Here is a 109485-nt window from a genome sequence, read left to right on the forward strand (position 1 = left end):
TGCCCGATCCGATCGGATCGGGCAGGCCGAATGTGTTTTTCCGTGGATTTATGCGACTTCGCCGGGTCGGGGTCGCGGGGCCGCCTGGCGCACGACCTTCGCCCGTGCCCGTTCGATCGAGGCGTGTACGACCGGTTCGAACGCGGAGCCCAGCAGCCTGGTGCCCAGGTCCATGACCTTCGCGTCGAGGCCGATGCACACGCGGGTACGGCGCTTGCGGACGCTGCCGAGGATCACGCGCGCCGCGTGCTCCGGCGAGGTCTTGGACAACGAGTCGTGCACCGCCACGACCTCGGCCCGGTCGGTACCCCGCGCCGCCCGCGAGTTGCGCACGATGGAGGTCCTGATCCCGCCGGGATACGCGGTGGTCACCCCGACCGCGCTGCCCTCACGGCGCAGTTCGTTGCGTACGGACTCGGAGAAGCCGCGCACGGCGTACTTGGTCGCGGAGTAGGCGCTGCGCTCGGGCATCCCGAACAGCCCGAACGAGGAGGACACGTTGACCAGATGGGCGCCGCGCGCCGGATCGGCGCGGCGCAGGTGCGGGAGGAAGGACTTCGTGCCGTGGGCCACACCCCAAAAGTTGACGCCCATGATCCATTCGAAGTCGGCCCACTCCATCTCGTCGACGCTCGCGGTCAATGCCACCCCGGCGTTGTTGATCACCAGGTTGACCTGGCCGAAGCGCTCCGCGGTGGTATCCGCCCAGTCCTGCACCTGCTCGCGCCGCGCGACGTCGACCACGTCGACGTGCACCTGCTCCGCGCCCAACTCCCGGGCCCGCCGGGCGGTTGTGTCCAGGCCCTCCGCGTCGACGTCGGCGAGGGCCAACCGCGCGCCGTGTTCGGCGAGGGCGAACGCGAGTGCCTGTCCGATTCCGGAGGCGGCTCCCGTCACCGTGCACACGCGTCCTGCGTAGTCTCGAATCACGGGTTCACTCCAAAAACTCGACCGCACGTGGATGAGGTGGCATCGGCTGCGAAATTCAGGAGAAGGCGCCGACGGTGGAGCGCAGATCGGTGGAGAGGTCGGTCAGCAGACTCGGCAATGCCTCGTGCACGTACAGATGGCCGCCGGGATAGGTGCGCAGTCGCAGGGGCCGCGTCGTTTGTTCCTGCCAATTCGACAGCGATTCCACCGCGACCAGGGTGTCGTCACGGGCGCCGAAGACACTCAACACACAGTCCAACGGCGCCTCGTGGACATATCGGTGCTGGAGGGCCAACAGGAGGTCGGCCATCATGGGCGGCCCGAAGGCCGCCATCGAGCCCTGGTCGCGAAACACCTCGGGCGGCAGCAGGTCGGTCAGTCCCAGTTGCCGCCAGGGCTGGTCCGAGACCAGGATCGGCTGGCACGCGCGCGCGAACGCGCCGCCCTGCGGCGGCGGCACGGCCGACAGGGCCAGCAACGACGGCATCCGGTGACCACATCGGCGCAGCTCGCGCACGGTGTCGAAGGCGATCATCGCGCCAATGCTGTGGCCGAAGAAGACGTACGGCCGGCCGTCGTCGGATTCGAGCACGAGCTCCGCGACCATCGCGCTCAATTGCGCCGGATCGGTGAGTGACACCTCGCCCGTACGTGCGCCGCGACCGGGAAGTCGTACGGCCGTCACCTCGACCGAATCCGGCAGATAATCCACCCACGGCGCGAACATCGTCGCGTCCGCGCCCGCATAGGGGATGGTGAACATCCGTACCGGCGCGTGCGGTCGGGGCGTATAGGTGACCAGGTCCGGACGCGGAGAGCGAGTGCCGAGCGGGCGGCAGATGGATTCCACAGGCGATTCTCGATTCGTCCTACGCGAACTACGCGAAAAGGCGGGGGTCGGTTGCGTTCGGCGAATGCCGGCCGATCGCGGAGACTCTATGCCCTCGGGGGAGCCCGGCCGGAAACACGATCGCCCGAACGGGTAATGGCCCGAGTTCCGGCACGTGATATCCGAACAGCCTTGTGGGTCGGACGATTTGCCGTTTCGACCCGGCACCCGCGAGGGCGTTCAACCGGCGGGTCGGTCGACTCCGTCGGCGGCGGAGTCGGCCGCCTGGCCGACCAGTTCGGGGCGGGCCTCGGTGCGGGCATCGGGCAACTTCGCGCCGGTGTCGCGGGGGCGCCGCGGCAACGACCACGACGGCGCCCACCAGTTGGCCCGGCCGGTGAGTCGCATCAGGGCCGGTACCAGGACGCCGCGGACGACGGTGGCGTCGACCACGACCGCGACCGCGAGGCCGACGCCGACCGTCTTGAGCAGGGTGACGTGGGACATGGTCAGCGCGACCATGGTGGCGGCGACGATCAGCGCCGCCGCGGTGAACAGTCGACCCGTGTGCTCGATCCCGAAGACGATCGACCGGGTGTTGTCGCCGGTGCGGACGAACTCCTCCTTGATGCGGGCGAGGAGGAAGACCTCGTAGTCCACGGAGATGCCGAAGGCGACGGCCAGGGTCAGCAGCGGCATCGTGGTCTCCAGCGTGCCATCGGTGGTGAAGTCGCCGACCAGCCACCGCAGATGACCGTCCTGGAAGACGTAGACGATGGCGCCCAGGCTCGCGGTCATGCTGAGCAGGCCCATCACGACCGCCTTGATCGGCACCAGGACGCTGCGGGTGAACAGGAAGAGCATGACCAGGGTGCCGACCAGCATGATCGCGGCGCCGTAGGGGAGCGCCTCGCGCAGGGTGTGTTTGGTGTCGGTCAACTCGGCCGCCTTGCCCGCGACCAGGTGGGGCTGCGGGGCGGGCAGGGCGCGCAACCGGTGTACGAGCGCGACGGTGTCCGGCGACTGGCTGTCGTCCGTGCCGACCACGCGCAGCACGCTGCCCACGACGGCGGGGCGGGCCTGCTCCGGCGGCGCGGCCGGGCGGACGATCACGCTCGTCGTACCGTCGGCGGCGGGCTCTTCCGGTTGCGAAGCCGGCAACTCCGGTGTCCGGACGGGAAGTCCCGCGCGGTAGTCGCCGGTGTCGGCGATCACGTGCGCGACATGGGGCAGCGCGGACAACCGTCGGGCGTAGGCGTCGATCGCCGGGGCGTCGGTCGCCGCGTTCGCCCGGGGCAGGATCACCGGGATGATCCGCTCGGGCGGGTCGACGAAGTCGCCGCGCAACAGCCGCGCCGCGCGGTGCGGTTCGGAACTCGTCGGCAGGATCTTCTCGTCGATGGTGGTGAACCGCGCGTGCAGGAAGGGCAGCGCAAGGACCAGAAGGAGGGCCGCGGCGGTGCCCCCGCACAGGATCGGCCGGGCGGTGGCGAGCGTGGCGATGCGACGCCAGGCGGGGCTGCCGCCGCCCACCCGTCCGCGCCCGCGCCGGAAGCGGCGGAACGGGTCCAGTCGATCCAGGCGCGGCCCCAACACGGCCAGCAGCGCGGGCAGTACGAGCAGGGACGTCAGCGACGAGATGCCCACCACCAGGATCGATGCCCACGCCAAGGAGCGCAGCAGTTCCAGCGGGAAGACGAACAGCGCGGACAGACACAGCGCCACCGTCGCCGCGGAGAACAGCACGGCCCGCCCGGCGGTGGCCATGCTCAGCACGACGGCCCGGCGCGACTCGACACCCCGGGAGAGTTCCTCGCGATAGCGGGTCACGATGAACAGGGCGTAGTCGACGGACAGGGCGAAGCCCAGCGCCGCGCAGATGTTGATCGCGAACACGGTGATCGGCATCGTGAGGGTCAATGTGGCCAGGACGGCCAGGGCGCCGGCCACGGAGACCGCGCCGACGGCGAGCGGGATCGCCGCCGCGGTCAACGATCCGAACGCGAGCAACAGGATGATCATGGTCAGTGGCGCCGCCAGCAACTCCCCCCGCTCGAGGTCGCGTTCGGACTCGTCGGTGGCCTGCGCGTTCAACCACGCGGGTCCGGTGGCGTCGACCCGCAAACCGGCCGCCGCCTTGCGCACGGCGGGGACCAGGGCGCGCGAGGCGACCGCGCCGTCGCGCTCGCTCCCGGCCAGGTCGACGCGGATCAGCGCGCCCTTGCCGTCGCGCGAGCGCAACAGGGGGGAGCCGGTGGTCCAGTAGGACTGCGCCGCGTGCACGCCCGGTCGGCCCGCGACCAGCGCGGTGATCCGGCGGCCCGCCTCGGCGACCTCGGCGTCGTCCACCGGCTTGTCGGCGCGCAGGTAGAACACCAGGTCCGCGGCGTCGGCCCCGTATCGGGCGGCGACCCGCTCGGCCTCCGCGGCCGGGGTCCCCGTCGCGGTGAAACCGCCGTTGGACCAGCGGTCCTTGGCGCCGGCGACCACGACGGCGGCCAGGAGCAGGACGATCAGCGCGCCGGCCAGGAGCGGGCGGCGGTGCCGTACGCACAGCCCGGCGAGTCGGCCCAGCGGGTCGCCGGGCGGGTCCGGCGCCTCGTGTTCGGGAGGTGGGACCGGGATGGTGTCGAGCATTGTGTGTCCTCCCAGGACGACGTCGTCTGTGCGATGGGCGAGGACGCCCGTGAACCGGGCTCGGCTGCGGGGAACCGGGCTCGGGCGTGGGCATGGCGAACTCCGGGCCGCCGTCGCGTCGGGCGGCCGGGCAGGGGCGAATCCTGTCGCCGACGGTCCGCCGCGTCCACGGATATTCGGAGGAATTGTTCGCACCGCAAGCGAGGGTACCGCGCATACGGACCACAACTCGTTATTGCGGGCCACGGCCGCCGCACCGCAATAAATCGTATGTAATAAGAATCGGACTGTGCTCGATCGGCGACCAAGTGGACAAATATGCCCATCGACACCCCGGCTCGGAACTAGCCCATACCGGTGAATCTGACTTCCCGCGCCGCAGCGTGGACTTTTCCAGCACCCACGCATGGATAGTATCGACGTCGCAATAGCCGGCCATCGGTTCCGCGAGAAGAGGAATGAGACCGTGCAGGTTGTTTTGACCGGAGGCACCGGTTTCCTGGGTCTGCGGCTCGTTCGTGAACTCGTGAATCGGAATTGCTCCGTCACGCTGCTCTCGCGCCGCAGCAGTACGGGCGCCATCGACCGAATCTCGCACGCCCTCGGTCGACTGGGCGAGACACCGGATTTCATTCGGAAATTTCGGCGCCGCGCCGACGAAGTGGACATCGAAATCGAGCGTCCCCTGTTCGGCCTCCCCGACGACCGGGTGGAAAAATTGGCGCGGCGCGCCGACATGTTCCTCCACAGTGCCGGAAACATCGATCTCAACACCGGTGCCCGGGCGATCCGGCCGGTGAATGTCAACGGAACGCAAAACTTCCTCGACATCGCCGCAAGGAGCCCGCACGGCGCGCCGTTCTGCCATGTCAGCACCGCGTTCGTGGCCGGCGCCCGACGCTCGGGCACCGTCGCGGAAGCCGACCTGATCGACACCTACGGCTTCGAGAACGAATACGAGCGGTCCAAGTGCGACGCCGAATCCCTGGTCGGCCGATGGGCTCGGGAAAGGGGAATGCCGGCACTGGTCATGCGACCCAGCATTCTCCTCACCGACCGGCCGCCGACCCCGGGACTCCCGGCGCACCCCTTTCAGACCATCAGCGCGCTGCTGCGTGCGTCGACGATCGAAAGGGGCATCGCCGGACTCTCCATTCCACGAGGTCTGCGGCCGGTCATCCACATGCAGGGACAGGCCGACGCGCGGCTGAACTGCCTCCCCGTCGAGGACGCCGCGAAGGCCATCGTGAGCATCGCCGCGGAACACCGGTCCACGGACGCGGAGACATACCACATCGTCCACCCGGACGACGTCTCCGCCACGACGCTCATCGAACTCTTCGAGAAATTTGCCCCGATCCGCATCGTTCTCCGGCCCGAGCTGCCCGAAAGGCTCTCCCCGGCCGAGCAGCGCTTTCACAGCTACGCCGGGTTCGCCGCGTACTTTCGGCACACGCGGGTCTTCGACGACCGCAACGCGCGCCGCGTCCTGGGCGGACCCTGTTCCCGGACGACCGTCGACATGGCCTATCTCCTGGCCGGCACGCACGGGATTCTCTGACGGTCGACGAAACCCGAGTCCGACACCCTTTCCGAAAGGCCACAGGAGAAACCGCTCATGACCATCGGACTGCAGGCATCACCTCGTCATGACGTGTCGGATCCCACCGCCGACGGTCTCCTGGCCGTGCTTCGCCAACCGCGGAGCGTGGCCACGATCGTTCGACGCCTGTCCGACTCCGTGACCGGCGCCGTCCTGGGTGACGCGCCCGTCGACGGCTGCGAAGTCGTCGGCACACTCTCCCCGCTGTATCCCGAATGGCTCGGGGATCGTTCGTTCACCACCGACCACGGCGTGCGATTCCCCTACGTGGCCGGTGAGATGGCGCAGGGCATCGCGGGCATCGCCATGGTCGAGGCGATGGCGCGCGCCGACCTGCTGGGCATCTTCGGAGCGGCCGGACTGCCGATCGACGCGGTGCGCCGGGCGATCGAGGAACTGCGCCACAGGCTGCCCGAACACGCCCCGTGGGGGGTGAACATCATCCACAACCCGCACTCGCCCGTGTGGGAGGACGAGGTCGCCGCCCTCGCCATCCGACACGGCGTGCGGTGCGTGTCGGTCTCGGCGTTCAGCAAGGTCACCCGCGCCCTCGCGCACTGCTGCGCGGCGGGCCTGCAGATGCGCGCCGACGGCCGGATCGTGCGTCCCCGGATGATGATGGCCAAGGTCTCACGGCCCGAGGTGGCCGAACAGTTCCTCGCACCGGCACCCCCCGAGCTGCTGCACGAACTGCTCGCCCAGGGCCTGTTGACCGCCGACGAGGTGGCCCTCGCCGCCCGTGTGCCGATGGTCGACGACCTGACCGTGGAATCCGACAGCGGCGGGCACACCGACGGCAGGCCGCTGTCCACCGCGCTCCCGCAGATCCTGGCCCTGCGCGACACCGTCGCCCAGCGACACGGCATCGCGCCGCGCACCAGGATCGGCGCGGCCGGCGGCCTGGGCACCCCGCACGCCGTCGCCGCCGCCTTCGCGATGGGCGCCGCGTACGTGGTGACCGGATCGGTCAACCAGCTCAGCCTGGAGGCCGACACCTCCGACCGGGCCCGCACGATGCTCCAGGCCGCCGACACGATGGACGTGGCCATGGCGCCGTCCGCGGACATGTTCGAGATGGGCTCGAAGGTGCAGGTCCTCAGTCGCGGCACGATGTTCGCCGCGAGGGCCTCCACGCTCTTCCGGCTGTACCGCGACCACGAGTCGCTGGAGGACATCCCGCCGGACCGGATCGCCCGACTCGAACGGGAGATGTTCCGTCAGCCTGTGGCGCAAGTGTGGGCCCAGACCGAGGAGTTCTGGCGCGCCCGGGAACCCGCGCAGGCCGACCGCGCGGCCGTGGACGGCAAACACCGCATGGCGCTGGTGTTCCGCTGGTATCTGGGCATGTCCAGCACCTGGGCGACCACCGGGGTCGCCGACCGCAGCGTGGACTACCAGATCTGGTGCGGCCCCGCGGTCGGCGCCTTCAACGACTGGCGCAGGCACGGATTCCTCGCCGATCCCGCGAACCTGTCCGTGGTGCAGATCGCCCGCAATCTCATGGAAGGCGCGACGGTGCTCACCCGCGCGCAGCAACTGCGCAGCCACGGTGTCGACCTGCCCCCTCAGGCGTTCACCGTCCACGCTCAAGAACTCCTCTGACTCGCATATGGCAAGGAGTCCCGTGCCCGAGAGTTCCCGTCCCTCCCAACCACCCATCGCCGTCGTCGGCCTGAGCACCCTGCTGCCCGGCTCCTCGGACGTCGGCGGGTTCTGGCGCGACGTGGTCCACGCCCGTGACCTCATCCGAGACGTGCCGGACACCCACTGGCTCATCAGCGATCACTATTCGAGCGACCCCACCGCCCCCGACAAGACCTACGGCAAGCGTGGGGCGTTCATGTCGCCGGTGGCGTTCGACCCGCTGGCCTTCGGCACCCCACCGTCCACGATCGACGCCACCGACACCGCACAACTGCTGAGCCTGGTCGCGGCCGAACGGGTCCTGCGCGACGCCTGCGGCGACGACGGCCCGTCCGAGACGATGCGAGAACGCACCGGCATCATCCTGGGAGCCAGCCCCACCGAGCTGGCCTTTCGCATGTCCTTCCGGTCCCAGCGGCCCACCTGGCGCCGGGTCATGCTCGCACGCGGCGTGCCGGAGGCCAAGGCCGACGAGCTGTGCGAGGCCATCGCCGCCTCGTATCCGGTGTGGAAGGAGAGTTCCTTCCCCGGCATGCTCACCAACGTCATCGCCGGCCGCGTCGCCCGCCACTTCGATCTGCACGGCAGCAATTACACCACCGACGCGGCCTGCGCCAGCTCGCTGTCCGCGATGAGCGCCGCCATCGACGAACTCACCCTCGGCCGCGCCGACATGATGATCACCGGTGGCGTGGACCCGCTGTGCGACGCCTTCGGGTTCACCTGCTTCAGCAAGACCCCGGCGCTGTCCCCGTCGGGCGAGTGCCGGCCCTTCTCCGCCGACGCCGACGGCACCCTCCTGGGCGAGGCCGTGGCCATGGTCATGCTCAAGCGCCTGGCCGACGCCGAACGCGACGGCGACCGGATCTACGCGGTGATCCGCGGCGTGGGCACCTCCTCCGACGGACGCGGATCCTCGATCTACGCCCCCGCCGTCGCCGGGCAGGTCCGCGCGCTGCACCGGGCCTACGCCAGTGCGGGCTACAGCCCCGCGACGGTGGAGCTGATCGAGGCGCACGGCACCGGTACCAAGGCCGGCGACACCGCCGAAGTCACGGCCCTGCAGGAGGTGTTCGGCACGGGCGACCCGGCCGACATCGCGCGCTGCGCGCTCGGATCGGTGAAGTCGCAGATCGGCCACACCAGGACCGCCGCCGGCGCCGTCGGACTGGCCAAGGCGGCCCTGGCCCTGCACCACCGGATCCTGCCGCCCACGATCAAGGCCGACCGTACCGATCCCTCCCTGGAGTTGGAGAAGGGCCCCTTCTACCTGAGCACCAGGACCCGGCCCTGGATCCGCGGCACCGACCACCCGCGGCGGGCCTCGGTCTCCAGCTTCGGGTTCGGCGGAACCAACTTCCACGTCACCCTCGAAGAGCACCGCACGGCGGAAACCGCCCCGGCGGGCGAGCGGTACACCCGCAGCGCGCCCAGCGAACTGCTGCTGCTGAGTGCCGATTCCGGCCCCGCGCTGGTCACCGCGCTGGACGCGCTGGCCGCGGACACCGCGCCGCCGGCCGACCTGGCGCGCCGCACCCAACTCGCCTTCGACGCCGGGGCGACGCACCGGCTGTGCCTGGTCGTTCGCGACGAGGACGACCTCCGGGCCCAGGCGGCCGCCGCGCGCAGCCGGATCGCGGCCGACGCTCGGGCGGCCTTCCACACGCCCGGCGGCGTGCGCTACGCGTGCGGTCCCGCCTCGACCGACAAGATCGCGTTGTTGTTCCCGGGGCAGGGCAGCCAGTACCCCGAGATGGGCATGGACGTCGTGCTGCACCAGCCGCTCGCGCTCGCCGCGTGGGACCGGCTGGCCGGCTTCGAGATTGACGGACACCCGCTGCACCGCCTCGTCTTCCCGCCGCCGGCCGTGGACAAGGCCGGCGAACGCGCGCAGGCCGACCGGCTCAAGGCCACCGAATGCGCGCAACCGGCGCTCGCCGCCCATGCGTTGGCGATGCGGGAGATTCTGGGCGCGGTCGGCTTCGAACCCGACTGCGTGGCGGGGCACAGCTTCGGCGAACTCTCCGCGCTGCACGCGGCCGGCGTCTACGACGACGACACCCTGATGGACCTGGCCCGAGCCCGGGGCGAACTCCTGCGCGACGCGGGCAAGGTGTCGGGGGCGATGCTCGCCGTCACCGCCTCCGCGAAGGAGGCCGACGACCTGGTCCGCGGCATCCGCCGAGCCTGGGTCGCGAACTACAACTCCCCGACGCAGCACGTCGTCTCGGGCGCGGAATCCGCGATCGTCAAGGTGGAGAAGCGCGCGCGGGAGCAGGGGCTCCGGGCCCAACGGCTCGCCGTCTCCTGCGCCTTCCACAGCCCGCTGCTCCAGTCCGCGACCACCGGGTGGCGACCCACCCTGGAGCGGTACGAGTTCGCGACGCCGCGCATGGCCGTCTACGGCAACGCCGACGCCCGGCCGTATCCCGGCGAGGCGTCCGCGATTCGCACCGTGCTGCACGATCACGTGACCTCCTCCGTGCGGTTCGCCGACATGATCCTGGCCATGCACGACGACGGCGTCCGTACGTTCGTCGAGGCCGGCCCGGGCACCGTACTCACCGGCCTGGTCGGCAGGATCCTCGCGGACCGGCCCCACCTCGCGCTGAGCGCGGACCAGACCCGGGGATCCGGACTCACCGCACTGCACCGCGTCCTGGGCGCGCTGGCCGTCGCCGGTCGCCCCCTGGACTTCGCCCCGCTGTGGGCCTCGTTCACCTCGAGCACTCCTTCGCCATCGCTGACAAGGACGGGTATGACCATCCCCATCTCCGGTCCCAACCCCGATGTGGGCCACCGCGAGAGCACCCCCGCCGTGCCCGTGGTCCACCAGTCGGGCACCGGGTTCCCGCCGGCCGCCGCGACGACGAGCCCGGCGCCGCCGGCCGCCGCCGCGCGGCCGATGCCACCGGCGCCGCTCGCCGTCACGCAGGCGGCTCCGCCGGCTCGGGTGCAGGCGGCGCCGCCGGTCGCGGCTCCGGCCGCGGCGGTGCCTGCGGCTCCGGTCGCCGCCGCGGCTCCCGCGCAGTTCGCCGCCGCCGCACCGGCGCCGGCACCGGCGCCCGCCTATGTGCCGGCACCCGTTCCGGTACAGCAGGCCCCCGCCGTGCCGGTGCGCTACGACCCGCCGGCCGCGGAACCGACGGCGCACGACGTCACCTCGTCCGGGTCCACCTGGTCGCCGGTGACCGCCTCCGGCGCCTGGCTGCACGCGTTCCTGGAGGTCCAGCGCCAGGCGGGCGACGCACACAGCGCCTACCAGAGCACCACCTCGGCCAGTCACGCCTCCTACCTGGACCTGGCCAAGACCTCGCTCGACGCGCTGATGGCCTGGCGGCCCGGAGCCGAGCCGCGACCCGCGGCCGCGCCGACGCACGCCCCGGTCGAGATGCCGGCGCCCATCGCCCCGGGCCCGCGCGCGTTGGAGGCCCGGCCGCCGGCCCTGGAGATCAGCCCCGCGCCGCCGATGCCGACGGCGTACCAGGCGCCGGCCCCGGTCACCCAGGCCCGGCCGCCCGTGCCGGCGGCGCCGGTTGCTCCGGCTCCGGTCGCGCCTGTCGCGCCTGTCGCGCACCAGAGTGTGGTCCAGGCTCCGCCCGCGATGGCGCAGATCCCGGCCCCGACCCAGGCACCGGCCCTCGCGGCCGCTCCCGCCCCGGCTCCGGCCGCCGTTCCGGCGCCGGCTCCGGTTCAGGAGAGTGGTGCGGATGTGGCGTTGGCGATCGTGGCGGAATTGACCGGCTATCCGGTCGAGATGCTCACGCCCGAGATGGATCTGGAGGTGGACCTGGGTGTGGACTCGATCAAGCGGGTGCAGATCCTGACCCGATTGCGGGACCACTTCCCGGGTGAGGCCGACGTGGATCCGGCCGACCTGGCCCGGTTGCGCACCATCGCCGCGATCGCCGAGAAGATCACCTCGATGCGCGCCCCCGGCGGTGTCGGCGCACAGGCTCAGCCCCGGACGCAGGCCCTGGTGCCGGCTCCCGCTCCGGCCGCGGCGCCGGCTCCGGCTCCGGCTCCGGTTCAGGAGAGTGGTGCGGATGTGGCGTTGGCGATCGTGGCGGAATTGACCGGCTATCCGGTCGAGATGCTCACGCCGGACATGGATCTGGAGGTGGACCTGGGTGTGGACTCGATCAAGCGGGTGCAGATCCTGACCCGATTGCGGGACCACTTCCCGGGTGAGGCCGACGTGGATCCGGCCGACCTGGCCCGGTTGCGCACCATCGCCGCGATCGCCGAGAAGATCACCTCGATGCGCGCCCCCGACACCACCCCGGCGCCGCCCCAGGCGCCCGTCGCCGCCCCCGCCGCGCCCGCCGCTCGTCCGCAGGAGCAGATTCCCGCGCAGAGCAAGCACGAGGCACCGCAGTTCACGGTCCTGCGCACCGGCACCACCCTCGTACCCGTCGAGGCCGCCGACGGCGCCGCCCTCAAGGGCCTGCGTGAACAACCGTTGCTGATCACCGACGACGGCACCGGCGTCGCCGAATGCCTGGCCGAGACCCTGCGCCGCGAAGGCATCAAAGCCTCCGTCACCGACCGCGTGACCGAGGACTCCACCGCCGTGATCTCCCTCGCCGGCCTGCGCGGGATCGACCCCGAGCAGGACCCGGACGCACCCACCCGCGAGGTCTTCACGACCCTGCGCACCATCGCCTCCGCGATGGACCGCCGAGGCGGCGTACTGGTCGTCGTCCAGGACACCGGCGGCGCGTTCGGCACTTCCGGCGTGCGCGGTCGCGAGGGTTGCGCGGGCATCGCCGCGCTCGCCCGTACCGCCGCGAACGAATGGGCCCACGCCTCGATCAAGACGATCGACATCGACCGGGCCGGGCGCGCCCCGCAGGACGTCGCCCAGGCCATCGCCACCGAACTCCTGCGCGGCGACGACGTCACCGACGTCGCGCTGGCCGCCGATGGTTCGCGCGCGCTGCTGCGCGGCAGCACCGAGCCGATGGGCGCGCCCCGGCCGCTCGACCTCGGGCCGGAGCCCGTCGTCGTGGTCACCGGCGGGGCCCGCGGCATCACCGCGTCGTGCCTGTTCGCCCTGGCCCGCGCGCACCGGCCGAAGTTCCTGCTCCTGGGCCGGACCCGCCCCGTCGACGAGGACGACGAACTGCGCGGCGCCGCGGACGAGACCGCCATCCGCCAGATCCTGGGCAGCCGCCGCGACGAGCACACCGGCGCGACCCCGACCCTGGCCGAACTCGCCGTCGCCTCCGGCCGCGTGCTCGCCTCCCGCGAGATCCGCAGCACCCTGGACGAGCTGGCCGTCGCCGGCGCGGAGACCCGATACGTCACCGCCGACGCCACCGACCGCGAGCGCGTCGCCGAGGCGCTGGCCGAGGTACGCCGCGACTGGGGCCCGATCACCGGGGTCATCCACGCCGCCGGCGTGATCGCCGACAGCAACATCGTGGCCAAGACCGAAGCCCAGTTCACCACCGTCTACGACACGAAGGTGCGCGGATTCCGCACCCTCCTCGACCTGACCGCCGACGACCCGGTGCGCCTGGTATGCGCCTTCTCCTCGGTCAGCGCGCGACTGGGCACCGCCGGGCAGTGCGACTACGCGGCGGCCAACCAGGCCATGGAGCAGATCACCGCGACCGAGGCGACGCACCGCCCGGGGACCGCGGTCAAGGCCGTCGCCTGGGGCCCGTGGGCGGCCGGCATGGTGTCCCCGGCGCACGCCGAGCACTTCCGCCGACTCGGCGTCCCGCTCCTCGAAGAGGCCGCCGGCGTCAAGGCGTTCATGACCGAACTGGAACAGCCCGGCCCGGCCTGCGTCTCGATCGCCGCAGGCACCTCCGCCCCCGCCGGCGACCCGACCGACCAACCGGGCGTCACCGAGATCGTCGTCGGCGCCGACACCCACCCGTACCTGATCGACCACAGCATCGCGGGACGCCCCGTGGTGCCCGTGGCACTGGTCCTCGAATGGTTCGCCGCCGCCGCGCGCGACGCGCTGCCGGACAACGGTTCCCTCCTGGTCCGCGACCTGCGCGTACTGCGCACCATCGCGCTGGAGAGGTTCGGGACGGAGGAGACCCGACTGCGGGTGCACGTGCGTCCCGACGGCACCCACCCCGACACCACGCTGCGCCTGGAACTCAAGAGCCTCGACGGCGCGCTGCACTACTCGGCCCTCGCGGGTCCGGGCGAGGCGGCGAAGCTGACCGCCCCGGCGGCGGAGCCCGTCGACGAGAACTTCGAGGTACACCCGGGCAGCGCCGTCTACGACGGAGCGATGCTCTTCCACGGCCCGAGCTTCCACGCCATCGACAGGATCACCGGGCTGAATTCCACCGGGGCGACCTGCGACCTGATCGGGGCGCGGCGACTCGGCTGGGCGCGGGACACCTGGCGGACCGACCCGCTCGTGATGGACGGCGCACTCCAGGCGGCCTGCCTGTGGGTGTTGTCCTCGGCCAGCGTGCAGTCGTTGCCGATGGGCATCCGTGAGGTGCGCGTGGTGTCGACCGGCGCCGTGACGACACCGGTGAAGTGCACCGTGCGCAGCGTCAAGCAGGGCACCGACGACGCGGTCTGCGACATCTGGCTCACCGTCGAACAGGACGGCGTGGAACGGGTCTTGGCCGTGCTCGGCGGCGTGGAGATGATCTACCGTCCGGACCTGTCCACGGCGACCCGGCCCGCGCTGATCTCGACGGACGCGTGAGGGGCATGGACTTCCCCGCAATCGCCATCGTGGGACGCGGCTGCGTCCTGCCCGGAGCACACACGCCCGCCGAACTGTGGGAGACCGTGGTCTCCGGCGCGGTACGGCTGACCCCGTTCTCCATCGGGCGCCCGACGGCGGGGCCCGAGTGGAGCGGGGCCGACCCGGCGAGCACGGTGTTCGGCCACGTCACCGGGTTCGAGGAGCGCTTCGACCCGTACGGCCTGGCCATCGACGCCGAGCAGATCAAGGGTCTGGACCCGACCGTGCGCTGGGTCGTGCACGCCACCCGGCAGGCGCTCGCCGAGGTCGATCGGCTCGGGCTGCACCGACGTACGGGCCTGGTCCTGGGCAACATCTCGTGCCCGACCACGTCGATGGTCGCGTACGCCGAGGACGTCTGGCTGCGGTCGCAGCCGGCCGAGGTCCGGGCCGAGTGGCCTCGGCACGACCGGCATTCGCCGATCCCGATGAGCCGATTCTGCTTCGGCCTGCCGGCGCAGCTCGTGGCCCAGGCCTTCGGGCTGCGGGCCGGCGCGGTGGTCCTGGAGGCGGCCTGCGCCTCCGCGCTGTACGCGATCGAACTCGCCTGCCGGAAACTGCACTTCCGGCAGGCGGACCTGATGGTCGCCGGGGCGCTGAACGGCGGCGCGCCCGAGATCATCAGCCACGGCATGGGCCGGCTCGGGGCCCTGAGCCCCAGCGCGCGGTCGCGGCCCTTCCACCGGGAGGCCGACGGCCTCGTCCCGGCCGAGGGCACCGCGATGGTCGCCCTGATGCGGCTCGAGGACGCGCTGGCCGCGGATGTACCCGTGCTGGGCGTGATCCGCGGGATCGGGGCGACCAACGACGGCGGCCGGGGCGGCATGCTCGTCCCGGACGGCGGCCAACAACAACGCGCGATGAGTCTGGCCTATCGGGCCGCGGGGATCGACCCCAAGACGGTGTCGCTGCTGGAGTGCCACGCCACCGGCACGGCGGTCGGCGACACCGTGGAACTGGGCTGCGCGGCCCGGATCTTCGCGGAGCGTACGGACCTGCCGATCGGGTCGGTCAAGGGCAACCTCGGCCATCCGCTCACCGCCGCGTCCGGGGCCGCGCTGCTCAAGGTGCTGGGCGCGATGGAACACGGCACACTGCCGCCGACCGTCGGTGCCGACGACGCCAACGAGGCTTTGCGCGGCACACCGCTGCGGCCACTGGCCCAGCCGGAGGAATGGCGGGGGCTACGGCGGGCCGCGGTCAGCGGCTTCGGGTTCGGCGGGGTCAACGCGCACCTGGTCGTGGATGCCTGGGACACCGCCGACCGGGCGTCGACGTCCTTCCCCGGCGGGGCCGTGCCCGGCCCCGCCGGGCGCCGCCGGCACCGGGTGGCGATCGTCGGCCTCGGCGCCCGCGTCGGGGACGGCGACACCACCGGCGACTTCGTCGAGGCGCTGCTGACCGGTGAGCCGAGGTTGCGGCCGCCACGCACGGTGGAACTGCGCGTGGACGGTCTGCGCATGCCGCCCAACGACATGCTGCAGACCTCCGGGGAACACCTGTTGGTCCTGGAGGCCGCGCGTGATGCCGCCCGCGCGCTGACCCTGCCCGACGAGCGCACCATGGTGCTCGTGGGCGTCGGCAGCGCGACCGTGCACGCCGAGTTCTCCGTCTGGCACAACCGCACGACCCTGGAGGCGCGCCGCTCGGCGGCGGCCGCGGCATCCTCCGAGGACCGGGTCGCCGACCCGTTGAACTGCCCGCCGTGGTCCCTCGGGGGCCTGGGCAACATCGCCGCCAACCGGATCAGCGCGCAACTTCGGCTGACCGACGCCAGTGTCGCGGTCTGCGCGGAGGAGGCATCCGGGATCCGGGCGCTCGACCTCGCGGTCGACGCGATCGGCAGCGGAGCGAGTGACGCGGCGCTCGTGGGCGCGGTCGACCTCGCCTCGACGGTGGTGCATCGGTCGGTCGTCCGCGACCTCGGGCTCCCCGGAGCCGAGGGGAACGCGGCGGTGGTGCTGGCCCTCAAGCGGCTCGACCACGCGCGCCGGGACGGCGACCCCGTCCTTGCCGTGATCGATCCGCAGGGCGAGGACGAGGCCGGCGCCGATGCGGGGCAGGGCGCCGTCGACCTGGTGGTCGGCGACCTCGATCCTTCGTCGGCGCCGGCGGATCGGCCGGATCGGCTGGATCCCTCAGCCCTGTTCGGTCGTCCGCACTGCGCGGCCGGGCTGTTGAGCGTGGCGTGCGCCGCGGTGGCGCTGTATCACCGCACCGTGCCGGCCGTGGGGGCGCAGGCGTTTGCGCGGCCGGAGTTGGCGAGGGCGAAGGTGACCGTGGACCCGCTGGGCGCGCCCGCGGCCGAACTCCTGCTGAGCGCCGGGGATACGGCACCGGCGGCGACGGGTGCGGCGACCCTGGGACGAAGGGCGGAGGGGTCGACGCCTGCCAGGCGGTTGTCCAGCATCGCGTTCTTCGACCTCAGGACCGTGCTTCGACTGCAGGACGCGCGGCCGGCGCGGGAACTCGTGACGCTGCCTGCGGCTCGGGCGGTGCCTGCGGCGGAGATCGGCGGACCCGCGGGCCCGGTGGTGGCTCCGGCCGCGGTGGCCGTGCCGGTGACGGCTTCGGGGCCCGCTCCCGGTTCGGTTGCGGCTCCCGCTCCCGCTCCCGCTTCGGTTCCGGTTCCGGCTTCGGTTCCGGTGTCCGTACCGGTTGAGGTCTCGGTCGAGGAGACGCTGGTGCCGACCGCGCTCAGTGCGCACCAGCGGGCCGTCGGCAGATCGCATGTGCATTTCATGAACACCCGGCATGAGAATCACCTGCTGTTCCTGGAGGTTCAGCGGCAGGCGACCCGGGCGTTGTTGGAAGTCGCCGGCATGTTCCAACAGTCGTATGGACCGGAAGCGAACGCATTCGTGGCGGACTCGGCGGGACCGGTCGCTCCGGTTGCTCCGGTCGCCTCGGTCGCCTCGGCCGCTCCGACCCTGCCGACGCCGTCGATCCCGCCGACCCCGCCGACCCCGCCGATCGAGCCGGTCCAGCCGGTCGCCGAGGTCGCGGCGCTCGTCCCGGAGCCGCAACCAGGTCCGGCCGAACGCGAGTTCGTGGTCAGCCCCGATGCCGATCCGTGGGTGCTCGACCACTGTCCCACCTGGACGCTGCCGGTGTTGCCGATGATGTGCACGGTGGATCACCTGTTCCAGGCGGCGAGTACGTACACCGGCCTGCGGGCCACCGGCCTGCGGGAGTTGCGCCTCCAGCGCTGGATCCCGGTGGTGAGCCCCACCCGGCTGCTCACCCGGGTCGAGCCGATGGCCGATCGGGGCCGGGACGTGCATGTCAGCCTGCTGATGTGGCGGCCGGCCCGGAACGAGGCGCTGTCCAGGTTCGAACTCGTCGCCGAGGCGACGATCACGTTCGACCGGCCCGAAACGCCGGCTCCGCTGCCACCGCTCACCGATGCCCAGCGGGCCGAACTGCCCTACCTCACCCATCGGTTGCCACACGGCCCGGCCTTCCGGTACCTCACCGAGGTCGGCTACGGCAGCGATGGCGCCTTCGGGATCCTGGACGCGCAACGGGGTTCCGTCCCCGGCACGTTCACCCATCCAGGGCTGCTCGACGCGGCGACGCACATCATCGCCGATCGGGTGTTCTGGTTGCCGTACCCGCAGGTCGGGCCCAATGTGGTGCCGTATCCGCACGGCCTGGTCCGCATGGACCTCTTCGCCCCGTTCCCCACCGAGGGGCAACTGCGGGTGGAGGCCCGACCGGGCGGATCCGAGGGCGATCTGCTGTTCGTCGACTTCCAGGTGCTGGCGGGGGATCGGCTGTGCGCCGCGTTCCGCAACGTCAGCATGGTGTCCCCGCCGAGTGTGCTGGAACTGCAATCCGGCGCCGATCGGCGGGCCTTCCTCCTGGAACGCCGACCCGCGCCGAAGATGAGCCTGTCCCAGGTCGTGGACGGCGCAAGCCGGCTGGATCGGGCGGTCCTGGAGACGGCCGACTGGCCCACCGGCGGACTGGCCTACGTCTACGGTCTGCCCGCCGGGGCCCCGGCCCGACTGCACGCGGAGGAGGTGGCGATGCGCGAACACGTGGCCCGGGCCCACGGCGAACATCCCGCCCGGGTCGTCGTGGACGTGGAGAACCGGATCGCCTGGTTGTCCGACCAACCGGACACCCGACACCATCTCGTGGTGCACGCGGACGCCGAGTCGGTCACCGTCGAGAACCGGCCGTAGCCGACACGGGTCCACGGTCGACGTCGTAGCGGTGGGCGGGTTCCCTTCGGAGCCCGCCCACCGTCATCTGCCCGGGCCCTGCCGCGCCGGGCACGCGCCCGCCTGCGCCGAGTCGCCCCGTACGCGACGTGGAACGAGTGAACCTCCCGGCCTTTTCGCGGCGAAGGCGTGTCAGCACCTCCGGACGGCTCGTTTGTACCTGCGACACGACCGCCTCAGCTTGGGGAAGCCATGACCTTCGGCACAGAAGAGCCGCCTTCCGTCCGGAACGACCGGCATCGCGGGAACGGGAAGGGCGGCGCCGGCGACAGCGGCGTGGTGCCGGTACAGCGGGGAGTGGCCGGCGGGAGCCGAGGGCCCGCGCCCGGCGGCACCGGGGCGGCGACCGGGGTCGCGGTACCGATGGCGGGCGGGCGGGACCCGATCGGGATGTTGCGTGCCCACGCCGACCATCCGAGTGCCTTCCTCGCGGTCAACGCCGGGACGCGGCACCACTACGGGAGCGGCGTCCCGGGGCTCGTCGCGTTTCTGCCGGGGCGGCGCCACCACATCCAGTTCGCCGGACCGTTCGCGGCACCGGCGCACCGGGGGGCGCTGCTCGACGAATACCTGCGCACGCTCGACCGCGGCCCCGGCCGGCGCAGGGTGCTGACCGCGGTTCAGCTGCGCTCGCACGACATCGCGCTCTACGCCGACCGCGGCTTCGCGGTGAACCAACTCGGCGTCGCCTACGGCATCGACCTGTCCCGCTTCACGCTGCGCGGCAAACCCCTCGCCAAGGTCCGGCAGAACGTGTCCCGGGCCCGAAGGGAGGGGGTCGTCGTCACGGAGGCGGGAGCCGACGACGTGCCCGACCGACACACCCTGGAGCGGATCGACCGCGAGTGGCTGCGCGAGAAGGGCCGCCTCGTGCGGCAACTGTCCTTCATGGTCGGTGAACACGGCGGAATCGGCCGCAGGTTGCGCCGTACGTTCCTGGCCCGACACCGCGGGGAAGTCGTCGCCTACATCACGTACGCGCCCGTGTGGGGAAGTCGACCGGGGTGGTTGTGCGACCTGTCGCGCCGGCGCCCCCAGGCCCCGGTCGGCACCCACGAACTGATCAACCTCACGGCGTTGAACACCTTCACCGAGGAGGGCGCCGGCTGGCTCCACCTCGGGCTCGCGCCGTTCGTCGGACTCGCGGAGGAGCACGAACCGCCCAGCGCCTCGGCCCTGTTCGCGTGGATGCTCCGACAGGGGACCAAGCGTGGGCGCGAACTTTACCCGGCGCGGACCCAGGAGGCCTTCAAACTCAAATGGGCCCCGCACCTGCGCGAACCCGAGTACGTGGCCTTCCAGGACCGCGTTCCGGTGGCGGCGGTATGGAACCTCGTGCGCTCCACCCGCCTGTTGTGATCGACCGGTCGGCCCGGTGGGGGGCGATGATCGCGACCACGCCCGCGGTGCCCCGGGCGCGTCGGCGTTCGGTGGCTCCGGGTGGGCCGAGGAGTGCGCCGAGCATGTGGGCGCTATTGTCGGTGTACGACGGCACCAACCGCTCACGCGGCGACGTCGGCGGCCGATCCCGAAACCCGAACCGAGCCGATGACCGGGCCCGTCCCCCGGCCTCGACCCCGCGCGGCACTGCGAGTGTCCGGGAACTCCCCATCCCTCTCCGGCGGTCGCGCACGGGTCGGCCGGCCGGTCGCCACGTCACTCGTCACCCGAGCATCGTACTGACGTACGAATCACCCGATCGCCCGTTCGGCAACCTCCCGAACCGCGCAGAGAAGCGACGCCGAGGGGAACGAGCGTGCGACGGCCGGGTAGCATGCCCTTTGCATGACGCGATCAAGGGACGTGCACAAGGGGCCGGTCCCCGGTGCGGTCGGTTCGAAACGGAGGCGGCGACTCGATGGACTCCGGGTTCGAGCGTTCACCCGAGCAGGAGGCTCTCATCGCGGACTGGACTCCGCCGGGGATCGACACCACCACGCCGCACTCGGCGCGCATTTACGACTACTTCCTTGGCGGCAAGACGAACTTCGCCCCCGACCGGGAAGCCGCCGAACAGACGTTGCTCGCCGTTCCGTACGCGCGTACCGCCGCGCGCGCGAACCGGGCGTTCCTGTTGCGGGCGGTCGCACACCTCGCCCGGCTCGGGATACGGCAGTTCCTCGATCTCGGCACCGGTATCCCCATCGAGGGCCGCAACACGCACGACGCCGCCCAGGGGATCGCGCCGAACTCCCGAGTGGTGTACGTCGACAACGACCCCATCGTCCTCGTACACGCCCGTGCGCTGCTGAGCAGCCACCCCGACGGCGAGACCGCGTACATCGACGCCGACGTCCGCGACCCGAACGCCATCCTCGACCACCCCGCACTCGTGCGGTCCCTGGACCTCGACCGGCCGCTCGCGGTCATGCTGCTCGCGATACTGCACTTCGTCCCGGACGACGAGAAACCGGCGGACCTCGTGCGCCGGTTGACCGACCGGCTCCCCTCCGGCAGCCACCTGGTGCTCTCGCACCTGACCGGCGACTTCGACCCGGTCGGCACCGGCGGCGGCGCCAACGTGTACCGCAAGTCGGGTATCCCGATGCAACTGCGCAGCCGTGCCGAGGTCGAGGCACTGGTGCCGCAGGGCTGGGAACTGCTCGAACCGGGCGTCGAACTCGTCTCCCGATGGCACCCCGAACCCGACGCCGAATTCCCGGCCCCGGCGGACATCGGCTGCTACGGACTACTGGCGCGCAAACCCTGAAAACACGGTGTCCCACCGGTGCGGCCGAGGTCGTGGGTCAGGGCTCCTCGCCGTGGCTGTTCGCGACGAACAGGGCCACGATCGCCGCGCCCGCGAGGAAGAACGCGCCGACCAGCAGGGCCTGCCGGAACCCTTCGGTGTAGGCGGTGGCCCGATCGTGTCCGTGCGCCAACCGGTGGGTGGTCTTCGACGTCGCGACCGCCGACAACACCGCGAGGCCGAACGCGCCGCCGAGTTGTTGTGCGGTGTTCATCAGCGCGGCGGCCAGTCCGGCTTTGTCGGCCGGGACCCCGGCGTTGGCGGCGGTGGCGACACCGACGAACACGAAGCCGAGGCCGAAGGACATCACCATCAGACCCGGGAGCAGATCGGAGAGGTAGGAGCCGTCGACCGGGACGCGGGACAACATCCAGACGCCGACGGAGGCGACGAGGGCGCCGGCGACGATCAGCGGCCGCGTACCGGTGCGGGCGATCAGTGCCTGCGCGACGCCCGCGGCCATGCCCACGCCGACCGTCACGGGCAGGAACGCCGTCCCGGCCTTGATCTCCGAGTAGCCCATGATGCCCTGCACGTACAGGGTGACGAAGAAGAACATCGCCAGGAAGCCGGACATGGCCACGAACTGCGTGATGTTCGCCGCGGCGAGGCCCTTCACGCGGAAGATGCTCAGCGGCATCAGCGGGTTGCGGCTGCGCGCCTCGTTGATCACGAAGGCGATCAACAGGCAGGTCGCGATGCCCAGTTCGGCGATGGTACGGGTATCGCTCCAGCCCTGCTCGGGCGCCTTGACCAGACCGTGGACCATGAGGATCAGGCCGCCGGTGGCCAACAGCGTGCCGGCGATGTCGAAGCCCTGCCACGACGCGCGGCGGTCGTCGTTCGGCAACAGCTTCGGGATGGCGGGCAGTACGAGCAGGCACACCGGCACGTTGACGAACATGACCCAGCGCCACCCCGGACCCTCGGTGAGCACGCCGCCGAGGAACACGCCCGCCGCCGAGGCGAACGCCCCGGTGCCGGCCCACGCCCCCAGCGCCTTGTTGCGGTCCGGGCCGTCGCTGAACGACGTGGTCAGGATCGACAGCGCGGCGGGCAACATCATCGACGCGCCCACGCCCTGGGCGAGGCGTCCCGCGATCAGCACCTCCGACGTCTGCGCGAAGCCGCCGATCAGCGAGGACGCGGAGAAGACGACGGTGCCCACGATCAGGACCCGACGCCGCCCGAGCAGGTCGGCCGCCCGACCGCCGAGCAGCATCAGTCCGCCGTACGTCAGCAGGTAACCGGACGGCACCCACTGGAGGTTCTGGTTGGACAGGCCGAGGTCTTTCTGGATGGTGGGCAGCGCGATGTTGACGATCGACGCGTCGATGAAGTCGAGGAACGCCACCGCGCACAGGAGCAGGAGGGTGAGTTTGCCGCGCGTGGTGGCCAGGAACGAGTCGGTGGCGTCGGGCGCGGCGGGTGTCCCCGACGGCGATTTCGCCTTCGTCGGATCGGTCGATGCGGATGTATCGGTGGACATGGGGGCTCCGAAGGCAGGATGGGATGGTGTCCGGGCATGGCGGGCCGCCGCCGGACTGCGGCTCGACCACCGGGCCGATCTCGGGGAAGGTCGTGCCGAACACGTCGTGCGGTACGAAGGCGGGCCGTTCGGTCGGGCTCGGCGTCTCCGGGAGTTCGTTGCGGGCGGTCGGGGCGGCATCAGAACCCGAGGGCCGCGAACTCGGGCTGTGGCGTACTCGCCGCCACCCCTTCGACCAGGCAGTCGCTCGGAATGTGAGGCGGCGCGGCCGGTCTGCGGCCGACCTGACGTTTCGGCGGCCTGTCCGGTCGAACAGGTGTGATCGAACGCATGAGAGCGACGGACGGGGACACCATGCACGAGAGCGGCGTGGAGGCGGTCATGGAGGAGCGGCAGCGGCTGATCAACCTGGCCTATCGGCTGCTCGGATCGCTCGCCGACGCCGAGGACGTGGTCCAGGAGACCTACGCCCGCTGGTACGCGATGACCGACGCGCAACGCGACGAGATCGAGGTCCCGGCGGCCTGGCTGACGAAGGTGGCGGGCCGGGTGTGCCTGACCCTGCTCGGCTCGGCGCGGGCCAGGCGGGAGACCTACGTGGGTGAATGGCTTCCCGAGCCGCTGCCCGAGCCGACCGAGTGGATCACCGGAGGAGTAGCCGGCGGCGGCATGGATCCGGCCGATCGCATCACCCTGGACGAGTCGGTCGGCATGGCCTTCCTCGTCGTGTTCGAGTCGATGACCCCCGCCGAGCGTGTGGCGTTCGTCCTGCACGACGTCTTCCGCTACCCGTTCGCGGAGGTCGCCACGATCGTCGGGCGTACCCCCGCGGCCTGCCGCCAGTTGGCGTCGTCGGCCCGGCGGCGGATTCGCGAGTCACAGGTCGACGCGGACCCGAGCGCCGGCCACGCCGCGGTGGTCCGCGACTTCAAGGCGGCCTGGGACGCGAAGAACATCGGCGCGCTGATCGGCCTGCTCGACCCGAACGCCACCTGGGTCGCGGACGGCGGCGGCAAGGCCGTCACCATCCTGGATCCGATCATCGGCGGCGAGCGGATCGCCCACACCTACCTGCGACTCGCCACCGTCGCACCCGACTACACGCTGCTGGAGCGTACGGTCAACGGCCTGCCCGGCCTGGTGGTCCAGCAGAACGGCCGCGCCGTGACCGTATTCGCCTTCCACGTCGTGGGCGAGCGCATCCACCACATCTGGACGATCCGCAACCCGGACAAACTCCGCCCGTGGACAACCCGTTGACCCGAGCGCGCGCCGGCACTCGCGGTCACGGCGTGGTGGTCAGCGCTCCAGCACCAACCGCTGGGCGGGGCGCACCGGTCGGCCGAAGTGGGCGCAGCGCTCCTCGAACCCCGGCGGAAGCCACGTGCCGCCGAGCAGCCGCGGATGGGACGGAAACGCCGCGAGGGCCGCCAGCGCGAACACCAGGGACGCCCACGGAGTGGCGAGGCGCACGCACATGTACCCCTTGCCGTACATGTCGTGGTAGCGCGCCTCGAAGACGCCGGGCTCGGGCAGGTCGATCTGGTCGAGACCGGTGAAGCCGAGACTCAGCGGGTTGCGGGGATGCGCGAGATACGCGGTCAGGTGCGTGATGGTCAGCTCGCCGCCGCCGTCGTTGACCCAGCGCGGCACGGTGTCCTGCTGCGCACGCTTGCGGCGCGCCGCGTTGCCCAGGGCGTTCACGGCGAGCGCGCCCACCACGAACCCCGGCCTGCCGATCGCGGCCACCCCGGTGCTGCGGTAGCTGCCGTTGCCCACGGCGCGCAGCCGGAACTGCTCTCCCACCCCGGTCGCGAGTACGCGCTCCCCCGGCGCGATCCGGGCCGTACTCGCCACGAGCGGGCGGCGGTCCGCCTGGCCCGTGACGACATCGGCCACGATGTCGCAGGTGTACCAGAGGAATTCGTCGGTCTGCGTCCACCCGTTGGCCGGCTGGGAGCCCATCCGGTTGCTCACGCTCGTCCCCTCGCCCGGCGAGCCCCGTGCTGCGCCGCGATTCCGAGTCTAAGCGTGTCCGATATACCGGAGCTTGAACACACCCCCCGCAACTTCCCCACCCGCGCGCCTTCCGATTGACGGCCGGTACACCCGACCGGTCGGCAGGCGATGCCGCCGACCGGTCGAGTTCGGCGTCGGGGCACCACGTGTGATGGTGCCTCGGCTGTCGGGGTGGGATCAGGGGATGGGGTGGCCGAACCAGCGGGAGAGGTGGGTGTTCAGCTCCTGTTGATCGTCGCCGATCCAGGCGATGTGGCCGTCGGGGCGGAGGAGGACGCATGGGGCGTCCACTGCCGCGGTGGGGTCCGCGACGTGGTCGACTCGGTCCGACCAGGCGCCGGGGGTCAGGTGTTCGGTGCGGTCCAGGAGTAGGCCGCGGCCGTGTCGCAGCAGGGCGTAGAGGCGGCCGTCCTTTACGTCGATGTCGCGCATGCGGCGGCCGAGCAGGTCGGGGCCGGCGCCGAAGTCGTAGCGGATGTCGATCGCGGTGATCTTCTCGATGAGCCGGCGGTTCACCTCGTCGATGTCCATCAGTTCGGTGAAGAGCCTGCGTACGGCCTGCGGGCCCGGGTCGGTGGAGTGCAGTTCCGTCTGGGCGCGGGTGTTGTCCAGTACGTCCGCGGCGACCGGATGGCGTTCCCTGTGGTAGGTGTCCAGCAAGGTCTCCGGCGCCCAGCCGCGGATGTGCGCGGCCAGTTTCCAGCCGAGGTTGACGGCGTCCTGAACGCCCAGGTTGAGGCCCTGCCCGCCGGTGGGCGGGTGGATGTGCGCCGCGTCGCCGGCCAGCAACACCCGCCCGACACGGTAACGTTCGGCCAGCCGGGTGGCATCGCCGAAGCGGGACAACCAGCGCGGGGAGTGCACGCCGAAGTCGGTTCCGGCGATGGCGCGCAGCCGTTGTCTGAAATCCTCGAGCGTGGGCGGTTCCGTGCGATCGGTGACGCCCGCGGCCGGGACCAGGACGCTATACACCCCTTCGCCGAAGGGCCTGAGCCAGAATCGCCGGTTGGTGCGGCTGATTTCGCTCACCTTGGCGGCGATCTCCTCCTGCGGCACGCCCACGTGCATCTCGCCCATCAGCGTGTCGTTTCGCGAGGGCTCGCCGGGGAAGCCGACGCCGAGCCGTTTGCGCACGGTGCTGCGCGCGCCGTCACAGCCGACGAGACAGCGCGCACGCAGCCGTTCGCCATCGGCCAGTTCGACGGTCACGCCCTCGTCGTCCTGCTCGAAACCGGCCACCGCACAGCCTCGCCGGACCTGCGCGCCCAGTCGGGTCGCGTGGTCTTCGAGCAGACGCTCGACGACCGGCTGCGGGATGCCCAGCAGATAGGCGTGCGCGGAATCCAAGCCCTGGGGCGCGGGTTTGTCGATGGCGGCGAAGAAGCCGCCGGCCGGACGGCGCCGGCCGCGTTCGAGCAGACGATCCAGCAGTCCGCGCATGGCCATCAGTTCGAGACTGCGAATGTGCAGACCGACGATACGGATGAACGATACGGGCTCGGTTTCCTTCTCCAGAACGAGCACCCGCACGTCGTGCAGCCGCAGTTCGGCGGCCAGCATGGCGCCGGTCGGCCCGCAGCCGGCGATGATCACGTCGAACACGAGGGGCGCACGATCGGCGCCGCCGGCGGCCGAGGCGCGGGGTTCGGGGGTGACCTGTGGAGATTGCATGGGTATTGCCTTTCGGGAGTGCCTTGTCGGCAGGCGCTCCCGGCGATACCTACGTCAATCGCCGGCCGTGACCGCAAGGGGGAGCGCCCATATCGCTACAGCGTTCATGGGTCTCACCTCCTCGGGCGGTGTCACGGTCGAGTGCAAGGTATAGACCCGGGGCCCATCCGTCCACTGCTTTTCCGGCCGCACGAACACGATCGCGAACGGGCCGGGCGCCGGCCTCCGTAGAGCTCATGCCGACGGGTGTTGGCTGTTTTGCGACACAAGTAGGCAGATTAATGGAAGAGAGCCATCGCACCCTCGTGACAACGTGACCCCATGAGCACGACACCGGGGGATCCGCGTCGCCGGCGGCATCGGCTCCGTCCAGGGGCGGGGCCGCCCGCCCACCGCGCCACGACGTCGGAGACGAGGACCCGATGACGCCGACGCCCGCACCGAAGTCATCCCGGGGCATCGGCGCCCGAATACGTCGTGCGGCGGTGGACACACGTCCGTTCGCCGTGCCGGCCTATCGGCGGGTGCTGGTCGGCCAGGGGGCCTCGCTGGTGGGCACGATGGTCACCGAGGTCACCGTCCCGGTGCAGATCTACTCCATCACGCACTCGTCGTTCTACGTGGGCCTGGCCGGACTCTTCGGTGTCGTGCCCATCGTGGTGTTCGGCCTGTACGGCGGCGCCGTCGCCGACCGGGTCGATCGCCGCCGGTTGTGCCTGTGGTCGTCGCTGGTGACCTGGGCGGTGACCATCGCGCTGCTCGCCCAGACCCTCCTGCACGCCCGCTCGGAGTTCCTCCTGCTCGGCCTCGTCGCCGTCCAGGGGGCCGGCTTCGCCACGGCCTCCTCGGCGCGCGGCGCGATCATTCCCCGCATCGTGCCGCACGAGTTGATCCCCGCCGCCAACACCCTGAGTTTCACGGTGGGCAACATCGGCCAGATCGCGGGACCGCTGGTCGCGGGCGTCCTGCTCACGCTTCCGCACGGGTTCGCCTACGCCTACGCCGCCGACGCCGTCCTGTTCACCCTGTCCCTCTACTCGACGTGGAGACTTCCGCCGATTCCGCCGGCGGGGGCCGCGACGGGCACGGGGATCGGCGCCGTGTTCGAGGGGCTGCGCTTCATCGGCGCCAGTCCGGTGCTGCTGATGTCGTTCGCCGTGGACATCGCCGCCATGGTGCTGGCCATGCCGAACGCCCTGTTCCCCGAGGCCGCCGCCACCCGCTTCCACGGCGGGATCGGCGTGCTGTACTCGGCGGTCGCCATCGGATCCCTGCTGGCCGGGTTGTGCAGCGGATGGATCGCGCGCATACGCCGCCAGGGCGTCGCGCTCACTCTCGCGGTGGTCGCCTGGGCGAGCGCCATCACGCTGGCCGGCTTCACCCGCGCCCTGTGGCTCGCCGTCGCCCTCCTCGTCCTCGCCGGCGCCGCCGACCTGGTCAGCGCCGTCTACCGGCAGACGATCCTGCAGACGTGGGCGCCGGACGAGATGCGCGGACGTATGCAGGGCGTCTTCACCGTCGTCGTCACCGGCGGCCCCCGACTCGGCGACCTGCGGGCAGGAGTGATGGCGGCGACCACCACCCTCGGCATCGCCTGGTCGGGCAGTGCCATGTTGTGCATCGTCCTGGTCATGGTCGGCGCCCTGGCCGTACGCCCGTTCTGGCTCTACGACGGTCACGGGAAGCACCCCACAAGCCCCCCGCCGGTGCCCGACCCACCAACCCCGTGCCCCCGGTCCCCGGCGGAACCGGCCCGGTGAGACCGCCGCCGGCGGGCTCTACGCGACGGCGCCCGGGGCGGCGAGCACTCGGGCGACGACTTCGCCGGCGGCGCCGAGTACCGCGCCGTCCGTGAGTTCCGAGCGCCATATCGTCGGGGTGCGGCCGCGCAGTCTGCCGCCGCCGGCTTCGAGGGCGGCGGTGATGTGCGGGGTGAGCCAGGGGGCCATGCGGGCGGGGAGGCCGCCGAGGACGAGGGCCGCGGGGTCGAAGAGGTTCGTGACGGCGACCAGGGCGATGCCCAGCCCTTCGCCGGCCCGCTTCGCGGCCGCGAGGGCGCGGCGGTCCCTCGCCTCCAGGCGGCGCACGAGTTCGGCGGCGCCGGCGCCGAGGAGGTCGGCGCGGTCCCGGGCATCGGGTCGGGCGGGCGCGGCATCCGGCACGTCGGCGGCCCGCAGGACGGCGTCCAGCCCGGCGACCTGTTCCAGGCAGCCGCGCCCGCCGCAGCGGCACGCGGGTCCGCCGGGGGCGACGACGACGTGGCCGAGTTCGCCGGCCGCGCCGTGCGTACCGCGAAACAGCGCGCCGCCGACGACGATTCCCGCGCCGATGCCGGTTTCGCCGGACACGTACACGTAATCGCCCAGCCCGGCGCCCGCGCCGAACCACAACTCGCCGAGAGCGGCGAGATTCGCCTCGTTGTCCACCGTCACCGGCAGCGGTTGGGACGGCAGCGCCTCGGCGATGAGTTCGGCGGCGGGCAGCGTGTCCCAGCCCAGGTTCGGCGCGTTCACCGCCCCGCCGTGCAGCACGCCGGGGACCGCCACCGTCGTCCCGACGAGGGTGAGCCCGGCACGGCGGGCCTGCCCGGTGACCGCGTGGGCGAGCCGGCCCAGGGCCGCGACGTCCCGGTCCGGGTCGGAACCGGCGCCGGCGCGGGGGATGCTGCGGCGGATGCGCACCCGCCGGGTGAGGTCGAGGACGCACGCGGACAGGTACCCGACGTTGATCTCCACGCCGAGCCCGGCGATCGGTCCCGACGCCACCGACACCGGAGCGCCGGGCCGCCCGCGGCCGGCTCTGACCGGGTCCTCGGCACTCACCAGCCCGAGCGCGGTCAGCGCGGCGACCCGCGCGGACACCGTGGTCTTGGTGAGCCCGGTGAGCTCGGCCAGCCGCGCGCGGGTGATCGGCTGGCTGCGGTCGATCTCGGCCAGCACCAGCGCCAGGTTGCGTTCGCGCATCCCGACCAGATCGGTGGGGCCGTCCGGCGTGCTCATGGCGCGGATCCTCTCACCCGCGGACGGACGGTCCTCCCGCGGGCGGCTATTGACAGTTGCCCGGGTGCGCGGTTGGCTCGTTGTGGAGTTTAGTCCAGAGTCCTAACTAATTGATGGCGATTCGAAGCGGCTTGAAGCGGTTCCAAGCGGCTCGAAGCGATGCGATTCGATCGATTCGCTCAGGGAGGCGCGATGATCGACCTCGTCCCGACCCCGGAAGACCGCTTCAGCTTCGGGCTGTGGACGGTCGGATGGCAGGCGCGCGACCCGTTCGGGGACGCCACCCGCGCCCCGCTGGAGCCGGCCGAGGCGGTGTACCGGCTGGCCGAACTCGGCGCGTACGGCGTCACGTTCCACGACGACGACCTGATTCCGTTCGGCGCCGACGAGGCGGAGCGGGCGAAGCGGATCGCCGCCTTCCGGGCCGCGCTCGACGCGACCGGCATGATCGTCCCGATGGTCACGACGAACCTCACGGCCCATCCCGTCTTCAAGGACGGCGCGTTCACCGCCAACGACCGCGGCATCCGCCGGTTCGCGCTGCGCAAGGTCATGCGCAACCTCGACCTCGCCGCCGAACTCGGGGCGCGGACCTATGTGTTCTGGGGCGGCCGGGAAGGTTCGGAGACGGACGCGGGCAAGGACGTGCGGGTCGCGCTCGACCGCTACAAGGAGGCGATCGACATCCTGTGCGCGTACGTCCTGGACCGGGGCCACGACCTCCGGTTCGCGCTGGAGCCCAAGCCGAACGAGCCGCGCGGCGACATCTTCCTGCCCACCGTGGGCCACATGCTCGCCTTCATCGCCCGCCTCGAACACCCCGACATGGTCGGGCTCAACCCCGAGGTCGGCCACGAGCAGATGGCCGGGATGAACATGGTGCACGCGGCGGCGCAGGCCCTGTGGGAGGGCAAGCTCTTCCACATCGACCTGAACGGCCAGCACGGGCCCAAGTACGACCAGGACCTGGTGTTCGGCCACGGCGACGTCAAGAGCGCGTTCTTCCTCGTCGACCTGCTGGAGCACGGCGGCTACAACGGGCCCCGGCACTTCGACTTCAAGCCGATGCGCACCGAGGACACCGCCGGGGTGTGGGCCGGCGCGGCCGCCAACATGCGCACCTACCTGCTGCTTCGCGAACGTGCACGCGCGTTTCGCGCCGACCCCGAGGTGCGCGAGGCCAGGGCCGCCGCCGGGTTGCACGAGCCGGCCGTACCGACACTCGCGCCGGGCGAGACGTACGCCGACCTCGCGGGCGACAGCTTCGACCCCGACGCGGCCGCGGTCCGCGGATCCGGCTACGAGCGGCTCGACCAGTTGGCCGTGGAACACCTCCTGGGTGCGCGCTGACATGCCGGGGCGGACCCTGGTCGCGGGCATCGACTCCGGGACCCAGTCGTGCAAGGTGCTCGTCTGCGACGCGGCGAGCGGCGCGGTGCTGCGGCAGGGACGGGCACCGCACCCCGACGGCGGCGAGGTCCCCCCGGAGGCCTGGTGGCAGGCGCTGCGGACGGCCGCGGCCGGGGCCGGGGGATTGCACGACGTCGCGGCGGTGGCGGTATCCGCGCAGCAGCACGGTGCGGTGTGCCTCGACGAGGACGGCGCGGTCGTCCGCGACGCGCTGTTGTGGAACGACACCCGGTCGGCCGGCGCGGCGGCGGCGTTGTGCGCCGAGTACGGCGGGCCCGGGGCGTGGGCGCGCGCGGTCGGGAGTGTGCCGGTCGCGTCGTTCACCGTGAGCAAGTTGCGCTGGATCGCCGAGCACGACCCGCGGTCGGCGGCGCGGACGGCGGCGGTGTGCCTGCCGCACGACTACCTCACGTGGCGGCTGACCGGTGGGGGTGACATCGGCGGGCTGACCACCGATCGCGGCGATGCCTCCGGGACCGGCTATTGGTCGCCCCGCGAGGAGGCATACCGGACGGACCTGCTCGGCGCGGCGTTCGGCGCTCGGCCGGTGTTGCCGCGGGTGCTCGGTCCGCGGGACGCGGCGGGTCGTACGACGTCGGGCGTGCTGGTCGCGGCGGGCACGGGCGACAACATGGCGGCGGCGCTCGGCGTGTGTGTCGCGCCGGGGGAGGCCGTCGTGTCGCTCGGGACCTCCGGGACGGTGTTCGTGCGGTCGCCGTCCCCGACGGCGGACCCGTCCGGAGCCGTGGCGGGATTCGCCGACGCCACCGGCGCGTTCCTGCCGCTGGCCTGTACGCTCAACGCCGCCCGCGTCCTGGACGCGGCGGCGGGCATGCTCGGCGTGTCGCACGAGCGGCTCGCCGAACTCGCCACGGGCGCACCGTCCGGCGCCGACGGCCTGGTCCTCGTCCCGTACCTCGACGGCGAACGGACCCCCAACCTCCCGAACGCCGCCGGCGCCCTGCACGGCCTGACCACGGCCAACGCCACCCCCGCCCATCTGGCCCGCGCCTACGTCGAGGGCATCGTGTGCGGCCTGGCCGACGCCCTCGACGCCGTGCTCGACACCACCGCCACCGACGTCGCGCGCATCCGGCTGGTCGGCGGCGCGGCCCGCTCGCCGGCGGTCGCGGCCATCGCCGCGGAGCTGTTCGAGCGCCCCGTCACGGTCCCCGCGACCGGCGAACTCGCCGCGTGGGGCGCGGCCCGGCAGGCCGCTTGGGCCCTGACGGATGACCCGCACCCTCCGGAGTGGCCGGTCCCCGGCACGACATACCCGCCGATGCGCGACGGCACGGCGGCCGTTCGCGCCCGGTATGCCGCCGCTCGCCCACTCCACCTGGACCGCCTCTGACGACCACGGGGCGACGGACTGCGGATCACGGCGGGAGGGGCCTTCCTCCAGCGCTGTGCCACGGCGCGCAGCGTGTCGCAGGTCCAGAACGGGTGCCCGGCGGGCGGGAATCCGAACAGGGCGAGTCGGCTCGCCGTCGCACGTTCGACGAACCGATACCGGGCGGTGTCGTGGCTGCGGTCCGCCCACGGTCCGCGCAGACCCCAATCGGCGGATCCCGGACGGAAGTTGCCGTGCATGGTGAAGCGTGCCCCGCGAGGGCGGGTCAGTCCGGTGCCGCGGTGAAAGCTGTCGAGCCCGAAGGCGACGACGGTCAACCGAATTCGAGCGGGGAACCGCATGCCGCGGGCCCTGGGCGACAGGGTGCTCGTGGGAGGTGCGTTGTCGCCGGTGGGCGCATGCGTTCACGGTGGACGGGGCTCAGGGGGCGAGGTCCGTTGTGGGGCCGTCGTGGCGGGCGCTGGAGCGCCAGTCGGCGACGCGGACCAGTGATTCGAGGTACGCGAGTCGGAACGGTCCCAGGTCGTCGCGGTCGCGCAGCGCCAGGGCTCGCGGCGTCCACGAACCGCCCGGGCGGAACGCCTCGGTGTCGAGCGACTGCCCGGGGAAGTGGTCGCCCGTGGACACGGCGACCGGCGGCGTGCGATCACCGTCGCGGACGCCGAGCAGCGTCCGCGCGTCCTCGTCGGCCTCCGGGCGCACCGACACACGGACCCGACCGTGGTGCGCCGCGACCAGGTAGGTCACCAACTCCGGGTCGGCCAGGGGGGTATGCCAGTGCTCGCCGTTCAACAGGATGAGTGCGCTGACCAGTTCGTGCCGGAAGTAGGCCCGCGTGGAGACTCCAGTGCTCCACGGCGCCTTGGACTTGGCCAACAGGTGCTCCGGCGGCTCGCCGCCACCGCCGCCGCGCAGCATGGCCTGGAACACGTCGTGGCACTTGCCGAGATCGTGGAACCTGGCGGCGTGGGCCACGGCTTCGCGCTGCTCCTCGGTCAGCCCCGGAAGGGCGGCCGTGACCGCACGTGCCTCCTCCTCGGTCTCCAGCAGGTGCCGGTCGAGACTCACCCAAGCGACACACGCGATCGCGGGCGGCGTGCGCCCGGTGAACAGCGACGGCACCGGCGCGCCGCTCTCGGGCGCCCACCCCACCTCGGGGAGGTAGCCGCCGCGCACGGCGTCGAGCAGCACGGACGTTCCGGCACGGAGATCGTCGGCCACGGCGTGCCGCCACCGACCGTCGACGGGATCCCGCAGCCACACTGCGCGATCGTCCAGCATCCTTCGGACGTCGGCGAGCGGCGCCTCACACTGCTCGCCGCGCGCGGGTCCCGGCTCGTCCTCGCCGGGTTCCCCCGACTCCCACACCCGCCACGCGACGAGGACCGTACGCTCGTCGTCGGCGCAGATCCACGGACTCGCGTCGGCCGGGACCGCGCCGTACGCGTTGTCGAACATCGCCAACACATCGTTCTCGCCCAGGACTTGGGAAGGCGCCACGTTGTGGTCGACACGGGCGCGGAACATGTCCACGGTCGTGACGGCCTCGCCCTCGTGCGCGTTCAGCCAGGCCGCGACACCCGCGTCCGGCCCCGGTCCGTCCGGGGGTACACACCACAACAGGTCGCCGCCATCGGGGTGTTCGCCGTGGCGGTTGCAGCGACCGGCGCGTTGCACGAGCGCGCTCCACGGGGCGAGTTCGGTGAGGACTGTACGGCCGGACACGTCGGATCCGACGTCCAGCGCCCGCGTCGTGACCAGGATCCGGTCCCGGCCGGCCTCCTCCGAAGCCGCCGCATGAACACGGCGGTCGGCGGTACGCGCGTACGGATGCGCCAGCACGATCTCCCGGCCCGGATGCGCCGCGCGCAGCGCACCGTAGACCTCGCGCGCCCGCTGCGCGGAGCCGAGTACGGCGATGGACCGCGTGCCGGGCAGGTGCGCGGCGCCCAGCGCGTCGACGAGGTCGTCGACGTACCGTGTCGGGTCCGGGTCCAACCGCCTGATGCGTCGAACCGCCGCGAGCCCGGCGCCGGCCGCCACGTCACCGCCGTCGATGGTGTTCCCGTCCGACGTCGAAGACATCCACGTGCTGCCGGTCGGCGCCGTCGTGCCGAACGATTCGCGCAGCGACTGCAGCCGCGTACTCGTCGGCAACCCCGGTCCCAGCAAGTGCATTTCGTCGAACACCCAGTGGGTGTCGGTGTTGAGCAGCGCGAACGACACGGGCGCCATCGCCCGCGCGTCGGCGAACCCACGCATCAACGCCCGGCTCAGCAGCCCGTCGTGCGTACCCACCAGGATCGCGTTCCGCTCGGGAAACCGCCGCCACGCGCCGTTCTGCGACTCCGGACCGGCGAGCAGGTGCAGGTCCACGTCGTCTGTGTACCCGAGGCGACGCAGCCACTCGGCGATGCGCGCGTGGGTCGGTTCCGCGAGGCTGCCCTGCGGCAATACGTACACCAATCGCCTCGGCGTCACCTCGACCGCGGACACCAACCGCCGGTACAGCCAGGCCAATACGGCGGCCGCGCTCTTCCCGCCCCCCGACGGAACCCGAACGAACCGCGGCAGCCCGCTCTCCGCGAAACCGGCCTGATAGGCATAGGGCCGATGGCCGGTCGCCGTGTGGAAGAACTCCCCGTATCCGTGCGTCATTCACGACTCCCTCGTCCGCCGGACACCCGACTATCGCAGCCGCAGGCGCGTGCCCACCAGATACCGCTCGCCGATGGTCCAGGCGGCCGTGAGCCGGCAGGCTCGGCGACGTCCGGAGGCCTTCGGGCCCGGCTCGTCGCCGGGCCCGCTCCGATGGGGAACGGGTCCGGCGGCTGCGCGGGTTCGGCCGTCTACAGGCCGTACTCGATGGCGGTGGCGGCGACCGCGTGGGTCGATCCGTACTCGACCGTCGTCGCCCCCGGGGCGGCGGCGAAGGCGAAGGCTGTGCCCGCGACGCAGGCGAGGATGGCACACGTGGCCCAGCGACGAAGATTCATGACCGTCCTTCCGTTCCCAGCGGCACATTCGTGTCGCGACCGGTTCCTCCTCCCGGTCGTACGCCTGATTCCCGTCAACCGCAACCGGCCACGGCGTTGTCGGATGGTTTTGTTGGGGGATCAGCGGGTGATCAGGGCCAATACTCGGCAGGGGCTGCCTGAGCCGTTGACGATCGGGAGCGGGGCGGCGATGACGATCGCGCCGGTGGTCGGCAGTCGGTCCACGTTGCGCAGTTGGGTGAGGCCGTACTTGTCGGCGCCGAGGAAGAAGTCGTGGCACGGAAAAGGCGGATCGAAGGCGAACGCGCGGCCGGCATCGGTGCCCACGGTCTCCACCCCCATGCCCAGGATGCCGCTGTCGGCGAGCAGGCGGGCGGCGTCCGGTGTCAGACCCGGCGTGTGCGGGCCGTCGTCGTCGGCGTTCGCGAAGTCCGCCGGGTCGTCGCCGCGAGCGGCCCAGCCGGTGCGGTAGATCAGCCAGCCGCGGTCGGGCAGCGCGCCGTGCTCGGACTCCCACTCGCGGAGGTCCGCGACGTCGAGCAAGTAGTCCGGGTCGGCGGCGACTTCGGCGGTCTTGTCGATGACGACGGCGGGGCCGACGAGGCGCTGCGCCGGTACCTGCGACACGTCGTCGAGGTCCCGGCCGCTGATCCAGTGGTTCGGCGCGTCGAAGTGGGTGCCGGTGTGTTCGCCGGTGCGGAAGTTGTTCCAGTACCAGGCCGGGCCTCGGTCGTCGTAGCGGCTGATCTCCTCCAACTCGAACGGGGCCGTCTGCCCGTACTCGGGCGGCAGGGCGAGCAGCGGTGTGCCCGCGTGCAGCGGTGAGGTCAGGTCGACGACCTCGATCGAGCCGTCGAGCAGGTGGGTCGCGAGGGCGGTCAGATCGACCATGGGTGCTCCTTGCCGGGTGCGGGGAATCGGGCCTGAGGGATGGGGTGTTCGTGCGCGCCGATGGGTTTGCGCGCGTGGGCGAGTCGCGTGCTCAGGCGGGGCGAGCCCGCGACTTCGTTTGCAAAGCCGCCACGGCCTCGCGTAGTGCCGTGCCGTTCTCGTCGGCGAGTGCGGCCGACGTCAGGTGGGCGAGTGCCGTCGCGGCGTCGTCGCGTCCGCGCAACTCCCGGGCGGCGTCCAGGAGAACGGCGAAACTCTCGCTGCCGTGCCGGTAGGTGTCGCCGTAGCCCTTGACCACCCGCCGGCACTCGACGATCTCGCAGGCCAGCGCGTAGTCGCCCGACGCGGTCTCCACGACCAGGTCCAACCAGGCGTCGATGGCCGTCTGTTCCCGACCGAACCGGCCCGAGCGTGGTCGCAGCGGGCGCATCCCGGCCATGGTCCACAACATCGTGTAGCCCACGACTCCCGTGGTGTTGACCACCATGCCGTTGCGGGTGAGCCTGGCGACGAGCCTCCCGAAGAGCGCCGACCGGGACAGCGGATCACCCAGCCGCGCGGGCAACGTATCGGTGATCTCCTCCAGTTGCGGATGCAGATACTCCCGCACCTGCATCGGTTGTCGCGGCTCGGTCCGCGCCCGCTCGCGGATGTCCTCGATCCGGCGTCGGCGGATCTTCTGCAACCCGACCTGGATGGTGTCCTGGTAGCACATCCACAGCGCGACGTGTCGGGCGGTCTCGGTGGTCAGCCTCGCCTCACCTCGTGGGTCGTGCTCCAGCGCGCCCACCCGGGCCACCCGATCGAGATAGCGGTCGGTGTACGACGGGTTCTGGTACACCGCCGTGCGTTCGCAACCGTGGAGCAGCATCGAACGGGCCGCCTCCGGGAACTCGGCGACCCGCGCGGCCCGATCGCGCAGCGCGGGGCCGACCAGCCGTGCCGGATCCGTGTCGGCGAGCGCGCGCCGCCGCCGCTCCTCGGCGTTCGCCGCCTCGACCACCGGATCCGCGGGGGGCCGGCTGCCGATCGTCACCGCCACCGGTCCGCCCCCCGCCGCGCGCGGGCGGGCAGGCCGCGGCGGCGGCTGCCGGGCCGCGTCGTACCCCAGCGCGAACGCGGCCAACGAGGACTCCACCCCCTTGCCCGACGCTCGCACCGCGTCCTCGAACCGGTCACGATCGAAGGGAAGTTCCCCCGTCCCGGCCAACGCGCCGAACAGCGACGCGCTGATCACGCTGCCCGCCTGCCCGGCCAATTCCAGGAAGTCGGCGCCCACGAATCGCCGCGCGCCCCGGTGCGCCGCGTCGAGCAGCAGGTCGCCGTCGACGCGCCCGTCCCCCATGGCGATGCGCTCGGTGATCGCGTAGACCCGGTGGGTGGAGGCGATCAGCGCGGTGCGGTCGGGCGTACAGAAGCCGCGCTGGATCGCCCGTCCCGCCTCCATGAGTTCCGACGCGATGACGATGTCGACCTCGCCCGGCGTCGGGAACAGCGCGAGGATCGGCTCGGCGCGGCCCCCCTCGGGCGGTTCGGCGTCCGGCGCCGGGAACAACTCGACGTAGTAGACGGTCGCGCCGGTGCGCTGGGCGACGCCGGCGACGGAGGTGCTTTGCGCGGTATACCCCGCGGTCTCCGCCACGGCGACGATCCAGTCCGCCAGGACCCCGCCGCCCTCGCCGCCCATGGCCAGGATCGCGATGGTGATCGGGCGTGGTGCGGGCTGTCGGTTCGACATCAGGCCACCTCGTACTTCGCGGCGCGACGCTCGACGGGCGCGGACAGCGCGGCGATCCAGGCCGTGCGGATCCTCGCCAGGACGCGGTCCCGCCGGGTCGGGTTGACCACCACGTCGGTGCGGTGGAAGGACGGGCACAACGACGCCGCGTGCGCGTTCGCGCCGCATACCCCGCAGCCGACACACGTGTCGGTCACCGCGGCGACCGGGTCGGTGCGCATGGGGTCGGGGTTGGCGGCCAGGGTCAGCGACGGGCAGCCGGAGATCCGGATGCACGCGTGGTCGCCGGTACAGGTTTCCGCGTCGACGCCGAACCGCTCGCGGACGACCCGTTTTCCCTCCCTGATCGCCTTGTTCGTCCGGGGCCGCTCCCGACGCTGCCGGTTCAACTGGCATTCGCTCTGCGCGACGATGACCTTGGGCCCCGGTTCCTTCGTGGTGAGCGCACGCACGAACAGGTCGCGCAACTCCCCGACCCGGTAGGTGTCGGTGACGGTTTTCGTCCACTTGACGCCGATGCCGCGCACGGCCTTCTCGATCGGATGCCCGGTGGAGCGTCGCGGATGGTCGACGGCGGAGGAGAGCACGTCCTGCCCGCCGGTGGCCGCGCTGTACGCGTTGTCGACCACGACGAGGAGTTGATCGTTGTCGTTGAAGACCGCGTTGCCGACACCGCTGGTCAGACCGTTGTGCCAGAACCCGCCGTCACCCATGATCGCGATGGTCCGACGGTCGGCGTCCTTGGAGTTCAGTGCCGCGGCGCCGGCCGACCCGAGCCCGTAACCCATGGTCGTGGCACCGAGGTTGAACGGTTCGTTGATCGAGAACAGGTGACAGCCGATGTCCGCGCTGATGTGGTGCGCGCCGGTCTCGCGCTCGGCGAGCTTGAGCGCGCTGAAGATGGGCCGCTCCGGGCAGCCGGTACACAGGCCCGGCGGGCGGGCCTGGACCGCCTGCGGATCGACCCGCTCGGCGAACGGGCTGCGCGGGTCGGTTTCGGGCAGCAGCAGCGTCGGTTCGCCGGCCAAAACCTTCGGCAGGTACCGGGACAGGAAGGCGTGCACCCCTCGGGTGACCGCCGACGCGGTGTACTCGCCGGCCATCGGCAGCAGATCCTTGCCGTGCAGCGCCGCGGCGACCTCGGCGCGGCGCAGGATCGTGTTCAGATTCTGCTCGATGTAGTCGGGCTGCCCCTCCTCCAGGAGCAACACCGCGCGCTTGTCCGCGCAGAACTCGACGATCTCCGTGTCCACGACCGGATACGTCACGTTCATGACGTAGAGCGGAATCCGGGTGCGGCCGTACGGATCCGAGCAACCGAGCAGCTCCAGCGCCCGGTTGACGGTGTTGTACAGGCCGCCCTGGACGATGATCCCGATGTCGGCCTCTCCGGCGCCGAACACCTCGTTGAGCCCGCGTTCGCGGATGAAGTCCAGTGCGGCCGGCAGGCGTTGGTCGATCTTCTCGCGTTCGTGCCGGAAACTCGCCGGCGGCAGGACGATGCGGTCGAGCTCGCGTCGAGGGTTCTCGATCGCGTCCGTGACGGTCATCGGCGGGCGCACGTTGTCCTTGGCGACGAACGTCCCGTGCAAGTGGCAGGAGCGCAGCCGAAGTTGCAGCAGTACCGGGGTGTTGCTGACCTCGGACAGCTCGAAGCCGGACTCGACCGCCTCGACGATCGCGGTCAGGTTGGGCCGCGGATCGAGCAGCCACATCTGCGACTTCATCGCGAACGCGTGCGAGCGCTCCTGCATGATGCTGGAGCCCTCGCCGTAGTCCTCGCCGAGGATGACCAACGCGCCACCGGTGACGCCGCCGCTGGCCAGGTTGGCCAGCGCGTCGGAGGCGACGTTGAGGCCCACCGTCGACTTGAACGTGACCGCGCCGCGCAGCGGGTAGTGCACCGAAGCGCCCAACATCGCGGCGGCGGTGGCCTCGGAGGCGCTGTTCTCGAAGTACACGTCGAGTTCGTCGAGGATGTCGTGGGCGTCGCCGAGTACGTCCATCAGGTGCGAGATCGGCGCGCCCTGGTAGCCGCCGACATAGGCCACGCCGGACTGGAGCAGGGCCTTGGTGACCGCCAGGATGCCCTCGACGTGCAGCGTGGTGCCCGCGCCGTGGCGCAACTGTCGGACTTCGGTGGCAAATGACCGCTCGGCCATGGCCGGCTCCTGTTCGTTCGTCCGTGGTGGGTCGTGACGCGCGGCGTGGTGCGGCCGTGATCGTCGGCGCGAAGGGGGCTGGATGCGGGTACGCGGGGCGTGGTGCCGCCCGCGAAGTGGCCCGGGGGCGCGAGTGGTTGCGGCTCAGCGAGTGCCGGTGCGCCGCCGCCCGGTGCGGATGAGTCGTTGCGCCACCAGGTGTCCCGATCCGGCGCCCAGTCCGGGACCGGGGTGGGTGGAGGCGCCGATGTGCCAGAGCCCGGGTACCGACGTGGCATGCCGGGCGGCGGCGGGCAGCGGGCGCCACAGGAAGTTCTGGTCGAGTTCGGCGGAGCCGCCGTACGGGTCGCCGGCGACGGCGTTCGGGTTGGCCGAGGCCAGGTCGGTCGGGGTGACGGCGTCCCACGCGAGGACGCGCTTCGACAGGCCGGGGGCGTGGCGGGCGATGCGGGCCAGGACCCGGCGTACGTACCCGTGGGTCAGCTCCTTGGTCCAGCCGCCGCCGGTGTCCAGCTCTCCCGCCGCGTCGCCCCTTGGGGTGTACGGCAGTTCCTGGAGTTGCAGCCACAGCGCGGCGGCGCCCTCGGGCACGCGTGAGGGGTCGAGCACGTGTTGTTGGCCGACGACCACGGTGGGTCGGCGGGGGAGCAGACCGGCCTCGGCCTCCGCGCAGGCGATCGCGGTACTCGCCGAGCCGTCGCTCAGGTGCAGCAGCGGTACGCTCGCCAGGCGCTCGTCCCGCCAGTCGAGCGGGGCCGACAACGCGACGTGGATCTGCATCGCCGCGCGTCCGTACCGGTAGCGTCGGGCCTGCTCGCGGACCGCCGCCGGCACCGGGGCCGACGCGGGCAGCAGGTCCCCGTACAGCGCGGTCGGGGTGACCGAGGCGAGCACCGCGTGGCGCGCCGTGATGGTCTCGCCGCCGTGGACCACCCCGCCGATCCTGCCGTCGCTCACGAGCAGTCGCTCCACCGGAGTGCCGGTGCGCACGTCCACGCCGCGTTCGGCGAGCAGCGCTTCGAAGGCGCGGACGAAGTTCCCCGCCCCGCCCGCGACCACGGGCAGGCCGAAGCCGTGCATCGTGGCGGCCAGGATGGGCACCATCAGGCCGCCCTGGGCGTGGTCCGGCGACAGCCCGGCATGCAACAGCCAGGGGGCCCACAGCAGATCGGCCTCGTCGCCGCGGAACTCGCCGCGGCAGTAGGAGCGTCCGCTGGTGACGGTGGCGCGCAGCCACGCCTCGGTACCGGTCAACCGCTCCCGGCGCACCATGCGCAGTGCGGGCCGCAGGGCGCGGGCCGAGCGTGGCTCGCCGCCCATGAGGGCGCCGATGTCCTCGGCGCTGTCGAGGAATCGCCGCACCATGGCGAGGTACGCGGCGCGGTCCTCGGCGTGGGCGAACGCCCGCGCGGTGGTGTCGGCGTCGCGGTGACCCAGGACCACACGGCCGTCGTCGGTGACGGTGCCGGTGACGTAGTCCTCGGTGTTGCGGTACTCCAGACCGTGGCGGTGCAGGTCCGCGCCGAGCGCGGCGTAGGCCCCGCCCGACACGAAAAGCGGATGCCACGAGGAGTAGGTGTCGTGCAGGTAGCCCGGCAGGGTCCGTTGTTCGGTGGTGATGAACCCGCCCAGGCGCCGATCGCCCTCGACCAGCACCACCGACCAGCCCGCCCCCGCCAATTCGGCCGCCGCGACCAGACCGTTCACACCGGATCCGACGACCACCGCGTCGACGGTCTGTGCCATGGATACTCCTCGGGGTCGGGGTGCGCGGCGGTTGATCGGGGGAATGAATGGAACCGATCATTCGGCCCGCTCATTCGTTCGGGATCGTTTTTCTCGCGGCCGGTCCCGGCGTCTCGTGGGCGATCTTCGGGTTTCCCGGACGGTCACGGGGTTGCCAAGAAATTACGGGTAGTCGAAATGCCGCACCGTCCGCGGAACGCGGGTGGCCATCCACATTCCGCCGGGTACATGCCCGGTACCCGGGGCCGGGACACGCGCGGGGACCCGGGTGCGGACTCGGGCGCGGACTCGGGTGCGTGGCTTACGTGCGCGGCTCAGCCGCGCAGCGTCTGCGAGGGGTGTTCGCCGAACTGCTCCCGGTAGGCGATCGCGAAGCGCCCCGGGTGGAAGAAGCCCCAGCGGTAGGCGACATCGGTGACCGTCGTCGTGCCCGGCTCGGCGGCGGTCAGATCGGCGCGGACCCGGTCGAGGCGCACCGTGCGCAGATACGACACGGGTGTGGTCTCCAGGTGCCGGCGGAAGCCGTCCTGCAGGGCCCGTACGCTCACCCCCACCGCCTCCGCCACGTCCTCCACGGTCAGCGGTTCGGCGGCGTGGCACTCGATCAGCTCCATGGCCCGGCGGACCGCGGGCGGCGCGACCCGGGGCTGGCGACCGTGCAGCGCGGCGCTGAAGTTGTGCGGCTGGGTGAGCAGGAACTGGGTGATCAGCAGATCGGCGAGCCGGCCGAGGATCAACGGCTGGTCGAGCATGCCGCCGGGGTTGTCCGCCTCGCGCCGCAGCAGGTCGACCACGCCGAGCCAGGAACGCGCGGCGGGGGTGGTGAGGTCCATGCCGAGGTCGAAGCGTACGGGCGTCCGGGGCCGGCGGCCGAGCAGTCGGCCCAGGTGGTGCTCCAGCGCGATCCGGTCGATCCACACGATCAGCTGCGGGTTGCCCGCGCCCCAGTGCATGGCCAGGGGGTCGGTCGGCGCCGGTACGGAGGCACGCTGCGGAGTCGAGGCGATCCGGGCCCGGCCGCAGGTGATCTCCGCGGCCCCGGCGAGCGGTATCTGGATCAGGTAGAAGGCCTCCAGGGCACCGGGGGTGATCATCACCTCCGTGCCGTAGTCGAGGTAGAACAGGCCGGTCTCGCCGAACGCCACGCCGTGCATGCGCGCGTCGAGTCGCGCGGCGCGCCCGACCAGCCGTAGGTCGTGGGCGCAGAAGGCACGCCCGACGTGCGAACGCGCCACGTCCACGTCGGAGGTGTGGAACCGCTCGTGCGCACCGAGGGGGAGTGGCGCGTCGGACGGGAGCCGGACATCGGGCAACAGCGGTGCGTCGTGGGCGAGCGACGCGTCGGGCGAGAGCCGTGCGTCGAGCGGGAGTTGAGCGTCGACCATCCCGACCTCCAGCCGAGAGCGCGATCCGGACAGGGAGCAGCGTGTTGCGGACGGCAGGTCCAGGGCCCCGCACCTATTTTTTCGACAACTCCCGGCAAGGACACAGGAGACAGCATGAGTGGATTGTCGGTCAAGACCGCGCTCATTACCGGCGGGTCGACGATTATCGGGAAAGCGGTCGTTCGCGCATTCCGTGCGGCGGGCGCGAATGTCGTCGTCGCGGATATCGACGAGGACGGCGGCCGCGAATTGACGGACGAAATGGACGCGGGTGTTCTGTTCCTGCGCACCGACATCACCGACGACGCGCAGGTCGCCGACTGCGTCGCCCGCGCGGTCGACGCGTACGGCCGGTTGGACGTGCTGGTGAACCTGGCCTGTTCGTACGTCGACGACGGCTTCGCCTCGACCCGCGACCAGTGGCATACCGCCCTCGACGTGAACGTGGCGAGTGCGGCGCTGCTGGCCCGGGCCGTGCATCCGCATCTGCTCGCGCGGGGCGGCGGGGCCATCGTGAACTTCACCTCCATCTCCGGGCGGGTCGCCCAGCCCGGGCGCTGGCTCTACCCGGTGAGCAAGGCCGCCCTGATGCAGCTGACCCGCAACATGGCGGTGGATCTGGCCGGCGACAACATCCGGGTCAACTCGGTGAGCCCCGGTTGGACCTGGTCGAAGGTCATGGACACGCTCACCGACGGCGACCGGGCCAAGACGGACCGCGTCGCCGCGCCCTTCCACCCCCTCGGCCGCGTCGGCGACCCGGAGGAGGTCGCCCGCGTGGTCGTCTTCCTCTGCTCCGACGAGGCGTCCTTCGTCACCGGCGCCGACTGGGCCGTCGACGGCGGGTATTCGGCCATCGGCCCGGAAGGTCTCGTTCCCGCGATCGCGAAGCTCGCCGAGTGAGCCGGCACCGACCAGGCAGTGACCAGGTGGTGACCAGACGGTGACCACGTGGTGACCAGGCAGAGCGAACAGGCAGTGATCAAGCAGTGATCAGCCAGTAATCAGGACCCTCGGGACCGGAGGAGAACGCCCATGCGCGACATCACCATCATCGGGGCCGGACAGGCCGGCCTCCAGCTCGGCATCGGACTACTGACGCACGGCTACCGGGTGACCCTGGTGACCGACCGCACCGCGGAGCAGATCCGCGACGGTCGCATCATGTCCAGCCAGTGCATGTTCGGTACCGCGCTCGCCCACGAACACAACCTGGGCCTGAACCTGTGGGACCGGGACTGTCCCCCCGTCGAGGGCATCTCGTTCGTCGTACCCGACGGCCGCGGCGGCACCGCGATCTCCTGGGCCTCACGGCTGGACGCCGCGGCCCGCTCGGTCGACCAGCGGGTGAAGATGCCGGCCTGGCTGGCGGAATTCGAACGGCGCGGCGGCCGGATCGAACTGCGCGAGGCGGATGTGACCGATCTGGAGTCCTACGCCCGCGAGTCCGACCTGGTGATCGTCGCCGCGGGCAAGGGCAGGATCGCCGGCCTGTTCGAACGGGACGCCCAGCGCTCGACGTTCGACCGGCCGCAGCGCGCCCTGGCGCTCACATACGTCACCGGGATGACGCCCAGGGACGAGTACTCCGCGGTCGCCTTCAACCTGATTCCCGGCGTCGGCGAATACTTCACCTTCCCGGCGCTGACCACCACCGGACCGTGCGACATCATGGTCTTCGAGGGTGTTCCCGGCGGCCCGCTCGACTGCTGGGCGGACGTCGACTCGACCGAGGAGCACGTCGAGCGCTCCCTGCGGATCCTGCGTACCCACCTGCCCTGGGAGGCCGAGCGCTGCGCCGACGTCGCGCCGACCGACGCCAACGGCGTGCTCGCCGGCCGCTTCCCGCCCACGGTGCGCAGGCCCGTCGGGCAACTCCCCTCCGGCGCCCTCGTTTTGGGGATGGCCGACGTCGTGGTGCTCAACGACCCGATCACCGGGCAGGGTTCCAACAACGCGAGCAAGTGCGCGGCCTCGTACCTGGCGAGCATCCTGGAGCACGGCGAGCGGCCCTTCGACGGCGCCTTCCTGCAGGGGACGTTCGAACGGTACTGGGACTACGCGCAGTACGTCGCGGCGTGGACCAACGCCATGCTGGGCGCGCCGCCCGAGCACGTGCTCGAACTCCTGGGCGCGGCGGGCGGCGATTCCCGGATCGCCCACCGTTTCGCCAACGGCTTCGACGATCCGCGCGACTTCTTCCACTGGTTCATGGACCCCGACGCGGCTCGGGTCTACCTCGACGCCGCCGCGGTTTCGGCGGGCACGGTGGAGGCGGTTCGGACGGGCGGCGTGCCGGCGGCGACCGTGGGGAGCAGCGCGTGACGGGCGTGGCCGTCGTCGGCGGAGGCGGGGGCGGAGGCGGGCAGAGCGGCCCGGGGCGGGCCGACGCGCGGCCGCCCGGGAATCCACTGCGCCGGGCCTTCGGGCAATACGCGACCGGCGTCACCGTGGTCACCGCCCGGGGTGCGGACGGCCGGCGGGTGGCGATGACGGCGAACTCCTTCACCTCCGTGTCGCTGGACCCGCCCCTGGTGTTGTGGTGTCCCGGTGCGAACGCGCCGAGCCTGCCCCAGTTCAGGTCGGCCACGCACTTCGCGGTCCACGTGCTGGCCGCCGACCAGCACCAGCTCTCCAGCCGGTTCGCCACCCCGGCCGAGGACAAGTTCGCGGACACCCCCACCACCGACGGCATCGCCGGAACTCCGCTGTTGGAAGGGGTCGTTGCCCGATTTCAGTGCCGGACGGTGCAGTTCGTCGACGCCGGCGACCACGTCGTCATGATCGGCGAGGTCGAACACTACGAGGCGCCCGGCGGGGAACCCCTGGTCTTCCACTCCGGCCGCTACCACCTGGCCACGAAACACCCGGATGTGTGAACGACCGGAATAACCCCCGGGCGGGCGGCCCGGGCCACGCCGTGCCCGTGTTCGAAGCCCGACCGGCCGATTTCCACCGCGATTCGAGCATGCGTACCCACGGCCGGGGGCAGGTCTTCGCGACACGATGATTCGACCGACGGGGAGGAGGGGTCCCGATCGTGCGCAGGCTCCCGGCCGGACACCCGGGTCGACTTCTCGCCGTCGCGCTCGCCGCGATCCTCGCCGGCTCGTCGACCGCCGGCTGCGACGCTTTCCCGGAGCACGTCTGTGGTGGCGGAGAGTATCCGGTCAAGCGGATCGGCAGCGCCACGGGCAGACAATGTGTGCCCGACGACCGGGATCCGCCCCCGGGCACCGTGCGCTATCCGGCCGGCAAGGTGCCGCGAACCGTGGGCGACAAGTGGGACGAACACTGGCGCGGGACCGTCTTCGACGCCAACGGCAACCCGGTCGCCGAGGACCCGACGCTGCCCCCACCCTGACGCGCCCCGACGGGCCGGCCGGTGCGTACCCCGGCCGGCCGGCTTGTACGGACCACCACGCCGCACCGAGCCGGCCCCGGTCGGCGCGACCGCGGCGAATCAGTCGGCGGTGGGCGGTTTCGGCTTCGACGTCGACCTGGGTTCCGTGTGGTGGGGTGCCGGGGTCGTCGTGATGTCGTCGGGGCTCAGGAGTCCGATCAGTAGGCGGGTGATGATGCGGTCGAAGAGCGCGTCAGTCGACTCCTCGGCCGCCGGGGGTTGTCCGGCCAGGGCGGCGGCGAGGTGCGGGTGTCGGCCCGCCGTGGCGACGCGGGTGAGGTATTCCGCCTGGGCCTGTTGCCACTGGGGGATGGTCTGTCCGGCGAGATGTCGGGTCACCTCGGCGCGGGTCAGGGCGGCGATGACGGCGTTGAGGATCGCGATGGCTTCCAGCTTGGTACGGGGGGCCACGTCGAGGTCGGCGAGCACGGTGAGGGCGTGTTCCAGGTAGGTGACCGCGTCCGGTCCGACCGGTGTTCTGGTGGCGGTGGCGTCGAGCAACCACGGGTGCGCGAGGTGGACGCTCCTGCTCTGCCGGGCGAGGGCGAGCAGGTCGTCGAGCCAGAGTCCGGAGCCGAGTTCGGTGTAGGAGATCTCGCCGTTGACCCGGTCGATCATCAGCTCGAGCAGTTCGTCGCGGGTGGCCACGTAGCGGTAGAGGGACGCCGGTCCGGCCCCCAGGGCGTCCGCCACCGCGCGCATGGTGACGGCGGGCAGGCCGTTCGTGTCGGCGAGGGCCACGCCGGCGGCGGCGATGCGATCGCGGTCGAACGTCGGCACGGGGCCGCGGCTGGCGCGCTCGGGACGCAGCCAGATGCTGTGGGCGGGCGGCTCGGTCATGGCCCCTCCTGTTCTGCGAACGACGTATGCAGTACCTTAGGGCACACCTGAACTGCGAACATCGATCGCAGTAAATGAAAGGGAGTCGACATGCCCCCGAGCCGGCCGCAACAGGACTGGACCCCGACCCGGTACGCGCACAACGGCGACGTGCGGGTGGCCTTCGATCGGCTGGAGGACTCCGAGGGCGAACCGCTGCTGCTCGTCATGGGCCTGGCCACCGCCCGTTTCTGGTGGCCGCTCGGACTGTGCCGGGCGTTGGCCGACGCGGGATTCGCGGTGGCCCGCTACGACCAGCGCGACGCCGGCCAGTCGACCCGGATGCCCGACACCGCCACGACCAACCCGTTCAAGGCCCTGTTCGGCAAACGCGGCGACGCCTATACCTCGGAGGACATGACCGACGACGCCATCGCCGTGATGGACGAACTCGGCTGGGAACGAGCCCATGTCTTCGGCCACTCCCTGGGCGGGGTGATCGCGCAGCGCATCGCGCTGCGCCACCCCGATCGGGTGCTCAGCGTCACCTCGTCGGCCGCCCTCCCCAGTGACGTCTCGGGGCTGCGCGTCCTGCGCTACCTGCGTTTCGGGCTGCTCGCCAGGCTCGCCCGGGCCAAGTTCCCCGAGGGCCGCGCGGGCGACATCGAGGCCGCCCTGACCGTCTGGCGCGAAATCGCCTCACCGGGCTACCCGTTCGACGAGGCCGCGGCGCGTGCGTGGGTCGAGGCCGAGGTGGACAGCGGCCCGCGCGACACGAAGGCGCAGAGCCGCCAGATCGGCGCCCAATGGCACGGAGCCGAACTCGCGGAACTGCGCCTACCCACACTGGTCCTGCACGGGGAGCAGGACCCGATCCTGCGCGTGGTCGCGGGTCGCGCCACCGCCAAGGCCATCGACGGCGCCCGCCTGGTGACCTATCCGGGCGTCGGCCACGACCTCCCCGCCGCTCTGTGGCCCGAAATCGCCCGCCGGGTCGGCGACTTGGCTGCCGCGGCCCCGGATACCCGCGGGTGAGGGCGATGACGGCCGTCCTGGCGCCGAAGCCCCGCGCGGGGTTCGGCGCACGACAGTACAGTCGCGTTGTGACCGACCTCGTGATGGTGGCGACCGGCCGAGACGCCGATGTCTTCGCTCTCGACGCGCGGCGCGTCCTGCGCCGGTATCGGGACGGAGGCGACGTGGCCGCCGAGGCCGCGATGATGGCCCACGTGGGCGGGTTGGGATTTCCCGTGCCGCGGGTCTACGCGGCCGAGGGCGGCGATCTGGTCCTCGAACGACTCACCGGTCCGACCATGTTGCAGGCGCTGGGCAGCGGGGAGATCACCACGTCGGCGGCCGCCGAACAGCTGGCCGGCCTGCTCGCCCGCCTCCACGCGCTGCCGCCACGGATCCCGGGCGGGCCCGGGGAGCATCCGGTGCACCTGGATCTGCACCCGGCGAACATCATGCTCGAAGCGCGCGGGCCGGTGGTGATCGACTGGCGCAACTCCCGAGAGGGCCGGCCCGAGTTCGACGTCGCCGTATCCGCGCTGATCCTTGCCCAGGTCGCGGTCGACCCCGCCTGGGCGGAGGCCGCGCTCGCCGCCGCGTTCCTCGCCGCGTTCCTGGCCACCGTCGGCGCCGTGCCTCCCGACGCGTTGGACCACGCCGTACGCTTCCGCCGCGCCGACCCCAACCTGACCACCCGCGAGATGGCCCTGCTGGGCGAGGCGGTCGCGTTGCTCGGCCGGCGGCTCGACACGCGTCGTCGACCGGGTGGTTGATCGCGCCGCTCGAGGCGGCCGGGCCGAACGCACCGTCACGGCAGGCTCGCGCCGGGGGCGGGCCCGCCGCGGCGGGGCGGTCGGTGGGGTCAGATACGGGCCCCGTTGTCGTGTGGGGTGCGGCCGGGGCGTGGGACGCGCCCGCCGTGGTCGTCGGGGGAGGGTAGGGGGCGGGGCGTGCGTGGTGGCGCCGGTGTGGTGCGTGACTCCAGTGCGACTGCCGCGGGTGCGGCGACGGTTATCGTGGAGACGGTGCCGGCGACCACGCCGATCAGCAGCGCCAGTGCGAAGTCGGCCAGTGAGTCGCCGCCCAGCACCGCCAGTGCGATCAGGACGAACAACGCGCCCGAACCGGTGTTGACGGTGCGCGGCAGGGTCTGGAGCACCGCCGTGTCGGCGATCCGGGCGAGCGAGCGCTCACCGGGAGCGCGGCGCAGTTCGCGGATCCGGTCGAAGACGACGACGGAGTCGTTGACCGAGTAGCCGATCACGGTGAGCAGCGCGGCCAGGAACACCGCGTCGACGGTGCGTCCCAGCCACGCGAAGGCGCCCACCACGATCAGCACGTCGTGCGCCATCGCGACGACCGCGGCCACCCCGAAGGTCCAGCGGAACCGCACCGCGAGGTATGCCATCTGGGCGGCGAGCGCCACCCCGAGGGCGATCGCGGCCTTCAGTCGCAGCTCCTTCCCCAGGCTCGGCCCGATGAACTCGTCGCGCACCTTCTCCGCGCCGTGGCCCAGTTCGACGACCGTCGCGGTGATCAGGGCCTCCTCGGCGTCGGTCGGCTTGCCCGTACGTACCGTGAGTTCGTGATCGCCCGAGGCCTGTACGACGGCCTTGGGGAATCCGGCGTCGGCGAGCGCCGCGCGGGCCCGGTCCGGATCGACCGCCTGCGTCGTCGCGTACTCGACGAGCCGGCCCCCGGTGAACTCCACGCCGAAGTCGACGCCGCGCACCGCCACGCCGGACACCGCCAGGCCCAGCGCGAGCACGCCGGATACGGCCATCATGCGTCGACGATGCCGCATGAGGTTCGGATCGCGCCCGGTCAGCCACGCGCGTACCCGGCCCGCGTGCGCGATGCCGCTGATCCGGGGCCGGCGCCGGACCGCCGCGCGCGTCACGGCGAACTCGGCCAGGACCCGGGTGACCACCAGCGCGCTGACCATCGACGCGAGCACGCCGATGCCCAGCGTCACCCCGAATCCGCGCACCGGGCCGCCGGCCAGGAAGAACAGCAGGCCGGCGGCGATCAGGGTGGTGACGTTGGAGTCGGCGACGGCGCCGAACGCGTTGCGAAAACCTCGGGTCAGCGACGGGCGCAGGGCCGGTGCGGTTCGCGCGAGGTATTCCTCCCGAGCCCGTTCGAACACCAGGACATTGGCGTCGACCGCCATCCCGACGGCCAGTACGAACCCGGCGAGTCCCGGCAGGGTGAGGGTGGCGCCGACGCCGACCAGGGCGGCGTACGCGATCAGCCCGTAGCCGACCAGGGCCAGTGCGGCGAGGACCCCGAGCAGGCGGTACACACACACGATGAACAGCGCGGTCAGCGCGGCGCCGACGATCGCGGCCCACATCGCGGCCTCGATGGCCCGTTCGCCCAGCGTGGGCCCCACGGTGCGGTGTTCGACGGTCTCGACCGGCACCGGCAGCGCGCCGCCGTTGATCAGCAGGGCCAGTTCGCGCGCCGCGCGTTTGTCGAAGTCGCCGGTGATGCGGGTGGATCCGCCGAGGATGCCGGTGCCGCAGCGCACCGACTGCTCGACTCGGGGCGAGGAGACGACCCTGCCGTCCAGGGCGATCGCCACGCGCCGCGCGGGGCTTCCCGACGGTGCGCACGCGGCGTCGGCGGTGAGCTCGGCCCAGGCCCGCTCGCCCCGACCGCGCAGGTCGAGCGTGACGTGCCAGCCGCCGCCGGCCGGATCCAGCAGCGCCCGGGCGCGGTCGACGTCGGCTCCGGTCATCCGTGACGCGTCCAGCTTCAACATTCGGCCCGACTCGTCGGGCAACACCTGGCGTCCCTCGGCGTCGGTCGCGGTCGGGGCACCGGTCGTGTCGACGACGTCGAGAACGGGATGGAAGGTGAGTTGTGCGGTACGGCCGAGCACCTCGGCGGCGCGGCGCGGGTCCTGCACACCGGGGAGTTCGACGATGATTCGTCGCTCGCCCGAGCGGACCAGGGTGGGTTCGGAGACGCCGAGCGCGTCGACGCGACGACGCAGCACCTCCAGGGTTCGATCGGTGGCGTCGCGGTCGGCTTTCGCGGTGGGCGAGTCCCGGGTCTCCAGCACGATCTGGGTACCGCCGCGCAGGTCGAGTCCCAGGCACGGCGGCATGGTGGCGGCGATGTAGGTGGACATGGCGAGGATGGCGAGGGCGAACAACGCCCGCACCTTGGTGGCACGTGGCAAGGATGGTCTCCACGGATACACCGCGACCGGTGGTCGGCGCGCGGCGATCGGACTCAGGGAAGGTCTGGAGCCCGGGGAGACGGTGGAGCGCGGCCCGGCGGGAGCGCGAAACGGCGCGGCGAAGGATCGGCGTCGTCGCCGAGCGCGGAGGTTCGATGCCCCGCGGGTGGCGGGAGCACGACGGCGCGGCCGGTGAGCGCCGCGTCGTGGGGGTGGTGCAGATGGTGCCGCTCGTCGTGGAGGTCGCGGGCCGCGAGAGGCGCCGGCGGACCGCGGCGCACGTCGCGGGTCGCCTCGTCGGCGACGTCGCGCACGTGCCCCGGGTTGGCGGCGGTGTGCGCGGAGACGGAGGCGCGGTCGGGATCGGGTGCGCCGGCCGCGTGGGCGGACGCGGGGGCGGCCAACGCGCCGAGCAGCGCGAGGGCGACGGCGAGCAACGCCCCGAGCCACCCATTGCGCCGCGAGCGCGCGGTGCGGACGGCGGCCGGTGCGCCGCGGCGGCGGTGGGGATGGGGAGGGCCGACGCGAGGAGGACGTACGGCGACGTGTCGCCGGGTCATCGCGCCCTCCTCGGTCTGCGCCGTTCCCACGCCGACGTGGGCACGATCCGGTTCATGGTCGCAACGCCCGGCCCGCTGTTTCGAGTTCCCGGGACGCGTTACGACGTCACGGAACCGGTGTGTACGTCGAGCGGACTCGCCGGGTGCCGCCGGCGATGGCGGGTTTCCAGCGTGCCGTACACGATCAGGATCGCGGCGATGGCGGCGATCTGGGCCAGGGCCGAGCCGAAACGGCCGATCGGGATGGTGGCGAGCAGGGTCAGCACGGCGCCGATCCGGTAGCCGTTGGGGGTGATGTGGAAGGCACGACGCGTGGCCACGACCGAGGCGAGGAAGAGCGCGAGTCCGCCCACCAGTGTGCCGGCGTGGACGGTGTCGAGGCGGTCCGAGGGATGCGCCATCGCTCCCTTGACGCCGGCCGCGAACAGCAGCATGCCGAGCAGCAGTCCGTAGTGCACGTACCCGTAGATGTTGAGCGCGCGCAGATTGCGGGCCCTGGGCTCCAGCCGCTCCAGGACCGCGACGGCCCGCTCGTCGTCGTCGGCGCCGAAGTACGCCCACCAGATCGCGAAGCACACCGTCAGGGTTGATGCCGCCGTCGCGATCAGGGTCGGGTTCAGCGCGAGGCCCTGCGCGCCGACGCCGATCGCGATCACCGACTCGCCCAGCGCGACGATCACCACCAGGCCGTGCCGTTCCACGAAGTGCGGGACGCTCAACCGGAAGCCGTCGTTGCCGGCGACGTAGGGCGTGATGATCTGCACGATCACCGCGGCGGCCCATGCCGCGAGTTGCGCGTTGGTGTCGAGGAAGCCGCCGACCACGATCAACGCGGTACTGGACATGTTGAACGGGGCGATCCGTACGAACGCCTGCCGGGTGCCGCCGGAGGCCAGGAACATCGCGAAGTGCACGCCGGACAACATCAGGTACCCGAATCCGAACGCCTCGCCGGTCCCGTCGAAGGCGTGCGGAACGGCCAACGCGACCACGAGGAAGCCCGACATCCCGACCATCAGGAGCGTCTGGCGCAGGGGCGTGGTCGGCGGCACGGTGTTGGTCAGCCACACGTAGCCGCTGTACATCCACCAGATGAGCGCGAGCATGAGCACCACCCGGGTGATCCCGGTCGGGTTCAACTCGTGCGCGATCGCGGCGGTCAGCTGGGTCACCGTGAACACGAAGACCAGGTCGAAGAACAGCTCCAGAGTGGACACCCGCACGGTGGACTCCACCGGGGCGGCCGGTGTCGCGGGCGGTGCGGGCATCGCGGGCAGCGCCGGCGTCGCGGAAGCCGCGAGCGGCGCGGGCTCGGGGAGGGGGAGGGTCACGGCGACATTATGGGGACGCGGGCGAAGGCACGTGCCCGCGGGGCCGGAACGCCGCGGTTGGCGCCGCATCGGCCACGGTGTGGACGGGGCGGGCCCGCACCTACGGCTGCCGCCGCGCCCACGCCGGAACGTCGATCAGCGTTCCACCGGCACCGCCCCTCCGTCCCGGGAGCGGGCGTCTCGGTTGCCCCGCGCGGCCTCCCCGCGGGATCGGTCGACGAGTACGAGCGGGATGGCGATCGCGCCGAGGGCGGCGCCGATCAGGCACAGCGAGGTGAGCGACGCCCCCTGGCCGAACGACACGGCGGCGAGGGCGGGGGTGATGCTGATGCCGAGTTGGAACGCGGATACGGTGCCGGCTCCGGCGAGCGTCGGCGCGTCGGCCGCGATCGCGAAGACGCGCCCGTACACGGCGGGGTTCGGCACGAACGCGGCGATGCCGAGCAGGAGGACCACGGGCACCACCACCCAGGCCGTCCGCAGCGCGACGACCATCACGACCGACAGGACCACGATCGCCGAGGCGCCGCCGAGGAGCGCGAGATGAGGGCGTCGGTCGGAGATGCGACCACCGATCGACAGGCCGACGAAGGCACCCACGCCGAACAGCGCGAGCACCGCCGGGATCCAGACCTCGCGAACCCCCGTGACGTCGGTGAGCATCGCCGCCAGGTAGTTGAACGTGATCATGTACGCCGCCGTGGTCAGGACGGTGATCGCGTAGATGCCCCACAGCAGCGGATTCCGCATGGCGGCGAACTCGCGCGACACACGCGGCCCGACCGGGTGTTCGGCGCGCGGGTCGTCGGCGGGCAGCCCGAGGAGGCACCCGACGGCCCCGGCGATCGTCAGGACCACGACGCCCCAGAACCCGCCGCGCCACTCGGTGAAGTGGCCGATCAGTGTGCCCGCGGGCCCACCGGCGACCATGGCCACGCTGAGCCCGCTCACCACGACCCCGGACGCCCGGGCGTTGCGCTCCGGCGTCACCAGGCCGATCGCGGTCACCGACGCGACGGCGAAGAACCCGGCGTAGGCCACCCCCGACACCACCCGGCTCACCAGCAGAACCTGGTAGTTGCCCAGCAACCCGACGACGACGCCGATCGCGAACACGGCCTGGGTCGCCACCAGCGCGGTCCGCCTCGGCCAACGCAGACTCAGCACGGCGAACGGAGGCCCGCCGACCACCACCCCCAGCGCGAACGCCGTGATCAAGAACCCGGCCGAGGACAGCGATACATCCAGGTCGTCGGCCATCGCCGGCAACACGCCGGCCAGCAGAAACTCCGCGCTTCCCATCGCGAACAGGCAAAATCCGAGCAGGTACACCCCGGCGGGCAGACGCCGGGACGACTTTTCGCGGGCGACCTTCGTCGTCGCCGGGTCCGGCGTCGATCCCGTCGATCCCGTCGATCCGTGAGTCGTTGTCGTTGTCGCATCCATGCGGATCACCTCCACCAGGAGCATCCGAACAACGTCCCGGAAACGACAAACAACATTGCCGATTCCGGGACGCCTTGTTTGACTGCCCCCATGGACGAACAGCCCACGATCGGTGCCGTGATCGAGCAGATCGCCCCACGCCTGCGCCGCGCCCGCGAGAAGAAGAACGTCAGCCTGGCCGCCCTCGCCCGCGCCACCGGCATCTCGACCAGCACGCTCTCCCGCCTGGAATCCGGGCAGCGCAAACCCGGTCTCGAACTGCTCCTGCCGATCACCGTGGCGCTCGACGTGCCACTGGACGAGATCGTCGCCGCCCCACGGATCGTCGACCCCCGAGTGCCGCAACACCCCGCCCGGAAGAACGGCCGAGTGCTGATCCCGCTGTCGCGCAGACAGGGCGAACCCCGCGCCTACAAGATGACCATCCCCGCGCACGACGAACAGCCCCACCTGCGCACCCACGCGGGATACGAATGGCTCTACGTCCTGAGCGGACAACTCCGCATCCGACTGGGCGGTCAGGACTTCACGCTTGGCGCCGGCGAGGCCGCCGAGTTCGACTGCCGGATCCCACACTGGTTCGGCGCCGCCGGCCGCGGCAACGTCGAAGTCCTCAGCCTCTTCGGCAAACAGGGCGAACGCATCCACCTCCGCCCGGTCGGCCCGAAGAAACAACCCGACAACGAATAGCGCTCCGTCACCCGATGTGGTCAGTCCGCGCGGATGTCGTCGAGAGCGGGCTCTCCGGTGATGATCCACAGATGGTCGAACGGGTCACGGATGCGGCCCGAGCGCTTCCCGTACGGCCGGTTCTCGATGGCCACGACCACCTCGGACCCATGGGCCGTCATGCGCTCGCCGACCTCGTCCGGGTTGTCGACCTCGATCTCCAGCAGGACCGGCGAGCCGCCCAGATCACGGGGTGATACCCACCCCCATGCCGAAACGTCGGGGGACACCCGGAACGACGACCCGCCGACGCGGAGTTCCACCACGGTGGGGCGGCCGTCGTCGCCCGGCGCACGAAACACTTCCTCGGCGCCGAGGACTTCCCGATAGAAAGCCGACGCACGGTCGGGGTCGGACACGATCAGGCGAGGGAGGAACCGGGTCTTCGTCATGTACCGATCATGAGGCGGGGCGGCGCCCGAGTCTTGAACATTTGGGATCGGCCGCGGTCTTGGGACCTTCGGCGCGCAACCACTCGGTCGGCGTGTACCCGGCCATGGCCCGCCACTCCCGGGAGAGATGCGCCTGATCGGCAAACCCCGACGCGGCGGCCACGTCCGCCAGACCGGTCCCTGCCGTGCCGACGGCCGCGAGACGGCGTCGGACGGCTTCGAAGCGGATGAGACGCTGGTACTCCTTCGGCGTCACCCCGCACTCGGCGCGAACCCTGGTGCTCAGGTGCCGCCTGGAACAACCGAGTCGGCGAGCGGCCTCGTCCACCCGGGCGGTGCGGGTCAGGGCCACGAGCATGGCACGCAGTTCGCGGGTGTTGTCGCGCTCACCGTGCCGTGCCGGGCCCGCCAGCAGGGACCGTTCGACCAGCGCGCGACGTTGCGGCCAGGTTCGGCAGCCCGCCAGCCGCTCCGGGAGATCCGCGAGCGCGGGAACGACGTCGGCGAGATCGACCACGTGTCCGGCCAGAGCGGACGCCGGCAACCCCAGCAACGCCCTGGCACCCAGCGGATCGAGCGTGACGAACACCCCACGCGTGCATCCTCGCTGCCGCAACTCGGCCGCGTCCATGTGCAAGCCGGACACCACGGCGCGGTGGCGGCTGCGCGAGTGCGAACGCGCGACCCACCCGACCTCGAGAAAGTCGTCCTCGGGAATGGTGATCGACACGGTGGACGAAGGCAGCCCACGATGAACACCCCCCGAGCCCGACCCCAGATCGTATGCGTCCAAGGTCGCCACGAACGGCCGCAGGGAGGAGCCTTGCCTGATCACCGACCCAGTTTCCCATCACCCGACGCAAGACCCGACCCCCGCCCTCCGCGAGCATGAACACCACCCTCGTATCGGCGGGGCGGGTAACCGAGGGCGTCGGGCCCGGGCGGGCCCGACCCCCCTGGCGACGGTGGTGGCCGGCTACTTGTTCTGCCCGACCTCCGGGTCAAGCGTGGGTCGAAGCCCGGTCGGCGGTGGGGGCGATGGCGACCGCGATGTTGAAGTCGACCGGGCCCAGGACCCCGTACAAGCGTAGCCACAGAGGCATCAGGAGTTCCGTCGCGCGGGCACTGGACAGGTCGCCGAGGTCGATGATCTGGGCGGGGGTCCAGCCGAACGAGCCCAGCAGGGTGGCCACCTCGGCCTTGGCGGCCTCGTCGTCGCCGCTGAGGAATACGTTGTGGTGGCCCGGGACGAGGCCCGGCTCGACCATGACCGTGTTGTTCATGGTGTTGAGGGTCTTGACGACCCGGGTCTCGGGGAACGCCTTTTGCAGGTGCTCGGCGAGGCTGCCGCCGTCCGGGGTGAAGACCTTGGGCGGGAACCCCTCGGAGAAGTCCAGTGCGTTGGACACGTCGACGAGGATCTTGCCGCGCAGATTGTCGGCCCCCGCCGCCTCCAGCACCGCCGCCGAGACCAGGCCGCCGGTCGCGTTCACCACGAGTTCGCCGGCGCCGGCCGCGTCGGCGAAGGTGCCGTGTGCGCCGCCGTTGTCCGCCGCCCACTGCCTGGCGTCGGCGTTGTCCGCCGTCCTGGAGCCGAGCGTGACGTGATGACCCAGTGAGGCGAGCTTGCCGGCGAGCCGTCGTCCGACCTCGCCCGTGCCCAGTACGCCGATCCTCATGTGCTGTTCCCTCTCGTACCAAAACGCCGGGCAACCACGGCGGCAGACGGTGCGGTGGTCGGCCGGTTTCGTTCGACCGATTGATCCATGCGACCGTAGATCGCGCCCGCCCGGGGCGGAAGTACGCACTATTCGATACCTCCACCACCCGAACCCCGCAGAGCCCGGCCGCCGATAGGGTCAGGTTCGGAAGGTTCGGCGGTATGTGCCCGGGGAGACGCCGATCGCGGTGTGTAGGTGTTGGCGTAGGGAGACGTCGGTGCCGAAGCCGGCGCGTTCGGCGATTCGGGATACCGGTAGGTCGCTGGTTTCCAGCAACTCCCGGGCCAGGTCCACACGTTGCCTGGTGAGCCATTGGCCGGGGCTTTGGCCCACCTCGGCCCGGAAGCGGCGGGTGAAGGTGCGGCGGCTCATGCCCGCGTGTCGGGCGAGGTCCTCCAGCGACAGCGGTTCGTGCAGTCGCTCCAGGGCCCAGGCCCGGGTGGCGGATGTGCCGGTGTCGGCGGTCGGGGGTACGGGGCGTTCGACATACTGCGCCTGGCCGCCCTCGCGCTGTGGTGGCACCACGCAGCGGCGCGCGACCAGGTTGGCGACCGCGCTGCCGTGGTCGACCCGGATCAGATGCATGAGCAGGTCGATCCCGGAGGCCGCGCCCGCCGAGGTCAGGACCCGGCCGGCGTCCACGTAGAGCACGTCGGAGGTCACGTCGACCCGCGGGTACAGGTGGCCCAGGCGCTCCGCGTGCCGCCAGTGCGTGGTCGCCGGGTGGCCGTCGAGCAGGCCCGCGGCGGCCAGTACATAGGTGGCGATGCAGATCGAGACGATGCGGGCGTCGAGCGGGATCAGGCGCAGCGCATGGGTCAGTGGTGCGGGCATCGCGGCGCCGTCGACGATCTCCGCGAATCGTTCGGACGCCGGGATGACGACCGTGCCCGCACTCGCGAGCACCGCGGCGTCGTGTTCGACGGTGATCGCGAAGTCCGCCGCGGTGCGCACGGGGCGCCCGTCGATCGAGCAGGTCACGACGTCGTACAGCGGCCGGTTCGCGGCGTCCGTCGCCGCGCCGAACAGGCGCGCGGCGAGACTCAGCTCGAACGGGATCACGCCGTCGACGGCCAGCACCACGACGCGGTGCGGAACCGGCGCGGGCTCGTCCGAGACCGGCGCGGGGATGCACGAGAACGGCTCGGAGTCCGGCCCGAGCGAGGCGGAAGTGGGCGATGCACCGACGATGGCCATGGCCCGATCATTGCACATGATGACCTTCGGGCCACTGTTTTGCCTGGTCGCACCGCAGACATGCTGGGTCCCATGACAAGCACGGATGCCACCACCGCACAGGAAGCGAAGAGCACCATGAAGGCGATGAGCCAGGACGTGTACGGCGGGCCCGACGTCGTTCACGAGATCGAATCGCCCCGGCCGGTGCCGGGCCCCTCCGAGATCCTGGTGCGGGTACACGCGGCCGGCATGAATCCGACGGACTGGAAGCACCGCCGATTCGCCGGCTTCCTGGGCCGGCTTCCGCTGGTGCTGGGCTGGGACGTCTCGGGCACGGTCGAGGCGGTCGGCATCGGGGTGACGCTGCACGAGCCGGGCGACGAGGTGTTCGGCATGCTGCCGTACCCGTCCGGGGCCGGGGCTTTCGCCGAGTACGTCGTGGCCCCGGCGCGGGCGATGGCCGCCAAGCCGAAAAGCCTCGACCACACGCAGGCCGCGGCCGTGCCGCTGGCCGCACTCACCGCGTGGCAGGCCCTCGTCGACACCGCCGGCATACGGCCCGGTCAGCGGGTGCTGGTGCACGCGGCCGCCGGCGGGGTAGGCCATTTCGCGGTACAGATCGCCAAGGCGCGCGGCGCCCACGTCATCGGGACGGCGAGCGCCGCCAAGCACGACGTGGTCCGCTCGCTCGGCGCCGACGAGATGATCGACTACCGGACCCGGGACTTCACCACGATCGAACCCGTCGACATCGTGCTGGACGCCCTCGGCGGCGACACCGCCGCGCGGTCGCTGAGCGTACTCGCGCCGGGCGGACAACTCGTGTCGATCGCCCTGACCCAACTGCCCGACGACCTGGCCGAGCGGGCGGCGCGCGCGGCGGCGGGCGTCCGGGTACGGCCGATGCTCGTCGAAGCCGACCAGGAAGGCATGCGCGCGATCGCCGCCATGATCGACGCCGGATCGCTGCGCCCCGTCGTGGAGGCGGTGTTCCCCCTCGCCGAGGCCGCCAAGGGCCACATGCTGGGCGACACGGGACGGGTGACCGGCAAGGTCGTCCTGACGGTGCCGTAGCCCCGATCGGGCCGGATCGCCCGCCCCGACCCCCGGCGGGCGATCGGCCCCGCGCCGCCGCCGAGTCATCGCGCATCCGGCCTGCATGTCGGCTGGATTGCCGGGTTCAATCACCCGGACGGGTCGTATCAACAGCATTCACGTTCACGCAACACCCGCGACGGGGAGCCCTCTTCTTGCAGAGGGTTCCCCGTCGGCCAACTGAACGAGAATGGGAAGAAGTATGGCGAATGTCGAGCTTATCCGCAGCGGCTTCCTATTCCTCGCGAATGGCCAGCAGCAGTTGTACGAATACGACTTCGGCAAGAATCCGAACCAGTTCTCCTGGGTTCGACCGAATGCGTACTTTCACCCCTTCACTGACGCACTTTCCAGGCTCCAGTATGTGACGGAGTACTCGTACTGGGAGGGAAGCAATCCGATTCCGCCCTACTGGGGTCTGGAGCTTCGGGCGTTCGGAAACACGCAGTTCGTCATCGTGCTCATGCTTGTCACTGTGTAAAAGGGAGAGGATGGTCCAGCTCATGCGCGTTCAGGCGTCATATGGCGAAGACGGGAGCATCATCGCGCTTGCGGAGATCATTGAGGCGGGTGACGATCGCGTCAGGGTTCGCCTTCGCCCCAGCGAGGACCGCAAGATCGCAGAACTCGAAGTGCCGCCCGAGTACGCTGACCGGCCCTTCGCGGATCTGGCCGCCCGGTTCAAGGTGACAGAGTCTCCTGACGGGGCGGCATTTACACCCAACGCCTCGTGATTTTGTCGGAACCTTGCGGGTCCCGTTGATACCGGCACGGCGGCTCTCCCCGGGACGGACAGGCTGCGGGAGTTGACGCCGCGTCGGACTTCGCGGGCGTGGGCCGGGTCATCTGCGCAGGAATGCCGCCGTGGTCGGCGATCGCAGCGGGGCATGAGGCGGATCCTGCCGGCCATAACCTGGTTGTGGGGGAGGGTGTGATCCGGTGTATAGCCGGGTTGTGGCAGGCAAGGAGAGCGCGCGCCGCACCCCCGAGACGCAGACCGAGGAACAGGCCGTGTCCGGCGGTTTCCAGGCCGCGTACGACGAGATCAGTCGCGGTCTCGACCTTCCCGTGAAGGTCACCGCCACGACCGCCGCCACCTCATCGGCATCGGTACGCCACTCCATCGCTCACCGGATCCAGCGCGACCTGCTCAGGGGTTGACGCCGCCGAGTTCACCGCGCCCGTGTGGGTCGGCCGGCTCGTGATCCCGTCCGTCGCCGCTTGTCACCGCGAGCCCGCAGCCACCAGCTTGGCGGTGATGGGTTCCAACTCCGCTATCAGCTCGTCGAGTTCGGCCGGGGACAGGGCGTCGTACGGCGGCGCGGCGAGTTCGTCGGTGAGGGCCTCGACGCGCTGCTTGGTCTCGCGGCCGGTGTCGGTGAACCGGCCGTCGGCGTCGAGGAGTCCGCGCTTGCGCAAGCCGTCCATGACCGTCGCCAGTCGTTGCTTCGGCAGGTGGTGGACGCGCCCGAACGACTCCGGCGGATGGATGCCCTGCGCCGCCGCGTCCAGCAGGTGGGCCTCCGTACCGCCGATGCGCGCGCCGACGAGCGCGGCGATGTGCCCGTCGCAGCGGTGTTCGCGCAGCATGGTCGCGGAATGCCACAGCCGGGCGACCGGGTCGCTCGGCACCGCGAGGGCGCGCATCCCGGCGTACATCACCCGACCTTCCACGGGCGCGCCCGTCGCGGCCTTGGTGGTCAGGTCGGCGGCGCGCACCAGGCCCGGGGAGTCGGCCGTTTCGTCGCCGAGGATCCGCCGCACGGAGGCCGCGCTGCCCCGCTGCCGCGCGGCAACGGACGCCTCGGGCGGGATCGTCTCCCACGCGCTCGGGATGTGCCGCGCGGCCTCCCCCTCGGCGAAGCTGTAGAAGGCCGCGTGCACGACCTGCGCCGGCACCCGCCCCAACGGCGCGGCGCGGCTCGCGAAGTAGCCGTCCCAGTAGGTGCGGTGGCCGAGCGCGGCGAGCTCCTCGTTGCACTCGTCGGCGAAGAAGGTGACCAGGCAGATCGGCTCCAGGAGCTCGAACATGCGACGGGCGATGTGCGTCATGGCCCACATCATGCCCGCGATCACTCCCCATGGGGCGGAACGCGCCGCCGAATCGGCCCCAGGGAACGGCAGTCGACCGGGTCCGAATCTCTCGCGACTTCGGAAGTCCGGTTCGGCCACGCCGCCTGCCGACCGGGGTTGCCCGCCCCGGGGCCTGCTCCTCGGCGCCGCGCCGTCAGGGGCGGATGACGTAGCGGCCCCGGAGGCCGCTCTCGGCGGTGGCTCGGTGGGCCTCGGCGGCCCGCTCCAGCGGGACGACGGCGTGGACGCGGGTCGGGAGTTCGCCGGCGGCGGCGCGGGTGAGGAGGTCGGCGAGGCGGGCGGGGTCGGAGGCGGTGAACACGGCGGCGACCGAGATTCCGCGCTCGGCGGCGGGTGCGAGGCCGGGCCGCAGGCCGACGTAGGCGCCGCCGTCGCGGACCAACGCGAGGGCCTGGTCGTCGAGTTGCGCGGGGTCGACGACCGCGTCCCATTCCGGCTCGGCGTGGGTGGTGAAGTCGGCGCCGAGGCCGCGGACGAACTCCTCGTCGCCGGCCCGGGCGAGCCCGGTCACCTGCCAACCGCGTTCCCGGGCGAGGACGGCGACGTTCGCCCCGACCGCCCCCGCGGCGCCGGTCACCAGCAGGCGGCCGGCGCCGGCGGGCGCGTCGCCGAGCAGGTCGACGGCATGCGCGGCGGCCGACCCGTTGAGGGGGACCGTGGCCGCGGCGACCAGGTCCAGTTCGTCGGGGACCGGGGCAACGTCGGCCGCCGCGACCACGATCCGCTCGGCGTAGGTGCCGTAGTCGCGGTCGAAGCCGACCACCAGCCCGGCCACCCGGGTGCCCACCGCCAGGTCGACGCCCGACCCGACCGCCTCCACGACGCCGGCGAACTCCCAGCCCAGTCCGGTGTGTTCGGGCTGCTTGACCAGTCCGATCGTGTGGAAGAAGCCGGCCACGACACCGAGGTCGGTGGGGTTGACCGTCGCCGCGGCGATGGCCACGCGGACGTGGCCGGGACCCGGCTCGGCGACGGGCACGTCGATGATCTCGATCGAGTCGGGCCCGTTCGGGACGCGGACGACGGCGGTGCGGAAAGTGGCGGCATTCATGGCTTGTTCCCTTGCGGAGGGGTGATCGTTTACGAGCTCCATGCTGGTTTCGTTAACCTCGTGGCGGAAGAAGGCACTCGAAAGTGCCTATGCCCCCCTCGGGTGAGGAAGGTGCGATCGATGTCGACGCGGACGGCGGCCCAGCGACGGGCCGAGGCGAAGGCGAGCTACAACGCGTTCATGGCGGGCTGCCCCAGCCGCCAACTGCTCGACCGGATCTCCGACAAGTGGGTCGCGTTGATCCTCGCCGCGCTCGGCAGCGATGGCCCGCACCGTCCCGGGGTCGACCACGGAGACGGCCCTCGGGCTATGCGCTTCTCCGAACTGTCCCGCCGACTCGCGGGCGCCAGCCAGAAGATGCTCACCCAGACTCTGCGCTCCCTGGAGGTCGACGGGTTGGTCACGCGTACGGTCACACCCACCGTGCCGGTCACCGTCACCTACGAACTGACCGACCTCGGCCTGTCCCTGAACCGCGTCATGGCCGACCTCAAGCAGTGGGCCGAAGCGCACATGGGCGACGTACTGGCCCACCGAGAGGCCCGGGCGTCACGGGAGGACGGCGACGGCGAGGGGGAGTCGGCCCACGGATAGGCGCGTGGTGGTGCCGGTGGTGGTGTCGACCAGGGTGAGGCCGTTCCAGCCGCCGTCGCGGGTGAAGCCGCCGGAGACGTAGGCGGTGCGGCCGTCGGGGGAGAGGGTGACGCTCTCGTGGGGCCCTTCGAGCGGGACGACCCGTTCGGTTCCGTCGGGGGCGCGGATGGTGAGCGACGGGCCGGCGTCGACCTCGGAGTCGATCGGGCCGGTGGCGACGACGTACAGCGTGCCGTCGGGGGCGACGGTGACGCCGTGCTGGTGGGCGTTGGCCGTCATCGGTTCGACGGTGACCCGGCCGGTCGCCGGGTCGACGACGGCGAGGCGTTCGCCCTCGAAGGGGAGCAGCAGGGCGCCGTCGGACGGGCGAACGGCGGTGTAGTGCGGCTTGAGCCAGGAGCCGAGGCCGCCCCGGGTGCCGTACGGGGCCACCTCGATCCGGCGTGTGGCCCAGGTGTCGGTGTCGACCGTGCGCACGTCGAAGGAGTCGTGGTCGGTGACGTAGACGTGGCGGCCGTCGGCGGAGACGTCCACGTCGAAGGGACGGCGGCCGACCGGAACGACCCGGGTGACCGTGCGGGTTGCGGTGTCGACGACCTCCAGCGCGCCGTCGCCGCCGGGCACGTTGACGCCGACGTAGATCCGGGCGCCGTCGGGGGAGAGGGCGATGCCCATGCCGCCGCCCCGATACTCGCCGGTGCCGACGCGGCCGGTCCGGGTCGTGTACGGGATCCGCGCGACGAGTGCGCGGGTGCGGGTGTCGACGACGGCGACACCCTCGGCGGTGGCCACCCACGCGGTGCCGTCGGGGGCGACCACGAGCCCGTACGGCGCGGTGCCGACCCGGACCGAGCCGAGGTCGGCGGCGCGGCCGGTGCGGGACGGGTCGACGAAGGTGACGGTATCGGCGCCGAAGTCGGTGACGAGCAGCGTCGTCGCGGGCGGACCCGGAGTGGCCGGGGCCGAGGCGGCGGAGGTCGCGGCAGGTGCCGGAGCCCGGGCGGGCGCGGATCCACCACAGCCGGCGAGCAGAACGGCGCCCAGCAGCGCGAGTACGCCGGCCCGAGCGGCGCCGTCCCGGGCGGTCACGCCCCGCCCCGGCGCGAGTCGTCGACGCGTCGCTCCGCGGCCCGCAGCGCGGCGGCGATCTCCCGGAAGCCACGACGCTCGGCATGGGCGCGGGCGGTGACGCGGTCGCCGTCCGGCAGCAGTGGATCGGCGCCGTGGGCGAGCAGGACGTCCACCACCTCGCGGTGGGCCGGCCCACCGTCGCCGAGGATGACGGCCTCCAGCAGGGCGGTCCAGCCGAGGTCGTTGACATGGTCGACGTCGATGGCGGTCTCGGCGAGCACGGCGCGGACGTACCCGACGTGCCCACGCTCGGCGGCCGGAATCACCGACACCCCGCCGAACCGGTTCCGAAGCGTGACGTCCGGCCCGCCGACCAGCAGCGCGCGCATCATCGCCACGCTGCCGGTGACCCCCGTGACCAGCCACGGGCTGTCCAGCCGGTCGTCCCGGGCGTTGACGTCCGCCCCGGCCTCGACCAACACCTCGGCGACGGCGACGTGATCGGCGAGGGCGGCGCACAGCAGCGCCGTGCGGCCGCGCTCGTCCCGCGCCCCCGGAGCGGCGCCGGCGGCGAGCGCGGCACGCACACCGTCGAGATCACCGCGGCCGGCGGCATCCGACAGGGCGCGGTCGGCCGGGGACAGGGGACGTTCGGTCATGAGGGACTCCTCCACGGGGCAGCACGGCACCTCCCATCCTGCGCCCGGACCCCCGACCCGCCGTCGCCGACTCGGCCGATCCCACGACGACGGCCGGTTGATACGGAGGTCATCCGATCGGCCGACGCGCGCTCTCACACCGTCGGGCCACGCCGACACCCACCACCCACGGGTACGGCGCCCCCCGACGATCGAACGGCGATCACGGCGGAAACTCGGGGGTAAATCGAACACTCGACCGTTGAAGATCCACCAAACCGAGACTCGTCAAGCCGTGGCGCTCACCCACAAGGACGGTGAGTGAGCCCGAATCCGTGGCCGAGGGCGGGCTCAGGGCTGCCGGCGCGAGGTCGAACTCCCTCCGGGGGGCGCCGCATACGCGGGAGTGGCGTCGTGGGTGGTGTTGTGTTCGTGGATGAGTCGCAGGGCCTCGTCGCGGTCGCGTCGGTCCAGGGCGTCCACCAGGTCGCGATGCAGTGCGTGGCGGTCGGCTATGTACTCGCCCAGGGGTTGATCGCCGGTCGGCAGTACGGACAGGGTGTGTGTCTCGATCAGTTCCAAGAGGTGCGTGTACAGCGAACCGAGCAAGGCGTTCGGGCTGATCGCGGCGATCGCGGCGTGCAGGCGCCAGTTGGCGTGTACGAACGCGACCGGGTCGGCGTCGCCCACGGCGCTCTCCATGGCGGTGATGTGGGGGCGCAGTGCGGCGATCTCGGCGGGGGAGGCGTACCAGAGCGCGTCCTCGATGAGCAGCGGGTCCAGTGCGTCACGGATGCGCACCGCCTCGGCGACGTCGTTCTGCCGCGCGTCGAGCGCCAGGACGGAGTTGCCGAGACGGACCATGGGCGACTGCTCGGCGCTGAAGAGCCCCCCACCCGGGCCGGGTTTCACATTGACCAGACCCCGGGCCTGGAGGAGTCGCAGGGCCTCGTTGAAGGTGCCGACGGACACCTCGCAGAGAGTGCGCAGTTCCTCCTTCGTACCGAGCCGGGAACCGGGGGGTGCGCTCTCGATCAACTCCGTGACCTGCTGCGCCGCCCGTTCGGCGCGCCCCGAGCCCGCCTGTCGGAGAGATCTCCCGGTGCTTCGCGCGCCCGCCGAGCCGCCGCCCGGGCGCGGACCGGTCGCGGCGTGGCTGTCAGGAGAGCCGGCTCTCGGCTTCCTGGTCGGCGCGAGGCCGTCCGGATCGACTGGCACGTCCACTCCCTCTGTATCGGACCACTCTATTCACCATGCTCATTCTGCCTCAGCTCTTGACGCTGTGGCTGCCGCCGACGCAAAATCTGGCTAATCATCATGCTTAATTATTGGGTGGGGTGCGCGAGTGACCCACCCCACCCCATTCCTCCGGGAGACCCGTCATGCGCATCGCCAACCTCTCCGGCCGACTGGCCCTGATCGTCGACGGCAAGGCCGTCGACGTCGAACGGGGCAGCAACGGCCGTTTCTCCGCCGACCCGCAGGCCGTCTACGAGCGGTGGGAGGAGTTTTGTAGCTGGGCCGCCGGCGACCTTCCCGCAGGCGTGGCGTTCGAGCACCGCGAACTGGGCGCGCCGGCCCCGGCGCCCCGGCAGACGTTGGCGATCGGCCTGAACTACCGGGACCACGCCGCCGAGTCGGGGTTCGCCGTGCCCGAGCAACTCCCGCCGGTCTTCACCAAGTTCGCCACCAGCATCAGCGGACCCGTCACCGAGGTGAAGTTGCCGGCGGACGGCCACACCGACTGGGAGGTCGAACTGGTCGCGGTCATCGGACGTCGCGCCCACGGTGTCCGCGAGGAGGACGCCTGGAGCCACGTCGCCGGGTTGACGGTCGGCCAGGACATCTCCGAGCGGGTGATCCAACTGGCGGGCCCGGCGCCGCAGTTCAGCCTCGGCAAGTCGTATCCCGGGTTCGCGCCCATGGGACCGTGGCTGGTGACGCCGGACGAGTTCGACAACCCCGACGACCTCGAACTGCGTTGCGCGATCAACGGGGAACAGGTCCAAAAGGGCCGCACCCGTGACCTGATCTTCTCGGTGCCCACACTCGTCGCCCGTCTCTCCGCCGTGCTGCCGCTCCTGCCGGGCGACGTGATCTTCACCGGCACTCCCGCGGGCGTCGGCCTCGGCCGGAACCCGCAGCGCTGGTTGGCCGCGGGCGACGAACTCGTCAGCACCATCGAAGGCATCGGCGAGCTGCGCCAGACCTTCGTGGCCTGAGACCGGGCGTCGACCGACGAAGGAGTCCTCTCGTGGCACTGCACCGACTGACCTCCATCACCATGGGGGTCCCCAACGTCGCCGAGACCGCCGCCTACTACACGGACTTCGGCCTCACCCCGGACGGATACGGCTGGTTCACCACCCAGGACGCCGGGCGCCAGCTCAGGATCGTGCACGCGCCCACCCGCCGTCTGGTGGAGGTCAGGGTCGGCGTCGACACCCCCGACGACCTGGCGGCGAGCGCGTCCCGCCTGAAGCGGCTCGGCGTCGACTCCCACATCGCCGACGGGGCACTGACCGCCTACGACACGCCCACGGCCGTGCGCGCCGTCCTGGAAATCGCCCCACGCCCGACGCAGGAACCGGTCGCGCCCACCGCCTACAACGGTCCCGGCCGCGTCGAGCGCACGGGCTCTCGCGCACCCGGCGTCCTGCGTACCGAACCGGTCCGTCCCCGCAAGCTCGGACACGCCGTCGTCGGCACCACCGACCTCGACGCCACCACCGCCTTCTTCCGTGACGGGCTCGGCTTCAAGGCATCGGACTACATCAAGGACCACGGGGCGTTCCTGCGCTGTTCCACCGACCATCACAACATCCTGGTCCTGGCCGCGCCGGTGGCGTTCCTGCACCATTCCTCGTGGCAGGTCGACGACATCGACGAGGTCGGCCGCGGCGCCGCCGCCATGCTGGAGGACCATCCCGAGCGCCACGTCTGGGGCCTGGGCCGCCACCACGCGGGGTCGAACTTCTTCTGGTATCTCAAGGACCCGGCGGGCAACTTCAGCGAGTACTACTCCGACATGGACTGCGTGGTCGACGACCAACTGTGGACACCGGAGGTCCTGGAGGGAGCCAAGGGCCTGTTCAACTGGGGCCCGCCACCCCCGCCTTCCTTCCTGGCTCCCGAGGACCTGGCCGCATTGATGACCGGCATCCACAGTGAATCGAGGTAGATGGCCCCCGCGACCGGGAGGAGGTTGCCGCCCCCCGTGTCTCGTGATCGGTGGCTCGCGCTCCGTGCCCGGTTCGGCGGACGATGCCTGCTGGGCGCTGGTGAACCGGGGACCCGGTGCCGTCCCCGCCGCGTGTGGTGGTGGCGGTGGGGACGGCGTCCGAGTGCCGGTGGCACGGCCCGGGCGCGGGCCTTGAGGGATTCGAGGGCTACTTCACCCACAGTTCGTAGTTCTCGAACTGGCCTCCGCCGGTGCACTGGTAGCTCGACCAGCGATGCGCGTTGATCCCCTGGTTGCCGGTGTCGTTGCACGCACTGGCCCAGTAGTAGTCGGTGATGTAGGTGTAGCCGGGGCTGGTCGGCGGGTGGCACGGATGCGTGCAGGTGACCGTCGCGGGGGCGGCCTGGGCGGGAGCCGCGCCCAGCACGGTGCCGGTGAGGATGGCGCCACCGGTGGCGAGACCGAGTACGAAGTTGCGGAGACGCATGACGATGTCCCTTCGAAGCACGATGTGTGGACATCCCGTACACGGTCGGTGACGGCTTTTGGTATGACTCGGGAGATGTGACCTGCGTCACATGGGCGTGCATGCCCTTGTCCGGCCACCCCCGGCTGCGGCGTCCATCTCGTGCTCGCCCTCGGTACCGCGGGGTGGTGCCGGAGCGCCGGGACGCCCGACCGACGCGCCGTCCGGGGCCGGCGCTCGCGATGCCCGCAGGACGCTCGCGTCGCCGGACCGCGTGTGCACCCTCACGTGATACGGCGCGGCGGCGTCCTGCGGGACCTCGACCCGGACCGCGCCGCGGTTGCTGGTCGCGTCGACCACGTATCCGACGCCGGCCGGCAGCCGGACGCGGGCGGTGTCGCCGTCGGCGTCGACGCGGGCCGGCGGGCTCGCGAAGGAGAGGTCGATCGTGTCCTCGTCGGCCTTCGCGGTGACGGTGCCCGCGGTCAGTTCCCTGCCCTCGATCGAACCACCGGTGGTGTGCGCGGACACGTCGCCGGACAGTCCGACGAGGGTGATGCGGCCCGACGACGTCACCGCCTCGACCGCGACTCCCCGGGGAACGGCCACCTCGTACGACACTCGGGCTCCGTCGTGGACGGTCTGCCGCAGGGTCAACGTCGCGTCGGTCAGGGTGTGTTCGGTGACGGGTTCGGCCGAACCGAAGCGCTTGGTCTCGGTGACCACGACGCTCGCGGACTCGGTCCGGCCGACCCGGACGTCGCCTGCCGCGCCGTCGACGACCACGCTGCGGACGGGGCCGCCGACCTCGTATCGGGCGGTGCGGGTGGTGGTGTGGTTCGGCGAGCCGGGCGTACCGCAGGCCGCGGTCACAAGCACGAGGCACGCACAGGCCGGGCAGGCGAGGCGAAGTCGTCGGTGCAGCACGCTGGTTCCTTCCTGTCGGGAATCTCTTCCCGGTGAATCGACCTCTTCGGATTTCCTTCGATCGGGCCCGACACCCCCGGGCCCGGTTGCCTACTCCGTCGCGATCGCGGTCAGCACCGCCGTACAGGCCGCCCGACGCGCCGGCAGCACCGCGGCGAGCACGCCCACCACGCCGGCCCCGGCGACCAGGGCGGCCAGGGTCGCCCACGGCACCGCCAGTACCTCCAGGCCCTGGTCCGCGAGTCCGCGCCGCGCCACGACGCCCCAGCCGACCCCGAGCAGCAGGCCGAACAGCGTGCCGTACAGCGACAGCGCCAACGACTCGGCGCGGACCATCCGCCGGATCTGCCCGCGTGACGTGCCGAGCGCACGCAACAGCCCGATTTCCCGGGTGCGTTCGACGACCGAGAGCGTGAGCGTGTCGACCACGCCCAGCGCGGCGATCAGCACGGCCAGGCCGAGCAGTGCGTAGATCAGGTCGAGCACGCCGTCGATTCCGCCGCGAACGAGCCGCTTGTATTCGTCGCGGTCGCGTGCCGACGCCTGCGGGAACGGCGCGAGCGCGGTCTTCAGCGCGGCCTTGAGCTTCGCCCGGTCGGTGCCCGGCGCGCCGTCGACGAAGATCATCGTGTCCTGCGCACCCGGAGCGAGCGCGGTGAGCGTCTCCAGGGCCACCAGCGGGGCGTCCCGGCGGCCGATGGCCTGCCCGGCGGGATCGGGTTCGCGCAACGCGGCCACGGTCACCGTCAGTTCCGTCCCCGTCGGGCCGCGCAGGAGCACCGCGCTGCCGATCGACAGGTGGAAGTCGCGGGCGTATCCGGCGCCCAGGCTGATCGTGCCCGGCGCCGGCGCGGGTGCCGGCGCTCCCGACACCGAGCGCCGGCGCAGTACCGACGGGAGTTCGGGATCCGCGCCCTGCACCCACCCGTGGTCGGCGCGCCCGTCGGCGAGCACCTCGACCCGGGCCTCCCGCAGCCGAACCACCCGACCCACGCCCGGCGCGCGGCGGACCGCGTCGGACACCTCGGCGGTCAACGGCGCGCCGCCCTTGTCGCTCCGCACGGTGATCTCGCCACCCAGCGTCCGATCGATCCGCGCGTCCATCGAACCGCCCGCGGACGCGGCGACCACCGCCGTCGCCGCGACCACCGCGACGCCGATGGTCAGCGCGGCGGCGGTGGCCCCGGTCCGCCGCGGGTCGCGCATCAGGTTGCCGCGCGCGAGCCGTCCGACCGCCCCGGAGCGCACCAGGATCCGCGCGATCGGCGGGAGCACGGTACGGACCAGGGTCGGCCCCAGCACCACGAAGGCGACCAGGCTGAGCACGATGCCCACGATCGCCGCCGGCCCGCCGGCCACCGCCGCCGCCACCGCGAGGGTGACCAGGACCGCACCGACCACGGCGCGCCCCCGAGCCGGCTCACCCGACCCCGCTCCGACGGCGGCGTCGCGCAGCGCCGCCATCGGCGGGACCCGGCTCGCCCGTGCCGCGGGCACCGCCGCGGCGAGCAGCGTGCCGAGTACGCCGACCAGCAGGGCGGCAACCGGCGTCCGCACCGTGATCACGAGCGGCGCGCCCGTCGAACCCACCCCCACGCCGCCGATCGCGCCCTGGAGCCCGGCGGCCAGGCCGATGCCCGCCGCCAACCCCAGGACCGACGCGATCGACGCCAACAGCAGCGCCTCGACGTACACCCAGCGGCGCACCTGGGCACCGCTCGCGCCCAACGCCCGCAGCAGACCGGACTCGCGGGTTCGGCGGGCCACCAGCATCGAGAACGTGTTGACGATCAGGAAGCCGGCCACGAGCAGCGAGACCCCGGCGAAGCCGAGCATCGCGGACCGCACGAACTCGACGCCGGAGGCGGTGCGCGCGGTCTCGGCGTCCGCGACCCGGGCCCGAGTACGCACCACGGCATCCGTACCGAGCCCCGGCGCCCGCTCGATCCGCCCGGCCAACTCGTCGTCGCTGACGCCCGCCTCCGCGTCCACCCGTACCGACGTCACGACGCCGGGAATGCCCAGCAGGCGTGTGCCCGCGACGGCCGTGTCCAGGAAAACCGACGTGTGCCCGGGGTCGACGGCGCGATACGCGACGATGCCGACCACCGCCGCCTCGAAGCTCCCCGGGACGGCGACGACCCGTACCCGATCGCCGAGGCGCACGTGCGCGCGCCGGGCCGAGTCGGCGTCCACGAGGAGTTCACTCGGACCGTGCGGTTCCCGACCCTGGGCCAGCCGTACCGGTGAGCGCGCGTCGGGGGACCAGTTGGCGGCGGTCGTCGGTCCGCCCGCCGCGCCCTGGACCCGGCGGTTGCCGGCGGCCACCAGCACGACGTTGTCCACCGTGATCGCGGCGCGTGCGTCGCGCACGCCCGGCACTCGGCGCACCAACTCGACCACGTCGGCCGGCAGCGTCGGCGGCCCGCCCGGGGCCGCGCCGCGCAGGCCGGCCGCGCTGTCCGGGCTCGGCGCCCGCACCGTCACGTCGGCCGCGCCGGCCGCCGAAAACTCGGCCGCGGCGCGGGTCACCGTGTCGGCGAGGACGAGCGTGCCGGCGACGAACGCGACCGACAGCAGCACGGCAAGGCCGCACAGCACCATGCGCCCGCGCTGCGCGAGGAACCCGCGCAGGGTTGCCTTCAGCATCGCCTCAGCCCCGTCCGGTGCGAACCGAGGGCGATCCGGCCGGCGGCCGGGCGGCCGGCGGGTCGAGCGTTCGGTGGGTCATGGGTGTCCTCGCTGGGATGCCGTCCGACGGGATCGGACGGGACGGGATGGGTGCGGGTGGATCGGGTGTGGATGGCGTGAGGGGGGAGTGGGTGGGGGAGCGGCCTCGGATCGGGCCGGATCGCCGTGCACCGCGGTGGCCGCAACGCTGTCGCGCCGAGGGGGTGTCGCGCGTCGGGCCCGGGAACGTCGGTCCGCACTCGTTCCGACGGCGGCCGGGTGCCGGCCGCGTCGGTCGCGCGACCGACGCCGGGTGATCCGTCCCAGGGCTGACGCCCGACCCGCTCCCGGCGGGCTAGCGTCGGGGCGTGGAACAGTCCCGCCCGCCCCTGACCCAACGCCTGACACCGCGTCACCTCGCCTGGCTCGACGTGGTGGCGGCGGTGGTCTCGGCCGCGTTGATCTGCCCGAGCCTCGGACGATTGGACGAGCATCACGTGCCGGTGCCGCTCTTCGCGGTCCTGGCCATCGCGCTCGCCGCCGCGGTGGCGCTGCGCCGGCGACATGCCGCGTCGGCCTTCGTGCTCGCGTGCGTCGGCTATGCGGTACTGGCGGCGTACGGGTTCCCGAAGTCGCCGATGATCGCGCTGGTGCTGGTCGTCTACGTGGTCGGCCTGGTCGAACCCCTGTGGCGTTCCGTCGCCTTGCTCGCCGCCGGCAGCGTCCTGGTCGCGCTCGCGCCGTTGGTCGGGAGCTCCGCCGACCGCGGTTGGTCGTCGTGGAGCAGTTGGATCCTCGGCCAGGTGGGCGCACTGCTCGCCTTTTGGACCGTCGGCCGGACGATGGGCAGGCAACGCGCCTACAACGCGGGCCTGCGCGAACAAGCCGAACGCCGGGCCCGGGACGAGACGGACCGGGCCCGGCGCACGCTGGTCGAGGAACGGCTGCGGATCGCGCGGGAGATGCACGACGTGGTGGCGCACAGCATGAGCGTGATAGCGGTACAGGCGGGGGTCGGTCACCATGTGATCGCGGACCGGCCCGACGAGGCCACCAAGGCGCTCGCCGCGATCGAGACGACCAGCCGGGCGGCGCTGCGCGAATTGCGGGCTTTCCTGGGGGTGTTGCGCGAGGAGGCGCCGCCGATCGGGGGACGGGACGGCTTTCACTCGGCGCCCGGTCTGGCGGATGTACCCGGTCTGGTGGAGAAGACCGGTCGGGCCGGGCTGCGGGTCGACGTCCGCATCGACGGCACCCCGCGCGAGTTGCCGTCGGGCATGGATCGCGCGGCGTATCGCATCATTCAGGAGGCGTTGACCAACGTGGTCAAGCACGCCGACACCGATCGGGGCAACGTGTTCATCCACTACGGCGACACCGACATCAGAATCGAGATCACCGACGACGGCTCGGGCCCGCCCGGTCGGGGCGCCGGCGACCTCGAGGGCCCCGACCGGGCGCAGGGTCACGGACTGATCGGCATGCGCGAGCGGGTCGGCCTGTACGACGGCGACTTCCAGGCGGGACCGGATCCGCGCGGCGGCTATCGGGTCGCGGCCCGGCTGCCGCTGGGGATCGGCGCATGAGCATTCGCGTGGTGGTCGCCGACGATCAGACGCTCGTGCGCGCCGGCTTCCGGGTACTTGTCGACTCCGACCCCGGCCTCACCGTGGTGGGCGAGGCCGCCAACGGCGCGCAGGCCCTGGAACTGATCCGCCGGGAGCGCCCCGACGTGGTCCTGATGGACATCCAGATGCCGGAGGTCGACGGCATCGAGGCCACCCGGCTGGCGTTGTCGGGTCCCGATCCGGTGGACACGCGGGTACTCGTGCTGACCACGTTCGACCTCGACGAATACGTGTTCGCGGCGCTGCGGGCGGGGGCGAGCGGCTTCCTGGTCAAGGACACCCCGCCGGCCGATCTGCTCGCCGCGATCCGGGTGGTCGCGGCGGGGGAGGGCCTGCTCTCGCCGGGGGTGACCCGGCGCCTGATCGAGGAGTTCGCCCAACGCCCGATGGCCGCCGTCCTCGCCCCGACCCGCCTGGCCGCCGTCACCGACCGCGAACGCGAGGTCCTGCGCCAGGTCGCCCGCGGCCTGTCCAACGCCGAGATCGCCGCCCGCCTACACCTGTCCCTGTCCACCGCCAAAACCCACGTCAGCCGCCTGCTCACCAAACTCGACGCCCGAGACCGAGCCCAACTGGTCATCGCGGCATACGAATCGGGCCTGATGAACCAGAAGTCGACGACGCGTCCGAAGCCGGTCCCGGCAAACTGCCCCGGACCGACGCCGGATGCGGGCCCGGGGCGTTGACGGCACTGTGTAGCCCGTGCCCATTGATCGCGACCGCCCCGGGATCGGGCCGCCTCGCCGCCCGGCGACACATCCTTGAGCCACGTTTCGGGTTCGTGCCGGCGCTCGACAGGCCGGGGAGCAGGATCGGGGGGCTTCCTCGTCGCCGAGGGCGGGTTCAGGCGGGGTTGCCTGTGTGGCGGGCGCGGAAGGTTGCCGCTTTGACTCGGTTTTGGCAGGCCGTGGAGCAGAATTGGCGGGCGGCGTTGCGGGACGTGTCGACGTAGACGCGGTCGCAGCGCGGGGCTCCGCAGAGGCCGAGGCGTCCGGCGTAGTCGCCGCCGAGGGCCATGGCGAGGCCGGTGGCGCAGCCGGCGCTCCAGCCGATGGCGTAGGAGTCGTCGGCGCCGTGGAAGTGCACCTGCCACGGCTCGCCGGGAACCCGGTCGAGCTGGGGGCGGGCACCGGTGTCCAGGAGCAGCGTGTTGAGCACACGGGCCGCGTCGTCGAGGCGGTCGGCGACCACGGCTTCGAATACCGCCCGTAGGGCGCGCGCGGTGTCGGCCAGTCGGTCGGCCTCGTCGGGGCCCAGGTCCGCTCCGGCGGAGAGCGCGGCCCGGACCGCGCCGATCCGTTCGGCGCCCTCGGGGGCGAGGTAGCGACGGCCGCGTGCCTGGCCGTCGGTCAACGCGTTGACGAGCGCCACCGAGGCATCGAGCAGGGTGCGCATGTGACTGTCGAACAGCACTTGACCAGTTACCTTTCGGTCGCCTACGGTCTGCGTCACTGACAATAGACGATTGACCAGTGACTGGAGGCGTTGTGCCGCGCGCCGAACCCCTGCCTCGCACCGTGCGTCTCCTGCTGCTCGCTCGGGTGGTCAACCGGCTCGGAGCCTTCTCACTGCCCTTTCTCACCGCGCTGGTCAGCGCCGACCACGGCACGAGCGTGACCACCGCCGGGCTGGTCGGCGCCGCCTTCGGGATCGCGACGATCCCCTCGCGGCTGGTGGGGGGAGCACTGGCCGACCGCGTCGGTCGGCGCACGACCATCGTGCTCGGGCTCTGCGGATGCGCGGTGGCGCAGTTGGCGCTCGCCGGCTCCGCGTCCCTGACCTGGGCCATCGTCTGGGCGGTGCTGCTCGGGTCGGCCTTCGAGCTGTACGAACCGCCGAGCCAGGCGATCATCGGCGAGTCGGTGCCGGAGCGGCAACGGGTGCGCGCGTTCAGCCTGTTCGGCGCCGCGCTCGCGGCGGGCGGCATGGGCGCCGGACTGCTCGCCGCCCTCCTCGGGCACTGGGATCTGCGGTGGCTCTTCGTCGCCGACGCCGTGACGTGTCTGGGCTGCGCGCTGCTGATCCGACTGGCCCTTCCCCGCGACCGTCCGACACCGCCCGCGGTGGACCGGGACGACACCGCCGCCGTACGACCGCTGCGGGACCGAGCCCTGCTGCGGGTCCTGGCCACCGGCACCGCGTACGCCCTGATCCACCAGCAGACGGTGACCATCCTCCCGCTCGCCCTCCCGCGACAGGGCCTGCCCGCCGCCGACGCCGGCCTGGTGTTCACCGCCACGGCGGCCACCACCGTGCTTGCCCAACCGCTGATCCGGCTGCCCCGGACGGCCCGGCTCACCACACCCGCCGCGCTCGCCCTCGCCCATGTCCTCCTGGCCGTGGGGCTGATCGGCTTCGCCCTCGCCCGCACCCTGCCGGCGCTGCTCGTCGCGGCGACGGTGGGCAGCCTCGGCGACCTGCTGATCATGGGCCGTGTCTACGCGCTCGTCACCGACCTGGCGCCACCGACCGGAAGCGGCCGATACCTGGCCGTCTTCGGCACCAGCTGGGGCATCGCCGCGACCCTCGCCCCCATCTGCGGCACCCAACTACTCGCCCGCACGGGAACGACCACACTGTGGTCCACGATGGCCGCCCTCTGCCTACTCATCGCCGCGACACACCTCCGCACGACACCGAAACCCCCCGCCCGCCACAACTTTTCGGCGCCGACCCGCCCCAGGGCACCCGGCACCGCGTAGGGGCGGCCGGCGTGTTCGTGCTGGTGCTCACGATCGTGGACATGGTGCCGATCGACGGTTCGGACGCGCTGGACCCGGTGCCGCGCCCGCTCGACGGGCGGGTGCCGCCGGGTGTCAATCGAGGAGGGCGTGCCACAGGGGGGCGGGGTCGGTGAGGGCGAAGAGGTGGCCGGCCTCGGGGAGTATGTGCAGTTCGGCCGCCGGGAGCCGTGCGTGGAGCCAACGGGCCACGCCCACCGGTACGTTCGCGTCGAGGTCGCCGTGCACGATCGTGGTGGGTGCGGTGATCGTACCGAGCGGGTCGGGCAGCGCCCGGTGGTAGCGGCGCATGTCGGCGACGGCCGCTCCGGGCCCCTGGCACAGTGCCGCCTCGGCGTCGCGTGCCGTCGACGCGCGGATCGCCGGGTCGTTCAGGGCGAGCCGGTCGGACTCCGGCAACCCGGCCGGTGGCTTCGCCGGATCCGTCGGGGCCGAGGCCCGCCGGGTGAGGAGTACGCCCAACAGGCCCGGCACGCGCCGGGCCAGCCAGTAGGCGAGGGTCACCACCGGGAGCCGGCCCCGGGCGGCGGAGGCGGGGGCGCCCGGGACCATTCCGCAGGCCACCACCAGGCGTTCGACCCGATCGGGTACGCGCTGCGCGACGGCGAGCGCGTAGCCGGCGCCGCCCGAGATGCCGATCAGCGAGGCTCGGTCGAGTTCGAGCGCGTCCAGCAGGGCGGTGAAGTCGCCGTCCCACGCGTGGAAATCGTCGATGTCGACGGGGTCGGTCTCCCCGAAGCCCGGCCGGTCGGGGCAGATCAACCGGACTCCGGCCGCGGCCGCCGAGGCGTCGAGCGTGTGGGCCTGGAAGCGACTGCCGGGTGTGCCGTGCGCGACGATCGTGGGGACGCCGGTGGGGTCGCCGTAGACGCAGTAGGCGATGCGTCGCCCACCGGGCGCCGGGGCGAATCGGGTCGGCGGCGCGGATATGGTCACGCCCGCCCCCGCGAACGTCCCGCCGGGCCCGCCGGTCGTCCCTCGGCGATCGTGGACTCGATTCCGGCGATCAGGAGTTCGAGGCCCTGCCGGAAACGTTCGGCGTAGTCGTGGTGACGAGCGAAGATCGACACCGCCCGCCGCTCGGGCGACGCGTCGTAGTGTTCGAGTTCGCCTCGACCGAGTCGGATCGCGACATGCCCCGTGACGAAGTCGTGGACGGCCGCGTACGCGTACGCGGCGTGCTCGTCGTCCAGCCCCGCCGTACGCAACGCGCCCGCGACGCGGTGTGCGACCGCGTCCGCGCCCGGTGCGTCGAGGGCGGCCCTGCGGTGTGCCTCCAGGACCAGCGGGTGGCGCATCAGCAACGCGCGCAGTTCCTCGGCGAAGACCCGCACGACGCCCTGCCAGTCGTCGGGCCACACGATCGATCGGGTCACCCGGCCGACCACCTCCGAGACCATCGTGTGACGCAGCGCCTCGATGCCGCCGGTGGTGCGGTGGATCGCCATGGGCGACACGCCCAGCCGGTCACCCAACACGCGAAACGACACGGCGTCCAGTCCACGGTCGTCGGCGATCTCGGTCGCGGCGCCCAGGATCGCCTCCAGCGATACGGCCCTGGGCCGACCCGGCTTCGCCGCCTCGGGCGCGCCATCCGCTGCGCCGCGGGCCGCGCCCCTCGCCGAACCACCCGATGGCTCGGACGCACCTGCTGCACTCATCGAACTCGGCATTGACGATTCCATGAGGACACCCTAACAATACGCGTAACGAAACGCCAAGCGAGGTGCACCGCGCATGTCTGAATTGCACGAACTATCAGCCCTGGAGCTCGGTTCCGTCATCGCCTCCGGAGAAACCTCCCCGGTGGATGTCGTGGACCATTTCCTCCGGCGCGCCGCCGAGGCGGACACGGTCGGGGCGTTCACCACGATCGCCGACACACACGCCAGGGAATCGGCGCGCCGAGCCGAACGCACCCTGCGCGACAGGCGCGACGAGCCGCTGCCCGCGCTCTTCGGAGTGCCCATCGGCATCAAGGACCTCGAGGAGACGCGCGGAATTCGCACCACCTTGGGCAGCAGGGTGTTCCAAAACTGGATCCCGGACGCGGACGGCGAAATCGTCACCATCCTGCGGGCCGGCGGCCTCATCGACATCGGCAAGACCACGGTGCCCGAGTTCGGCGCCGCCTGCTACACCGAACCCGACATCGCCCCGCCCGCGCGCAGCCCGTTCGACCTCGCGTGCGGCGCCGCCGGCAGCAGCGGCGGCGCGGCGGCGTCGGTGGGCGCACGATTGTTGCCGTTCGCGCAGGGCAGCGACACCGCCGGGTCGTTGCGGTCCCCGGCGAGCGTCTGCGGCGTGATCGGCCTCAAGCCGAGCCGGGGCCTGATCACCACCGGCCCCGACCGCGGCGACAACATGGGCCTGTCGGCGCGCGGACCACTGGCCAGGACCGTACGCGACACGGCCGCGCTCCTGGACGTCCTGGCCTCGCGACCAGGCGCGAACACCGTGCATCCCCCGGCGCCTTCGGCGGGCAGCTACCGGGCGGCCTGTGACGGGCCGCTGCCACGCCTGCGGATCGCGGTCGCGCACGGGTCGGTCTCCGGTGGCCCGGTGGCCGCCGAGTCGGCGGAGGCGATCACCCGTACCGGGCTGCTGCTCGAATCCCTCGGGCACACCGTGGTGCGTCGCGACCAGGCCGAGGACCCGCTGTTCACCGAGTCGTTCACCCTGGCCTTCGCGTCCCTCGCCGGCGGCCTGCCGCTGCCGCCGGGCGCAGAGCCCCTGCTGCGCCCGATCGTCCGGCATCTGCGCGCGATCGCGACCCGGACCACGGCGGCCGAACTGGCCGCGGCACTGGGCACGTTGCAGGCGCGGGCCCGCGCGTGGACGCTCGATCACGCCGACGTGGACATCGTGATCACCCCGACGATCACCCGCCCGACACAGACCCTCGGCGAACTGCGCGACGACGCCGACCCGGCGGGCGAACTCGCCGCGATGACGGCCTTCACCGGAAACACCGTCCTCGCCAACGCGACCGGCTTCCCGGCCCTGAGCCTGCCCGTGGAGTGGAGCACGCGAGGAATGCCGATCGGCGTGATGTTCACCGCGGGGTGGGGGCGGGACGACATTCTGTTGCGACTGGCGGCGGAGGTCGAAGAAGCCGCCCCGTGGGCGGAGCACTACCCGAACATCTGAATCGAATATCGACTGCCGAATATCGAATAGGGCACAGGACTCCCGATAACCCGAGAACGACCCCGCGTTCTCGGTCGGCCGGATCCTGCCCGGCGCGGCGCCGTCCTCGCTCCCGGACGGCCCACCGGCGTAGCGCGCCCGTGCGTCCCGGCGTGGTCGGGGCGGCGTGGGCCGCCCCAACCGCTGTGGCCGGCTCGGGACTTACCCGGGCAGTGCGACCGACGGGAAGTCGACCTCGGTGCGGCCGACCGAGTTGAAGTAGTTGGTGAACACGTTGAGCGCGACCGCGCCGATGATCTCGCCGATCTCGCCGTCGTCGTAACCCGCCGCGCGTACGTCGGCGAGATCCGCGTCGGACACGAAGCCCTTCGTGCGCAACACCGCCCGCGCGAAGCGCAGCGCCGCGGCGGCCTTCGGGTCGGACGCCTCGGCGTGGCCACCCGACGCCAGGTCCGCGTCGCTCACCCCGGCGTGGGCGCCGAGTACGTGGTGCGCGGCGTAGCAGTACTCGCACGCGTTCTCGGCCGCCGAGACCAGCGCGATCTGCTCGCGCAGCGCACCCGACAGCGACCCCTTGGCGAGCGCGCCGGCGAAGGAGAGGTAGCCGTCGAGGACGGCGGGCGATACGGCCATCGCCCGCATCATGTTCGGCGTCACGCCAAGGGCGCTCTCCACCTTCGCGAGCAGGCGGCGGGCATCGGGGGCGGCGGTGGCCGGGTCGACCATGGACAGACGGGACATGGCGGGAACTCCTCGACTGGGTATGCGAAACCGGGCCTTCGGCGGCGTGCGCCGAAGGACTGTTGGCAGTGCCAAATATAGTTGGCCCTGCCTAGAATGCAAGAGACGGGGCGATCCGGAACGGGAAGAGGAAACGAAAGAGAGGCAGCACGCCGATGGACGGATCACCGGGGCTCTCGCCCACCGAGCACCTGCTGCTCGGCCTGACCCGGCTCGGCCAGGCGGTGCGCCTGACGGCCTGGCACAACGGCGGTCCGGCGAAGCTGAGTCCGTTGCAGGCCGACATCCTGCTGTACCTGGCCGCGGACGCCCGACCGCGCAGGCAGGGCGAGATCGTCAAGGCGCTCGCCTCCACGCCGCCGACGGTCAGCGACGCGATGCGTGCGCTCACCTCGAAGGGCCTCGTCGACCGCCGGCGTGATCCGGTCGACACGCGCGCGGTGACGCTGACCCTGACGGACGCCGGTCGGGCGGAGGCGGATCGGCTGGGCGTCGTCCCCGCGCCGCTGCGCGAGGCCCTCGACGCGCTGTCGGACGCCGACGTCGCGGCGATGTTGCGCGGAACCACCACGATGATCAAGGTGTTGCAGGAGCACGACGCGATCCCGGTCTCGCGTACGTGCGTGACGTGCCGCTTCTTCCGACCGGACGCGCACCCGCGGGACCCGGACCGTCCCCACCACTGCGCGTTCGTCGACGCACCGTTCGGACCGGGCGAACTACGCGTGGACTGCGCGGACCACGAACCGGCGGACGCCGGACCGGAGGAGGCCCGGTGAGCGGCCCGACGTATTCGGGATCGGCGACGGCCCATCGGCCGTGAACGCGCCTGCGTGAACGCGCCTGCGTGAGCGCCCCTGTGCGAGCGCGCCGTGTGAGCCCCCTACACCCAGCCGCGCCGCACCGCCTGTACGCCGGCCTGGAACCGGTTCTCCGCGCCCAACTCGTCGAGGAGTACCCGCATTCGCCGTCGCAGGCTCCGGGTGCTGATGCCCAGTTGCCGGGCGATCGTCTCGTCCTTGAGCCCGGACAGCAGCAGGTTCAGGATCCGTCGGTCCTCCTCGTCGAGCGGGTCGCCCGCCGACTCGGAGCCGGCGGCGGTGAGGGGGACCGCCTGGGTCCAGAGCCCTTCGAACAGGGTGACCAGGGCGTCGACGAGGGTGGTGCCCCGAATGACCACGCTGCGGGTGATGGGCGGGTCGAGGTGCAGGGGCAGCAGGGCGATCCGGCGATCGGCGACGGACATCTTCAGCGGGACGTCGGCGAGGACCCGGGCCTCTTCGCCGGCCTGCGACAGGCCGGCCACGACGTCCGGGTTCCCGGGTATCTCGAACGACTCCGGGGCGTAGATCGTGCGGTACCGAACCCCGCGGCCCAGCAGGGTGTGTTGGAGCGGGTTGCCGTGGGCCAGGACGTACGGCGGCCGGTCCAGGCTCATGATCTCCTCGGTGGCCTCCTGCTGGAGCCGGGCGAACCACCGGCCGAGTTCGTCGGCGCTGGTCAGCAGTTCGACGCCCTCGCCGGGGCGGGCGGTCTCGCCGAGCGCGCGGTAGAGGGCCTCGAGTTCGGCGGCCGTCTCGGTGACCCGGCCGAGGTCCGCGTGCGCGTTGCGGACCAGGGCGGCCAGGGCGGCGGTGGGGCTGACGGCCGCCCACCGGGTGGGGCGGCCCGAGAGCCGGCTGACCAGACCGTGGCCGCGCAGCCGGGCGAGGGCCGACTGCAGCCGCTCGGCGCCCGAGCCGGTGCGCTCCGCCAAGTCGCGCACGGTGACCGGCGGACCGGCCAAAACGGTGCGATAGACCCGTTCGTCGAACGGCGTGACCCCGACGGCGCCGAACACCAACTCGTCATTTTCCATGGCGAGCGAGCATGGCCGATTCCGGCGCCGGCCGCAACCGGCCGGCGGCCACACCTGGCCGACCGTCGGGAGCCGCGACTACAAAGAGCGCATCACCGGCCCCATGGGAGACGGCATGTTCAACGCACAACATTCACGGTCGAGTTCAGCGAAGGTGTCCCGGCGCCGACTACTCCTGATCGCCACGGTGGCCTTCGGCACCGTGTTCGGCGCGTTCGGCGCGGCGCCCGCCGGAGCGGAACCCGCGGACTCCGCCGACCCGCCGACGACCCTGGCCACCCGGGGCAACGAATGGCGGCAGGTCGGCCCGAACGGCAGCGGCGGCAAACTGGCGTTCACCCCCGCCCGGCCCGAACGAGCCTACGTGCAGACCCCGATCGGCAACGTCGTCTTCCGATCCGACGACCGGGGCAGCACCTGGCAGCAGAGCAACGAACTGCCGGTGGACGCCACGGACGCCGGCGGCATCGCGGCCGGCCCGCTCCGGCCCGACGTGGTGTTCGCGGGCGGCGTGGAGAAGGAGCACTGGCGCGGGTACGTGCTGCGCAGCACCGACGCCGGCAAAACGTTCACCCGGGTGCTGGACACCCCGGGCGGGATCAGCGGCGTCGTGTTCGACCCGACCGGCGCGCGGCTGTACGCGACGGGCGCCGAGGGTGTGCACGTGACCACCGACAACGGCAACACCTGGCAGCTGCTGGCCGGTGCCCCCGCCGACGCGCGCAACCCGAAGTTCACCGACGGCGACCTGTACTTCACCGCCGGCGCCGACGTCTGGGTGCTGCGCCGAGGCGCGCGGACCCCGGTGAAGCTGCCCCGTCCCGGCTCGACCGGCGCGGGCGTCGATCAGTTCACCGGCACCGGCGGCACCCTGGTCGCCAGGGGCGACCTGCAGGTCGCGCAGGTCTCCACCGACCGGGGCGCGCACTGGCGGGCGCTGCGCGGGCCGTGGGGCACCGACGTGGTGGTCCTTGCCGCGATCGTGGACGGCTCGGGCCGGCTGCACATCCAGGTCAACCAGTCCACCGGTGAGATGCAGCAGTGGGGCAGCCGCGACAACGGCCGCACCTGGCGTCCCGAGGCGGGCCTGGCCCGCATCGACCTGTACGAAAGCATCGGCACGTTCCCCGGACGGCCCGGCACCGACGTCATCTCGGCCGGCGCGGGCATCTACACCACCGACGACCACCAGTCCTTCCGCCGGATCGGCGTACCCGGTTCCGAGGTGTTGTCGCTGACCGTCGCCCGGGGCAAGTCGGGCCCGGCGATCGTCGCGGGCACCATGACCGGTACCTACCAGTCGTCCGCGCCCCTGAAGAGCCGACTGCCGCGCGGGTACCAGGAATGGGGCTTCTCCGGCTCGGCGCCGCACACCGTGGGCAACCGGATCGACGGCCTGGCCACCGATCCGTCGAACCCCTCGACGGTGTACCGGGTACGCAACACCTGCACCTTCGATCAACCCTGCTTCTACCTGGAGAAGTCGACCGACGCGGGCGTGCGGTGGACCATCACGCAGACGGCCGTACCGGGCAAGGCTCTCGGCATCGCGGTCAGCCCCGGTGACCCGAAGCGGCTGTACATCGCCACCCACTCGCCGTCTGCGGTGTACACCAGCAACGACGGCGGCGAGTCCCTGGTCCAGAACGGGCAGGGCGACCTGAACGGCTTCACCAGCGTCGCCGTCGACCCGGTCGACCCCGACAGCGCCTGGCTCGGCGGCCCGGACGGGCTCTTCCGCACCACCGACGGCGGCGTCACCCTGACCAAGCTGCTCGACGGCTGGGTGAGCGCGATCGCGCTGAACCCGCGCACCCCGGGCCACGCGGTCATCGCCGCCAGGGACGCGCTGTACGTGACCACCGACGGCGGGAAGAACCTGACGAAGGCGGCCGGCGACCTGACCGGTTACCTGAGTTCGCTGGCGTTCACCCCGGACGGCTCGACGGTGTTCGCGGGCTCGCACGAATACCATTCCCCGGCGCTCGGGGTGCTCCGCAGCACCGACGGCGGCCGCACCTGGGGATCGATCACCAAGAACCTGCCGGAACCGTCGGTCTCGTCGTTGACCGTATCCGCCGACGGCCGGTGGCTGTTCGCGGGCACGACCTACGGAAGCGTGCACCGACTGGCGCTGTAACCACCCTCCGAACGCGTCGCCCCTGCCCGAACTCCGGGCAGGGGCGACGCGTTGGTGTCGTCCAGGGGCACTGATCACTGCGGTTCCCGATGTGCGCCGCCTCCAGCGACCACCAGGTCGGTTTGCCCGAAAAACCCTTCTCGGACGCTCTCTAGCGGCGCAGGCCGCGGTCCAGTGCGGCGACGGCGCTTCCGCGCGAATCGTCGCCGTCCAGGGCCCAGATCATCACGCCGGCCAGGTCGTTGCGGCGCGTGTAGCGGGCCTTGGCGGTGAGGACTTCGGAGTTGTCGAAGCTGTAGAAGGTGTCGCCGTCGTACTTCCACGAGGCGCCGTGGACGCGGTCGACGTAGGTCCTGCCGGGGCGGGCGCCGAGTTCCTTGTAGGTGAGGTCCGGTGCGGTGCCGGTGGCCTTCTGGTAGAGGCCGTTGCGGTCGCCCGCCGGAACGCCGGTCCATCCGTGGCCGTAGAACGGGACGCCCAGGACCGTTTTCCCGGACGGCAGGCCGAGTTCGGCGTAGTGGTCGACGGCCTGGTCGGCGCTGCGTCGGCGGACGTCGGGGTCGGTGGGGTCGGAGTAGAGGTTGGCGTGGTGGTTGGCCGGGCCCTTGGCCTCCCAACTGCCGTGGAGGTCGTAGGTCATGAGGTTGATGTAGTCGACCGAGCCGGAGACCGCGGGGATCTCCAGACGGTCGGCGACCACGGAACTGGCCGGCAGGGCAGCGGTCAGCAGGTAGTGCCGGGGCTTGCCGTGGGCCTGGGCCTTGGCGCGCTGTGCGGCGTACTCGTCGAGCTGTTTGCGGAACTCGGCCATCAGCAGGGTGAAGTTGCGGCCGTCCTCGGGGCGCGAGACGTTGCCCTCCGCGCCGCCGCCACCCGGATACTCCCAGTCGACGTCGATACCGTCGAAGACACCCTCGGCGGCGCCGGGGCCGCCTTCCGGGGCGCCGTCGAGCCTCGGCACGTTGCCCTTGATGTAGAGGTCGACGCAGGAGGAGACGAACTTCTTGCGTGACTCGTCGGTGGCGGCCGCGTCGGAGAAGTACTTGGACCAGGCCCAGCCGCCGAGCGAGACGACGGTACTGAGCTGCCGGTTCTCGCCCTTCAGTTTGCGCAGTTGGTTGAAGTGGCCCTTGAGCGCCTGGTCGGGTGCGTCGGCCACGCCGTCCACCGACTGGGCGGCGGTGAACGGGCGTTGGTAGTCGTCGTAGGCGTAGCCCTGGCCGTCGACGTTGGCCTCGAAACAGGTCCCCTCGGCGGAGACGTTGCCGAAGGCGTAGTTGATGATGGTCAGCTTCGCGGCCTGGCCGGTGTCCTGAACACGTTTGGCGGAGCTGTCGGCGCCCCACTGGGTGAAGTAGCCGATCCGCTGGCCCTTCGGCTTGGGGCCGTGGGACCCGTGGCCGGCGGTGTTCGCGGCGTGCGCGGTGGTGGTGGCGGTGGCCAGCAGCAAGGCGGCGGTGACGGCCGCGAGCAGACCGGAGGGACGAACGGGCATACACGATCTCCTAGTTCCGGCGGTGCGTCCATACGCCAGGAGGGCAGGCGTAGCAGAGGTCTAGTCCATTCGGTTCACCCGGACAAGGGATTCGTGCGGATCGACGCACGATGCAAAACGGTGATCGGCATCGGCTCACCGCGTCCGACTCGGTCTGCGTCCGCGCCGCCTCGACGTCGCGTGCGACGGCCCGGGCGAGCGACATCCGCGGTACGAGTACGACCAGGGCGAGTCCCGGGATGGCCACTCCGATGCCGCCCATGATCACGGTGGCGCCCGGGTCGTTCCCGCCGACCGACGTCATTCGGGTGGCTGAGCTGCCCTGTGTCCGGCTTCGTATTGGTCGGCTTGCATCCGGTACATCGTGGCGTAGCGGCCTTCGTGGGCGAGGAGTTCGTGGTGGGTGCCGTCTTCGATGAGGGCGCCGTGGTCGAGGACGTAGATGTGGTCGGCGAGGCGGGTGCCGGCGAGGCGGTGGGTGATGAGGATGACGGTGCGTCCGGAGTCGGCGAGGGCGCGGACGCGTTCGAACGCGGCGATTTCGGCCCTGGCGTCGAGGGCGGAGGTGGGTTCGTCGGCGATGATCAGGTCGGCGTCGCGGTAGACGCCGCGACCCAGGAGGATGCGTTGCCATTGTCCGCCGGACAGGGCCACTCCGCCCACGTAGGAGCGGTCGAGGAGGGTGTGCCATTTCCTCGGGAGTTCGTCGATGACCCGGTCGGCCTCGGCGTATCGGGCGGCGGCTTCGAGCGCGGGATCCGGGGCGGGCCCCGGGCGTTCCGAGGCGGTGTCGGGGTGTGCCCGTGGACCGGGCACGGTCGCGGCGACGCCGTCGGTGGTGTGCCCTTGCGTCGTGGGGCGGCCGATGCGGATATTGGCGGCGGTGAACGGCCATTCGGTGAAGGACTGGGAGATCAGGGCGACGCGGCCGAAGAGTTGGTCGCGATCCAGGGCGGTGTCGTCGACGCCGTCCCAGCGGATGCGCCCGGACTGCGGCCGGTACAGCCCCGCGATGATCTTCGCCAGGGTGGATTTGCCGGAGCCGTTCTCGCCGACGAGCGCGATGACCTGGCCGCGTTCGATGGTCAGGGAGACGGCGTCGACGGCGGGGGTGTCGCGGCCGGGATAGGTGTAGGTGACGTCGTCGAGCCGGATACGGTCGGGGAACCGCTCCACGGGCAGGCCGCCGCGCGGGATGGCGTGTTCGTCGGCGAGCGCGCAGGCGCGTTCGAGGTCCTGGACGAACAGCGATTGCTTGTACGTCTGTTGGACCTGTTCGACGAGTCGGGTCAGTGCGCCGGTGCCGGTGCGGATCGCCAGGACCGCGGTGCCGGACGCGGCCAGCCCGGTGCGCCCGGTCCAGGTCAGCCAACCCAGCACGACGTATGTCACGCCCGTGGCGAGCCCCGCCAGGGCGGCGGACAGCAGGCCGGTGACGGCTTCGGCGCGCGCGAGTCGGCTCTCCTCGGCCTCGCCGGCCGCGGCCATCCGCTCGAAGTGTTCCACCAGGTAGTCGCCGACTCCGTGTACGCGGACCTCGGGACCGGCCCCGATGTGCCGCAGATGCCAGGCGACTTCGCCCTGTTGCCGGTTGTGGTCGATCCACTTTTGGACGGAGGCGTAGCGCCGGCGCGCATCGCGGACCGCGCCCCAAGCCTGGGGAACGGTGATCAACGCGAGGAGCGGCAGCAACACCGGATGCAGCACGGCGAGTACGGTTGCCGCGGCGGCGAGGGAGATCAACGCGTTGGCGATGCCGATCGTGTAGGAGATCATCCGACGCGAGGCATCGGTGCCCCAACTCGCCGACTGCAGCAGGCGTTTGAAGTCACCGTCCTCCAGGGTGGCCATCTCCACCCTGGCCGTCTTGCTCAGCAGCGACGTCTCGGCGACACGTTCGAGTTTGGGCTCCAGACGGCCGGCCGCGCCGGTGGAGAGCGCCTGTAGCAAGGACACGACCACCCCGGACGCGGCCAGCGCCAACAGGGCGGGCAACGCGGCCCGTACCCGGTCCGGAGTGGCGCCCTGGGCGAACAACCGCACCAGGACCTGATTGGTGGCCAGCAGGCTGAACGCTCCGGCCACACCCCGCCCGAGTTCGGCGAGACCGACCGCCGACAACGCCCGCGGGTCGGTGCGCCAGGCCAGCCGTACCGACGCCGCGACCAGCCGGGGAAGTTGCCGGAACGTGCCGAGCAGCGACAGGTGCAGGTGCGCGTCCTGATGGGCGAACGCGCCATGGTTGTGTGCGAGCTTGCCACCGAAGAGTTCCTCGCCACTGGCCACGCCGCGGGCGATGGTCTCGGCGGCCGGGTCACGACGACGTCGGGAGGATCGGTTCACGGCATCCACGGTGGTCGGTTCGACGCGTCGACGACAACGGGATTTTCGGGCGGAGACGCCTTCGAGGAGGAACGGCGGCGAGCCGCGAGAGAGCGGGCAGGGGGCCACGGTGCCGGGATTTCGTGCCGGTCGTCGGCGCTGTCGCCGTGGCGTCGTGACCCCAGGGTTCACCCTTTCGAGGCAACGTCGACGGCGGTCGGTCAGCCGGTTCGGTAGCCGTCGTAGATGTAGCCGTATCCGGAGGAGTAGCCCGTACGCCACCACTGCTTGCCGTACTTGTTCACGCACGAGCCGTCGATCAACTGCGGGCTGGAGAAAATGGCGTAGACCTGGGAGTTGCCCAGGGGCTTGGCGTGCAGGGGGGTGTTCGCCTTGAAGTACATGTACTGGTTCGCGATGGAACGGCACGACCAGTCGGCCGCGGCGTTCGCGGTGGCGGGCGTGATCCCCACGGCGGCCGCCACGGCGGTGGTGACCAGTAATGCCTTGAGAGTGCCCTTCATGTTCTCCCCTGTGAGGTGGAAGGATCGGGTGCCGAATCGGTGGTGTGTCGAGTGGGCCTGTGTCGGCGATCCGGACGGCCCTCACCGAGCATCGTTCGGGCCATGGGGGGTGAACAAGGGGACGGCGCTGTCCCGGACAAGCGGAACACCATCCGGCCTGGTCGGAGCCTTGTCCGGACGATGTTCGGGACAGCGTCGTGAACGGGCTGTGTGGTGTCAGGGCAGGAGCCGGGCCAGTTCGGCCATTTCCGCCTCGGGGTTTACCACGGGCTGGATCACGAGTTCGTCGACCCCGGACTTCTCCAGCGTGTCGATCCGCTCACCGAGTTCGTCCCCGGTACCGACCAGACCGAACCTGTCCACCAGTGATGGCACGACGAGATCGCGCTCCTCGGGGGACAGTCGGCCGAGATAGTTGCGGTAGAGCGTGTGGTGGCGGTTGGGGTCGGTGGCGGTGGTGCCGCGTAGGTGGAGCAGGCGGTCCACAGCCGCGGACTCCTCCTGCGGCAGGGCCGCGCGGAAGGCCGGGTCCTCCACGGCGAGGAGCAGTGCGCTCACCGCGATATGCCCCATCGCGTCCTTGACGGCATCGCCGTACCGGTCCTCGCCGTCGCCGAGAACGTACAGGGAGGAGACGAGGTACGCACGCGCCTTCTCGCTGTTGCCCGCGGCCCGTGCCGCTGCTCGGCGGGCCCGGTCGAGCGCGGACCAGGCCTCGGGGGCGTGCAGTGCGAAGGAGATCATTCCCGTACCCAGGCGGCCGGCGACGGCGGCGACCTTCGGGCCGAACGCGGCCACGACGAACTCCACCGGGTCCTCGGTGTCGACGTAGCCGGCCACGTGCAGGAAGCGCACCCTGCTCGACCGGGTTCCCTCGTGATGGTCCGACTCGCGGCCCGCGGTGAGATCCCGCAAGGCAGCCGTGAACGACTCGAGTTCGACCGTCTTCGCCGGCCGCATGCCCAGCGTGCGGCGCGCGGTGTTGCCCGTGCCGACACCGCAGATGACGCGGCCGGGAGCGAGGGCGTTGAGACTGCCGAGCGCCGCCGCCGCGGCGGGCGCGGAGCGCAGCGCCGGTGAGGTGACCCCGATACCGAGTTTGATCCGGCTGGTGGACTTGGCGCAGAGCGCGAGGCCGACGAACGGATCACCGTGGACCATCGGTGTGTCGTATACCCAGAAACTGCTGAAACCGAGTTCCTCCGCGCGGGCGGCCAGGTGCTCCAGACCCGGGCGGGCGGTCGTGATGATGCCGATCCGCATACGATCCCTCTCGCCGTCGGGTGCCACGGCCGCCCGACTCGGTTGCGGCCTTTCCCGGTGCCGGGTGGGATCGTTCCCTGTCGGCCTGCGGCTACACGCCGACCCCGGCGGTGGTCGCGAGGCCACGGGCCGCTGCCGGGCCGGGTCGCGGCTTTGCGAGTCCGGAGCACCGGCGGGACCCTGGAGGTGGCAGGGGCCGCTGTCCCGCGGCCGGCGGCCCGCCCGTCACTACGAACGCCGAGGGCCGGAGCAATGACATTCATCCAGATCATCGAATACCGGACGACCCGCATCGACGAGTTCGACGCCGCCCTGGACGCCTGGGTCGCCAGGAACGAAGGTCACCGCATCGCGAGGCGCGCTGCGCAGACCCGCGACCTCGACCAGGAGAACGTGTATCTGAACATCGTGGAATTCCCCTCCCGCGAACTGGCGATGGAGAACTCCAACCGCCCCGAGACGGCCGAGTTCGCGGCCCGGCTCGCCGAGCTGTGCGACGGGCAGCCCACGTTCCGCAACCTCGACGTGCTGCGCGTCCGCGAATTCGAGAGCTGAGCGGGGCGGCGACCGCGGACACGCCAGGTCGCGTCGCGCCGCGTCGGCCGGTCCGCGATCTCGGTGCAGGGTCGTGTTCAGGCCTTTTCAGGCCTTCTTCACGACGCCGGACTTGAGTTGCATGGGTCCGAATCCGTCGATCCTGCAGTCGATGTCGTGGCCGTCCACGCCGTTCACCAGGCGGATGTTGCGGACCTTGGTGCCGGCCTTGATCCCGGTCGGGCTGCCCTTGACCTTCAGTGTCTTGATCACCGTCACGGTGTCGCCGTCGGCGAGCGTGTTGCCGACCGCGTCCTTGATCGGCGCATCCGAGGTGTCCGCGGCGGGTGCGCCGGACGTGGGCGACCATTCGTGGCCGCATTCGGGACAGATCAGCAATGCGCCCATCTCGTAGGTGTGGGCGCCGGTGCACTCGGGGCAGCTCGGCAGGGTCTGGGTCGCATCGCTCATGGGTGGTCTTTCCTTGCCTTGTTCTCGGCCTCGTTCTCGGCCTTGTTCACGAAGGGGCGACGCGGGGGCGGTCAGCCGCGCCCGCTGAAGTGGATGTAGAGCCAGATTCCGCCGCCGATCAGGTGCGTTCCGAAGGTGAATACGAGGAGCCAGACGATGATGCCTCGCTCCATCTCCTTCTGGGTCTGCCGTCTCCCGACGGGGCGTGGCGGGGTGGGACGTTCCGCGTTCGTGTCGTCGGGAGGCATGGCGATTCTCCGATCCGATCGCTCGGGATTTGGGGCGTCGGCGAGGATGCCCTCGACGATGTCGGTGGCGGCGGGCGACACGTGGATGCGCACGCCGAAGGCGGGGTTGGCGTTCGGGTGGTCGCGGCCGACGGGATCGCGGTTCAACACGGCAGCGTCCGCGTGACGGGGTCGGCGCCGAACGGGGCCGGTCGGTCGTGGGGTTGCCCGATGAGGGTCCGCGCGTACTCGATGGCGGCCGGGGTGTCGGGCAGGATCCGCCGGTCGCGGCGCAGGTGGTCGGCCACTCCCAGGGTGGCGAGGATGTCGTCGTGGGCGGGCTTCATCCCGGAGAGCAGGACGGTGATGCCACGCTGTTCGAGTCTGTCGACGGCGTCGCCCAGGACGCCGGCGCCGGTGGCGTCCAGTGCGGTGACGCGGGACATCCGCAGGATGACCACCCGCACGTCGGTGACCTCGGACAACTCCAGCAGGAAGCGGTGGGCCGCGGCGAAGAACAGGGGCCCGTCGAGGCGATAGGCCACGATGTGCGCTTCGAGGAGGGCGCGTTCCTCGTCGGTGTGGTCGCTCGCGTCCAGCGGGACCTGTTCGAGGCGGGCGGTGCGCGCGACGGAGCGCAGGGCCAGGACCACGGCGAGGCCGATGCCCACCGCGACGGCGGTGACCAGGTCCAGGGCGACGGTGACGACGAAGGTCAGCGCCAGGACGAGCGCGTCGGGGCGGGTGGAGCGGGCCAGGGCGCGCAGCGCGGAGACCTCGACCATGCGCACGCAGGTCGCGAGAAGGACACCGGCGAGGGCGGCCAGCGGGATGTGGGCGACGAGGGAGGCGGCGGTGAACACGATGACGGCCAGCGCGACGGCGTGGGTCAGGGCGGCCAGGCGTGACGTGGCGCCGGCGCGTACGTTCACGGCGGTGCGGGCGATGGCCGCGGTGGCGGGGACGCCGCCGAACAGCGGTACGGCGAGGTTGGCCACGCCCTGCCCGAACAACTCCCGGTCGGGGTCGTGCCGTTGCCCCACCGTCATGCCGTCGGCCACGGTCGCCGAGAGCAGGCTCTCCAGCGCGGCCAGCGCCGCGACCGCCGCGGCCGAGGGCAGCAGGGAGACCAGGAGCGAGGTGTCCAAAAAGCCCAGCGAGGGGGCGGGCAGCCCCGCGGGCAGGTCCCCGATCGGCGTCAGCGGCAGGTCCGCGGACCACGCCAGGGCCGTCGCCGCCGCCACGGCGACCAGGGAGAACGGGATCGCCGGACGCCACCGCGCCCCCAGGAGCATGACGGCGGCGACCGCCAGGGCCGTGACCGGCGCGGCGGCGGTGGGCCGGTCGAGCCAGCGGGAGGCGGCGTCGGCGGCGCTCTGCCAGACCTTGTCGCCGTCGGCGTGGGCTGTGCCGAGCGCGGCGGGGACCTGTTGCAGGGCTATCACCACGGCGATACCGGCGGTGAACCCCTCGATCACGGGCGCCGGCAGGAACGCGGCGAGCCGGCCGAGCCGGAGGACGGCCAGCAGCACGAGGATCAGCCCGGCGAGGAGGCCGACCATCAGGACGCCGTCGGTACCGTGCGCGGCGACCACCGGGACCAGGACGACGGTCATCGCCCCGGTCGGGCCCGACACCTGGAGGTTGGACCCGCCGAAGACGGCGGCCAGGGCGCCGGCCACGATCGCGGTGACCAGCCCGGCCTGGGCGCCCAGTCCGGAGGCCACGCCGAACGCCAGCGCCAGCGGCAGCGCGACCACCGCGACGGTCAGGCCCGCGACCAGGTCGCGTCCGGGGGAGCGGCGCATGCCGCGCAGGTCGCCGCGTCCGGGCAGGAGGGCGAGCCGGCCGGCGGCCCGTGTCCCGACCGGGGGAGGAGGGGTGTCCCGCGCGGGGTGGGGTGCCTGCCGCCGGTCGTTCATGGTGCGGAACCTCGTTCCTGGAAGGTGCGCCGTGCCGATGCCCCGCGGGCCGCCCGTGGCCGGGCGTTCGTTCCCGGCGGCCGTCGTGCGGGTGGGCGGCTCCGGATGCGGTCCGACTCAGCCCCGGGGCGGCCCGGGGGAGACCTCGCGCGTGGTCGCGCGCAGGTCCTGGAGGAGTTCCATCTGTTCGGTGAGCAGCCCGGTCAGGATGCCGCGCGCGACCGCGAGCAGTTCGCTCACCTGGGGGCTGGTGAGGGTGTAGTAGACCGTCGACCCCTCCCGGCGGCTGACCGCCACCAGGTTGGCGCGGCGCAGCACGGCCAGCTGCTGGGACAGCCGCGACGCCTCGATGCCGACTTCGGGAAGCATCTCGGCGACGGAGTGCTCGCGTTCGCTGAGCAGTTCCAGAACGCGGATGCGGGCCGGGTGCCCGAGCGTCTTGAAGAACTCGGCCTTGAGTTCGTACAGGGGGGTGCTCACCGCTGCGCCTCCTTCCCGGGGGTCACGGTGCGAGGGGGTGCGGTCGCGGTGGCCGCACGGCGGCCGGGCTGTTCGGGTGGGTGTGGGTGTGTGGTGGGCACGGATGGTCCTCGCGTCTGTGCTCTCGTGGGTGCGTGTACCTGTGTACTCGGTCGTGGGGAGGATCCCGGCGCGTTGCGTTCGCGTACGCACGCCGCGATGGCTCCGCCGGGTTCCGGGTCACCGGCCCCGTGGCCGGCAGCACGTGCGCGCGCCGCTGCGGCGCGATGATCCGCAGCCCGTACCGCTCCGTGCCGCACACCGGTCCGAACGTCGCGCCGATCTCGATCGCGCGGCCGTTTCGCGAGCCCGCGTCCACACGGCGCACCTGAACAGATCCCCCCAGCTTCCCGGCATCCGCGTCCACCTCCCTCTCGGGTCGCTCCCGCGCCGGCTCGGCAACACGAGACCTGATGCCCGACGAAGACGATAGCTTAGCAATTGATAAGATTGGCAACTGCGGCAAGTGTCAGGAGACCCATCCGTCCATCGGTCGTCCGCGCACTCCGCGTGCGCCCCGCCCACCACTCCAGGAGGCACCCGTGGGGGAATTCATCCACGAACTGACCGGCGGCATCGAAGAGGCCCGCGACAAGCTCGATCAGGCCCGTCGGGACGAGGACGCATACGGCACGGAGGTCTGGCAGGCACGCCTGGACGCCCTGGAACGACTCGCCGAGCAACACGGCATCGACCTGCCGGACCACCCCTGAACCAGGCTCCGAGCCCGGCCCCTGAACCCGGCCCTGAACCCGGAGTCACCCCCGGTCGGTGACGGCTGTGAGCGGCCGGCCGAGGCGATGCGCGGTGGTGGCGTGGGGGCGAATGCGCACGATGGCGTCGTGGGGGCCGTGGACCCGACCCGGGGGGGCACCCGCCGGTAGTGGTCGCGCTCGGGCCCCGGGAGCAGCGGCCGAGCGGGGCCGGTCGCGGCCACGCTCCAGCCACGGGCCGTGGCGGGGTCGATCTCGTCGGCGCGGTGCGTCACCGTCGGCGCGGTCTCGTCCGGCGGGACCGGGACGCGCGCCACGTCCTCACTCGGGCCGGGCGTCGCCCGGGACCCGCGGGCGATCGCGCGGATCGCCGCCTTCCGGTCGGCACCCCCGGGCGATCGGCCGTGTGAGGGGTGGGGATCGCCGGTACCGGCCTGCTTCGGGCGGCCGGTACCGGCGATCGTCGAGGTTATGCGGTGGGCGTGGTGACGGCGACCGCGGTCTTCCAGATCGTGTAGGCCACGCCGTCGGCGCTGCGGTTGAGGACCGTGGCGTCGATGTTGCTCGTGGTGTCACACGCGGAGTGGTAGCAGGAGTCGTACGATCGGCCGGCCTGGCCGCCCCACTTGGCCGCCTGCGCGGAGGTCTTGGTGGCACTGGCGCCGGCCGCGTAGCCGGAGGTGGGGATGCCGGCCCGCTGGAAGGAGTAGTCGTCGGAGCGGCCTTGGCCCTCGACGTTCTCCTCGGGACGCAGGTTCAGCGTGTCCCAGTACGCCTTGAGGGGCGCGGCGGTGGCCGAGTTGATGTTGTTGACGAAGTAGCCCGCGTTGCGTGAGGCGACCATGTCGAAGTTGTAGTAGCCCCTGATCGCGGCGCGCTGTGTCGAGGTGAGCCGGCTGACGTAGAACTGCGAGCCCTGGAGGCCCTGTTCCTCGCCGGCCCACCAGCCGAAGCGCACGTGCTTGGTGAGGGTGGGGTTGGCTCGGGCGAGCGCGAGGGCGTTCTCCAGGAGGGTGGCCGAGCCGGAGCCGTTGTCGTTGATGCCGGGACCGGCACTGACGCCGTCCAGGTGGGCGCCGAACATGACGACCTGGTCGGCGGGGCCGCCGGGCCAGTCGGCGATCAGGTTGTTGGAACGGTATTGGCAGGAGGTGCACACCTGCTCGGTCACGGTGAAGCCGGCGGCCTGGAGCTTGCCCTTCACGTAGGCCACCGACGCGGTGTAACCGGCGCTGCCCGCACGGCGGTTGCCGCCGTTCTGGGTCGCGATCGTGTTCAGCTGACTCAGGTGCGCCTGCACGTTCGCCACGTTGATGTCGGGCGGCGCGAGGCTCCGGTTGCCGGGACCCGTGACGGTGAGGGTGTACCGGGCGGTGTGGGTGGAGGTCGGGCCGCTACCGGTGACGGTCACGGGGTAGGTGCCCGCCGGCGCGGTCGAACTCGCCGACAGGGTCAGCGTCGAGCCGCCCACCTCGGCGGACGCCGGGGTGATGGTCGCGGTCACACCGGTGGGCAGGCCGCTCGTGGTCAGCGTGACGTTCTGCGCCGCGCCCGCGGTCACGGCCGTGCTCACGGCGGTCGTGATCGAGTCGCCCGGTGTCACGATGCCCGAGGGCGAGGTGAAGGCGACCGAGAAGTCGTCCAGGCCCGAACCCGCGGTGCAGGTGGGGTCACCGGACTGGGCGGGCACGCTGATGGCGTTCCACGCGGCCTTGGTCTTGTTGAACAGACCGCACGTGGGGTCGAGGGTCTTCGCCGATTTCAGGGTCGCGGTGCGGTACTTCTTGTACGTCATGCCGCTGGTCTTGAGCAGCATGCCGCCGTAGAAGACCTTGCCGGCCTTCTGGATGCCCACGCCGGTGAGGGCGGTGTTGTTGCAGGTCGGGCTGGTCGGCTTGCCGCCGCCCGGGTTGGTGCCCTCGGCGAGCAGGTAGAACCAGTGGTTCAGCGGCCCCGCCGCCGCGTGCTCCTCGGTATTGGGAATCGACGAGCTGTAGCAGTTCGGGTCGCCGTTGGTGGAGGGCTTGTACATGTAGCGGATGGGCCCCTGGCCGACCAGGTTGACCGTTTCGCCGACGGTGTAGTCGGGGGTGTCGTACGGCGAGGATTCGTTGGTGTACGCCTCGGTCAGCGCGCCCATGATGTCGCCGGTGGCCTCGCCCAGACCCGGTTCGCTTCCGGCGCCGCCGGGGGTGAACTGGTCGATGCCGTGGCCGAATTCGTGGCCCACGACGTCCATCGAGGCGATCCACTTGTTCGCCTGGTTGTGCCCGATCGAGACGGACGAGCCGTCCCAGTAGGCGTTGACGTCGTTCAGGCCGACCTTGACGGGCCAGCTGCCGCCGCTGCCGTTGTGCCCGTTGCGACCGAGCCAGTCGCGGAGCATGTTCCACTCTTTTTGGGCCGCGAACATGACGTCGGCGCAGCCGGTTTCCTTGCTCGACGCCTGGCCGTTGCCCCACGAGTCGGTGGACTTGGAGAACACCGTCCCGGTGGAGTAGTCCGCGCAGGACAGGCCGGGTCGGCCCGGGTCGCGCAGCGAATACCTGGCACCGGACTTGGTGGTGTCGATCGGGATGTTCGGGCCGTTCCACTGGCTGTTGCCGGTGCCGGCCTTGACGTCGTCGACCTTGTCGAGCACCGTGCCCGTGCTCGCGTCGACGAAGACGTGCAGCCTGCTGGGCGCGGTCGCGGTGCGGCCGACGAGCACGGTCTCCCAGGCGAGGTTGCTCCGATCGCCCCTGACCCGGACGACCAGGCGGTGCGACTCGACCCGGTCCACCGACGCGAGTTCGGCCCTGGAGGCGGCCTCCGCGGCGTCGGCGGTGACGATCGGGTGAACGGGGGTGGATATCTGCACGTCGCTCGCGGACTGGGTCGCGCGGACGCGGCCCCTGCCGTCGGCGAGGACGACGGCGTCGCCGCCGACGACCGGCAGGCCGCGGTAGGTGCGCTCGTAGGCGACGGAGTACAGATCGTCGACCCACGGCGTCACCGACTGCCGTTCGAACTGCTCATCGGGTCCCTTGGCCAGAACGTCCAGGCCGCTTGCGGCGGCCCGGTCGGCGGCGGAGACGGCGAGTGCCTGCGAGCCGGGCGGCGCGGGCGGTTCGGCGGCGGCCGACTGGGCCGCCGCGCCGACGGTGAGGCCGGCGAGTAAGGCGAGGACGGTCCCGGTGGTGGTCACTCTTCGATTCATCGAGGCTCCTTTGGTGGAAGGCAGACCTCGACCACGACACCGACCTGCTGTCGCGGGCATCTCGTGAGCCGCGAACGACCGGGCAGGACGGGGTTCGTGCCCGAGCAAGCGAAACACTCACACAGGCGGCCATGCCGGGCGAAGGGGTCCGAACGAACCGGCAAATTCCGGGAAACGGGAACGGGACGAGACGGGCGACGCGGTGGAGTTCACGTAGGTGTAGGTCCCCGAGCGGGCGTCCCGCGGGATTTCGCTTCCCTGCGGGACGTGGCACCGGGCGAATACCCTGACCCGGAGGCGCCGCCGAGCAATCCCGCCGACCGCCTCCGTACCCCGACCCCCGGAGGCATGAGCCCGTGTTCATCACCCGCGTGAGCGTCGACAGCGCCGACGTGCTCCCCACGACGTGGCCGTTCACGATGGAGCCGGTACGGCAACTGGCCACGGACGGGCTCGACTTCGACCGGCCGCTCACGTTTCTCGTCGGTGAGAACGGCTCCGGGAAATCCACCGTCATCGAGGCCATCGCCGGCGTTGCCGGCATCTCCTCCCATGGCGGGAAGGCCGGTACGAAGTACGCGAGCGCCGGGGTGTCGACCCCGCTGGGGGAGGTCCTGCGTCCGGAGCTGACGAGGGCCGGGGCAGGTCTGATCGGCGGGCCGCGCCTCAAACGCCGCGGCTTCTTCCTCCGGGCCGAAACGTTGTTCGATCTGGGGCGGAACGTCTCCGGGTGGCCGGGTTTCTGGGATCAAGACCTCACCGAACAGTCCCATGGTGAAGGCTTCATGACCGTCTTCGACGCCATGCTTCGCGAGCCCGGGCTCTACTTGATGGACGAACCCGAAGCCGCGTTGAGTTTCACCTCGTGCCTGACCCTCGTCGCCCTCATGCACGACCTCACGCGTACCGGCTCGCAGATCATCTGCGCCACCCACTCGCCCATCCTCGCCGCCACCCCCGACGCCGACATCGTCGAAGTCGGCGATCACGGCATCCGCCACACCACCTGGGGGGATCTCCAACTCGTCGACCACTGGCGCCGGTTCATGCATGACCCACAGACGTACCTACGCCACATCGTGTCGCGGGCGACCACGGCGGGTGCGTGATGTGTGGTGGCGGCCGGCTTCCTCGTGCCGCGTCGGTCCGTCGCCGAGGGCGCGGAAGCGGGCCCGAGCGTCGGATCCGATCGATGGCGTAGACGGGGCCGATCCCCCGCCCGCCGGCCGCTGTGTCCGGACTCGGGCGTTCCGGCTTGCGGTCTCGCGTGACGACGAATCGGGGGCCCGGGCGTCCCGGCAGCCGTGCGCCATCGGTGGCGGAACCGACGGACCCGCACGACCCGCTTCCTCCCCCAGGCCCGATCAGGACGGGCCGGCCACCCGACGGATGATCAGCGAGGGTTGTCGGGGCGTGGGGGTTTGGTGGACTTGGGGGTGGGGTGGGGTTGGGTCGGGGTGAGGAGGATGGGGGAGTGGGCGTGGTGTAGGGCCGTGTGGGTGGCTCGGCCCAGGTTGGGGCCGAAGCGGCCGGTGTTGCGGTGGGCGGCGAGGACCAGGAGGTCGGCGTCGGCGCTCGCGGTGATCAGGGCGTGGGCGGTGGTGTCCAGGACGACGTCCTCGGTGACGGGGACGTCCGGGTGCTTGTCGCGGAAGGGCTTGACGGCGGTGGCCAGGGTGGTCTCCGCCATCGTGCGCCAGTCGTCGATGATCGACACGGCCGGGGCGAACGCCAGGCCGCCGGCCAGCGACGCCGGGTAGCGCCACGCGTGGATGGCGCGTACGGGCAGGTTCCGGGCCGCCGCCTGGGCGAAGGCGGCTTCCAGGGCGGGGCCGCAGTCGTCGGCGGAGACACCGACCACGATCGGCTTCGCGGGACGGTCGACGGCGGTGTCGTGCTCGGGGTGGACGACCAGGATCGGGCAGCGGGCCGCCGCCGAGACGGGCAGGCTGACCGAGCCCATCAGGAGGCCGGCGAAGCCGCCCATGCCCCGGCTGCCGACGACGAGCAGGGCGGCGCGATCGCTCGCGGCCTCCAACGCGTCGATGGCGTTGGCGAGTTCGACCGTGGCGAGCACCCGCAGGTCGGCGTGTCTGGCGCGGGCGCGGTCGGCGCCCCGGTCGACGATGGCGCGGGCGTTCTCGCGCAGCTGCTGCCCGAAGCGGTCGTCGCCGCCGGCGACTTCGACCCATTCCAGGGCGTGCAGCACTTCGAGGGTGGTGTCTCGGCGGGCGGCCTCGTCGGCGGCCAGGTCCACGGCTCGCTCGGCGCCGGGGGAGCCGTCGAAGCCGACGACGACGTGTCCCCGGAGTGGAGCCGGACGGGGGGTCGATTCCTGGGTCATGGTGGGGAATCCCTTCGAGGGGGTGGGAGAGGGGAGGTGGGGCATCGAGGCCGACCGTGCGCCGATGCCCGGTTCGGCGAGGGCTCAGTCGTGGTCGGCGGATGTCTCGTCCGCCGAGGTGGGGACGATCACCAGCGGGCAGCGGGCGTGGTGGATCAGGCCCTGACCGACCGAGCCGAGCAGCAGGCCCGCGAAGCCGCCGCGTCCGCGTGTGCCGACGACCAGGCACAGGGCGTGCTCGGCGGCCTCGCGCAGGATCGCGACCGGGTGTCCGACGGCGACCTCGCGGTGTACCGGCACGCTCGGGTACTTCTCCGTCCACCCCGCGAGTGTCTCGGCGAGCCGCAGGCGGCCCTCCTGCATCTCCTCGCGCATCCGCATCCCGGCCAACAACCCGCCGGAGAACTGACGGACGTTGACGGCCACGATCGTGGCGCCGCGCCGGGCGGCCTCGTCGAAGGCGTACGCCACGGCCGGTTCGGAATGCCGCGCGCCGTCCACCGCGACCACGATCGTCGGCGGCTCGCCGCTCGTGTGCTCGGGCTCTCGGACCACGACCACCGGACAGGTCGCGTGCGCGGTGACCGGTACCGCGATTCCGCCCGTGGTCAACATCTCCGTGGCCGCGGACAGCCGGCGCGAGCCGAGCACGATCATCGCCGCGTCCCGGGAGTGCTTGCGCAGCACGGCCACGGGCGGTCCGTCGGCCAGGACCGACTCGGTGTTCAGCCGAGGGTGACGGGTCGCGACCAACGTACGGGCTTCGTCCAGGGCCCGGGTGCCGGTCGCGCGGAAACGTTCGCCCCAGGTCAGGCGGTGCGGGTTCGGCTCGGGCCGGCGCTCGACGCCGATCGGCCAGTCGAGCGCGTGCACCAGGCGCAGCGGCAGGCCGCGTCGGGCGGCCTCGTCGGCGGCCCAGACGACGGCGAGGCGGCCGGCGTCGGTGTCCTCGACGCCGACGACGATCGGTGTTGCTCCCACGTGCGCGGTCACGGTCGACTCCTTCTCCCCGGGGCCGAACGATCGCCTGTCGGCCCGTGCCTCGAACACTGCCCGCCCTGCCCGGAGCCGGGCAGGGCCATTGGGCCCGAGTCCCCGGACCGGTCGGCCCTGCCCGGTGCGCGGGATCGGCGCGAGGCTGGCCGCGAGCGGCGCGAAACGCGCCCCGGCCGAAGGGAACGGGACCATGCACGAGGTCGGTACACCGCACGCGATCTGGGCGCTGGCCGCCGACGGCGAGACGGTGCTGCTGCGGCGTCCGGGGCCCGAGGACCGGGACCGGGTGTCGGCGATGCACCGCGCGATGTCGGCGGAGAGTCTGTACCTGCGGTTCTTCGGCGTGTCGGAGTCGGCGGCGCGCGAGACCGCCGAGCGGGTGACCACACCCGACCGGGCCGGTTGCGGCGCGCTGATCGCCCTCACGCCCGACGGGGACGAGGTGGTCGGGGTCGTCGAATACAACGGCGCCGACGGCCCCGGCCCCGGCTCCCGCTCCGGCGAGGCGGAACTCGCGCTGGCGGTGGCCGACGCGTGGCACGGCCGGGGGATCGGCACGCTGCTGATCGAGCACGTGGTGACGATGGCCCGCGCGGACGGCGTACGCACTCTGGTGGCGGACCTGTTGCCGTGGAACCGGCCGATGTTGCGGGTCCTGGAGGACATGGGCATGCCGGTCCGCAACCGGCTCGTGTCCGGCGTGCTGAGCTGCGAGATCCCGTTGGACGGCGACATCCCGACGATCGAGCGCTATCTGACCGCCGTGGCCCGGCGCGAGGCGTTGGCCGATGTGGCCAGTCTGGTACCGCTGTTCGCGCCCCGCTCGGTGGCGATCGCCGGCGCCGGACGACGAGCCGACTCGGTCGGCCGGGCGCTGCTGCACAACGTGAAGACGGCCGGCTACGCCGGATCGTTGGCCGTACTGCATCCCACGGCGACGCAGGTGGACGGGGTGCCGGCGTTCCCGACGCCCGATCTGCTCCCCGAGGTGCCCGACCTGGTCGTGGTGGCGGTCCCGGCCGACCGGGTGCCCGACCTGGTCGAGGACTGCGGGCGGGTCGGCGTGCGGGCCGTGGTCGTGGTGACCTCGGGCGGTACGCCGGAGCAGGCCGCGCGCGTGCACGCCTCCATCCGGCGGCACGGGATGCGCATGGTGGGCCCGAACTGCCTGGGCATCGCGCAGACCGACCCCGCCACGGCCCTCAACGCGACCTTCGGCTGGACCGTCCCCACGCGCGGCGGCGCCGGGGTGGCGGTGCAGTCGGGCGGTGTGGGGATCGCCTTGATCGAGCAGTTGAACCGCCTGGGGATCGGCGTGTCCACGTTCGCGTCACTCGGTGACAAGTACGACGTCAGTGGCAACGACATGCTCCAGTGGTGGCAGGCCGACCCGCGCACCACGATGGCGATCCTGCACCTGGAATCCTTCGGCAACCCGCGCAAGTTCTCCCGGATCGCGCGCACCGTCGGCCGCGTCAAGCCGGTGCTCACCGTGGACGCGGGACGCTCCGCCGCCGGCCGCCGCGCCGCCGGGTCGCACACCGCCGCCGCGGTCACCCCGACCGTGGCGCGCGGCGCGCTGTTCCGCCAGGCCGGCGTGACCGCCGTACAGACCCTCGGCGACCTGGTCGCCGTCGCCGCGCTGCTGCACGCGCAACCCCTGCCCGACGGCGCCTCGGTCGCGGTGATCGGCAACGCGGGCGGCGCGGGGGTGCTGGCGGCCGACGCCTGCGTGGACGCGGGCCTGGCCGTACCGCGCTTCGGCCCCGACCTCGAAGCCGACCTGCGCGCCCTCCTGCCCGCCGGCGCCGCGTGCGCCAACCCCGTCGACACCACCGCCACCGTCGACGGCGAGACGCTGCGCCGCTGCGTGGACCGGGTACTGGCGGCCGGCCACGTGGACGCGGTCGTCCTGGCCCTCGCGCCGACCGCCCTCGGCGACCCGCTGGGCGATCTCCTGGAGGGCCCCGCCGTGCGTGCGCGGCCCGTCCTGGTGATCGCCCCGGAACGCGGAGCGGCCGTCGAACTGTTGCCCGCCGTGGGTGGGACGGTGCCGGTGTACAACGACGCGCGCACCGCGGCCGTCGCGCTCGCCCACGCCTACGAGCGCTCGATGTGGCTGACCCGCCCGCGCGGCACGGTGCCGCCGCTGCCCGACGTCGACCGCGGCGCGGCCCGCGCGCTCGTCGCCGACCACCTGATGCGTGAGCCGGACGGGGGATGGCTGCCGCCTCGCGCGTGCGCACGCCTGCTGGGCGCCTACGGGATCGAGGTCAGCCCGTGGCGGCAGGCGTTCGACGCCGACGAGGCGGTGGCGCTCGCCCGCGAACTCGCCCCGCTCGGCGCCGACGGCGCGGTCGTGCTGAAGGCGTACGGTCCGCACATCGTGCACAAGAGCGACGTCGGCGGGGTCCGGCTGCGACTGGTCGGCGACGACGCGGTGCGCGCGGCCTTCACCGACCTCGCCGATCGCATCGGCGCCCTGATGGAGAGCGTGGTCGTGCAGCCCATGGCCGCCTCCGGCGTCGAACTGATCGCCGGGGTGACCCAGGACGAAGTGCTGGGCCCGCTGGTGTTGTTCGGCCTCGGCGGCGTGGCCACCGACGTGCTGGCCGACCACGGCGCCCGGCTCACCCCGCTGACCGATCTGGACGCGCACACGCTGCTCGCGGGCTCGCGCGGGGCACCGCTGCTCTACGGCCACCGGGGGGCGGCGCCCGTCGACACGGCCGGGATCGAGAACGTCCTGCACCGCCTGTCCCGGCTCGCGGACGACGTGCCGCAACTCGTGGAGGCCGACCTGAACCCGCTGGTCGCCCGCCCCGACGGCGTCACCGTCCTCGACGCCCGGATCCGCCTCGCGCCGCGACCCGGACACGACCCGTACCTGCGGCGCCTGCGCTGAATCGCGGTGTTGCCCGGAAACGGTGGAGGCACCGCCGGCGCCCGCTCCTCCGGCCCCGGCGGTTCCCCTCGTCGTCATCCGTGCGACATCCCCTTCCGATATCGTGCACCGCTGTCGAAGTGCCCGTTCCATCGGCTCCCTGCGGCCGTCGTCGTCGAGGAGTGAACGATGAGTACGCCTGCGGCGCCCGTCGGCGGGGGTGAGCTGAAGCGGCATCTCGGCGTGTCCGACGCGGTGGTGATCGGGTTGGGCTCGATGATCGGGGCCGGGATCTTCGCGTCCCTGGCCCCGGCCGCATCGGCGGCCGGCTCCGGCCTGCTGCTCGGCCTGGCATTGGCGGCGGTGGTGGCGTACTGCAACGCGACGTCCTCGGCGCGGCTGGCGGCCCGCTATCCGCAGTCGGGTGGCACGTACGTCTATGGGCGCGAGCGGCTCGGCGACTTCTGGGGATACCTGGCCGGGTGGGGCTTCGTGGTCGGCAAGACCGCCTCGTGCGCGGCGATGGCGCTGACGGTCGGCTCGTACGTATGGCCCGACCAGGCGCACGCGGTCGCCGTCGCCGCGGTGGTGGTGCTGACGGCGGTGAACTATGCGGGCGTGCAGAAGTCCGCGCTGCTGACCCGGGCGGTGGTCGCGATCGTCCTGGCGGTGCTCACCACGGTGGTCGTGGTGTGCCTGACGTCGGGGTCGGTGGTCGCGGCGCGGCTGGACGTCGGGGCGGACGCGTCCGCGGGCGGGGTGTTGCAGGCCGCCGGGTTGTTGTTCTTCGCGTTCGCCGGGTACGCGCGCATCGCCACGCTGGGCGAAGAGGTCAGGGATCCGAAGCGGACCATCCCCCGCGCGATCCCGCTGGCCCTCGGCATCACCCTCGTGGTGTACGCGGCGGTCGCCGTCGCCGTCCTGCTGGTACTGGGCCCGGACCGGCTCTCCGACGCCGCCGCGCCGCTGGTCGAGGCGGTTCGTGCGGCGGGTGTCCCGGGCCTGGCGCCCGTGGTCCGCGTCGGCGCCGCCGTCGCCGCCCTGGGCTCGCTGCTCGCGCTGATCCTGGGCGTCTCCCGTACCACGCTGGCGATGGCCCGCGACCGGCATCTGCCGCACGCCCTGGCCGCCGTGCATCCGCGCTTCCACGTACCGCACCGGGCCGAACTGGCCGTCGGCTGCGTGGTTGCGATCCTGGCCGCCACGACGGACGTGCGCGGCGCGATCGGCTTCTCGTCCTTCGGCGTGTTGGCCTACTACGCGATCGCCAACGCCGCCGCCTGGACGCTCGCCCCCGACGAGGGTCGCCCGGCCCGGATCGTGCCGATCGTCGGCACGTCGGGCTGCCTGGTCCTGGCCTTCGCCCTGCCGCTTGCCTCGGTACTCGCCGGGGCCGCCGTGATCGCGGCCGGCGCCGCGGCCTACGGCGTCCGCGGAACGATCGGCCGCGACACCTGACGGATCGCGGTGTCGGGTGGACGGGTCGAACTCACGCGCCCGAAGGAGGCGGCGGCGTCGGGTCGGACGCCGTCTCCCGTCCCGACGGTGCACCGGATCCCGTGGTGTGCCGCACCAGCAGGCCGGTGACGAACTCGGAAGTGATCGAGAACCACGCCTGATTCTCTCCGGGTTCGGCATCGGACAGCGGGTGTTCGGGACGCGCGACGGGCGCGACGGCCGCGGGGCCCCGGACGCGGGAGGCGTGGCCGGTGATGGTGCCCGTCCAGCCGGTAAGCGTCGTCGGGTCGATGTGATCGGCCTGGAACGCGACCACCGCGTCCACCACGGCCTTCGCAAGCGTGGAGCCGGCGGGGGCGCGGAAGACCACCGACTCCCCGTCGAAGGCGAACGTCACCAAGTGCACGGCCGGAAGAGCGCCCTCGCTGACGACGACACGCCCCACGCGGGCGCCGGCCATCAACTCCAGCGTCTCCCGGCGGTCGAGGGGACGATTCGTCACGAGGTCTTCGCTCATCCCCCCACTCTCGAACCCCATCGGGTCCTCGACCAGGGCCGAACGGCCCTGTGTGAGAGAACGGGTCGCACTCACCGTGCGTGACGGGCTGTACTTCGCGGCTCGGCGCGGCGGAAGTCCGCCGCGTCGATGTCGTAGTGGATGAACGCCTCGGCGTCGTCCCAGCCGGCGCTGATTCCGGTCAGCAGGAGGAATCCGTCGTGCGCGGTCTCGCCGTCGAAGGTGGCGGTGAAGCGGTGTTCACGATGGCGACCGCCGTCGGGGTTGCCCCAGCGGGGCAGCGAGACCGACGCCAGGGCGCCGGAGGGCGTCACGGTCACCGTCACCTCCTGGGGATGACCGGCGACCACGAAGCGGGCGACGGCCCGCGTGTCGTCCACCCCCTGCCAACGCACGTCGGGGTGCAGCGCGAAGGTGGGCACGAAGACGAATTCGCCGGCCAGGCGACCGGCGGCGCTGCGGGTCACGTCGATGCCGGACGCGCCGATGAAGGGCACCACGCCGAACAGCCGCCACCGCATCGTGCCGCCCGCCGCGTCCAGGCGGTCGAAGCCGCGGATCGGGATCCCCGCCGGCCCGCGCACCTTCGCGTCCCAGCGGAACGCGGTGGGCGGGGCCAGGGTCTGCCGGGACTCGAAGGGGCACCACCGGCGCCGTACCCGGATCCGGCCGTGCGCGCGCAGCTCCACCGAGGTCGGGGTCGGTACACCGGGCGGCACCGCGTGGGCGAGCCATCGCCGAATCGGCTCGGGCGGCGTACTCGTCGGTACGTCCCGCACGGGGTGGCCGCCGGCGGGTGGTTCGGCGGCGGGTTCCTCGGCCGGGGAGTGTGGGGTGCGCATGGTGTCCGGCTCCTGTCGGTACGCAGGGCTTCGGGATGGGGACCGTACGTGGTTCGGCCGGGTCCGTCGTGTGGACGGTACCCGGCCGAGGTTCGTGGTGGTCGTGGTGGTGGTCAGAGCAGCCAGCGGTGGTCGCGGACGATCGGCAGGCGGGCCCACAGGGCACCGAGGCCGAGTCGGCTGCCGACGGCGACGGCGGCAAGGGCGATCAACGAGATCGCGTAGATGACGTGGTAGTCGGTGAAGGGGTTGGTGGAGGCGGTGGGCTTTCCACTGTCGAGGTGCTTGGCCGGCGGCCACTCTGCGATCCACATCAGCGCCATCATGGCGGTGCCCGACAGGGCCGCCAGACGTAGGGCGATGCCCAGGATCAGGGCCAGGCCGACACCGAGCAGACCGAGCATGAACAACCAGTCCGCCCAGGTTTCCCCCGCCCAGCCGCGCAGGGTGTCGGCCATCGGGCCGACGTGTACGTGGGACAGGAATCCCTTGGTGGGGGAGCCGCCGTCGATCCAGCCCTTGCCGTTCGCGGTGGCGTAGCCGAGGCCGAACGTCTTGTCGAGGAACGCCCACAGGAACACGAAGCCCAGCAGGACGCGCAGGCCCGCCACGGCGACGTCGACGGTGCGGGTGGCGGCGATCGCCGGGGCACCGGCCACGATGTCGGGCCCGGTCTCGTCCCTCCGGGGCGCCGAGGTGGGGCGGTGGGGCAGGTGCAGGCGCGAGGACAGTCGGTGGTCGTGTGCGGTTGCCATGTCGGTTCCCTCCCTGTGGCGCCGGGCCCGGTGCCCGGCGCTCGGCCGCCGTCGTACGCTGCCGGGCCGTTGGCATCAATCTCCCGTGATCCCGGCAGCCGCCCCAGGGCCGAGAGGCCCGAAACGGTGGGTCCAACAGCCGGTTGCCGCCGGGACGTTGCCGATGGATCGGACGGGCCGACACGGCAAAAGGCGGTCGTCCCCGACGGATCCGGGACGACCGCCTCGGGTCGCAGTCCTCTTCGTGCGCCTTCCTCGTGCCCGGAACGAACCGCGCTCGCGTGACGAACCGTCCGACCACATCCGGGACTTCGGTCGGGTCCGGCCCGTTGCCTCAGCCGACCGGCACGATCAGGACGGGGGCGTGCGCGTGGTGCAGGACCGTGTGACCGACCCGTCCCAGACGCGTGCCGAAACGGGCGGTGCGACGGTGCGCGGCGAGGACCACCAGGTCCGCCTCGCGAGACGCCTCCACCAGCGCCTGGCTCGCGCCCTCGCGTATGACACGCACCTGCGATTCGATCTCGGGGTGCTTGGCCCGCGAGGCGGTGAGTGCGGCATCCACGGCGCTCTGCCGCTCGGCACTTTCCGCGGCCAGGGATTCGATGGCCGCCGCGGGCAGCCCGAGGGGGGTGGGGACGATCGGCGGGATCGCGTTCAGCGCACACACCCGCAGATGGCGCAACTCGGCTTCCTCGTAGGCGGCTTCCACCGCGGGACCGCAATCCGGGCCCGCGACGCCCACCACCGCCAGGCCCTCACCGGAACCGTCCGGCCGGGACGGGACCTCGTGCCGGTCGCGCACCACCAGCAGCGGGCACGGGGTGTACGCGGCCACCGAAAGGCTGACCGAGCCCAGGAGCAGACCGGCCATCCGGCCGTGTCCGCGGCTTCCGAGCACCACGAGGGAGGCGTGTTCGGCGGAGGCGAGCAGGACCTCGTGCGCGGGGCCCCGGCGGACCCGGTCGATCGTCCAGATCTGCGGGTGCAGGGCCCGTACGTGGGCGACGGCCGCCTTCGTCGCCTCCTCGGCCTCCCGGCGCATCTGCCGTACGTAGGCGTCGAGTTGGCCGTCGCCGGGCAGGGTCCAGGCGCTGACGATCTCCAACGGCAGATTCCGGTTCGCCGCTTCCAGGGCGGCCTGTGTGACGGCGGAGAGCGCGGCGGGCGATCCGTCCACGCCGACGACCACGTGTCCGGTGGGAGGGGGCGGAATGGCAGACATGGACTCGTCCCTTCTCGAAGGGGCAACCGCGCGGGAGGCGTTGCCTTTTCGAGTCCATGTCAACGCATACCGCCCCCGCCACACAGGGGCCGATGGGCCCGGCGACAGGGGCCGAGTGACCCGAAGGCGAACGCGGTCATCCCAGTGGTACGCGCCATTCGAGTAGTGCGCCGTGGTCGGGTGCCGGGCCGAATGTGCAGGTTCCGCCGAGGGTTTCGGCGCGTTCGCGCATGTT

Annotated in this window: 85 protein-coding genes and 2 pseudogenes; 35 read left to right on the forward strand and 52 right to left on the reverse strand. The window is 72.0% G+C overall.

The genetic code is table 11. From position 1 onward, the window contains the following. Positions 1–48: 48 nt before the first annotated feature. From ACFRCG_RS28220 to ACFRCG_RS28230, 3 genes are all read right to left on the reverse strand, one after another. Entirely contained in the window at positions 49–930 is an 882-nt protein-coding gene (locus ACFRCG_RS28220) for an SDR family NAD(P)-dependent oxidoreductase (protein WP_380036505.1), read from the reverse strand. A gap of 55 nt (positions 931–985) precedes the next feature. Beyond that, on the reverse strand, positions 986–1780 hold the full coding sequence (locus ACFRCG_RS28225) for a thioesterase II family protein (protein WP_380036507.1): 795 nt from the start codon (positions 1778–1780) through the stop codon (positions 986–988). A 219-nt stretch (positions 1781–1999) separates the two neighbouring features. Continuing rightward, on the reverse strand, positions 2000–4396 hold the full coding sequence (locus ACFRCG_RS28230) for an MMPL family transporter (protein WP_380036509.1): 2397 nt from the start codon (positions 4394–4396) through the stop codon (positions 2000–2002). A gap of 406 nt (positions 4397–4802) precedes the next feature. Here ACFRCG_RS28230 and ACFRCG_RS28235 point away from each other — a divergent pair, with 406 nt between their 5' ends. The 6 genes from ACFRCG_RS28235 to ACFRCG_RS28260 all read left to right on the forward strand — a co-directional run bounded on the left by ACFRCG_RS28235 (position 4803) and on the right by ACFRCG_RS28260 (position 21315). Beyond that, complete coding sequence (locus ACFRCG_RS28235; RefSeq protein WP_380036511.1) at positions 4803–5957, forward strand: SDR family oxidoreductase; 1155 nt, start codon at positions 4803–4805, stop codon at positions 5955–5957. Positions 5958–6014: 57 nt separating this feature from the next. Continuing rightward, the gene (locus tag ACFRCG_RS28240) at positions 6015–7601 is read left to right on the forward strand and encodes a PfaD family polyunsaturated fatty acid/polyketide biosynthesis protein (protein ID WP_380036513.1); all 1587 of its coding nucleotides are present in this window, start codon (positions 6015–6017) and stop codon (positions 7599–7601) included. 22 nt (positions 7602–7623) lie between these two features. Continuing rightward, positions 7624–14334, forward strand: coding sequence for an SDR family NAD(P)-dependent oxidoreductase (locus ACFRCG_RS28245; protein WP_380036515.1), 6711 nt, complete (start codon positions 7624–7626; stop codon positions 14332–14334). Between the two features lie 5 nt (positions 14335–14339). Beyond that, positions 14340–18566, forward strand: a complete 4227-nt coding sequence (locus tag ACFRCG_RS28250) for a beta-ketoacyl synthase N-terminal-like domain-containing protein (RefSeq protein WP_380036517.1) — start codon at positions 14340–14342, stop codon at positions 18564–18566. A 231-nt stretch (positions 18567–18797) separates the two neighbouring features. Then, entirely contained in the window at positions 18798–19964 is a 1167-nt protein-coding gene (locus ACFRCG_RS28255) for a phosphatidylglycerol lysyltransferase domain-containing protein (protein WP_380036519.1), read from the forward strand. A gap of 499 nt (positions 19965–20463) precedes the next feature. Next, positions 20464–21315 (forward strand): SAM-dependent methyltransferase, encoded by an 852-nt coding sequence (locus ACFRCG_RS28260; protein ID WP_380036521.1) that lies wholly within the window; start codon positions 20464–20466, stop codon positions 21313–21315. 37 nt (positions 21316–21352) lie between these two features. Here the strand turns inward: ACFRCG_RS28260 and ACFRCG_RS28265 are convergent, their stop codons facing one another. Then, positions 21353–22843 (reverse strand): MFS transporter, encoded by a 1491-nt coding sequence (locus ACFRCG_RS28265; RefSeq protein ID WP_380036522.1) that lies wholly within the window; start codon positions 22841–22843, stop codon positions 21353–21355. A gap of 330 nt (positions 22844–23173) precedes the next feature. Between ACFRCG_RS28265 and sigJ the strand changes: the two genes are divergently transcribed. Continuing rightward, the gene (sigJ, locus tag ACFRCG_RS28270) at positions 23174–24103 is read left to right on the forward strand and encodes an RNA polymerase sigma factor SigJ (protein ID WP_380036523.1); all 930 of its coding nucleotides are present in this window, start codon (positions 23174–23176) and stop codon (positions 24101–24103) included. 39 nt (positions 24104–24142) lie between these two features. On the opposite strand, the gene ACFRCG_RS28275 is transcribed toward sigJ, so the two are convergent. Together ACFRCG_RS28275 and rox are read right to left on the reverse strand one after the other, a co-directional pair. After that, entirely contained in the window at positions 24143–24820 is a 678-nt protein-coding gene (locus ACFRCG_RS28275) for a hypothetical protein (RefSeq protein ID WP_380010958.1), read from the reverse strand. Between the two features lie 219 nt (positions 24821–25039). Beyond that, complete coding sequence (rox, locus tag ACFRCG_RS28280) at positions 25040–26533, reverse strand: rifampin monooxygenase (protein ID WP_380036524.1); 1494 nt, start codon at positions 26531–26533, stop codon at positions 25040–25042. A 485-nt stretch (positions 26534–27018) separates the two neighbouring features. Between rox and ACFRCG_RS28285 the strand changes: the two genes are divergently transcribed. Continuing rightward, positions 27019–28293 carry an MFS transporter gene (locus ACFRCG_RS28285; RefSeq protein WP_380036526.1) on the forward strand — a complete coding sequence of 425 codons (1275 nt, stop codon included), beginning with the start codon at positions 27019–27021 and terminating at the stop codon, positions 28291–28293. A gap of 18 nt (positions 28294–28311) precedes the next feature. On the opposite strand, the gene ACFRCG_RS28290 is transcribed toward ACFRCG_RS28285, so the two are convergent. Further along, positions 28312–29532, reverse strand: a complete 1221-nt coding sequence (locus tag ACFRCG_RS28290) for an ROK family protein (protein WP_380036528.1) — start codon at positions 29530–29532, stop codon at positions 28312–28314. Between the two features lie 192 nt (positions 29533–29724). Here ACFRCG_RS28290 and xylA point away from each other — a divergent pair, with 192 nt between their 5' ends. Beyond that, on the forward strand, positions 29725–30882 hold the full coding sequence (gene xylA / locus ACFRCG_RS28295) for a xylose isomerase (RefSeq protein WP_380036530.1): 1158 nt from the start codon (positions 29725–29727) through the stop codon (positions 30880–30882). A 1-nt stretch (position 30883) separates the two neighbouring features. Continuing rightward, a complete protein-coding gene (gene xylB, locus ACFRCG_RS28300; protein ID WP_380036664.1) occupies positions 30884–32296 on the forward strand; it encodes a xylulokinase in 1413 nt (470 codons plus the stop codon). Between the two features lie 420 nt (positions 32297–32716). On the opposite strand, the gene ACFRCG_RS28305 is transcribed toward xylB, so the two are convergent. The 7 genes from ACFRCG_RS28305 to ACFRCG_RS28335 form a co-directional block, all read right to left on the reverse strand. After that, positions 32717–34954, reverse strand: coding sequence for a CRISPR-associated endonuclease Cas3'' (locus ACFRCG_RS28305; protein ID WP_380036532.1), 2238 nt, complete (start codon positions 34952–34954; stop codon positions 32717–32719). A gap of 191 nt (positions 34955–35145) precedes the next feature. Next, positions 35146–35292, reverse strand: a complete 147-nt coding sequence (locus ACFRCG_RS28310; RefSeq protein WP_380036534.1) for a hypothetical protein — start codon at positions 35290–35292, stop codon at positions 35146–35148. Positions 35293–35412: 120 nt separating this feature from the next. Further along, on the reverse strand, positions 35413–36183 hold the full coding sequence (locus ACFRCG_RS28315) for a cyclase family protein (RefSeq protein ID WP_380036536.1): 771 nt from the start codon (positions 36181–36183) through the stop codon (positions 35413–35415). A 91-nt stretch (positions 36184–36274) separates the two neighbouring features. Then, on the reverse strand, positions 36275–37921 hold the full coding sequence (locus tag ACFRCG_RS28320; protein WP_380036538.1) for an indolepyruvate oxidoreductase subunit beta family protein: 1647 nt from the start codon (positions 37919–37921) through the stop codon (positions 36275–36277). Continuing rightward, positions 37921–40083 (reverse strand): thiamine pyrophosphate-dependent enzyme, encoded by a 2163-nt coding sequence (locus ACFRCG_RS28325; protein ID WP_380036540.1) that lies wholly within the window; start codon positions 40081–40083, stop codon positions 37921–37923. The genes ACFRCG_RS28320 and ACFRCG_RS28325 overlap by 1 nt, the downstream gene beginning before the upstream one ends. A gap of 144 nt (positions 40084–40227) precedes the next feature. After that, complete coding sequence (locus ACFRCG_RS28330) at positions 40228–41829, reverse strand: phytoene desaturase family protein (RefSeq protein ID WP_380036542.1); 1602 nt, start codon at positions 41827–41829, stop codon at positions 40228–40230. 314 nt (positions 41830–42143) lie between these two features. Continuing rightward, a complete protein-coding gene (locus ACFRCG_RS28335) occupies positions 42144–43214 on the reverse strand; it encodes an AraC family transcriptional regulator (protein ID WP_380036544.1) in 1071 nt (356 codons plus the stop codon). A gap of 114 nt (positions 43215–43328) precedes the next feature. On the opposite strand from ACFRCG_RS28335, the gene ACFRCG_RS28340 reads away from it, so the two are divergent. The 4 genes from ACFRCG_RS28340 (at position 43329) to ACFRCG_RS28355 (ending at position 46578) form a co-directional block, all read left to right on the forward strand. Continuing rightward, positions 43329–44117 (forward strand): SDR family oxidoreductase, encoded by a 789-nt coding sequence (locus ACFRCG_RS28340; protein ID WP_380036546.1) that lies wholly within the window; start codon positions 43329–43331, stop codon positions 44115–44117. A gap of 132 nt (positions 44118–44249) precedes the next feature. Further along, positions 44250–45539 (forward strand): styrene monooxygenase/indole monooxygenase family protein, encoded by a 1290-nt coding sequence (locus ACFRCG_RS28345; protein WP_380036548.1) that lies wholly within the window; start codon positions 44250–44252, stop codon positions 45537–45539. Beyond that, on the forward strand, positions 45536–46093 hold the full coding sequence (locus ACFRCG_RS28350; protein WP_380036550.1) for a flavin reductase family protein: 558 nt from the start codon (positions 45536–45538) through the stop codon (positions 46091–46093). The genes ACFRCG_RS28345 and ACFRCG_RS28350 overlap by 4 nt, the downstream gene beginning before the upstream one ends. Positions 46094–46254: 161 nt before the next feature. Next, the gene (locus tag ACFRCG_RS28355; protein WP_380036552.1) at positions 46255–46578 is read left to right on the forward strand and encodes an SCO0607 family lipoprotein; all 324 of its coding nucleotides are present in this window, start codon (positions 46255–46257) and stop codon (positions 46576–46578) included. Positions 46579–46677: 99 nt separating this feature from the next. Here ACFRCG_RS28355 and ACFRCG_RS28360 read toward each other — a convergent pair whose 3' ends face one another. Next, positions 46678–47457, reverse strand: a complete 780-nt coding sequence (locus ACFRCG_RS28360; protein WP_380036554.1) for a TetR/AcrR family transcriptional regulator — start codon at positions 47455–47457, stop codon at positions 46678–46680. A 90-nt stretch (positions 47458–47547) separates the two neighbouring features. Between ACFRCG_RS28360 and ACFRCG_RS28365 the strand changes: the two genes are divergently transcribed. Continuing rightward, positions 47548–48471, forward strand: coding sequence for an alpha/beta fold hydrolase (locus tag ACFRCG_RS28365; protein ID WP_380036556.1), 924 nt, complete (start codon positions 47548–47550; stop codon positions 48469–48471). A 68-nt stretch (positions 48472–48539) separates the two neighbouring features. Continuing rightward, a complete protein-coding gene (locus ACFRCG_RS28370) occupies positions 48540–49220 on the forward strand; it encodes a phosphotransferase (RefSeq protein ID WP_380036558.1) in 681 nt (226 codons plus the stop codon). 89 nt (positions 49221–49309) lie between these two features. Here ACFRCG_RS28370 and secD read toward each other — a convergent pair whose 3' ends face one another. The 4 genes from secD to ACFRCG_RS28390 form a co-directional block, all read right to left on the reverse strand. Continuing rightward, on the reverse strand, positions 49310–51637 hold the full coding sequence (gene secD / locus ACFRCG_RS28375; RefSeq protein WP_380036560.1) for a protein translocase subunit SecD: 2328 nt from the start codon (positions 51635–51637) through the stop codon (positions 49310–49312). 53 nt (positions 51638–51690) lie between these two features. Then, a complete protein-coding gene (locus ACFRCG_RS28380) occupies positions 51691–52197 on the reverse strand; it encodes a hypothetical protein (RefSeq protein WP_380036562.1) in 507 nt (168 codons plus the stop codon). A gap of 98 nt (positions 52198–52295) precedes the next feature. Then, positions 52296–53528, reverse strand: a complete 1233-nt coding sequence (locus ACFRCG_RS28385) for a low temperature requirement protein A (protein ID WP_380036564.1) — start codon at positions 53526–53528, stop codon at positions 52296–52298. A gap of 135 nt (positions 53529–53663) precedes the next feature. After that, positions 53664–54998 (reverse strand): MFS transporter, encoded by a 1335-nt coding sequence (locus ACFRCG_RS28390; protein WP_380036566.1) that lies wholly within the window; start codon positions 54996–54998, stop codon positions 53664–53666. Positions 54999–55064: 66 nt separating this feature from the next. On the opposite strand from ACFRCG_RS28390, the gene ACFRCG_RS28395 reads away from it, so the two are divergent. Further along, entirely contained in the window at positions 55065–55664 is a 600-nt protein-coding gene (locus ACFRCG_RS28395) for a helix-turn-helix domain-containing protein (protein WP_380036568.1), read from the forward strand. Positions 55665–55684: 20 nt separating this feature from the next. Here ACFRCG_RS28395 and ACFRCG_RS28400 read toward each other — a convergent pair whose 3' ends face one another. The 4 genes from ACFRCG_RS28400 to ACFRCG_RS28415 all read right to left on the reverse strand — a co-directional run bounded on the left by ACFRCG_RS28400 (position 55685) and on the right by ACFRCG_RS28415 (position 59013). Next, positions 55685–56095, reverse strand: coding sequence for a VOC family protein (locus tag ACFRCG_RS28400; protein WP_380036570.1), 411 nt, complete (start codon positions 56093–56095; stop codon positions 55685–55687). A gap of 7 nt (positions 56096–56102) precedes the next feature. Next, a complete protein-coding gene (locus tag ACFRCG_RS28405; RefSeq protein WP_380036572.1) occupies positions 56103–56825 on the reverse strand; it encodes a helix-turn-helix domain-containing protein in 723 nt (240 codons plus the stop codon). Between the two features lie 271 nt (positions 56826–57096). Continuing rightward, positions 57097–57774: an NADPH-dependent F420 reductase gene (locus tag ACFRCG_RS28410; RefSeq protein WP_380036574.1), complete on the reverse strand. Its 678-nt coding sequence runs from the start codon at positions 57772–57774 to the stop codon at positions 57097–57099. Between the two features lie 180 nt (positions 57775–57954). Then, entirely contained in the window at positions 57955–59013 is a 1059-nt protein-coding gene (locus ACFRCG_RS28415) for a GlxA family transcriptional regulator (protein WP_380036576.1), read from the reverse strand. 117 nt (positions 59014–59130) lie between these two features. On the opposite strand from ACFRCG_RS28415, the gene ACFRCG_RS28420 reads away from it, so the two are divergent. From ACFRCG_RS28420 to ACFRCG_RS28435, 4 genes are all read left to right on the forward strand, one after another. Next, positions 59131–60069, forward strand: coding sequence for an NADP-dependent oxidoreductase (locus ACFRCG_RS28420; RefSeq protein WP_380036666.1), 939 nt, complete (start codon positions 59131–59133; stop codon positions 60067–60069). Positions 60070–60292: 223 nt separating this feature from the next. Next, entirely contained in the window at positions 60293–60571 is a 279-nt protein-coding gene (locus ACFRCG_RS28425) for a hypothetical protein (RefSeq protein WP_380036578.1), read from the forward strand. 10 nt (positions 60572–60581) lie between these two features. Beyond that, positions 60582–60824: a hypothetical protein gene (locus ACFRCG_RS28430; protein WP_380036580.1), complete on the forward strand. Its 243-nt coding sequence runs from the start codon at positions 60582–60584 to the stop codon at positions 60822–60824. A 220-nt stretch (positions 60825–61044) separates the two neighbouring features. After that, the gene (locus ACFRCG_RS28435; RefSeq protein ID WP_380036582.1) at positions 61045–61251 is read left to right on the forward strand and encodes a hypothetical protein; all 207 of its coding nucleotides are present in this window, start codon (positions 61045–61047) and stop codon (positions 61249–61251) included. A 63-nt stretch (positions 61252–61314) separates the two neighbouring features. Here ACFRCG_RS28435 and ACFRCG_RS28440 read toward each other — a convergent pair whose 3' ends face one another. Beyond that, entirely contained in the window at positions 61315–62142 is an 828-nt protein-coding gene (locus ACFRCG_RS28440; protein ID WP_380036584.1) for a MarR family transcriptional regulator, read from the reverse strand. A gap of 175 nt (positions 62143–62317) precedes the next feature. Beyond that, positions 62318–63235 (reverse strand): alcohol dehydrogenase catalytic domain-containing protein, encoded by a 918-nt coding sequence (locus tag ACFRCG_RS28445; RefSeq protein ID WP_380036586.1) that lies wholly within the window; start codon positions 63233–63235, stop codon positions 62318–62320. Between the two features lie 120 nt (positions 63236–63355). Here ACFRCG_RS28445 and ACFRCG_RS28450 point away from each other — a divergent pair, with 120 nt between their 5' ends. Next, a complete protein-coding gene (locus ACFRCG_RS28450) occupies positions 63356–63829 on the forward strand; it encodes a winged helix-turn-helix transcriptional regulator (protein ID WP_380036588.1) in 474 nt (157 codons plus the stop codon). Here ACFRCG_RS28450 and ACFRCG_RS28455 read toward each other — a convergent pair. The 3 genes from ACFRCG_RS28455 to ACFRCG_RS28465 all read right to left on the reverse strand — a co-directional run bounded on the left by ACFRCG_RS28455 (position 63785) and on the right by ACFRCG_RS28465 (position 66756). Next, on the reverse strand, positions 63785–64918 hold the full coding sequence (locus tag ACFRCG_RS28455; protein ID WP_380036590.1) for a hypothetical protein: 1134 nt from the start codon (positions 64916–64918) through the stop codon (positions 63785–63787). The two genes, ACFRCG_RS28450 and ACFRCG_RS28455, sit on opposite strands and share 45 nt — an antisense overlap. Further along, complete coding sequence (locus ACFRCG_RS28460) at positions 64915–65559, reverse strand: ankyrin repeat domain-containing protein (RefSeq protein WP_380036592.1); 645 nt, start codon at positions 65557–65559, stop codon at positions 64915–64917. Before ACFRCG_RS28460 ends, ACFRCG_RS28455 begins: the two co-directional genes overlap by 4 nt. A gap of 330 nt (positions 65560–65889) precedes the next feature. Beyond that, positions 65890–66756: a FadR/GntR family transcriptional regulator gene (locus ACFRCG_RS28465; protein ID WP_380036594.1), complete on the reverse strand. Its 867-nt coding sequence runs from the start codon at positions 66754–66756 to the stop codon at positions 65890–65892. A 164-nt stretch (positions 66757–66920) separates the two neighbouring features. On the opposite strand from ACFRCG_RS28465, the gene ACFRCG_RS28470 reads away from it, so the two are divergent. Then, complete coding sequence (locus ACFRCG_RS28470; RefSeq protein ID WP_380036596.1) at positions 66921–67760, forward strand: fumarylacetoacetate hydrolase family protein; 840 nt, start codon at positions 66921–66923, stop codon at positions 67758–67760. 32 nt (positions 67761–67792) lie between these two features. Beyond that, the gene (locus tag ACFRCG_RS28475; protein WP_380036598.1) at positions 67793–68719 is read left to right on the forward strand and encodes a VOC family protein; all 927 of its coding nucleotides are present in this window, start codon (positions 67793–67795) and stop codon (positions 68717–68719) included. Positions 68720–68927: 208 nt separating this feature from the next. On the opposite strand, the gene ACFRCG_RS28480 is transcribed toward ACFRCG_RS28475, so the two are convergent. From ACFRCG_RS28480 to ACFRCG_RS28490, 3 genes are all read right to left on the reverse strand, one after another. Then, positions 68928–69206, reverse strand: a complete 279-nt coding sequence (locus ACFRCG_RS28480) for a hypothetical protein (protein WP_380036600.1) — start codon at positions 69204–69206, stop codon at positions 68928–68930. A gap of 87 nt (positions 69207–69293) precedes the next feature. Further along, positions 69294–70112, reverse strand: coding sequence for a hypothetical protein (locus tag ACFRCG_RS28485; protein WP_380036602.1), 819 nt, complete (start codon positions 70110–70112; stop codon positions 69294–69296). 90 nt (positions 70113–70202) lie between these two features. Next, a complete protein-coding gene (locus tag ACFRCG_RS28490; RefSeq protein WP_380036604.1) occupies positions 70203–72761 on the reverse strand; it encodes an ABC transporter permease in 2559 nt (852 codons plus the stop codon). Positions 72762–73150: 389 nt separating this feature from the next. On the opposite strand from ACFRCG_RS28490, the gene ACFRCG_RS28495 reads away from it, so the two are divergent. Both ACFRCG_RS28495 and ACFRCG_RS28500 read left to right on the forward strand, forming a co-directional pair. Next, positions 73151–74368, forward strand: coding sequence for a sensor histidine kinase (locus ACFRCG_RS28495; protein ID WP_380036606.1), 1218 nt, complete (start codon positions 73151–73153; stop codon positions 74366–74368). After that, entirely contained in the window at positions 74365–75096 is a 732-nt protein-coding gene (locus ACFRCG_RS28500) for a response regulator (protein ID WP_380036608.1), read from the forward strand. The genes ACFRCG_RS28495 and ACFRCG_RS28500 overlap by 4 nt, the downstream gene beginning before the upstream one ends. A gap of 157 nt (positions 75097–75253) precedes the next feature. On the opposite strand, the gene ACFRCG_RS28505 is transcribed toward ACFRCG_RS28500, so the two are convergent. Further along, entirely contained in the window at positions 75254–75823 is a 570-nt protein-coding gene (locus ACFRCG_RS28505; protein ID WP_380036610.1) for a CGNR zinc finger domain-containing protein, read from the reverse strand. A gap of 59 nt (positions 75824–75882) precedes the next feature. On the opposite strand from ACFRCG_RS28505, the gene ACFRCG_RS28510 reads away from it, so the two are divergent. Beyond that, complete coding sequence (locus ACFRCG_RS28510; protein WP_380036612.1) at positions 75883–77112, forward strand: MFS transporter; 1230 nt, start codon at positions 75883–75885, stop codon at positions 77110–77112. A gap of 114 nt (positions 77113–77226) precedes the next feature. Here ACFRCG_RS28510 and ACFRCG_RS28515 read toward each other — a convergent pair whose 3' ends face one another. Both ACFRCG_RS28515 and ACFRCG_RS28520 read right to left on the reverse strand, forming a co-directional pair. Next, positions 77227–78087 carry an alpha/beta fold hydrolase gene (locus ACFRCG_RS28515; RefSeq protein ID WP_380036614.1) on the reverse strand — a complete coding sequence of 287 codons (861 nt, stop codon included), beginning with the start codon at positions 78085–78087 and terminating at the stop codon, positions 77227–77229. Next, positions 78084–78812: a TetR/AcrR family transcriptional regulator gene (locus tag ACFRCG_RS28520; RefSeq protein WP_380036616.1), complete on the reverse strand. Its 729-nt coding sequence runs from the start codon at positions 78810–78812 to the stop codon at positions 78084–78086. Before ACFRCG_RS28520 ends, ACFRCG_RS28515 begins: the two co-directional genes overlap by 4 nt. A gap of 76 nt (positions 78813–78888) precedes the next feature. Between ACFRCG_RS28520 and ACFRCG_RS28525 the strand changes: the two genes are divergently transcribed. Then, positions 78889–80301 carry an amidase gene (locus ACFRCG_RS28525; protein ID WP_380036618.1) on the forward strand — a complete coding sequence of 471 codons (1413 nt, stop codon included), beginning with the start codon at positions 78889–78891 and terminating at the stop codon, positions 80299–80301. A 201-nt stretch (positions 80302–80502) separates the two neighbouring features. Here ACFRCG_RS28525 and ACFRCG_RS28530 read toward each other — a convergent pair whose 3' ends face one another. After that, the gene (locus ACFRCG_RS28530; RefSeq protein ID WP_380036620.1) at positions 80503–81042 is read right to left on the reverse strand and encodes a carboxymuconolactone decarboxylase family protein; all 540 of its coding nucleotides are present in this window, start codon (positions 81040–81042) and stop codon (positions 80503–80505) included. Positions 81043–81197: 155 nt separating this feature from the next. On the opposite strand from ACFRCG_RS28530, the gene ACFRCG_RS28535 reads away from it, so the two are divergent. Next, positions 81198–81821: a MarR family winged helix-turn-helix transcriptional regulator gene (locus ACFRCG_RS28535; protein ID WP_380036622.1), complete on the forward strand. Its 624-nt coding sequence runs from the start codon at positions 81198–81200 to the stop codon at positions 81819–81821. 104 nt (positions 81822–81925) lie between these two features. Here ACFRCG_RS28535 and ACFRCG_RS28540 read toward each other — a convergent pair whose 3' ends face one another. Beyond that, positions 81926–82900 (reverse strand): helix-turn-helix domain-containing protein, encoded by a 975-nt coding sequence (locus ACFRCG_RS28540; RefSeq protein WP_380036624.1) that lies wholly within the window; start codon positions 82898–82900, stop codon positions 81926–81928. Between the two features lie 115 nt (positions 82901–83015). Between ACFRCG_RS28540 and ACFRCG_RS28545 the strand changes: the two genes are divergently transcribed. Then, positions 83016–85040: a WD40/YVTN/BNR-like repeat-containing protein gene (locus tag ACFRCG_RS28545; RefSeq protein WP_380036626.1), complete on the forward strand. Its 2025-nt coding sequence runs from the start codon at positions 83016–83018 to the stop codon at positions 85038–85040. A gap of 151 nt (positions 85041–85191) precedes the next feature. On the opposite strand, the gene ACFRCG_RS28550 is transcribed toward ACFRCG_RS28545, so the two are convergent. The 5 genes and pseudogenes from ACFRCG_RS28550 to ACFRCG_RS28570 form a co-directional block, all read right to left on the reverse strand. Then, a complete protein-coding gene (locus ACFRCG_RS28550; RefSeq protein ID WP_380036628.1) occupies positions 85192–86535 on the reverse strand; it encodes a glycoside hydrolase family 18 protein in 1344 nt (447 codons plus the stop codon). Positions 86536–86671: 136 nt separating this feature from the next. Next, positions 86672–86818 (reverse strand): annotated as a pseudogene (locus tag ACFRCG_RS28555) (DUF2975 domain-containing protein); the annotation flags it as partial. 17 nt (positions 86819–86835) lie between these two features. Next, positions 86836–88878: an ABC transporter ATP-binding protein gene (locus tag ACFRCG_RS28560; protein WP_380036630.1), complete on the reverse strand. Its 2043-nt coding sequence runs from the start codon at positions 88876–88878 to the stop codon at positions 86836–86838. A gap of 200 nt (positions 88879–89078) precedes the next feature. Continuing rightward, a complete protein-coding gene (locus ACFRCG_RS28565; RefSeq protein WP_380036632.1) occupies positions 89079–89381 on the reverse strand; it encodes a hypothetical protein in 303 nt (100 codons plus the stop codon). A 216-nt stretch (positions 89382–89597) separates the two neighbouring features. Then, positions 89598–90644: an LLM class flavin-dependent oxidoreductase gene (locus ACFRCG_RS28570; protein ID WP_380036634.1), complete on the reverse strand. Its 1047-nt coding sequence runs from the start codon at positions 90642–90644 to the stop codon at positions 89598–89600. 252 nt (positions 90645–90896) lie between these two features. Here ACFRCG_RS28570 and ACFRCG_RS28575 point away from each other — a divergent pair, with 252 nt between their 5' ends. Beyond that, entirely contained in the window at positions 90897–91199 is a 303-nt protein-coding gene (locus tag ACFRCG_RS28575; protein WP_380036636.1) for a hypothetical protein, read from the forward strand. Between the two features lie 87 nt (positions 91200–91286). Here the strand turns inward: ACFRCG_RS28575 and ACFRCG_RS28580 are convergent, their stop codons facing one another. The 4 genes from ACFRCG_RS28580 to ACFRCG_RS28595 all read right to left on the reverse strand — a co-directional run bounded on the left by ACFRCG_RS28580 (position 91287) and on the right by ACFRCG_RS28595 (position 94278). Then, positions 91287–91649 carry a zinc ribbon domain-containing protein YjdM gene (locus ACFRCG_RS28580; RefSeq protein ID WP_380036638.1) on the reverse strand — a complete coding sequence of 121 codons (363 nt, stop codon included), beginning with the start codon at positions 91647–91649 and terminating at the stop codon, positions 91287–91289. A gap of 71 nt (positions 91650–91720) precedes the next feature. Further along, positions 91721–92044 carry a hypothetical protein gene (locus ACFRCG_RS28585; RefSeq protein ID WP_380036640.1) on the reverse strand — a complete coding sequence of 108 codons (324 nt, stop codon included), beginning with the start codon at positions 92042–92044 and terminating at the stop codon, positions 91721–91723. Beyond that, on the reverse strand, positions 92041–93684 hold the full coding sequence (locus ACFRCG_RS28590) for a SulP family inorganic anion transporter (protein WP_380036668.1): 1644 nt from the start codon (positions 93682–93684) through the stop codon (positions 92041–92043). The genes ACFRCG_RS28585 and ACFRCG_RS28590 overlap by 4 nt, the downstream gene beginning before the upstream one ends. A gap of 231 nt (positions 93685–93915) precedes the next feature. Next, complete coding sequence (locus tag ACFRCG_RS28595) at positions 93916–94278, reverse strand: ArsR/SmtB family transcription factor (protein ID WP_380036642.1); 363 nt, start codon at positions 94276–94278, stop codon at positions 93916–93918. A gap of 581 nt (positions 94279–94859) precedes the next feature. Between ACFRCG_RS28595 and ACFRCG_RS28600 the strand changes: the two genes are divergently transcribed. Next, positions 94860–95030 (forward strand): hypothetical protein, encoded by a 171-nt coding sequence (locus tag ACFRCG_RS28600; RefSeq protein WP_380036644.1) that lies wholly within the window; start codon positions 94860–94862, stop codon positions 95028–95030. 478 nt (positions 95031–95508) lie between these two features. Here ACFRCG_RS28600 and ACFRCG_RS28605 read toward each other — a convergent pair. Continuing rightward, positions 95509–98229 (reverse strand): annotated as a pseudogene (locus ACFRCG_RS28605) (M28 family peptidase); the annotation flags it as partial. Positions 98230–98600: 371 nt separating this feature from the next. Between ACFRCG_RS28605 and ACFRCG_RS28610 the strand changes: the two are divergent. Then, positions 98601–99338, forward strand: coding sequence for an AAA family ATPase (locus ACFRCG_RS28610; RefSeq protein WP_380036646.1), 738 nt, complete (start codon positions 98601–98603; stop codon positions 99336–99338). Positions 99339–99622: 284 nt separating this feature from the next. Here ACFRCG_RS28610 and ACFRCG_RS28615 read toward each other — a convergent pair whose 3' ends face one another. Both ACFRCG_RS28615 and ACFRCG_RS28620 read right to left on the reverse strand, forming a co-directional pair. Beyond that, positions 99623–100573 carry a universal stress protein gene (locus ACFRCG_RS28615; RefSeq protein WP_380036648.1) on the reverse strand — a complete coding sequence of 317 codons (951 nt, stop codon included), beginning with the start codon at positions 100571–100573 and terminating at the stop codon, positions 99623–99625. Positions 100574–100657: 84 nt separating this feature from the next. After that, entirely contained in the window at positions 100658–101566 is a 909-nt protein-coding gene (locus tag ACFRCG_RS28620; RefSeq protein ID WP_380036650.1) for a universal stress protein, read from the reverse strand. Positions 101567–101759: 193 nt separating this feature from the next. Between ACFRCG_RS28620 and ACFRCG_RS28625 the strand changes: the two genes are divergently transcribed. Beyond that, entirely contained in the window at positions 101760–104474 is a 2715-nt protein-coding gene (locus tag ACFRCG_RS28625) for a GNAT family N-acetyltransferase (protein WP_380036652.1), read from the forward strand. Between the two features lie 168 nt (positions 104475–104642). Next, positions 104643–105911 carry an APC family permease gene (locus tag ACFRCG_RS28630; RefSeq protein ID WP_380036654.1) on the forward strand — a complete coding sequence of 423 codons (1269 nt, stop codon included), beginning with the start codon at positions 104643–104645 and terminating at the stop codon, positions 105909–105911. Positions 105912–105942: 31 nt separating this feature from the next. Here the strand turns inward: ACFRCG_RS28630 and ACFRCG_RS28635 are convergent, their stop codons facing one another. The 4 genes from ACFRCG_RS28635 to ACFRCG_RS28650 form a co-directional block, all read right to left on the reverse strand. After that, positions 105943–106428 (reverse strand): pyridoxamine 5'-phosphate oxidase family protein, encoded by a 486-nt coding sequence (locus tag ACFRCG_RS28635; protein WP_380036656.1) that lies wholly within the window; start codon positions 106426–106428, stop codon positions 105943–105945. Positions 106429–106499: 71 nt separating this feature from the next. Continuing rightward, positions 106500–107270, reverse strand: coding sequence for a DUF6544 family protein (locus ACFRCG_RS28640; RefSeq protein WP_380036658.1), 771 nt, complete (start codon positions 107268–107270; stop codon positions 106500–106502). 113 nt (positions 107271–107383) lie between these two features. Next, positions 107384–108025, reverse strand: coding sequence for a DoxX family membrane protein (locus ACFRCG_RS28645; protein ID WP_380036660.1), 642 nt, complete (start codon positions 108023–108025; stop codon positions 107384–107386). A 334-nt stretch (positions 108026–108359) separates the two neighbouring features. After that, entirely contained in the window at positions 108360–109250 is an 891-nt protein-coding gene (locus tag ACFRCG_RS28650; protein WP_380036662.1) for a universal stress protein, read from the reverse strand. Between the last annotated feature and the right edge of the window lie 235 nt (positions 109251–109485).

The sequence above is a fragment of the Embleya sp. NPDC056575 genome, assembly GCF_042793325.1.
GTDB lineage: Bacteria > Actinomycetota > Actinomycetes > Streptomycetales > Streptomycetaceae > Embleya.

Bases quoted from the DNA above. Each gene is read 5' to 3' on its own strand.
- ACFRCG_RS28230 (WP_380036509.1), bottom strand. From the start codon at position 4,396: ATGCTCGACACCATCCCGGTCCCACCTCCCGAACACGAGGCGCCGGAC.
- ACFRCG_RS28235 (WP_380036511.1), top strand. From the start codon at position 4,803: ATGGATAGTATCGACGTCGCAATAGCCGGCCATCGGTTCCGCGAGAAG.
- ACFRCG_RS28240 (WP_380036513.1), top strand. From the start codon at position 6,015: ATGACCATCGGACTGCAGGCATCACCTCGTCATGACGTGTCGGATCCC.
- ACFRCG_RS28250 (WP_380036517.1), top strand. From the start codon at position 14,340: ATGGACTTCCCCGCAATCGCCATCGTGGGACGCGGCTGCGTCCTGCCC.
- ACFRCG_RS28255 (WP_380036519.1), top strand. From the start codon at position 18,798: ATGACCTTCGGCACAGAAGAGCCGCCTTCCGTCCGGAACGACCGGCAT.
- ACFRCG_RS28260 (WP_380036521.1), top strand. From the start codon at position 20,464: ATGGACTCCGGGTTCGAGCGTTCACCCGAGCAGGAGGCTCTCATCGCG.
- ACFRCG_RS28265 (WP_380036522.1), bottom strand. From the start codon at position 22,843: ATGTCCACCGATACATCCGCATCGACCGATCCGACGAAGGCGAAATCG.
- sigJ (WP_380036523.1), top strand. From the start codon at position 23,174: ATGAGAGCGACGGACGGGGACACCATGCACGAGAGCGGCGTGGAGGCG.
- rox (WP_380036524.1), bottom strand. From the start codon at position 26,533: ATGCAATCTCCACAGGTCACCCCCGAACCCCGCGCCTCGGCCGCCGGC.
- ACFRCG_RS28290 (WP_380036528.1), bottom strand. From the start codon at position 29,532: ATGAGCACGCCGGACGGCCCCACCGATCTGGTCGGGATGCGCGAACGC.
- xylA (WP_380036530.1), top strand. From the start codon at position 29,725: ATGATCGACCTCGTCCCGACCCCGGAAGACCGCTTCAGCTTCGGGCTG.
- xylB (WP_380036664.1), top strand. From the start codon at position 30,884: ATGCCGGGGCGGACCCTGGTCGCGGGCATCGACTCCGGGACCCAGTCG.
- ACFRCG_RS28305 (WP_380036532.1), bottom strand. From the start codon at position 34,954: ATGACGCACGGATACGGGGAGTTCTTCCACACGGCGACCGGCCATCGG.
- ACFRCG_RS28310 (WP_380036534.1), bottom strand. From the start codon at position 35,292: ATGAATCTTCGTCGCTGGGCCACGTGTGCCATCCTCGCCTGCGTCGCG.
- ACFRCG_RS28315 (WP_380036536.1), bottom strand. From the start codon at position 36,183: ATGGTCGATCTGACCGCCCTCGCGACCCACCTGCTCGACGGCTCGATC.
- ACFRCG_RS28320 (WP_380036538.1), bottom strand. From the start codon at position 37,921: ATGTCGAACCGACAGCCCGCACCACGCCCGATCACCATCGCGATCCTG.
- ACFRCG_RS28325 (WP_380036540.1), bottom strand. From the start codon at position 40,083: ATGGCCGAGCGGTCATTTGCCACCGAAGTCCGACAGTTGCGCCACGGC.
- ACFRCG_RS28330 (WP_380036542.1), bottom strand. From the start codon at position 41,829: ATGGCACAGACCGTCGACGCGGTGGTCGTCGGATCCGGTGTGAACGGT.
- ACFRCG_RS28335 (WP_380036544.1), bottom strand. From the start codon at position 43,214: ATGGTCGACGCTCAACTCCCGCTCGACGCACGGCTCTCGCCCGACGCG.
- ACFRCG_RS28340 (WP_380036546.1), top strand. From the start codon at position 43,329: ATGAGTGGATTGTCGGTCAAGACCGCGCTCATTACCGGCGGGTCGACG.
- ACFRCG_RS28345 (WP_380036548.1), top strand. From the start codon at position 44,250: ATGCGCGACATCACCATCATCGGGGCCGGACAGGCCGGCCTCCAGCTC.
- ACFRCG_RS28360 (WP_380036554.1), bottom strand. From the start codon at position 47,457: ATGACCGAGCCGCCCGCCCACAGCATCTGGCTGCGTCCCGAGCGCGCC.
- ACFRCG_RS28365 (WP_380036556.1), top strand. From the start codon at position 47,548: ATGCCCCCGAGCCGGCCGCAACAGGACTGGACCCCGACCCGGTACGCG.
- ACFRCG_RS28380 (WP_380036562.1), bottom strand. From the start codon at position 52,197: ATGACCCGGCGACACGTCGCCGTACGTCCTCCTCGCGTCGGCCCTCCC.
- ACFRCG_RS28390 (WP_380036566.1), bottom strand. From the start codon at position 54,998: ATGCTCCTGGTGGAGGTGATCCGCATGGATGCGACAACGACAACGACT.
- ACFRCG_RS28395 (WP_380036568.1), top strand. From the start codon at position 55,065: ATGGACGAACAGCCCACGATCGGTGCCGTGATCGAGCAGATCGCCCCA.
- ACFRCG_RS28400 (WP_380036570.1), bottom strand. From the start codon at position 56,095: ATGACGAAGACCCGGTTCCTCCCTCGCCTGATCGTGTCCGACCCCGAC.
- ACFRCG_RS28410 (WP_380036574.1), bottom strand. From the start codon at position 57,774: ATGAGGATCGGCGTACTGGGCACGGGCGAGGTCGGACGACGGCTCGCC.
- ACFRCG_RS28415 (WP_380036576.1), bottom strand. From the start codon at position 59,013: ATGGCCATCGTCGGTGCATCGCCCACTTCCGCCTCGCTCGGGCCGGAC.
- ACFRCG_RS28420 (WP_380036666.1), top strand. From the start codon at position 59,131: ATGAAGGCGATGAGCCAGGACGTGTACGGCGGGCCCGACGTCGTTCAC.
- ACFRCG_RS28425 (WP_380036578.1), top strand. From the start codon at position 60,293: ATGGCGAATGTCGAGCTTATCCGCAGCGGCTTCCTATTCCTCGCGAAT.
- ACFRCG_RS28430 (WP_380036580.1), top strand. From the start codon at position 60,582: ATGGTCCAGCTCATGCGCGTTCAGGCGTCATATGGCGAAGACGGGAGC.
- ACFRCG_RS28440 (WP_380036584.1), bottom strand. From the start codon at position 62,142: ATGACGCACATCGCCCGTCGCATGTTCGAGCTCCTGGAGCCGATCTGC.
- ACFRCG_RS28445 (WP_380036586.1), bottom strand. From the start codon at position 63,235: ATGAATGCCGCCACTTTCCGCACCGCCGTCGTCCGCGTCCCGAACGGG.
- ACFRCG_RS28450 (WP_380036588.1), top strand. From the start codon at position 63,356: ATGTCGACGCGGACGGCGGCCCAGCGACGGGCCGAGGCGAAGGCGAGC.
- ACFRCG_RS28460 (WP_380036592.1), bottom strand. From the start codon at position 65,559: ATGACCGAACGTCCCCTGTCCCCGGCCGACCGCGCCCTGTCGGATGCC.
- ACFRCG_RS28470 (WP_380036596.1), top strand. From the start codon at position 66,921: ATGCGCATCGCCAACCTCTCCGGCCGACTGGCCCTGATCGTCGACGGC.
- ACFRCG_RS28480 (WP_380036600.1), bottom strand. From the start codon at position 69,206: ATGCGTCTCCGCAACTTCGTACTCGGTCTCGCCACCGGTGGCGCCATC.
- ACFRCG_RS28490 (WP_380036604.1), bottom strand. From the start codon at position 72,761: ATGCTGAAGGCAACCCTGCGCGGGTTCCTCGCGCAGCGCGGGCGCATG.
- ACFRCG_RS28500 (WP_380036608.1), top strand. From the start codon at position 74,365: ATGAGCATTCGCGTGGTGGTCGCCGACGATCAGACGCTCGTGCGCGCC.
- ACFRCG_RS28520 (WP_380036616.1), bottom strand. From the start codon at position 78,812: ATGAGTGCAGCAGGTGCGTCCGAGCCATCGGGTGGTTCGGCGAGGGGC.
- ACFRCG_RS28525 (WP_380036618.1), top strand. From the start codon at position 78,889: ATGTCTGAATTGCACGAACTATCAGCCCTGGAGCTCGGTTCCGTCATC.
- ACFRCG_RS28530 (WP_380036620.1), bottom strand. From the start codon at position 81,042: ATGTCCCGTCTGTCCATGGTCGACCCGGCCACCGCCGCCCCCGATGCC.
- ACFRCG_RS28535 (WP_380036622.1), top strand. From the start codon at position 81,198: ATGGACGGATCACCGGGGCTCTCGCCCACCGAGCACCTGCTGCTCGGC.
- ACFRCG_RS28540 (WP_380036624.1), bottom strand. From the start codon at position 82,900: ATGGAAAATGACGAGTTGGTGTTCGGCGCCGTCGGGGTCACGCCGTTC.
- ACFRCG_RS28545 (WP_380036626.1), top strand. From the start codon at position 83,016: ATGTTCAACGCACAACATTCACGGTCGAGTTCAGCGAAGGTGTCCCGG.
- ACFRCG_RS28550 (WP_380036628.1), bottom strand. From the start codon at position 86,535: ATGCCCGTTCGTCCCTCCGGTCTGCTCGCGGCCGTCACCGCCGCCTTG.
- ACFRCG_RS28565 (WP_380036632.1), bottom strand. From the start codon at position 89,381: ATGAAGGGCACTCTCAAGGCATTACTGGTCACCACCGCCGTGGCGGCC.
- ACFRCG_RS28570 (WP_380036634.1), bottom strand. From the start codon at position 90,644: ATGCGGATCGGCATCATCACGACCGCCCGCCCGGGTCTGGAGCACCTG.
- ACFRCG_RS28575 (WP_380036636.1), top strand. From the start codon at position 90,897: ATGACATTCATCCAGATCATCGAATACCGGACGACCCGCATCGACGAG.
- ACFRCG_RS28580 (WP_380036638.1), bottom strand. From the start codon at position 91,649: ATGAGCGATGCGACCCAGACCCTGCCGAGCTGCCCCGAGTGCACCGGC.
- ACFRCG_RS28590 (WP_380036668.1), bottom strand. From the start codon at position 93,684: ATGCGCCGCTCCCCCGGACGCGACCTGGTCGCGGGCCTGACCGTCGCG.
- ACFRCG_RS28615 (WP_380036648.1), bottom strand. From the start codon at position 100,573: ATGACCCAGGAATCGACCCCCCGTCCGGCTCCACTCCGGGGACACGTC.
- ACFRCG_RS28625 (WP_380036652.1), top strand. From the start codon at position 101,760: ATGCACGAGGTCGGTACACCGCACGCGATCTGGGCGCTGGCCGCCGAC.
- ACFRCG_RS28630 (WP_380036654.1), top strand. From the start codon at position 104,643: ATGAGTACGCCTGCGGCGCCCGTCGGCGGGGGTGAGCTGAAGCGGCAT.
- ACFRCG_RS28635 (WP_380036656.1), bottom strand. From the start codon at position 106,428: ATGAGCGAAGACCTCGTGACGAATCGTCCCCTCGACCGCCGGGAGACG.
- ACFRCG_RS28640 (WP_380036658.1), bottom strand. From the start codon at position 107,270: ATGCGCACCCCACACTCCCCGGCCGAGGAACCCGCCGCCGAACCACCC.
- ACFRCG_RS28645 (WP_380036660.1), bottom strand. From the start codon at position 108,025: ATGGCAACCGCACACGACCACCGACTGTCCTCGCGCCTGCACCTGCCC.
- ACFRCG_RS28650 (WP_380036662.1), bottom strand. From the start codon at position 109,250: ATGTCTGCCATTCCGCCCCCTCCCACCGGACACGTGGTCGTCGGCGTG.